Annotated in this window: 101 protein-coding genes and 6 pseudogenes (1 of these 107 cut by a window edge); 61 read left to right on the top strand and 46 right to left on the bottom strand. The window is 70.3% G+C overall.

Features of this window, described 5'->3' with window-relative positions; translation table 11 throughout:
• The coding region (locus ACFYWX_RS20305; RefSeq protein ID WP_389425431.1) for a Tn3 family transposase at positions 1-2,436 on the top strand (2,436 nt) is incomplete at its 5' end.
• Positions 2,437-2,500: 64 nt separating this feature from the next.
• On the opposite strand, the gene ACFYWX_RS20300 is transcribed toward ACFYWX_RS20305, so the two are convergent.
• Genes ACFYWX_RS20300 through ACFYWX_RS20290 form a run of 3 tightly spaced genes read right to left on the bottom strand, consistent with a single transcriptional unit; the run spans position 2,501 to position 5,840 of the window.
• Entirely contained in the window at positions 2,501-3,337 is an 837-nt protein-coding gene (locus ACFYWX_RS20300; RefSeq protein ID WP_389425430.1) for an ABC transporter permease subunit, read from the bottom strand.
• Entirely contained in the window at positions 3,334-4,896 is a 1,563-nt protein-coding gene (locus tag ACFYWX_RS20295) for an ABC transporter permease subunit (protein ID WP_389425429.1), read from the bottom strand. Before ACFYWX_RS20295 ends, ACFYWX_RS20300 begins: the two co-directional genes overlap by 4 nt.
• Positions 4,893-5,840 carry an ABC transporter ATP-binding protein gene (locus ACFYWX_RS20290; RefSeq protein ID WP_389425428.1) on the bottom strand — a complete coding sequence of 316 codons (948 nt, stop codon included), beginning with the start codon at positions 5,838-5,840 and terminating at the stop codon, positions 4,893-4,895. Before ACFYWX_RS20290 ends, ACFYWX_RS20295 begins: the two co-directional genes overlap by 4 nt.
• 125 nt (positions 5,841-5,965) lie before the next feature.
• Between ACFYWX_RS20290 and ACFYWX_RS20285 the strand changes: the two genes are divergently transcribed.
• From ACFYWX_RS20285 to ACFYWX_RS20265, 5 genes are all read left to right on the top strand, one after another.
• Entirely contained in the window at positions 5,966-7,219 is a 1,254-nt protein-coding gene (locus ACFYWX_RS20285) for a sensor histidine kinase (RefSeq protein WP_389425427.1), read from the top strand.
• Positions 7,216-7,893: a response regulator transcription factor gene (locus ACFYWX_RS20280; RefSeq protein ID WP_389425426.1), complete on the top strand. Its 678-nt coding sequence runs from the start codon at positions 7,216-7,218 to the stop codon at positions 7,891-7,893. The genes ACFYWX_RS20285 and ACFYWX_RS20280 overlap by 4 nt, the downstream gene beginning before the upstream one ends.
• A gap of 247 nt (positions 7,894-8,140) precedes the next feature.
• Positions 8,141-9,148 carry a recombinase family protein gene (locus tag ACFYWX_RS20275; protein ID WP_389425425.1) on the top strand — a complete coding sequence of 336 codons (1,008 nt, stop codon included), beginning with the start codon at positions 8,141-8,143 and terminating at the stop codon, positions 9,146-9,148.
• A 41-nt stretch (positions 9,149-9,189) separates the two neighbouring features.
• The gene (locus tag ACFYWX_RS20270; RefSeq protein WP_389425424.1) at positions 9,190-9,495 is read left to right on the top strand and encodes a hypothetical protein; all 306 of its coding nucleotides are present in this window, start codon (positions 9,190-9,192) and stop codon (positions 9,493-9,495) included.
• A gap of 380 nt (positions 9,496-9,875) precedes the next feature.
• Entirely contained in the window at positions 9,876-10,667 is a 792-nt protein-coding gene (locus ACFYWX_RS20265; protein ID WP_389425423.1) for a hypothetical protein, read from the top strand.
• 95 nt (positions 10,668-10,762) lie between these two features.
• On the opposite strand, the pseudogene ACFYWX_RS20260 reads toward ACFYWX_RS20265, so the two are convergent.
• Positions 10,763-11,615, bottom strand: a pseudogene (locus ACFYWX_RS20260) (amidase family protein); the annotation flags it as partial.
• Between the two features lie 167 nt (positions 11,616-11,782).
• Entirely contained in the window at positions 11,783-12,661 is an 879-nt protein-coding gene (locus ACFYWX_RS20255) for a helix-turn-helix transcriptional regulator (protein WP_389425422.1), read from the bottom strand.
• Positions 12,662-12,880: 219 nt separating this feature from the next.
• Between ACFYWX_RS20255 and ACFYWX_RS20250 the strand changes: the two genes are divergently transcribed.
• From ACFYWX_RS20250 to ACFYWX_RS20230, 5 genes and pseudogenes are all read left to right on the top strand, one after another.
• Positions 12,881-13,858: an aldo/keto reductase gene (locus ACFYWX_RS20250; protein ID WP_389425421.1), complete on the top strand. Its 978-nt coding sequence runs from the start codon at positions 12,881-12,883 to the stop codon at positions 13,856-13,858.
• Between the two features lie 45 nt (positions 13,859-13,903).
• Positions 13,904-14,932: a zinc-binding dehydrogenase gene (locus tag ACFYWX_RS20245; protein WP_389425420.1), complete on the top strand. Its 1,029-nt coding sequence runs from the start codon at positions 13,904-13,906 to the stop codon at positions 14,930-14,932.
• A 28-nt stretch (positions 14,933-14,960) separates the two neighbouring features.
• Entirely contained in the window at positions 14,961-15,812 is an 852-nt protein-coding gene (locus ACFYWX_RS20240) for an aldo/keto reductase (RefSeq protein WP_389425419.1), read from the top strand.
• Entirely contained in the window at positions 15,809-16,285 is a 477-nt protein-coding gene (locus tag ACFYWX_RS20235) for a flavodoxin (RefSeq protein ID WP_389425418.1), read from the top strand. The genes ACFYWX_RS20240 and ACFYWX_RS20235 overlap by 4 nt, the downstream gene beginning before the upstream one ends.
• Positions 16,255-16,598: pseudogene (locus ACFYWX_RS20230) on the top strand (transposase); the annotation flags it as partial. The gene ACFYWX_RS20235 and the pseudogene ACFYWX_RS20230, both read left to right, overlap by 31 nt.
• Before the next feature lie 145 nt (positions 16,599-16,743).
• Here ACFYWX_RS20230 and ACFYWX_RS20225 read toward each other — a convergent pair.
• Complete coding sequence (locus ACFYWX_RS20225) at positions 16,744-17,730, bottom strand: aldo/keto reductase (RefSeq protein WP_389425417.1); 987 nt, start codon at positions 17,728-17,730, stop codon at positions 16,744-16,746.
• Between the two features lie 177 nt (positions 17,731-17,907).
• Entirely contained in the window at positions 17,908-18,909 is a 1,002-nt protein-coding gene (locus tag ACFYWX_RS20220) for an NADP-dependent oxidoreductase (RefSeq protein ID WP_389425416.1), read from the bottom strand.
• 345 nt (positions 18,910-19,254) lie between these two features.
• Between ACFYWX_RS20220 and ACFYWX_RS20215 the strand changes: the two genes are divergently transcribed.
• From ACFYWX_RS20215 to ACFYWX_RS20200, 4 genes are all read left to right on the top strand, one after another.
• On the top strand, positions 19,255-20,298 hold the full coding sequence (locus ACFYWX_RS20215; protein ID WP_389425415.1) for an NAD(P)-dependent alcohol dehydrogenase: 1,044 nt from the start codon (positions 19,255-19,257) through the stop codon (positions 20,296-20,298).
• 248 nt (positions 20,299-20,546) lie between these two features.
• Positions 20,547-21,536 carry an aldo/keto reductase gene (locus ACFYWX_RS20210; RefSeq protein ID WP_389425442.1) on the top strand — a complete coding sequence of 330 codons (990 nt, stop codon included), beginning with the start codon at positions 20,547-20,549 and terminating at the stop codon, positions 21,534-21,536.
• A gap of 133 nt (positions 21,537-21,669) precedes the next feature.
• Positions 21,670-22,671, top strand: a complete 1,002-nt coding sequence (locus ACFYWX_RS20205) for an aldo/keto reductase (RefSeq protein WP_389425414.1) — start codon at positions 21,670-21,672, stop codon at positions 22,669-22,671.
• A 548-nt stretch (positions 22,672-23,219) separates the two neighbouring features.
• A complete protein-coding gene (locus tag ACFYWX_RS20200; protein WP_389425413.1) occupies positions 23,220-24,089 on the top strand; it encodes a helix-turn-helix domain-containing protein in 870 nt (289 codons plus the stop codon).
• A 109-nt stretch (positions 24,090-24,198) separates the two neighbouring features.
• On the opposite strand, the gene ACFYWX_RS20195 is transcribed toward ACFYWX_RS20200, so the two are convergent.
• The 7 genes from ACFYWX_RS20195 to ACFYWX_RS20165 form a co-directional block, all read right to left on the bottom strand.
• Positions 24,199-25,155, bottom strand: coding sequence for an amidohydrolase family protein (locus tag ACFYWX_RS20195; protein ID WP_389425412.1), 957 nt, complete (start codon positions 25,153-25,155; stop codon positions 24,199-24,201).
• A 46-nt stretch (positions 25,156-25,201) separates the two neighbouring features.
• Positions 25,202-26,788, bottom strand: coding sequence for a Na+/H+ antiporter (locus ACFYWX_RS20190; RefSeq protein ID WP_389425411.1), 1,587 nt, complete (start codon positions 26,786-26,788; stop codon positions 25,202-25,204).
• 85 nt (positions 26,789-26,873) lie between these two features.
• On the bottom strand, positions 26,874-27,245 hold the full coding sequence (locus tag ACFYWX_RS20185; protein WP_389425410.1) for a DUF2255 family protein: 372 nt from the start codon (positions 27,243-27,245) through the stop codon (positions 26,874-26,876).
• A 257-nt stretch (positions 27,246-27,502) separates the two neighbouring features.
• The gene (locus ACFYWX_RS20180) at positions 27,503-27,928 is read right to left on the bottom strand and encodes a nuclear transport factor 2 family protein (protein WP_389425409.1); all 426 of its coding nucleotides are present in this window, start codon (positions 27,926-27,928) and stop codon (positions 27,503-27,505) included.
• Positions 27,929-28,037: 109 nt separating this feature from the next.
• Positions 28,038-29,054 carry a zinc-dependent alcohol dehydrogenase family protein gene (locus ACFYWX_RS20175; protein ID WP_389425408.1) on the bottom strand — a complete coding sequence of 339 codons (1,017 nt, stop codon included), beginning with the start codon at positions 29,052-29,054 and terminating at the stop codon, positions 28,038-28,040.
• 36 nt (positions 29,055-29,090) lie between these two features.
• A complete protein-coding gene (locus ACFYWX_RS20170) occupies positions 29,091-29,498 on the bottom strand; it encodes a cupin domain-containing protein (protein WP_389425407.1) in 408 nt (135 codons plus the stop codon).
• Positions 29,499-29,529: 31 nt separating this feature from the next.
• Positions 29,530-29,862 (bottom strand): carboxymuconolactone decarboxylase family protein, encoded by a 333-nt coding sequence (locus ACFYWX_RS20165; RefSeq protein ID WP_389425406.1) that lies wholly within the window; start codon positions 29,860-29,862, stop codon positions 29,530-29,532.
• Between the two features lie 488 nt (positions 29,863-30,350).
• On the opposite strand from ACFYWX_RS20165, the gene ACFYWX_RS20160 reads away from it, so the two are divergent.
• Both ACFYWX_RS20160 and ACFYWX_RS20155 read left to right on the top strand, forming a co-directional pair.
• Positions 30,351-31,196, top strand: coding sequence for a helix-turn-helix domain-containing protein (locus ACFYWX_RS20160; RefSeq protein ID WP_389425405.1), 846 nt, complete (start codon positions 30,351-30,353; stop codon positions 31,194-31,196).
• Between the two features lie 78 nt (positions 31,197-31,274).
• Positions 31,275-32,144 (top strand): helix-turn-helix transcriptional regulator, encoded by an 870-nt coding sequence (locus ACFYWX_RS20155; RefSeq protein ID WP_389425404.1) that lies wholly within the window; start codon positions 31,275-31,277, stop codon positions 32,142-32,144.
• Between the two features lie 446 nt (positions 32,145-32,590).
• Here ACFYWX_RS20155 and ACFYWX_RS20150 read toward each other — a convergent pair whose 3' ends face one another.
• The 5 genes from ACFYWX_RS20150 to ACFYWX_RS20130 all read right to left on the bottom strand — a co-directional run bounded on the left by ACFYWX_RS20150 (position 32,591) and on the right by ACFYWX_RS20130 (position 36,444).
• A complete protein-coding gene (locus tag ACFYWX_RS20150; protein WP_389425403.1) occupies positions 32,591-33,460 on the bottom strand; it encodes a helix-turn-helix domain-containing protein in 870 nt (289 codons plus the stop codon).
• A 182-nt stretch (positions 33,461-33,642) separates the two neighbouring features.
• Positions 33,643-34,341: a type 1 glutamine amidotransferase domain-containing protein gene (locus tag ACFYWX_RS20145; RefSeq protein WP_389425402.1), complete on the bottom strand. Its 699-nt coding sequence runs from the start codon at positions 34,339-34,341 to the stop codon at positions 33,643-33,645.
• Between the two features lie 20 nt (positions 34,342-34,361).
• On the bottom strand, positions 34,362-34,754 hold the full coding sequence (locus ACFYWX_RS20140) for a nuclear transport factor 2 family protein (protein ID WP_389425401.1): 393 nt from the start codon (positions 34,752-34,754) through the stop codon (positions 34,362-34,364).
• A 249-nt stretch (positions 34,755-35,003) separates the two neighbouring features.
• Positions 35,004-35,669 carry a TetR/AcrR family transcriptional regulator gene (locus ACFYWX_RS20135; RefSeq protein WP_389425400.1) on the bottom strand — a complete coding sequence of 222 codons (666 nt, stop codon included), beginning with the start codon at positions 35,667-35,669 and terminating at the stop codon, positions 35,004-35,006.
• Positions 35,670-35,685: 16 nt separating this feature from the next.
• Positions 35,686-36,444: an SDR family oxidoreductase gene (locus ACFYWX_RS20130; protein WP_389425399.1), complete on the bottom strand. Its 759-nt coding sequence runs from the start codon at positions 36,442-36,444 to the stop codon at positions 35,686-35,688.
• A 113-nt stretch (positions 36,445-36,557) separates the two neighbouring features.
• On the opposite strand from ACFYWX_RS20130, the gene ACFYWX_RS20125 reads away from it, so the two are divergent.
• Together ACFYWX_RS20125 and ACFYWX_RS20120 are read left to right on the top strand one after the other, a co-directional pair.
• Positions 36,558-37,505: a zinc-binding alcohol dehydrogenase family protein gene (locus ACFYWX_RS20125; RefSeq protein ID WP_389425398.1), complete on the top strand. Its 948-nt coding sequence runs from the start codon at positions 36,558-36,560 to the stop codon at positions 37,503-37,505.
• A gap of 114 nt (positions 37,506-37,619) precedes the next feature.
• Positions 37,620-37,997 (top strand): hypothetical protein, encoded by a 378-nt coding sequence (locus ACFYWX_RS20120; protein WP_389425397.1) that lies wholly within the window; start codon positions 37,620-37,622, stop codon positions 37,995-37,997.
• 127 nt (positions 37,998-38,124) lie between these two features.
• On the opposite strand, the gene ACFYWX_RS20115 is transcribed toward ACFYWX_RS20120, so the two are convergent.
• Entirely contained in the window at positions 38,125-38,580 is a 456-nt protein-coding gene (locus ACFYWX_RS20115) for a MarR family winged helix-turn-helix transcriptional regulator (RefSeq protein ID WP_389425396.1), read from the bottom strand.
• A gap of 72 nt (positions 38,581-38,652) precedes the next feature.
• Here ACFYWX_RS20115 and ACFYWX_RS20110 point away from each other — a divergent pair, with 72 nt between their 5' ends.
• Together ACFYWX_RS20110 and ACFYWX_RS20105 are read left to right on the top strand one after the other, a co-directional pair.
• Complete coding sequence (locus tag ACFYWX_RS20110; RefSeq protein ID WP_389425395.1) at positions 38,653-39,444, top strand: SDR family NAD(P)-dependent oxidoreductase; 792 nt, start codon at positions 38,653-38,655, stop codon at positions 39,442-39,444.
• Positions 39,445-39,730: 286 nt separating this feature from the next.
• A complete protein-coding gene (locus ACFYWX_RS20105; protein WP_389425394.1) occupies positions 39,731-41,266 on the top strand; it encodes an aldehyde dehydrogenase family protein in 1,536 nt (511 codons plus the stop codon).
• A gap of 511 nt (positions 41,267-41,777) precedes the next feature.
• On the opposite strand, the gene ACFYWX_RS20100 is transcribed toward ACFYWX_RS20105, so the two are convergent.
• Entirely contained in the window at positions 41,778-41,987 is a 210-nt protein-coding gene (locus ACFYWX_RS20100; RefSeq protein ID WP_389425393.1) for a hypothetical protein, read from the bottom strand.
• Positions 41,988-42,438: 451 nt separating this feature from the next.
• Between ACFYWX_RS20100 and ACFYWX_RS20095 the strand changes: the two genes are divergently transcribed.
• From ACFYWX_RS20095 to ACFYWX_RS20085, 3 genes and pseudogenes are all read left to right on the top strand, one after another.
• Complete coding sequence (locus tag ACFYWX_RS20095) at positions 42,439-42,651, top strand: hypothetical protein (protein WP_389425392.1); 213 nt, start codon at positions 42,439-42,441, stop codon at positions 42,649-42,651.
• Positions 42,652-42,753: 102 nt separating this feature from the next.
• Positions 42,754-42,966, top strand: a pseudogene (locus ACFYWX_RS20090) (AMP-binding protein); the annotation flags it as partial.
• A gap of 53 nt (positions 42,967-43,019) precedes the next feature.
• Positions 43,020-43,616 (top strand): hypothetical protein, encoded by a 597-nt coding sequence (locus ACFYWX_RS20085; protein WP_389425391.1) that lies wholly within the window; start codon positions 43,020-43,022, stop codon positions 43,614-43,616.
• 67 nt (positions 43,617-43,683) lie between these two features.
• Here ACFYWX_RS20085 and ACFYWX_RS20080 read toward each other — a convergent pair whose 3' ends face one another.
• Both ACFYWX_RS20080 and ACFYWX_RS20075 read right to left on the bottom strand, forming a co-directional pair.
• On the bottom strand, positions 43,684-44,055 hold the full coding sequence (locus ACFYWX_RS20080; RefSeq protein ID WP_389425390.1) for an antibiotic biosynthesis monooxygenase family protein: 372 nt from the start codon (positions 44,053-44,055) through the stop codon (positions 43,684-43,686).
• A gap of 88 nt (positions 44,056-44,143) precedes the next feature.
• A complete protein-coding gene (locus tag ACFYWX_RS20075) occupies positions 44,144-44,938 on the bottom strand; it encodes an alpha/beta fold hydrolase (RefSeq protein ID WP_389425389.1) in 795 nt (264 codons plus the stop codon).
• A 143-nt stretch (positions 44,939-45,081) separates the two neighbouring features.
• Between ACFYWX_RS20075 and ACFYWX_RS20070 the strand changes: the two genes are divergently transcribed.
• From ACFYWX_RS20070 to ACFYWX_RS20025, 10 genes and pseudogenes are all read left to right on the top strand, one after another.
• Positions 45,082-45,681, top strand: a complete 600-nt coding sequence (locus ACFYWX_RS20070; protein WP_389425388.1) for a TetR/AcrR family transcriptional regulator — start codon at positions 45,082-45,084, stop codon at positions 45,679-45,681.
• 179 nt (positions 45,682-45,860) lie between these two features.
• Positions 45,861-46,106, top strand: coding sequence for a hypothetical protein (locus ACFYWX_RS20065; RefSeq protein ID WP_389425387.1), 246 nt, complete (start codon positions 45,861-45,863; stop codon positions 46,104-46,106).
• Positions 46,107-46,664: 558 nt separating this feature from the next.
• Complete coding sequence (locus tag ACFYWX_RS20060; protein ID WP_389425386.1) at positions 46,665-47,753, top strand: amidohydrolase family protein; 1,089 nt, start codon at positions 46,665-46,667, stop codon at positions 47,751-47,753.
• 674 nt (positions 47,754-48,427) lie between these two features.
• Positions 48,428-48,886, top strand: coding sequence for a glycosyltransferase (locus tag ACFYWX_RS20055; protein ID WP_389425385.1), 459 nt, complete (start codon positions 48,428-48,430; stop codon positions 48,884-48,886).
• Positions 48,883-49,587: a response regulator gene (locus ACFYWX_RS20050; RefSeq protein ID WP_389425384.1), complete on the top strand. Its 705-nt coding sequence runs from the start codon at positions 48,883-48,885 to the stop codon at positions 49,585-49,587. The genes ACFYWX_RS20055 and ACFYWX_RS20050 overlap by 4 nt, the downstream gene beginning before the upstream one ends.
• A 22-nt stretch (positions 49,588-49,609) precedes the next feature.
• Positions 49,610-50,740: a sensor histidine kinase gene (locus ACFYWX_RS20045; protein WP_389425383.1), complete on the top strand. Its 1,131-nt coding sequence runs from the start codon at positions 49,610-49,612 to the stop codon at positions 50,738-50,740.
• A gap of 863 nt (positions 50,741-51,603) precedes the next feature.
• Positions 51,604-52,668 (top strand): zinc-binding alcohol dehydrogenase family protein, encoded by a 1,065-nt coding sequence (locus tag ACFYWX_RS20040; protein ID WP_389425382.1) that lies wholly within the window; start codon positions 51,604-51,606, stop codon positions 52,666-52,668.
• A gap of 190 nt (positions 52,669-52,858) precedes the next feature.
• Positions 52,859-53,113, top strand: a pseudogene (locus ACFYWX_RS20035) (amidohydrolase family protein); the annotation flags it as partial.
• A 13-nt stretch (positions 53,114-53,126) separates the two neighbouring features.
• Positions 53,127-53,441 (top strand): annotated as a pseudogene (locus ACFYWX_RS20030) (transposase); the annotation flags it as partial.
• A gap of 217 nt (positions 53,442-53,658) precedes the next feature.
• On the top strand, positions 53,659-54,147 hold the full coding sequence (locus ACFYWX_RS20025) for a GNAT family N-acetyltransferase (protein ID WP_389425381.1): 489 nt from the start codon (positions 53,659-53,661) through the stop codon (positions 54,145-54,147).
• A gap of 770 nt (positions 54,148-54,917) precedes the next feature.
• Here the strand turns inward: ACFYWX_RS20025 and ACFYWX_RS20020 are convergent.
• Positions 54,918-56,138 carry a metallophosphoesterase gene (locus ACFYWX_RS20020; RefSeq protein WP_389425380.1) on the bottom strand — a complete coding sequence of 407 codons (1,221 nt, stop codon included), beginning with the start codon at positions 56,136-56,138 and terminating at the stop codon, positions 54,918-54,920.
• A gap of 372 nt (positions 56,139-56,510) precedes the next feature.
• On the opposite strand from ACFYWX_RS20020, the pseudogene ACFYWX_RS20015 reads away from it, so the two are divergent.
• Positions 56,511-57,107: pseudogene (locus ACFYWX_RS20015) on the top strand (phosphotransferase family protein); the annotation flags it as partial.
• A 201-nt stretch (positions 57,108-57,308) separates the two neighbouring features.
• A complete protein-coding gene (locus ACFYWX_RS20010) occupies positions 57,309-58,118 on the top strand; it encodes an IS701 family transposase (protein ID WP_389425379.1) in 810 nt (269 codons plus the stop codon).
• 86 nt (positions 58,119-58,204) lie between these two features.
• Here the strand turns inward: ACFYWX_RS20010 and ACFYWX_RS20005 are convergent, their stop codons facing one another.
• Positions 58,205-58,609, bottom strand: coding sequence for a type II toxin-antitoxin system PemK/MazF family toxin (locus ACFYWX_RS20005; protein WP_389425378.1), 405 nt, complete (start codon positions 58,607-58,609; stop codon positions 58,205-58,207).
• Positions 58,610-58,775: 166 nt separating this feature from the next.
• Between ACFYWX_RS20005 and ACFYWX_RS20000 the strand changes: the two genes are divergently transcribed.
• Positions 58,776-60,011, top strand: coding sequence for an IS701 family transposase (locus tag ACFYWX_RS20000; RefSeq protein WP_389425441.1), 1,236 nt, complete (start codon positions 58,776-58,778; stop codon positions 60,009-60,011).
• 305 nt (positions 60,012-60,316) lie between these two features.
• Positions 60,317-60,859, top strand: a complete 543-nt coding sequence (locus ACFYWX_RS19995) for a hypothetical protein (RefSeq protein WP_389425377.1) — start codon at positions 60,317-60,319, stop codon at positions 60,857-60,859.
• Between the two features lie 162 nt (positions 60,860-61,021).
• Here ACFYWX_RS19995 and ACFYWX_RS19990 read toward each other — a convergent pair whose 3' ends face one another.
• The 5 genes from ACFYWX_RS19990 to xylB all read right to left on the bottom strand — a co-directional run bounded on the left by ACFYWX_RS19990 (position 61,022) and on the right by xylB (position 67,546).
• Entirely contained in the window at positions 61,022-62,545 is a 1,524-nt protein-coding gene (locus tag ACFYWX_RS19990; RefSeq protein ID WP_389425376.1) for an aldehyde dehydrogenase family protein, read from the bottom strand.
• Between the two features lie 94 nt (positions 62,546-62,639).
• Positions 62,640-63,890 (bottom strand): GAF domain-containing protein, encoded by a 1,251-nt coding sequence (locus ACFYWX_RS19985; RefSeq protein WP_389425375.1) that lies wholly within the window; start codon positions 63,888-63,890, stop codon positions 62,640-62,642.
• A gap of 95 nt (positions 63,891-63,985) precedes the next feature.
• On the bottom strand, positions 63,986-64,582 hold the full coding sequence (locus ACFYWX_RS19980) for an N-acetylmuramoyl-L-alanine amidase (protein WP_389425374.1): 597 nt from the start codon (positions 64,580-64,582) through the stop codon (positions 63,986-63,988).
• A 296-nt stretch (positions 64,583-64,878) separates the two neighbouring features.
• Entirely contained in the window at positions 64,879-66,087 is a 1,209-nt protein-coding gene (locus tag ACFYWX_RS19975; protein ID WP_389425373.1) for an ROK family protein, read from the bottom strand.
• A gap of 13 nt (positions 66,088-66,100) precedes the next feature.
• Entirely contained in the window at positions 66,101-67,546 is a 1,446-nt protein-coding gene (xylB, locus tag ACFYWX_RS19970; protein ID WP_389425372.1) for a xylulokinase, read from the bottom strand.
• A 177-nt stretch (positions 67,547-67,723) separates the two neighbouring features.
• Here xylB and xylA point away from each other — a divergent pair, with 177 nt between their 5' ends.
• Complete coding sequence (gene xylA / locus ACFYWX_RS19965; protein WP_389425371.1) at positions 67,724-68,890, top strand: xylose isomerase; 1,167 nt, start codon at positions 67,724-67,726, stop codon at positions 68,888-68,890.
• A 173-nt stretch (positions 68,891-69,063) separates the two neighbouring features.
• Positions 69,064-69,471 (top strand): hypothetical protein, encoded by a 408-nt coding sequence (locus tag ACFYWX_RS19960; protein ID WP_389425370.1) that lies wholly within the window; start codon positions 69,064-69,066, stop codon positions 69,469-69,471.
• 57 nt (positions 69,472-69,528) lie between these two features.
• Here the strand turns inward: ACFYWX_RS19960 and ACFYWX_RS19955 are convergent, their stop codons facing one another.
• Complete coding sequence (locus ACFYWX_RS19955) at positions 69,529-70,800, bottom strand: SWF or SNF family helicase (RefSeq protein WP_389425369.1); 1,272 nt, start codon at positions 70,798-70,800, stop codon at positions 69,529-69,531.
• The gene (locus ACFYWX_RS19950; protein ID WP_389425368.1) at positions 70,797-73,682 is read right to left on the bottom strand and encodes a DEAD/DEAH box helicase; all 2,886 of its coding nucleotides are present in this window, start codon (positions 73,680-73,682) and stop codon (positions 70,797-70,799) included. The genes ACFYWX_RS19955 and ACFYWX_RS19950 overlap by 4 nt, the downstream gene beginning before the upstream one ends.
• 248 nt (positions 73,683-73,930) lie before the next feature.
• Between ACFYWX_RS19950 and ACFYWX_RS19945 the strand changes: the two genes are divergently transcribed.
• Together ACFYWX_RS19945 and ACFYWX_RS19940 are read left to right on the top strand one after the other, a co-directional pair.
• The gene (locus tag ACFYWX_RS19945; RefSeq protein ID WP_389425367.1) at positions 73,931-74,113 is read left to right on the top strand and encodes a hypothetical protein; all 183 of its coding nucleotides are present in this window, start codon (positions 73,931-73,933) and stop codon (positions 74,111-74,113) included.
• 165 nt (positions 74,114-74,278) lie between these two features.
• Positions 74,279-77,692: a hypothetical protein gene (locus ACFYWX_RS19940; protein ID WP_389425366.1), complete on the top strand. Its 3,414-nt coding sequence runs from the start codon at positions 74,279-74,281 to the stop codon at positions 77,690-77,692.
• 177 nt (positions 77,693-77,869) lie between these two features.
• Here ACFYWX_RS19940 and ACFYWX_RS19935 read toward each other — a convergent pair whose 3' ends face one another.
• Both ACFYWX_RS19935 and ACFYWX_RS19930 read right to left on the bottom strand, forming a co-directional pair.
• A complete protein-coding gene (locus ACFYWX_RS19935) occupies positions 77,870-78,718 on the bottom strand; it encodes a hypothetical protein (protein ID WP_389425365.1) in 849 nt (282 codons plus the stop codon).
• 135 nt (positions 78,719-78,853) lie between these two features.
• Positions 78,854-79,183 (bottom strand): hypothetical protein, encoded by a 330-nt coding sequence (locus ACFYWX_RS19930; RefSeq protein WP_389425364.1) that lies wholly within the window; start codon positions 79,181-79,183, stop codon positions 78,854-78,856.
• Between the two features lie 108 nt (positions 79,184-79,291).
• On the opposite strand from ACFYWX_RS19930, the gene ACFYWX_RS19925 reads away from it, so the two are divergent.
• On the top strand, positions 79,292-80,188 hold the full coding sequence (locus ACFYWX_RS19925; RefSeq protein ID WP_389425363.1) for an oxygenase MpaB family protein: 897 nt from the start codon (positions 79,292-79,294) through the stop codon (positions 80,186-80,188).
• Here ACFYWX_RS19925 and ACFYWX_RS19920 read toward each other — a convergent pair.
• The gene (locus ACFYWX_RS19920) at positions 80,174-80,698 is read right to left on the bottom strand and encodes a PadR family transcriptional regulator (RefSeq protein WP_389425362.1); all 525 of its coding nucleotides are present in this window, start codon (positions 80,696-80,698) and stop codon (positions 80,174-80,176) included. The genes ACFYWX_RS19925 and ACFYWX_RS19920 overlap by 15 nt on opposite strands.
• A gap of 124 nt (positions 80,699-80,822) precedes the next feature.
• Between ACFYWX_RS19920 and ACFYWX_RS19915 the strand changes: the two genes are divergently transcribed.
• Entirely contained in the window at positions 80,823-81,578 is a 756-nt protein-coding gene (locus ACFYWX_RS19915) for an alpha/beta fold hydrolase (RefSeq protein WP_389425361.1), read from the top strand.
• Between the two features lie 7 nt (positions 81,579-81,585).
• On the opposite strand, the gene ACFYWX_RS19910 is transcribed toward ACFYWX_RS19915, so the two are convergent.
• A complete protein-coding gene (locus ACFYWX_RS19910; protein WP_389425360.1) occupies positions 81,586-82,185 on the bottom strand; it encodes a class I SAM-dependent methyltransferase in 600 nt (199 codons plus the stop codon).
• Between the two features lie 150 nt (positions 82,186-82,335).
• Here ACFYWX_RS19910 and ACFYWX_RS19905 point away from each other — a divergent pair, with 150 nt between their 5' ends.
• The 7 genes from ACFYWX_RS19905 (at position 82,336) to ACFYWX_RS19875 (ending at position 88,879) form a co-directional block, all read left to right on the top strand.
• The gene (locus tag ACFYWX_RS19905; protein WP_389425359.1) at positions 82,336-83,109 is read left to right on the top strand and encodes an MHYT domain-containing protein; all 774 of its coding nucleotides are present in this window, start codon (positions 82,336-82,338) and stop codon (positions 83,107-83,109) included.
• 107 nt (positions 83,110-83,216) lie between these two features.
• Positions 83,217-85,724, top strand: a complete 2,508-nt coding sequence (locus ACFYWX_RS19900) for a nitrate- and nitrite sensing domain-containing protein (RefSeq protein WP_389425358.1) — start codon at positions 83,217-83,219, stop codon at positions 85,722-85,724.
• Positions 85,721-86,158: a roadblock/LC7 domain-containing protein gene (locus tag ACFYWX_RS19895; RefSeq protein ID WP_389425357.1), complete on the top strand. Its 438-nt coding sequence runs from the start codon at positions 85,721-85,723 to the stop codon at positions 86,156-86,158. Before ACFYWX_RS19900 ends, ACFYWX_RS19895 begins: the two co-directional genes overlap by 4 nt.
• 22 nt (positions 86,159-86,180) lie before the next feature.
• On the top strand, positions 86,181-86,594 hold the full coding sequence (locus tag ACFYWX_RS19890; RefSeq protein ID WP_389425356.1) for a DUF742 domain-containing protein: 414 nt from the start codon (positions 86,181-86,183) through the stop codon (positions 86,592-86,594).
• Positions 86,595-86,663: 69 nt separating this feature from the next.
• Positions 86,664-87,269, top strand: a complete 606-nt coding sequence (locus ACFYWX_RS19885; protein WP_389425355.1) for an ATP/GTP-binding protein — start codon at positions 86,664-86,666, stop codon at positions 87,267-87,269.
• A gap of 164 nt (positions 87,270-87,433) precedes the next feature.
• Positions 87,434-87,847 (top strand): roadblock/LC7 domain-containing protein, encoded by a 414-nt coding sequence (locus ACFYWX_RS19880; protein WP_133932453.1) that lies wholly within the window; start codon positions 87,434-87,436, stop codon positions 87,845-87,847.
• Positions 87,848-87,973: 126 nt separating this feature from the next.
• Entirely contained in the window at positions 87,974-88,879 is a 906-nt protein-coding gene (locus tag ACFYWX_RS19875) for a DUF6397 family protein (protein ID WP_389425354.1), read from the top strand.
• A gap of 13 nt (positions 88,880-88,892) precedes the next feature.
• Here ACFYWX_RS19875 and ACFYWX_RS19870 read toward each other — a convergent pair whose 3' ends face one another.
• Complete coding sequence (locus tag ACFYWX_RS19870) at positions 88,893-89,759, bottom strand: acyl-CoA thioesterase (RefSeq protein ID WP_389425353.1); 867 nt, start codon at positions 89,757-89,759, stop codon at positions 88,893-88,895.
• Between the two features lie 19 nt (positions 89,760-89,778).
• Positions 89,779-92,292, bottom strand: a complete 2,514-nt coding sequence (locus tag ACFYWX_RS19865) for a DEAD/DEAH box helicase (RefSeq protein WP_389425352.1) — start codon at positions 92,290-92,292, stop codon at positions 89,779-89,781.
• A 145-nt stretch (positions 92,293-92,437) separates the two neighbouring features.
• On the opposite strand from ACFYWX_RS19865, the gene ACFYWX_RS19860 reads away from it, so the two are divergent.
• The gene (locus tag ACFYWX_RS19860; protein ID WP_389425351.1) at positions 92,438-93,232 is read left to right on the top strand and encodes a metal-dependent hydrolase; all 795 of its coding nucleotides are present in this window, start codon (positions 92,438-92,440) and stop codon (positions 93,230-93,232) included.
• 89 nt (positions 93,233-93,321) lie between these two features.
• Here the strand turns inward: ACFYWX_RS19860 and ACFYWX_RS19855 are convergent, their stop codons facing one another.
• The 4 genes from ACFYWX_RS19855 to ACFYWX_RS19840 form a co-directional block, all read right to left on the bottom strand.
• Positions 93,322-93,576 carry a type B 50S ribosomal protein L31 gene (locus ACFYWX_RS19855; protein WP_389425350.1) on the bottom strand — a complete coding sequence of 85 codons (255 nt, stop codon included), beginning with the start codon at positions 93,574-93,576 and terminating at the stop codon, positions 93,322-93,324.
• Between the two features lie 51 nt (positions 93,577-93,627).
• Positions 93,628-94,101 (bottom strand): DUF5709 domain-containing protein, encoded by a 474-nt coding sequence (locus ACFYWX_RS19850; protein ID WP_389425349.1) that lies wholly within the window; start codon positions 94,099-94,101, stop codon positions 93,628-93,630.
• A gap of 486 nt (positions 94,102-94,587) precedes the next feature.
• A complete protein-coding gene (locus tag ACFYWX_RS19845; RefSeq protein ID WP_389425348.1) occupies positions 94,588-96,369 on the bottom strand; it encodes an ABC transporter ATP-binding protein in 1,782 nt (593 codons plus the stop codon).
• Positions 96,366-98,237 carry an ABC transporter ATP-binding protein gene (locus ACFYWX_RS19840; RefSeq protein WP_389425347.1) on the bottom strand — a complete coding sequence of 624 codons (1,872 nt, stop codon included), beginning with the start codon at positions 98,235-98,237 and terminating at the stop codon, positions 96,366-96,368. Before ACFYWX_RS19840 ends, ACFYWX_RS19845 begins: the two co-directional genes overlap by 4 nt.
• 193 nt (positions 98,238-98,430) lie before the next feature.
• On the opposite strand from ACFYWX_RS19840, the gene ACFYWX_RS19835 reads away from it, so the two are divergent.
• From ACFYWX_RS19835 to ACFYWX_RS19825, 3 genes are all read left to right on the top strand, one after another.
• Entirely contained in the window at positions 98,431-99,159 is a 729-nt protein-coding gene (locus ACFYWX_RS19835) for a L,D-transpeptidase family protein (RefSeq protein WP_389425346.1), read from the top strand.
• Between the two features lie 57 nt (positions 99,160-99,216).
• Entirely contained in the window at positions 99,217-100,893 is a 1,677-nt protein-coding gene (locus tag ACFYWX_RS19830) for a peptide-N4-asparagine amidase (protein WP_389425345.1), read from the top strand.
• Between the two features lie 185 nt (positions 100,894-101,078).
• Complete coding sequence (locus tag ACFYWX_RS19825) at positions 101,079-102,539, top strand: cation:dicarboxylate symporter family transporter (RefSeq protein ID WP_389425344.1); 1,461 nt, start codon at positions 101,079-101,081, stop codon at positions 102,537-102,539.
• Between the two features lie 87 nt (positions 102,540-102,626).
• Here ACFYWX_RS19825 and ACFYWX_RS19820 read toward each other — a convergent pair whose 3' ends face one another.
• The gene (locus ACFYWX_RS19820; protein WP_389425343.1) at positions 102,627-103,076 is read right to left on the bottom strand and encodes a MarR family winged helix-turn-helix transcriptional regulator; all 450 of its coding nucleotides are present in this window, start codon (positions 103,074-103,076) and stop codon (positions 102,627-102,629) included.
• Between the two features lie 106 nt (positions 103,077-103,182).
• Between ACFYWX_RS19820 and ACFYWX_RS19815 the strand changes: the two genes are divergently transcribed.
• Together ACFYWX_RS19815 and mltG are read left to right on the top strand one after the other, a co-directional pair.
• The gene (locus ACFYWX_RS19815) at positions 103,183-104,985 is read left to right on the top strand and encodes an ABC transporter ATP-binding protein (protein ID WP_389425342.1); all 1,803 of its coding nucleotides are present in this window, start codon (positions 103,183-103,185) and stop codon (positions 104,983-104,985) included.
• A 43-nt stretch (positions 104,986-105,028) separates the two neighbouring features.
• Entirely contained in the window at positions 105,029-105,871 is an 843-nt protein-coding gene (gene mltG, locus ACFYWX_RS19810; RefSeq protein WP_389425341.1) for an endolytic transglycosylase MltG, read from the top strand.
• Between the two features lie 12 nt (positions 105,872-105,883).
• Here the strand turns inward: mltG and ACFYWX_RS19805 are convergent, their stop codons facing one another.
• Complete coding sequence (locus ACFYWX_RS19805) at positions 105,884-106,960, bottom strand: NAD(P)-binding domain-containing protein (RefSeq protein ID WP_389425340.1); 1,077 nt, start codon at positions 106,958-106,960, stop codon at positions 105,884-105,886.
• Positions 106,961-107,078: 118 nt separating this feature from the next.
• On the opposite strand from ACFYWX_RS19805, the gene ACFYWX_RS19800 reads away from it, so the two are divergent.
• The 3 genes from ACFYWX_RS19800 (at position 107,079) to ACFYWX_RS19790 (ending at position 109,605) form a co-directional block, all read left to right on the top strand.
• On the top strand, positions 107,079-107,501 hold the full coding sequence (locus ACFYWX_RS19800; RefSeq protein WP_389425339.1) for a secondary thiamine-phosphate synthase enzyme YjbQ: 423 nt from the start codon (positions 107,079-107,081) through the stop codon (positions 107,499-107,501).
• Positions 107,502-107,744: 243 nt separating this feature from the next.
• The gene (locus tag ACFYWX_RS19795; RefSeq protein WP_062705208.1) at positions 107,745-107,948 is read left to right on the top strand and encodes a cold-shock protein; all 204 of its coding nucleotides are present in this window, start codon (positions 107,745-107,747) and stop codon (positions 107,946-107,948) included.
• A gap of 172 nt (positions 107,949-108,120) precedes the next feature.
• Positions 108,121-109,605 carry a DEAD/DEAH box helicase gene (locus ACFYWX_RS19790; protein WP_389425338.1) on the top strand — a complete coding sequence of 495 codons (1,485 nt, stop codon included), beginning with the start codon at positions 108,121-108,123 and terminating at the stop codon, positions 109,603-109,605.
• 36 nt (positions 109,606-109,641) lie between these two features.
• Here ACFYWX_RS19790 and ACFYWX_RS19785 read toward each other — a convergent pair whose 3' ends face one another.
• Complete coding sequence (locus tag ACFYWX_RS19785) at positions 109,642-110,382, bottom strand: class I SAM-dependent DNA methyltransferase (protein WP_389425337.1); 741 nt, start codon at positions 110,380-110,382, stop codon at positions 109,642-109,644.
• 79 nt (positions 110,383-110,461) lie between these two features.
• Positions 110,462-110,677, bottom strand: coding sequence for a DUF4177 domain-containing protein (locus tag ACFYWX_RS19780; RefSeq protein WP_352340459.1), 216 nt, complete (start codon positions 110,675-110,677; stop codon positions 110,462-110,464).
• Between the two features lie 205 nt (positions 110,678-110,882).
• Between ACFYWX_RS19780 and ACFYWX_RS19775 the strand changes: the two genes are divergently transcribed.
• On the top strand, positions 110,883-111,519 hold the 5' portion of the coding sequence (locus tag ACFYWX_RS19775; protein WP_389425336.1) for a LacI family DNA-binding transcriptional regulator. Its footprint extends 380 nt past the window's final position; the window shows 637 of its 1,017 coding nt (coding positions 1-637); its start codon is at positions 110,883-110,885; the stop codon falls past the right edge of the window.

Raw genomic sequence — 111,519 nt, 5'->3', positions numbered from 1 at the left:
CACGACCCGCTCGAACAGCTCCCACATCTCATCCGGCACCAGGCGCTCAACGATCCCCACGAAGACACACTATCTACCGGACCAAATGAGACGACCTCTAAGGAGTACCCCTCGGACCTGCGGGCGGCGGCGGGGCCGGTGCGCTACACGCTGCTGGCCACCCTGTGCCACGTACGGGAGACGGAGATCACCGATTCGCTGGTGGAGCTGTTCATCCAACTCGTGCAGAAGATCAACACGCGGGCGGAGAAGAAGGTCGAGGGCGAGTTCAACAAGGAGCTGGAGCGGGTCCGCGGCAAGGAGGGCATCCTGCTGCGGCTGGCGGAGGCGGCCGTGGCCGAGCCGGGCGGCACGGTCCGAAAGGTGATCTATCCGGTGGCCGGTGAGTCGACGCTGAAGGCCCTGGCGGCGGAGGCCGCGGCGAACGAGGCCCGCTACCGGGCGCGAGTCCGTACGGTCCTGCGCTCGTCGTACTCCAACCACTGGCGTCGGATGCTTTCGCCGCTGCTGAACGCGTTGGAGCTGAAGTGCAACAACACCGCCTACCGGCCGGTGATGGACGCCATCGACCTGCTCAAGCGGTACCTGGATCAGCCCATTGCCAAGGAGGGGGCGTTCTTCGACGAGGCGGAGAAGATCCCACTGGGCGGGGTGGTGCGCGAGGAGTGGCGCAAGGCGGTGGTGGATGAGCGCGGCCGGGTCGAGCGCATCCCCTACGAGCTGTGTGTGCTGGTGAGCTTGCGGGACGCGCTGCGGCGGCGGGAAATCTGGGTGCCGGGGGCGAACCGGTGGCGGAACCCGGAGGACGATCTGCCGCCGGACTTCGAGGACAACCGCGATGTGCACTACGACGCTATCCGCCAGCCGCAGGACCCGCACGCGTTCATCGAGGCGCTTCAAGAGCGGCTGCGGGAGGCTCTGACCCGCTTCGATACCGCGCTGGAGCTGGGCACCACTGGCGGGGTGGACATCGTCCGCCGACACGGTGAGCCGTGGATCAAGGTCTCGCCGCTGGGCAGGCAGGAGGAGCCGAGGAACCTGGTGGCGTTGAAGGCGGAGATCGAACGACGCTGGGGCACCATCGATCTGATCAACATCCTCAAGGAGGCCGAGTTCGCCACCGGCTTCACCGGCGAGTTCACCTCGGTCGCCACCAGGGAGGCGGTCCCGAAGGCGGTGCTTCGGCGCCGCCTGCTGCTGGTGCTGTTCGCCCTGGGGACAAACATGGGCATCAAACGGGTCGCAGTCACCGGCAAACACGGCGAGAGCGAGGCCGTCCTGCGCCGAGTACGGCACCTGTTCGTCAACCGGACCAACCTGCGCGCCGCGCTGGTGCGGCTAGTCAACGCCACCTTCGCCGCCCGCGATGCCGCGTGGTGGGGCGAGGGCACCGCCTGCGCGAGCGACTCCAAGAAGTTCGGCTCCTGGAGCTCGAACTTCATGACCGAGTGGCACCAGCGGTACCGCGGTCCCGGCGTGATGATCTACTGGCACGTCGAGAAGAAGTCGCTATGCGTCTACAGCCAGCTCAAATCCTGCTCGGCCTCCGAGGTCGCCGCGATGATCGAGGGCGTCCTGCGGCACTGCACGGATGTGGAGATCGACCGGCAGTACACCGACACGCACGGCGCCTCCATCGTCGGGTTCGCCTTCGCTCACATGCTCGGCTTCAACCTGCTCCCCAGGCTGAAGAACGTCGGCTCGGCGCGGCTGTACCGGCCGGCGGCCGGGGAGGACGAGAAGTGGCCGCACCTGGCGCCGGTGCTGTCGACCAAGACGATCGACTGGGACCTGATCCGCCAGCAGTACGACCAGATCGTGAAGTACACCACCGCCCTGCGCTTGGGCACGGCCGCGGCTGAGCAGGTCCTGCGTCGCTTCACCCGCGGAGGGCCCAAGCACCCCACTTATCGCGCGATTGAGGAACTCGGGCGGGCAGTGCGTACGGCGTTCATCTGCGACTACCTCGCCGACACCGACCTGCGGCGCGAGATCAACGACGGGCTCCAGGTCGTGGAGAACTGGAACTCCGCCAACCACGACCTGTTCTACGGCAAGGACGGCGACCTGACCGGTTCCGACAAGGAGTCCCAGGAGGTGTCCATGCTCGCTCTGCACCTGCTCCAGTCCGCTCTGGTGCACGTCAACACCCTGCTCCTCCAGGACATCCTGAGCGAGGAGAGGTGGCAGAAGCGGCTCACCGACGCGGACCGGCGGGCCCTGTCCCCACTGTTCTGGACCCACGTGAACCCCTACGGCCGGTTCGAGCTGGACATGAACTCGCACCTCGCCCTCGCCGCCACGGCGTCCATAGTGCCCGGCCCCCGCACCCTGCCCGAGGCGGAAGCCGTCCGATTCGGCGGCGGACGGTGGGTCCGGGTCGGCAACCTGAAGGCCCGCCCGCCCGGCGTCGCTCCCGGTCGGCTGGATCGTTGACCGGGTGTGGCGCCGGGCCGGGGAGGGGCCCGAGGCCGCCGCGCTCGTGGTCGGCTCGATTCGGCTACGCGTCGCGCCTGTGCAGCAGCAGGCTGCCGACTAGCAGCGCGGCCGCGGCCCACATGGCGAGCACGCCCAGGCCAGCCCATGGGCCGATGGGCAGCTCGTGCAGATGGACGGTGGCTTGGACCGCGAGTCCGGCGGTCATGGGCGAGATCTGCTGGAGGTGCCGCTGCCACTCCGGGTCGTTGACCACCTGGGTGACGACCGGGAAGAGATAGAGCAGCCCGAGCACGATCCCGATGGCGGTCGCCGCCTCCCGCACCGCCGTCGCCACGCCGAGACCGATCAGGGCGATCAGGACGAGGTAGAGGACCGAACCCACGGCCGCGCGCAGGGTCGAGCCGTCGGCCAGGGACAGCGGGGCATAGCCGTGGGCCTCAATGAATCCGTTGCCGGGCAGGATGTAGCGGCCGGCAAGGAGCGAGGCGAGGACGGCAGCCGTCCCGGAGATCAGGACGACCGTGGCGAGGACCGTCGCCTTGGCGGTGAGGACGGTGAGCCGGTTCGGCACCGCCGTGAGCGTGGTGCGGATCATCCCGGTGCCGTACTCGCCGCTGACGGCCAGCACCGCTAAGACGGCGATGACCGCCTGCCCGACGGTGACGCCGGTCAGGGCGAGCTTGACGGCGTCCTGGCCGCACCCTGCATCCGGGCACTTCACGGCCTTGGCGGTGCCGCAGCCGACGGCCACGGTCAGCGCGACGGCGAGCAGGAGCAACCTGCCCATGTCCCCTGCGGTGCGCAGCTTCGTCCACTCCGCGCGCAGGGCGCGGCCGAAGCCCCCTCGCCACGCGCCGTCAGCCGTGCTCGTGAGTCGTGCACTTCTCAGGAGACTCATACGTCCCTCCCGCGCAGCCGCACCACGGCCAGACCGAAGGCGAGCGCAGCGTATCCGCACAGCACGGCGAGGCCGGCCCATGGCGCCAGCGGGTAGTAGCCGGTCGACGGCTCGTACACGCTGAGCACCTGCGCGTACTGCGGCAGGGTCTGCTGGATGGCGAAGCCCGCAGCCGGCGTCACCCGCAGCAGCCACTCCGAGACGCCCGGGGGCAGTACGCCGGAGGTGGCAAGCAGGAAGGGCAGCACGATCGACGCGATGACCAGGGCGACCGCTGTGCCGCTGCGCCGCAGCAGGGCACCGACGCCGAGAGCGAGCACGGCGGCGGCTGCGCAGAGCAGGCCGGTGCCGACCACGACGCGCACTTCGGTCGCCGACGTGACGGGGAAGACATGGAAGCCCCTGCCGCGCGCGCTGCTTTCCCCGATGGGAATGGTGATCGCGGCGGCCACCAGGCCGATGGCGAACGCGACGCCCCCGGCCACCAGCGCCTTGGCACCAAGCACCCGGCCCCGCAGGGGAGTTGCCGCCATGGTCGTACGCAGCAGACCGCGCCGGTACTCGCCGGTGATGAACACCGTGCCCACGGCGATCACCACGATCAGCCCGGCGAAGGTGCCGACGAGGAAGTTCTCGACGGAGAAGCCGACGCCCATGACGGGCCCGCCGACGACCGGTGCGATGTCACCGGCCCCGGTCACGGTGAACCCGCCGCCGTCGGTCTGGGTGAAGCCGCCCTTGGTGGTGTTCGTGTAGCTGCCGGAGGTGCCCGCGTCGCCGCCCATCTGTGTGCCGCTCCACGCGCTCTGGGACCAGCCACCGGTGAGGACGGGGCGGCCGAAGGTGCCCGTGGCCACGGCGGGGCTGAAGCCCGTGCCCGCCGCGGTGTCCTGCTTCGCCTGCGGTGACGTGGCGAAGAGCCCGGCCTGCACGGTGCGCGCAAGCCTCGGCAGCTTCGCATGGCCGACCTCGCTCCAGTGGGAGCCGTCGGTGGAGGAGAAACCGGTGAGGATATCGCCGGAGCGGACCAGGCGCAGCCACCGCGGGAACTCCTGGGTGACCTTGCCGGAAGGGCCCGCCGTGTCGTGCGTGTAGTCGTACTGCATGCGCACACCGTGGCCGCCGGTGGCCATGACCGCCGCGTACGGGGCTCCCTGGGTGAGGCTTTCCTTCACGATGATCCCGGCCTTCGCCCAGGGCTGGGCGCCCTGGGCCGTCTTGCCGGTCCCGGTGTCGGCCACACCAGTCAGCGACCGCAGGGGAACGGTGAGGGTGCCGTCACCGGTGAGCGTCTTGTGGACGAAGTAGAAGCTGTCGTTGACGGCCTCGCCGCCGGGGCCCTTCGGGTACGAGGCGGCGTCGGCGCCGCGACCGCCGGGGGCGGGGGCGGCCGTGCCGAGCAGGCCGACCACGGTCGTCACCAGGAGCGCCCCCGCCATGGCGAGGACCCAGCCGCGTACCGTACGGAACTTCGTCCACTCGGCGTGCAGCGTCCTGAGGAACCCACTCTGCTCAGCGCGCCTCGTGGCCGAGGGGCGAGGGGTGACGGTGGCGGTCATCGCGTAGCCTCCCCCGCCGGGATGCCCCGGTACTCCACCGCGTCCCGGGTGAGCTCCATGTACGCCTCTTCGAGCGTCGCCCGGTGCGCGGACACCTGGGAGAACGGCACCCCGTTCTGGGCGAGCAGTACCACGATCTCCTCGTCGGGCAGGCCCGTGACGCCGAGGGTGTCGGGGCCGGTGGCGAGAACGGTGGCACCCGCACCGTGCAGGACCTGGGCGGCGCGCGGAGGCGCGGAGGTACGGAGGGTGACCCGGCCGCCGGCCGCCTCGGCGAGCAGCTCGGACACGCTGGTGTCCGCGACGACCCGGCCGCGGCCGATCACCACAAGATGGTCCGCGGTGTCTTCGAGTTCGCTCATCAGGTGACTGGAGACCAGGACGGCGCGGCCCTGCCGGGCCAGCGACGACAGGAAGCCGCGCATCCACACGATGCCGTCAGGGTCCAGGCCGTTGAACGGCTCGTCCAGCATGACCACCGGCGGGTCCCCCAGCAGCGCCGCCGCGATCCCCAGGCGCTGGCGCATGCCCAGCGAGAAGCCTCCGGCCTTGCGCCGGGCCGCCGTGCCCAGGCCGGCCTGTTCTATGACCTCGTCCACCCGCCGGGCCGACAAGCCCTGTGAGTGGGCCAGCCACAGCAGGTGGTTACGGGCGGTGCGGCTCGGCTGCAGCGCGGAGGCGTCGAGCAGCGCCCCTAGATGCCGAAGCGGGCGACGCAGGGTGCGGTACGGCACCCCGTTGACCAGGGCCTTTCCCTCCTCAGCCGCGTCAAGGCCCAGGATCACGCGCATGGTGGTGGACTTGCCCGCGCCGTTCGGGCCGACGAAGCCGGTCACCCGTCCGGGCCGCACGGTGAACGTCATACCGTCCAGAGCCAGCTGCGGCCCGAAGCGTTTACGCAGACCAATGACCTCGATCGTCGCCTTCGTACTCTCATCGCTCATGGCCCCCACCCTGTGACGGAGCGAGTTACAGGGGCCGAACGGCCACTGTCATCTCGCTGTTAGGCGCCTCGGCTTAGCCTGGCCCGGTACGTGTCCTGATGCGGTGGCGAGAGGGGAGCATGCGGATGAAATGGGGTCCGCCCCGACGGCTCGCGGGCCTGACTGCCCGGCTCGGCCTGCGCCGTGGCACTGCCCGCACCCGCTTCACCGCCTTGTACGTGACTCTGTTCCTGCTGTCGGGAACGGCGCTGCTCGCCATCGCGGCCGTGGTGGCATCCGGCGGATCGCGCTCCAGCCAGACCGCCCCCGATGGCGGCACCGATCAGCCCGCCACGGCGGCACAGGCCCAGGGCCGCATCGACGAGCTGGAGCAGCAGCTGACCCAGGCGCACGACACCCAGTCCCGGCAGATCCTGATCGGCTCCGCCATCGCCCTCGGCGTCATGGCGGTGATCTCGGTCGGCCTCGGCTGGTTCGTCGCCGGCCGGGTGCTGCGCCCGCTGCGCGTGATGACAGCGGCCACCCGCCGGATCACCGCCGACAGCCTGCACGAACGCCTGGCCATCGGCGGCCCCGGCGACGAGGTGAAGGACCTCGCCGACACCATCGACGACCTCCTCGGCCGCCTGGAGGGCTCCTTCGACGCCCAGCGCCTCTTCGTCGCCAACGCCTCCCACGAGCTGCGCACCCCGCTCACCACGATGCGGGCCTCCCTTGACGTGGCCCTCGCCAAGCCGGGCCCGGTACCCGAGACCACGGCCACGCTGGCCGCCCGGATGCGCGCCGAACTCGACCAGGTGGACCGGCTGCTGGAGAGTTTCCTCGTCCTGGCTCGCACCCAGCACGGCGAGTTCACCGACTCGGCGCGCCTCGCCCTCGGCCAACTCGCGCTGACCGCCTTGACCGGACGGGCAAAGGACATCGCGGCCAAGGGCCTGACCGTGCGCGAAAACCGGAGCGACGACTCCGCGTGGGTGTGGGGCAGCCAGACGCTGCTGCGCCGCGTGGCCGACAACGTGGTCGACAACGCGATCGCGCACAACGACCCCGGGGGCTGGATCAGTGTCGCGGTACGGGCCGAAAGAGACGACGCAGGCGCAGTGTCCCTCGTCGTCGAGTCCAGCGGACCGGTCCTCGATCAGCGGCGAGTGGCGGACCTCGCGCAACCCTTCCGCCGCCTTGGCGCCGACCGGACCGGCACCGGCCAGGGCAGCGGCCTCGGCCTCTCCATCGTCGCGGCCATCACCCAGGCCCACCACGGCACCCTGGACCTGCGCGCCCGCCCCGACGGCGGCCTGCGCGTCACCATCACCCTCCCCCGTACGGACGGCAGGGCGACGGCGGAAGCCCCCGACACAGAGACGGGCGTGGCGCGTTGAGAGTCCTGGTGGTCGAGGACGCCCGCCCCCTCGCCGAAGTCATCGCCGAGGGACTGCGCGACCAGGGCATGGCCGTAGACGTGGCCCACGACGGGCTCGACGCCGCGGCCAAGCTGGACGTCAACGCGTACGACGTCGTCGTGCTCGACCGCGACCTGCCAGGCATCCACGGCGACACCCTCTGCCAGATGATCATCGAGCGGGACGGCCGCGTGATGGTCCTGATGCTGACCGCCGCCGACTCACCCGGCGACCGCGTCAGCGGCCTCACCCTGGGCGCCGACGACTACCTCGCCAAGCCCTTCCACTTTCCCGAACTCGTCCTGCGCATCCGCGCACTGGCCCGCCGCCGCCCCGCCGCCCGGTCCCGCACCCTGAGCACGGCGGGCATCGAACTCGACCCGATGCGCCGCACCGCCAGCCGCGACGGCCACCAACTCGACCTCTCCGTCAAGGAATTCGCGGTACTCGAAGCCCTCCTGAACGCGAGCCCCGCCTTCCTCAGCACGGAGAACCTCCTCGAACAGGTCTGGGACGAACACGCCGACCCGTTCACCAACACCGTCACGGTGACCATCAGCCGCCTGCGCCGCAAACTCGGCGACCCTCCGGTCATCGCCACCACACCTGGCGTGGGGTATCGGATCATCGACCCAGCCGTCCCACCCGACTGAGCAGCCGCCAGGGGCCGGCGGCCCACGATCGGACGCGGTGCTCAGTGCACCTGACTCCAGTCATCTGCGCAGCCGACTTCGGAGACTGACACACGCGGTTACTCTCACAAACGGTCCTTTGCGCGAGCAAGATCAAGAGCGGGCCGTCAAACCCCCGCCGATCCCGGATTCGTTCGCAGAACCCGGTCTCACTCGAAAGTAGGGCGGACCCCCTTCTGAGACTTGCATTGTGCGAACATCCGGACCCATGACGGACCCTCAGCAACTCCCCCCGGCCGACCGGTCGGACTCGGACGACGTCGAACAGCACGGCTGTCCGAAGTGTGACGCTCAGCCCGGCTCGCCGTGCCGCTCACGCGGCGGCGCCGTCGCCTCCGCCTACCACACCCGCCGCTTCACGAAGGTGCCCCGGCTGAAGAAGGCACTACGGGTGTCCACCCCCGCCGACCGCGGCCCGGGCCGGCCCTGGCGGCCCGGCAGCCCGCCACCGGCGCCAATCGACACGGACCTGCCGAGCGCGGACATCCGCATCGGCTACGCCCGCTGCTCGACCCTCGGCCAGGAACTCGACTCCCAACTCGACGCGCTCAGCAAGCACGGCATTCCAAGAGACAAGATCTTCAGCGAGAAGATCAGCACCCGCGTACGGGTCCGCCCCCGGTTCGAGGAGGCGCTGCGCACGGCGCGGGAGGTCAAGGCGCACGCCCCACACTGCCGGGTCATCTTCACCGTGTACGAGATGAAGCGCCTCGGCCGCGACGCCGCCGAACTCACCGCGCTCGCCGACCACCTCACTGCCCACGGCCTGGTCCTGGAGATGCTCTCCGGACCCCTGCCGGGCATCTACGACCCCACCGGGCCGGGGAAGTTGCTGTTCGCGTTCTTCGCGGCGATGGCGGAGACGGAGCGGGAGAACATCCGTGAGTCGACACTGGAGGGACTCGACACCGCGGCCCGCAAGGACAAGCACGGTGGGCGGCCACCCGTCATCACCGAGGACATGCTTCACACTGTGCTGCGGCGCCGGGCCCTCGGCGAATCCGTCGAGCAGATCCAGCCCGATTTGTTCATCCCCACCGGCAAACGCAAGGGACAGAATCCCTCCATCGCCAGCATCTACCGGGCGCTCGCCGAGTACGCCAAGCGCGAGGCATACCCCGAAGCCGTCGCCCAGGCGCACGACGACTTCGCCGTCCTCACCGGCAACGAGGTTCCTCAACCTCGCACAGAAGCCAAGACCCTAACTACACGCTGAGTTACCTGTCACCTCGCGGCAGCTTCGGGAGAACAGGGCCGATGAGCTCGTTCCAAACGGACGCCAAGGCGAGCGGCACGGTCCTCGACGTCAACCCCTGGCACGAACTCCAGGACAGCAAGGGCGTCGCCCACGTGTCCACCTATCGCTCGCTGGAATCCGGTCTCGGCACCAGCCTGCGCCCGGTGGGCATCGAGGAGCACGGCATCCCTGACGAGATGGGCAACTCCGCTGCTCCCATCGGCTACATCGCCGGGTGCTCACAGCGGAGTACACCGCAGGCCGGACGGGAAGGCGTCCCGGATTCTCTGCCGAGACGAGGGCTGCGCGAAGCGGAGGGTCAGTGATTTCTCCTCCCTTACGCAGTACGAGTGAATGAACCGATGGTTCCGTTCGGGGCCGCTGGCGATTCTTTACGGTTTCTGAGTGGATCTGGGGGCTGCGGGGGAGGCCCTGCGGACGGGGGACCGGTGGAGAGGCGCACCTGATGTCGGGGTTGGGAAAGTCGCCGGACGTGCTCAGGATCCGGGCGGGCCGCCGGCATCGGTCCTGGGCACGGACGTGGGGCGCGGTCGGCGTGGCATGTCTGGTGGGGACAGTGGTGACGTTCGGCGGGTCGTGGGCGGCCGGGAGCGGGGCGGAGCGGATGGTGGGTTTCGGTCCGTCCGCCGGTTGCTGGGGGTTGGCGGCCTCCCTGATGTTCCGCGCGAGGGGAACGAGCGGACGGGTGCGGACGCGTCTGCTGTTGTTGGGGGGTTCCGCGGTGGCCGGAGGTGTGTACCGGGGGGCGGTCACCGTGCTGTCGGCTCAGCCCGCGGCTTCGGGACGGGACGCGCGATCGTTGCTGGGTTCGGTGGTGGTCACCGGAGTGACGCTGACGGTCGGCCTGGCGATGGCCGGTCTGGTGGTCGCGGCCGATGCCGGCACAAGACGGCATGTGTTGCTGCGGCGCGTGCTCGACGGGGTCGTCACAGCAGGGGCCGTGTTCATGACGGGATGGGTACTGCTGCGGGGGGCCGGTGACGGCTGGCGGCTGGGGACGGGGATGGTCGGTGTCCTGTGGGCCGCGGAAGTCGTGTTCCTCAGTTTTCTGTTCGCCCTGCGCCGTCTTGTACGGAGCGACCAGAGAGCCACCTTGTGGGTCGGGATCGCCGGGCTGTCCCTCATGTTGATCGGCGACACCCTGCGACTGTGGACGGTCGGCCCGCACGGCTCCGCGGTGATGTCCTGTCAGCTCGTCGACTCCTGTGCTGCCGCGGGACTGCTGGTGGTCGCTGTCGGCCCTTGGGTGCCTGGTGGGGCGAGCGCCCTGGGCACCGCTCAGCCCGCGCTGCGACGGGGGATGGAGGGTGCGGCGGCGTTCATTCCCCTGACGGTCTGCACGGCCACGGCGCTGGGATACGTGCTGGCTCCGCCTGCCCGAGACCCGGTGCCGCTGTTCGTCGGCGGAACGGCACTGCTGAGCCTCTGGGCTCGCCAGAGGTTCCTGCCGAGCGAGACGACCAGACCCGACGACTGAGTCCTCGTGCGGCTGCCCTCCCCGTCAGAGGTGGAGCACCAGCCGGGGGCCGCAGGAACGCGAGACGCAGATCAGTACGGTGTTGCCCGAGGCACGCTCGTCCGGTTCGCGCCCGCCCGCACAGCGGACCCGGTCGGAATGAGCGGATGCTGTTCGAGGACCAGGACCCGGAAGTCGCAGAGCCGCTCGTGGCGCGCGGGCGGTAGCGTCACGTCGTGCGCCACACCGAGCGTCAGCGGGTCCGGTCCGGCCATGACATCGAGCAGGAGCGTGAGGTCGTGGGCAGTGCGGGCCATCGGACCGACGACGGCGAGGTCAAGGTCGGTCGGCAAGGCCGGCGCGCTCGGCGGCACCATGCCGCGGCTCGCCGCGAGCCCGAGGGTCGGCTTGTGTGCGTAGACACCGCAGAAGTGGGCGGGGGTGCGCAGCGAACCGGCGAGGTCGGAGCCGATGGACAGCGCGCCGAATCCGGACGCCAGGGCCGCCGCTGATCCGCCGGAGGATCCACCCGGCGTGCGACCGTGATCCCACGGATTGTTGGTGGTGCCGTAGATCTCGTTGAAGCTCTGCACATCTTGTAGCCCTACGGGCACGTTGGTCTTGCCGAGTACCACCGCGCCTGCGGCCTTGAGTCGGGACACCTGCACCGCGTCCTCGGCCGGCAGGTAATTCCGGTGTAGCGGCATGCCCCAGGTCGTGGGCAGCCCAGCGATGTTGAAGGATTCCTTGACCGTCACCGGAATGCCGAGGAGGGGCCGGTCCTCACCGCGGGCGCGCGCCTGGTCGGCACCGCGGCGGCCCGTGCACGGTCGAAGTCCGGCACGCAGATCGCGTTGATCGCCTTGTCGTCCCGCTCGATACGGGCGATCGCCTCGTCGGTCAGTTCCGCCGAGGTCACTTCACCGGCACGGCCGCGAGGTCTTCGGCCGTCTGAAAATTCCACTCCATGAGGCGGACGGTACGGGTATCTGGAAGAGCTCATGAAATGCCTCTTCGCACAACGCGTTGGATGTCTCCATACTCATGATGCTTCTCTCCGGCCACAGACGATTCGCCCATTCGATGACGATGGCGACACGCTGCGGCTTCGCCTCCGCCTGGACGGAGACTGACTGTCACCGTGGGCGTGCCGCCGGTCGCGGTGCGGTCATATCGAGCAGGAGCAGAGTGTCGTGGTCAGGGCTGCCGGGTTCGGCGGTGTAGACGCCGATGCGCTGACCGGGAGTGCCTTCCACGTGCAGGGACTGCGAGGTGAGGGTTACCGTGCCGACCTGCGGGTGCTGGAACGTCTTGTGCGCGGGCTTACGTCCGGTCACCTCGTAGCGCTCCCACAGTCCCGCGAAATCCGGGCTCTTGAGGAGGAGTTCTCCGACGAGGCTGGTCAGATCGGGGGCGTCGGGGGCGGTGCCTGCGATGGCGCGCAGGCGGGCGACGCAGGCGGTGATCTGCCGGTCCCAGTCAGAGAAGAGGTCGCGGGCCGCGGGATGCAGGAACAGGTAGCGAGCGAGGTTGCGTTGTGTGGCGGGCCAGTCGTCCAGGCCCGTGTAGAGGGCAAGGCCGCCGGGGTTCCAGGCCAGCATGTCCATGCTGCGGCTGATGACGTACGCCGGGTTCGGGCGCAGTGATTCCAGCAGCAGTTTGAGGTGAGGGCGAACCGTGCGGCTGGGCGCGGGCGGCGACTTGGGGACGTAGCGGGCGGCCCGGGCGGCGAGCTCGCGCAGGTGCTGGTGTTCCTGGTCGTCCATGTGCAGGGCGCGGGCGAGAGAGTCGAGGACGGTGGGGCTGGGGCGGGTCTCTTTGCCGCGTTCCAGGCGCACGTAGTAGTCGATGCTGATGCCGGCGAGGGTGGCCAGCTCCTCGCGGCGCAGGCCTGGGGTGCGCCGGATGCCGGCGCCGACGGTGAGACCGACGTGTTCGGGGCTGGTCTGGGTGCGGCGGGCGCGCATGTAGCGGCCCAGCTCGGCGCCCTCGCTGTTCGCGCTCTCGGATGCCATGACTCCAGTCTCACCCGGGTCACTGCCTGCGGTGCAGGTGGGAGGGGGGCCCTGTCATTACCCCCGAAGAGCCCGCCCTGCCACACCGGCGCAATCCGGCCGAAACTGATGAGCAAGACGCCGACACCCAGGATCCCGCCGGTGGCCACCGCAGGCACAATCTGCCGGCCCGGACGACGCTGAGGGTGTCGGGCGACGCCACGATGCGAAGAGGGCGAGATGCGTTACATCAAGCTGCGTGACCTGGAGGTTTCCCGGATCGGTCTGGGCGCGATGGGGATGTCCCACGGCTACACCGGCTCCGGTACGGATGAGGCGGAGTCGATCAGGACCGTGCACCGGGCACTGGAGCTGGGTATCACGCTCATCGACACCGCCGAGATCTACGGCCCCTACACCAACGAGGAGCTGCTCGGGCGGGCGCTGCAGGGACGCCGGGAGCAGGTGGTGCTGGCCACGAAGTTCGGCTTGGTCTCCCACGCCGGCGACGACGCCTGGAACCTGGACTCCAGCCCGGCCAACATCCGCACCGCCGTCGAGGGCTCCCTGACGCGGCTGGGCACCGACCACATCGACCTGTACTACCAGCACCGGGTCGACCCGAACACTCCGATCGAGGAGACTGCCGGCGCCGTCGGTGAGCTGATTGCCGAGGGCAAGGTCCGCGCCTTCGGCCTCTCGGAGGCCGGCCCGGACACGATCCGCCGCGCGCACGCCGTCCAGCCGGTCACCGCGGTGCAGTCGGAATACTCCCTGTGGACGCGTGGCATCGAGGAGCGGGTCCTGCCCGTCCTGCGGGAGCTGAACATCGGCCTGGTGCCGTTCTCCCCGCTGGGCCGCGGCTTCCTGACGGGCACCGTCCGTTCCACCGACCAGTTCGACGCCTCCGACTTCCGGCGCGACAACCCACGCTTCTCCGGTGAGAACTTCCAGCGCAACCTCGCGATCGCGGACGAGGTGCAGGCCCTGGCCGCCCAGGTCGGCGCCACGCCCGCGCAGGTGGCCCTGGCCTGGCTGCTCGCCCAGGGCGACGACATCGCGCCGATCCCCGGCACCAAGCGGGTCAGCCGGGTCGAGGAGAACACCGCCGCCGACGCCATCACCCTCACCTCGGAGCAGCTCGACAAGCTCGGCAGCCTGCCGCCCGCCGCCGGTGACACCCACACCGAAGCCCAGGCACAGATGCTCGAACGCTGATCATCCGCACCGCTCAGCACGACCCCGTTTGGAGTAGTACCTCTTATGCGTGCAGCAGTGATGTACGGAGCCGGAGACGTCCGCGTCGACGACCGGCCCGACCCCAAGATCGCCAAGTCGACCGACGCCGTGGTGCGCACGCTGGCCGCATGCGTGTGCGGCAGCGACCTGTGGCCCTACCAGTCGATGCCCGCCACCGACACCGGCCGCCCCATGGGGCACGAGTTCCTCGGCATCATCGAGGGTACCGGCGCGGACGTGAGGGGCCTGAAGGCCGGTGACCTGGTCGTCGCCCCGTTCACCTACAGCGACAACACCTGCGACTACTGCGCCAAGGGCCTGCACATCTCGTGCCGCAAAGGCGGCCGGTACGGCTTCGACGACGTCGACGGCGGGCAGGGCGAAGCTGTCCGCGTCCCACATGCGGACGGCACCCTGGTCAAGCTGCCGGTGGCCGCCGACTCCGCGCTGCTGCCGTCTCTGCTGGCACTGTCGGACGTGATGACCACCGGCCATCACGGCGCGGTCACCGCCGGCGTCGGCCGCGGCGATGCCGTACTGGTCGTCGGGGACGGGGCGGTCGGTCTGTGCGCGGTGATCGCCGCCAAGCGGCTGGGCGCCGAGCGGATCGTGCTCGCCGGCCGCCATACAGCCCGCACCGACCTGGGCCGCGAGTTCGGCGCCACCGACGTCGTCGCCGAGCGCGGTGAGGAGGGCATCGCCCGCATCCTCGAACTGACCGGCGGAGTGGACAAGGTCATCGAGGCCGTCGGCACCCGCCAGGCCCTCGACACCGCCCTCGGCGCGGTCCTGAACGGCGGCACCATCAGCCGCCTGGGCGTCCCGCAATACGAGCAGGGCCCGATCGGGCCGGCCGAGTTCATGCGCAACATCACCCTGACCGGCGGCGCCAGCCCCGCCCGCGCCTACATCGAGCAGTTGCTGCCCTACGTCCTGGACGGCACCATCGCCCCCGGCCGCGTCTTCGATGAAACCTTCCCCCTCGACCAGACGCCGGACGCCTACCAGGCCATGGCCGACCGCCAGGTCCTCAAGGCCCTCATCACCCCCTGACCGCTCCGCACAGCAAAGGACCTTTCCCATGCAGTACGTGACCTTGAACAACGGCATCGAGATGCCGCTGCTCGGCTTCGGCGTCTACCAGATCCCCGCCGAAGACACCGAGCGCGCCGTGTCCGACGCGCTGGCCGCCGGCTACCGCCTCCTCGACACCGCCGCCGCCTACGGCAATGAAGAGGCCGTGGGCCGCGCCATCAAGTCCAGCAGCATCCCGCGCGAGGACCTGTTCGTCACCACCAAGCTGTGGGTCCAGGACGCCCCGGCAGAAGGGAACACCAAGCGCGCGTTCGAGACGTCCCTGAACAAGCTGGGCCTGGACCACCTCGACCTGTACCTGATGCACCAGCCCTTCGGCGACGTCTACGGCCAGTGGCGCGCCATGGAAGCCCTCAACCGCGAGGGCCTGGCCAAGGCGATCGGTGTCGCCAACTTCTACCCCGACCGGCTGATCGACCTGATCGTCAACAACGAGATCACCCCGGCGGTCAACCAGATCGAGACCCACCCCTTCTTCCAACGTGCCGACTACCAGGACCTGATGCGCGAGCACGGGGTGCAGATCCAGTCCTGGGGCGGCTTCGCCGAGGGCAAGAACGACCTGTTCACCAACCCGCTACTGGCCGAGATCGGCAAGGAGTACGGCACATCGGTCGCGCAGGTCGTGCTGCGCTGGCTGACCCAGCGCTGCGTCATCGCCATCCCCAAGTCCGTGCGGCCCGAGCGGATGGCGGAGAACATCGACGTCTTCGACTTCGAACTCACCGACGAGCAGATGGCCCAGATCGCCACCCTGGACACCGGCAGCTCACTGTTCTTCGACCACCGCGACCCGGAGATCGTCACCTGGCTCGCCGAGCGCCGCCTCGACGCATGACCGCCGCGCCACGACGACGCGCCCTCCTGCGGGCCACCGTGACGACGGGACTCGGCGCCGTGACCGGAGCCCACCTCACCAGCTGTTCCTCGCCTGCGGGACAGGAGAGCGAAGGGCAGATCTCGTCCCCGGAGTCGTCCGCGACGACCCCGGGCACGGGGCGAGTGTTGCTGGCCTACTTCTCGCGTCCGGGCGAGAACTACTACTACGGCGGACGCACCACCCTGCGGGTCGGCAACACCGAGGTCCTGGCGCACAAGATCAGCAGTCTCATCCGGTGCGGCGTACACCGCATCGAGGCCGCCGATCCCTACCCGCGGGAGTACGACGCGACCGTCCAACGCAACGTTCGCGAACAAGACGATGACGTGCGCCCAGCCGTCAAGGGCCAACTGCCCTCACTCGAGGACTACGACACCGTTCTCCTTGGAAGCCCCATCGTATTGGTCCGGACAGTGCTGCCACCCTGCTGATCACCATGGGGGACAATCCCGAGCGGCTGGGCACTAAGGCGTCGTTCGCTGCGTTGTGCGGGGTCAGCCCGGTCGAGTATTCGTCGGGCCGGCGGAGCGTCGGCTCAACTACGGCGGCGACCGGCAGGCCAACGCCGCCCTGCACCGCATCGTGTTCACCCGGCTGCGCTTCGATCCCCGCACCCAGGCGTACTACGAACGTCGCACCCAGGAGGGCAAGACCCGACGTGAGATCATCCGTTGCCTCAAGCGGTATGCAGCCCGCGAGGTCTTCAACCTGGTCAGAACGGTACCCAGCGCCCCCCCGTTATAGGGGCGTCCGTGCGAGCGCGTGCGACGCCCGTGAGACGACGAAGCCCCGCCGGCATGGTCCGACGGGGCTTCTGCACGCGGTCGCCGGAGAGTCCTGTCGTCCTTGATGAGGTGCGGACCCGCCCACGGATTGCCGCCGTCGTCTGCTACTTGTCGACCAGCGACATGTGGTGCTCGTTGTAGCGGTCTCCCTGAACCCCGATCCGGCCGGCGAGTTCGTTGAGGTCCGCCAGTTCGTCGGCGGACAACGGCAGCTGGGTGGCGCCGGTGTTCTCCTCGATTCGCGCGATGCGTCGTGTGCCCGGAATCGGAACGATCCACGGATGCTGCGCGAGCAGCCAGGCGAGTGCGACCTGCCCGGGTGTGGCGCTCTTGGCCTGCGCGAGGGTGGTGATGTGCTCGACGAGGGCCTGGTTCGCCGCCCGGTTCTCGGCCGTGAACCGTGGAATGTTCGTGCGGACGTCACCGGTCACGAACGAGGTCGACGCGTCCACCGTGCCGGTCAGGAATCCCTTGCCGAGCGGACTGAAAGGCACGAATCCGATTCCGAGCGCCGCGCATGTCGGCAGGACCTCCGGCTCCGGATCCCGCGTCCACAGCGAGTACTCGCTCTGCACTGCCGTCACGGGGTGGACCGAGTGGGCACGCCGGATGGTCTCCGCACTGGCTTCCGAGAGCCCGAAGCAGCGGACCTTGCCCTCTTGCACGAGCTCACCCACCGTGCCGGCGACGTCCTCGATGGGCACGTCCGGATCAACGCGGTGCTGGTAGAACAGGTCGAGCCTCTCGACCCCGAGCCGTTTCAGGGAGGCCGCGGCGACGGCACGGATCTGCTCGGGCCGGCTGTTGAGCCCGGCGGGGGTGCCGTTCTCGATGCGGAATCCGAACTTGGTGGCGATCACGACCTGGTCACGCACCGGAGCGAGGGCCTCGCCGACAAGCTCCTCGTTGACGTAGGGGCCGTACACCTCTGCGGTGTCGAAAAAGGTGACCCCGCGGTCGACGGCGCCACGGAGTACGGCGATCATGTCGCTCCGGTCACCGGGGTTCGGCCCGTAGCTCTGGGACATTCCCATGGCGCCGAGGCCGACGGCGGAGACCCGTAGGTCGCGTCCGAGCGTTCGTGTGTGCATCGTTTCTCCTTGTCGAGGCTGGCGCCGGCCGGCCGATGCCGAGCGCAGGACGGCTGGCCGCAGCGTCCTGCGTCTCTTGGCGGCCCATGGCGCCTGAGCGTGCGGTCGGTTTCTGGCGTCGCGTCGCCGGTTTCGAGACGGTGAATGGGCAAGGCAGAGGGTGGAGGCAGCCGGTGTTCAGGGCTTCCAGGTGAGCGAAGTGGTGCCTGATGAGCCGGGCTGCCACATGGCGTCGTCGAATTCGAGGACGATCCGTTCGCGCAGGCCGCCCTGCTCGAGCCGGGTATGGGCGGCAACCGCGTCATCCGCGTCGAAGGACATGGCGGCGCGCAACGTGACGGTGCCGTCTTCGACCTGGTCGCGCAGACGTACGATCGCGTCCCGGTCCGTCCGCCGTTCTCGCACGTTGAGGTGCTTCACCTTGATTCCGCGCCCTGGATCGCCGTCCCAGAAGCGCAGGATGCCGATCTGGCCGCCGTCACGCACGGCGGGAGCGATCTGTTCGTGCAGCAAGGCGGCATCAGCCACCGCGTCCACCGGAGTACCGAGCTCTTCGAGCACCCGGTGGGCGGTGTCGGGGCCGCGCGGTATGAACACGTGCGCGCCGAGTGAGCGCAGGAGGTCGGCGTCGTCCTCTGCCGCGACGGCCACGACGTGAAGGCCCGCCGCGGCGCCGAGTTCCACGAGGTATCCGCCGACCGATCCCGCAGCGCCTGTCACCAAGAGGGCGGCGCCTTCTGGCAGCCGGAATGCATCGAGCACATTGTGAGCGGTGAGCGCATTGTTGAGGAAACAGGCCGCATCGGCGGTGGAGGCATTCGAGGGAGCGACGGCCACGGACCGCGCGGGAAGGGCGAGATATTCGCTGTAACCGCCGTGCCTCCCGGCGTTGTCGACGAATCCCACGACGCGTGCGCCCGGCACCAGGCCCCAGCGAGGGTCGACATCGCCGCCCACCTCTTCGACGGTACCGGCGACCTCCATCCCGGGGACGAAGGGCGGAGTGAGGCCCTGGTACATCTGCTCCAGCTGCCCGGACCTGACCATTGCGTCTACCGGATTCACTCCGGCGGCGTGAACACGGAGCCGCACCTCCTCGGCTCCAGGGCGCGGGTCGGGGAGTTCGAACGACTGCAGCACTTCCGGTCCGCCGAACTCGCTCAGTCCAATGACTTTCATCCGGCCGTTTCCTCACTTCTCGCGGTGTGACATGGCGAGGCCTAATGAATTTCTCGCGCAGAGCCATCAGTCATCGTACCCAGGCACTCGATCCTGAAGGGGGGAAGGATCTTTCCCAGGATGAATCCTTCCCCTGTACACGGGTGGTCGAGCGTGCAAGCTTTATATGTATGGCAGCATCGGCTGCGGCATGAATTCTCGCGTCCGGACGAATGCCGCATGCATCGATCCGGCGATTGCTAGGTCCCCAAAAACGATCCGTGGCGGCAAATCTTGCCTACAGTCATGCTGCGACAACCGTGATTGCTACGGCCACGACCCAGTTCCGTCCCCGTTTGGAGAATCGTGTTCACCGTCAACGCGTACGTCGCTACGTCCGCGACCGAACAGCTCTCTCAGGCCACCGTCGAGCGCCGTGACGTGGGCCCGCACGATGTCCTCATCGAGATCGAGTACGCCGGCATCTGCCACTCGGACATCCACCACGTGCGTGGCGACTGGGGCCCGGTGCACTACCCCGTGGCTCCCGGGCATGAGATCGCCGGAGTCGTCACCCAAGTCGGTTCCGAGGTCACGAAGCACGCCGTCGGCGACCGCGTCGGCGTCGGCTGCATGGTCAACTCGTGCCGCACCTGCGACTCCTGCCTCAAGGGCGAGGAGCAGTACTGCCTCAACGGCACGACGCTCACCTACGGCTCCGTGGACCGGGACGGCACCCCCACCCAAGGGGGATACACCACCCACGTCGTCGTTGACGAGGACTTCGTCGTTCGTATCCCCGCCGGCGTCGCCCTGGACGAGGCCGCCCCGCTGCTGTGCGCGGGAATCACCACGTACTCGCCGTTGCACCGCTGGGGCGCCGGCCCTGGCAAGAAGGTGGCCGTCGTCGGGCTCGGCGGACTCGGGCACATGGGCGTGAAGTTCGCGCACGCGATGGGTGCGGAAGTCACCGTCCTGTCCCAGTCGTTGAAGAAGATGGACGACGGCCTTCGCTTGGGCGCGGACCACTACTACGCCACGAGCGACCCTGCCACGTTCGATGAGCTGGCGGGCACCTTCGACCTCATCGTCAACACGGTGAGTGCCAAGCTCGACGTCGATGCCTACCTCTCCCTGCTGACCGTCGGCGGCACCATGGTCAGCGTCGGTGCTCCGGCAGAACCGTTGTCGCTGAACGTGTTCTCCCTCCTCGCGCGTGGCCGGTCGTACGCCGGCTCGTCGATCGGCGGGATCCGGGAGACGCAGGAGATGCTGGACTTCTGCGGCGAGCACGGCATCGGCGCGGAGATCGAGACCATCTCGGTTGATCAGATCAACGAGGCGTACGAGCGAGTCCTGTCCTCCGAGGTGCGTTACCGGTTCGTGATCGACATTGCGACGCTGGCCTGACCGGGACCGCGAGGGGTGAGATCGCTGCGGTGCCCCCTTGCTCCGTATGGGCGTCCGCGTACAGGAGGTGTCACGACCGCCAGCATCGAGGCCAGCGGGCGACGACGCAGCTGTAGGCCACTCAGGCGGTACGCCGACCACGAAGCCGGCTCCTCGGCTGCGGAACCAGAGGGCAGCCGTCGTGACTTCCTCCGCGCGGTCTGTACACGACGTACTGCCGCTACCAGATGGAAGAACCACCGATGACGATGACGTACAACCACCTCGGCCGGACGGGTCTGAAGGTGAGCAAGCTCGGCCTGGGAACCATGAACTTCGGCTGGGTCACCGACGAGTCCACCGGTTTCGCCATACTCGACCGGGCAGTTGAGGAAGGCATCAACTTCGTCGATACCGCCGACGTGTACGGCGGCCCGCAGTCGCCCGACATGGAAGTGGGCTACGGCCTCTCCGAAGAGATCATCGGCCGGTGGCTGGCCCAGGGCGGTGGCCGGCGCGACCAGATCGTGCTGGCGACCAAGCTCTACCAGCCCATGGGCACCGGTCCGAACGACAAGTACCTCTCCGCTCACAAGATCCGCAAGGCTGCCGAAGACAGCCTCCGACGGCTGCGGACCGACCACATCGACCTGTACCAGATGCACCACATCGACCGTTCGACACCGTGGGACGAGATCTGGCAGGCCATGGAGCAACTCGTCCGTGAGGGCAAGGTCACCTACATCGGCAGCAGCAACTTCGCCGGCTGGCACATCGCCACGGCCCAGCAGGAAGCCGGCAAGCGGCACTTCCTCGGCCTGGTCTGCGAACAGAGCCTCTACAACCTCAACGCCCGCACGGTCGAACTCGAACTGATCCCAGCGCTGCGCCACTACGGCCTAGGCCTGATCCCGTGGAGCCCGCTGGGCGGTGGCCTGCTCGGCGGCGCTCTGCAGAAGGCCGACAGCGGTCGACGCTCGTCTCCCGACTTCCTGGCCACTGTCGAGCAGTACCGGTCACAGCTCGAACGGTACGAAGCCTTGTGCGCGGACCTCGGCGAGCGACCGGCGGACGTCGCTCTCGCCTGGCTGCTGCACAACCCTGCGGTCGCGGCCACCATCGTCGGGCCGCGGACCCCCGACCAGCTGCACCAGGCACTCCGGGCCCCGCACCTGACCCTGTCGCCGGAGACTCTTCGGCAGCTCGACGAGATCTGGCCGGGGCCCGGAGGCGAGGCTCCCGAAGCGTACGCCTGGTAGCTCGGTGAGCATGGCGTCAAGGGCGGCTGCTTGACCGAGTACCGCGAGGCCAAGGACGAGGCCCGTTGCTCTGGTGGCCGCCTGGGTCGGCTGCTGTCCGCAGAATTGGCCATTTTCTTCAACTGGAGTATCTATGGAATACACGCGACTTGGAACCTCGGGGCTCGTTGTCAGTCGTCTCGCGCTCGGCTGTATGACTTTCGGGGACACCTCGAGTGGTTTCAGTAAATGGGCGCTTGGTGACGAGGAATCGGAGCCGGTCTTCCGGCAGGCTGTCGAACTGGGCATCACGTTCTGGGACACCGCCAACGCCTACAGCTTCGGCACCTCGGAAGAAATTGTCGGGCGCGCGATGAAGAAGTACTCGCGCCGCGAGGACATCGTGCTCGCCACCAAGGTCTTCTACCCGATGCACGCCGGCCCAGGTGGCTCCGGAACGTCACGCAAGGCGATCATGGAGCAGATCGACGCGTCGCTGACCCGGCTCGGCACCGACTACGTGGATCTCTACCAGATCCATCGCCTCGACTACGAGACGCCCGCCGAGGAGACGATGGAGGCACTTCACGACGTCGTGAAGGCGGGCAAGGTGCGCTACATCGGCGCATCGTCGATGCTGGCCTGGGAGTTCTCCAAGCTGCAGTACACCGCTGACCTGCACAGGTGGACACGGTTCGTGTCCATGCAGGACCAGTACAACCTCCTCATGCGCGAGGAGGAACGGGAGATGTTCGGCCTGCTCGCCGATCAAGGTGTCGGGAGCATTCCCTGGAGCCCGCTGGCACGCGGTCGGCTCACCCGGCCATGGGGCGAGGAGACCCATCGATCCGAAAGCGATCCCGCGTACGGGCGCCTGTTCATCGAAGACGAGTCGAATCGGAAAATCGTCAACGAAGTGCAGTCCGTAGCCCAGGCACGCGGGGTGTCCATGGCCACGATTGCGCTCGCGTGGGTCCTGGCGAATCCAGTTGTCAGCGCCCCGATCGTCGGGGCCTCCAAACCGCGACAACTGGTGGATGCCGCCGCGGCCCTCGACATCACCTTGACGGAGGAAGAAATCGCCGCGCTTGAGAAGCACTACACGCCTCGGCTTCCCACCGGTATGAGCGCCGCTGACCGTCCGCCGACGCGGTAAGAGCTCCAATATGCCCTGTTCGGGCCGCTGCCCGCCTGGGACCGAGAAGGACGCCCGACCGCAACCGGTGGACTGCGGCTGTTGCCGCAGGGCGCCTGTACGTGCTGCACCACGACGAAGTTGTCCACGCCGGCAGGGCCGAATCCGCAGGGCGATCACCACTACAGCGGTGATCGTCCTGCACTGATGAGCGTCTGTGCCCTGGAGCGGGCGGCGAGCAGGGTGCCGAAGACGTCTGCGGCCTGGGCGCCGCTGACCTGCCTGCCGGTTTCGAACACGCCGCTGGCGGTGCCGGCGCGCCGAGGCGGGCCGCTTTCCAGCACCACAGCCGTGGTCGGGGCATGACCAGCGAGTTGGCCGCTGGGGCAACCGTTGGCCGCCCCCTGCAAGGGAGATCTTGCTCAGGGGGGTGCTTGCGGAGGCCCTCGGCGATGGCGGGGGGTCACCCCGTGCCCTTCGCCCGGCGTCTCGACCTCCAGGTGAGGACGGGGCTGGTGGTGAAGGGGCGTTTGGGGCGCGGGATCGCGGCAAGGTGCGATGCTGTGGGTGTGCGACGCGATCCGGGCCTGGAGGAACTGGGTGCTTTCCTCAAGGCGCGCCGTGCCCAGCTGAGTCCCGGCAGGGCAGGGCTGCCCGACAACGGTGAGCCCCGGCGTGTTCCCGGCCTGCGGCGTGAGGAAGTCGCTCGGATGGCCGCGATCAGTACCGACTACTACACCCGGCTCGAGCAGGGACGCGTCCAGGCGTCGGCGGCCGTCCTCGACGTGCTCGCGCAGGCGCTCCGCCTTGACGGCGATCAGCGCGAGTACCTCCTGACCCTCGCAGGGAAGACGGCCTCGCCCACTGTCAGCCGGAGCGTTCGCCAACGAGTCCAGCCGCAGATGCAGCACCTGCTCGACGACCTCTCCCTGACCGCGGGCTTCGTCATCGGGCGCAACACGGACCTGCTGGCGTGGAACGCCATGGCCGCCGCCCTGGTGATGGACTTCGGACGTGTTCCGGAGGAACAGCGGAACTACGTGCGCCTGGTGTTCACCGAGCCCGCCATCCGCGTGCTGTACCGGGACTGGGAGGACATGGCTCGCCTGGCCCTGTGCCACCTGCGTATGGACAGCAGCCGAAACCCTGACGACCCTCGACTGACAGCCCTCGTCGAAGAACTTTCCGCGCTGGATGCGCATTTCCGCCTGTGGTGGACCTCGCACGATGTCGCCGTGCGGGCCGGCGGCACGAGGCTGCTCCGGCATCCCGTGGCCGGCGACCTGGCCCTCGAGCGGTCCACCTTCATGTGCGCCGAGGATCCCGACCAGCAGCTCGTCGTGTGGACCTCGGAGCCAGGAAGCCCCACGCACGAGGCTCTGCGCTCTCTGGCGTCCACGATCGAGAGGGCGCCTGAGGGACTGGACGGCGCCGCGTGACGCCTTCGCCGGGCAGACACCTCGGACCTGGGCCCTGGAGACGTGGTTCGCCGCCGGACCGGCGGCGCAGGCTTCATGATCGCGTCGGCACGCGGCTTGCCGTGGTTCATCACGAGGTGCTCTGGAAGGCCCGCTTGGCGTTCGCCGTCGTGAGCGACCGCCACGTGGCGTCTTCCGCCGGCGGCTCGGCGGCGTCGATCGCCGCGATGTGCGCGTCGGCCAGCGGGGACGGCGTCCAGCAGTAGTCACTGCCGAAGAGCACGCGGTCCGGGTCGACGAGCTTCAACAGCGCCGGCACGTGGCGTGGGAAAGCGGTGCCCGCCATGTCGTAGTACAGGCCGCGCAGTTGCTGCACCGCGTCCAACGTGGGCGGCTGCTGCGACTGCAGGAACAGGCTCATGAACTCGTTGATGCGATCAGCGAGGACGGGCACCGCACCGCCGCAGTGCGGGACGATCACCTTGATGTTCGGGTGACGTGTCAGGACGCCCGCCGTCACCATGTCGGTGACGGTACGGGCCGTGTCGAAGATGTACTCGACCATCGGCCGCGGTCTGCCGAGTGCGGACTGTTCCCAGCACACCGGTGAGGTGGGGTGCAGGAAGACGACGGCCCGGCGGCGGTCCAGTTCGGCGAACACCGGCTCCAGGCGCTGGTCGCCCAAATACACCCCGTGCGTGTGGGTCAGCAGGGCCACGCCGTCGGCGTCGAGTCTGTCGAAGGCGAAGGCGATCTCCTCCAAGGATCCTTCCACGTCGGGAAGGGGCAGCGAGGCGAAGGTGCCGAAGCGACCCGGGTGGCCCCGGGCCAGTTCGGCGGTGTACTCGTTGACGCGGCGGGCGAGGAGGCGTGCCGCCTTGTCGTCGCCGAAGTGCACGCCGGGCGAGGACATGGACAGCATCGCGGTCTCGATGCCGTTGCGGTCCATCAGGTCCAGGTGGGCTTGCACGGACCATGACGGCCAGCCGCCCATGCCGTCGGGGTGGCCGTGGCCGGCTGCCGTCGCCTGCTGGACGTAGAAGTCGGGGAGGAGATGGGCGTGGACGTCGATGAGGCTGGTGGACATGACGGGAGGTCCCTTCTGGTGTGTGGTGTCGTCGAGGCGGCTCGGCTCACTCCACCTGCTCGCGTCCGGCCAGCCGCACCTCTTCGTAGTCCAGGGCGGTCTGGAGGCGGCGCAGCACGGTGTCGTCGATCCTCTGTTCGTCGCGCAGGCGGACGACGGTTGCACGCTTGTGGGCGATGAGGGCGAGGCGGAGGTCGGTGTAGTGGCGGTTGTGGAGCAGAGCGGGATCCTCGTCGGTGCCGGCGCCTTCGGCCCGTACGGTCGCCAGGTGGGCCTCGTACTCCTGGCGCAGCCACTCCGTGACCTTGGGAGTGGTGCCCAGTTCGGCGGCGAGTTCCGGGAGCGCCTTGACGGCTTCCTCGGTCGCCGTGGTCTCGGCGAGGATCTGCTCCTCGTCGACGGAGGTGTCCCGGGGCAGCCGGGCCCAGCGCACCACGCCCGGCAGCAGCAGTCCCTGCACGACGAGGGTCACCACGATGACGCCGGAGGTGACGAAGACGATGAAGGCGCGGTCGGGGAAGGGGGCGCCCGAGTCGACGGTCTCCGGTACGGAGAGCGCCACGGCCAGCGACACCGCGCCCCGGAAGCCGGCGAAGCCGCTGACGGTGCGTGCCCGGTGACTGATCCTCCGCAGCCGCTGCTGTGGACGTCGGTCGATCAGGCGGATCAGGTAGGCGGAGGAGAACAGGAACGCGAACCGGACGAGGACCAGCACCGTGCTGACCACACCCACGGCGATCAGTGCATCCTGCAGATCCGCGCGGCTCAAGTGGCGGAGGGTGTATTGGAGTTCCACTCCCACCAGGACGAACAGGGCGCCGTTGATGATGAAGGTCGCCAGCGGCCAGAACGCCAACGCCTGGCGTCGGTGGTCGGCCCGGATCAGGCTCGGAGCCACCTGGGCCATGATCAACCCGCTCACGACGACCGCGAGGACACCCGAGGCGTGGATCAGTTCGGCGAGCAGATAGGCCGTGAACGGTGCCAGGATCATGACGAGATTGCCCAGCAGGGGATCGTCCAGGCGGCGCCGCAGGTTCATGTTGACCCAGGCGACCGCCACGCCGACCGCGGCCCCGCCGCCGTAAGCCAGCAGGAACAGCGCTCCGACGTGCGGAAGGGTGAGGTGCTCCTCGCCGACGGTGATGCCGACCGCCAGCCCGTAGATGACCAGCGCCGTGCCGTCGTTGACGAGGCTCTCCGCCCGGAGCACGGTGACCTCACGGCGCGGCAGGGAACCGGCCAGCGCGCCGACCGCGGTCGCGTCGGTGGGCGCCACGGCCGCGCCCAGAACCCACGCCGGCCCCCACGGCAGTCCGAGCGCGTGCCCGGCGGCCGCGACGGCCCACGCGGTGAGGATCACCAGGACCGTGCTGAGCAGGACGATGCCGCGCAGGTTCGAACGGATCTCCCGCATGGACGTGGTCAGGCTCTCCCAGTACAGCAGCACGGGGAGGAAGAGCAACAGCACAACTTCGGGCGGGAGTTGGGTTTGGCGGACGGCCGGCACGAGCCCGATGAGGGCGCCCACGATCAGTAGGACGACGGGCGGCGCGACACCGAAGCGCTGCCCCAGGGCATTGCCCAGCAGCACGGCCGCGCCCAGGACGACGACGAGTTCAAGACCGAGCATGGCGCTTACTCCTGTGCTGGACCAGCTGTTGGTGGGGGTTCAGCGGCTTCCGCGGGGATCGTCTTGCTCATCGGGATCGTCCTGCTCATCGGGGGATCAGCCGCAGCGTCGTGGAGCGTGCGGCGACCATGGGGTCGACGTAGGCGCCGCCGAAACGGCCGTACTTGATGCGGTACGCCGTGTCGATACGGTCGTTGATCTCGTCGTCCTGCACCTCCACGAAGGTGACGTCCTTGTCGACTCTGCCGGAGCGGATGTGCCCCTCGTGGCTCGCACGCGCCGTACGCCACCAGCCGCCATCCGCGCCTCGGAAGGAGCGGACGTAAAGGTCGTCACCGTCGCGCACGACCCAGATCGGCACCGGCCTCCGTAGGGTGCCGTTGCGCCTGAGCGGTGCCATCTCCAACTCGTCAGCGGTGGCGATGCGGTTGAGGTCATCGCTCGTCCATGCCGTCATGAGTGTGTCTCCGATCTCCTTGATCCGGTGAGTACGCGAGGGGGCTCGTCAGGGTCGTCGGGCCGGCCTCGGGAAGAGATTCGCCGCAACACCGACGAAGGCCATGACCGCGGTGATGGTCAGGCTTTCGCGCAGGCCGTGCGGGATGTCGCCATGGGCTGCAGGCAAGGCGCCGAACGGACATGCGGGGGCTCCTGAGACCGAGGAAGGCGTAGGTACCGATGCGTTGCTGTCGAGGGGTTTCGGAAGACCTGCGGTCAGGCGGGACCTGGGGTGGGAGGCGCACCGAGGTAGCTACGGGTGATGCCGAGCGAGTCCTCGAAGACGCGGTAGTCGGTGATCAGGCCGTCGGCGATGGTGAAGCGCAGGATCATCTCGCTTTCGAGCACCTGCCCCGAGGGATGGAACCGGGAGGCGTACCGGCCCGGTACCAGGACCTGTCCGTCGGTCTCCACCAAGGAGCGCAGCTCAAATGCGAGCGGCTCGACGGCCGCGAAGAACGCGGCGAGAGACTGCCGGATCTCCTCCGGCCCGCTGCGGCGCCCAGCCCATGGCGTCAGGGCCGGATCACCGGGGATCGTCCAGGTCGCATCGGGAGCGAAGTGGGGGAGGATCCGTTCCATGTCGCGCGTACCGAGCGCCTTGAAGTACGCCTCGACGGTGGCGATCGCCTCGCTGGTCATGGCGGTCGGTCCGTTTCTGCTGGGCTGCGGTGGGCGGGCGCTCACCGCTCGGTGGCGGCGGCGGTGGTGGGCACGGCTCATCCCGCACCCGCCACCGCCGGGCTTCATGTCACGGACGCAGCAGCGCCTTGATGGCACGGCGCTCGTCCATGGCCTTGTAGCCTTCGGCGACCTCGTCCAGGGGCAGGGTGAGGTCGAAGACCTTGCCCGGGTTGATACGGCCGCTGACGACGCGGTCGATCAGGTCGGGAAGGTAGGCGCGCACGGGCGCAGGGCCGCCGCGTAGACCGACGTGGGAGAAGAAGAGTTCCTGGCCGTCGATCTGCACGCCGTGAGGCATGCCGACGAAGCCGACGTTTCCACCCGGGCGTGCGGACTGCAGGGCCTGGTGCATCGACTCCTGGGTGCCGACGCACTCCAGGACCGAGTCGGCGCCTATGCCGTTCGTCAGCTCCTTGACGCGGGCGACGCCCTGCTCGCCGCGCTCGGTGACGATGTCGGTGGCACCGAACTCCAGGGCCAGCTTCTGCCGGGATGCGTGCCGGCTCATGGCGATGATGCGTTCGGCACCCAGTTCCTTCGCCGCGATGACACCGCACAGGCCCACGGCACCGTCACCCACGACCACGGCCGTCGAACCCGGCTCGACCTCGGCCGCCTTGGCGGCGTACCAGCCGGTGCCCATGACGTCGGAGAGGGTCAGCAGATTCGGGACCAGCTCTGAGGCCGGCTGCTCCGGGGTGGCGACGAGGGTGCCGTCGGCGAGGGGGATGCGGACGTACTCGGCCTGGCAGCCGTTGGGGAAGTCACGGTGCTGGCAGGAGGTGTGGTAGCCGGCCCGGCAGACCGGGCAGGTGTTGTCGGAGGCGATGAAGGAGCCGATGACGAACTGGCCGGGCCTGACGTTGGATACGTCGCTGCCGACCTCCTCGACGATGCCGACGTACTCGTGGCCGATCGGCTGCGGCTCGATGACTGGGTTGATGCCCCGGTAGCTCCACAGGTCGGAGCCGCACACGCAGGTGGCGACGGTACGGATGACGGCGTCCGTCGGTGCGACGATCTTCGGTTCGGGAACGTTCTCCACCCGGATGTCACCAGGCGCGTGGATGATGGTGGCTCGCATGATGCTCTCTCAGGTCGCGTCGGATCTGGCGTGGTGTCAGGGGCGGGTACGGGCGCTGGCGCGCGGTCCGTTGGACGCGTCGTCCGAGACGTGCTCGAGCCAGGTGGCGTCGTCCGTCTCCCACAGGGCGAGGTGGGTCATGAACTGGTCGGGCGCGGCACCGTGCCAGTGCTGCTCACCCGGGGGCGTGTGGATGACGTCTCCGGGGTGGGCCTCGATGACGTTGCCGCCACGGGACTGCACCAGCGCGATGCCCTCGACGATGTAGAGGGTCTGGCCCAGGCCGTGGGTGTGCCAGGCGGTGCGGGCGCCAGGAGTGAACCGGACCATGTTGGCCCGCATCCGAGAGGGCTCCTCGCCACGGTGGATCACGTCGGCGTAGGCGTCGCCGGTGAACCATTCGGCAGGCAGCTTCATGGTCGGGGGCTGCTTCAGCAGTTCCATGGTGTGTCTTTCCCTTGGTGGGGGCGATGCCTCAGCCCGACTGCTCCGACTTCTCCACGATCGCCTTGAGCTGGGTCACCGCGGTCATCGCGTTGGGCCATCCGGCGTAGAAGGCCAGATGGGTCAGGGCCTCCACCAGCTCGTCCTTGGTCACGCCGTTCTCCAGCGCCTTGCCGAGGTGGAAGTCGAGCTGGTCGTTGCGGTACAAGGCGGCCAGAGCGGTGACGGTGACCAGGCTGCGGTCGCGCGGGGACAGGCCCGGTCGTTCCCAGATGTCGCCGAACAGGACCGTGTCGGTCACCTCGGCGAGCTTCGGGGCGAATTCCTGGATCGCCGGCGGTGCGAACTTCTTCCGTTCGGTCATGGGGTGGTGCTCCTTGCGTGTTCGAAAGGGATTCGGGTCGCCCGGCCTGCGGCCGGGAGCTGGTTCACGTGCAGGCTCACCGAAGAGCGTCAGCGAGCCGCACACCGATGCGGTCGGGGCCGACGTCCTCACGCCCCGGTGAGCAGTGTGGAAGGAAAGGACGGCGAAGCCGCTCTGGGCCAGACCACCGGGCGTGGAGACCGGGGGACGTGACATCGGTCCTCGCTGTCTTCGCTCGCCTCCTCCGCAAGCCCCTTGGAAACACGGAATGTGAGTGATATTCGGCAAGCAATTCCGAACTCAGGGTTTGACAGCCCGCCTGTTCGGTTGAAGTCTTTCCGCAGGCCGACCGTGCTCGCCGACCACGTCTTCGACCCTGCCACCATCGCGTGAGCCCGCAAGGGGGAGAATTCCACCCCAGGCAAGGCTTATCCAGGGAAGAATCCTTCCCCCCCTCGTCAGGACGGGGCGGTGCGAGACTGGCCGGCATGACCAGCGACGCGCAGGTGAACGAGCTGGGAGAATTTCTCAAGGAGCGTCGGGCCGGGTTGAGCCCGCGCACCGTCGGTCTGCCCGAGACTGGTGGCCCGCGACGTGTGCCCGGCCTGCGCAGGGAGGAGGTCGCCCTGCTCGCCGCCATCAGCACCGACCACTACACACGGCTGGAGCAGGGTCGTATCCAGCCGTCCGCGCCGGTGCTGGCGGCTCTCGTCAGGGTCCTGCACCTGAACAACGACCAGCGGGACCACCTCTTCGAGCTGGCCGGTCGCCAGGCGGCTCGCCCGAGCCGTCAGGCCGCACAGAAGGCGCAACCGCAGCTGCGCCGCCTGCTCGACGATCTCACCGCGACCCCCAGCGTGGTGATCGGTCGCCGCATGGACGTCCTGGCGTGGAATCCCCTCGCAGCCGCCCTGCTCACCGATTTCGCGAAGGTGCCGGAGACGGAGCGGAACTATGTCCGCATCCTGTTCAGCGACCCTGCCATGCGGACGCTGTACGCGGACTGGCGGACCGTCGCCCGTGAGTGGGTGTCACATCTGCGCATGCTGGCTACCACGTACCCGGACGATCCGCGGCTGACCGGGCTGGTGGGTGAGCTCTCCGTGCAGGACACGGACTTCGGGCGCTGGTGGGGGAGTCGTCACGTGGCGTCGCGCAGCATGGGCAGGGAGAAGTTCCACCATCCCGTCGCCGGGGAACTCGTCCTGGACCGGGACGCCCTCGCCTGCGGCACGGATCCCGACCAGGAAATCGTCGTCTGGACGGCTGAGCCCGACACTCCCTCGCATGAGGGGCTGCGCGTTCTCACGTCGTGGACGTCGCTCAGTCGTTGAAATCAAGCCTGATTGCTTCAACCCTGGGAGAAATCCTTCCCCCTCACCTTTCGATCGAATGCTGCCACACTGGCTGCTATGTACAGCAAAGCGCCTTTGGTTGAACTGGGGGAATTCCTCAAGGCGTGCCGGGCCCGACTCAGCCCGCGCACCGTGGGCCTGCCCGAGTCCGGGGCACCTCGGCGGGTGACGGGGCTGCGCCGTGAGGAGGTCGCTCAGCTGGCGGGGCTCGGCACCGACTGCTACGCGCGTCTGGAACAGGGGCGTGCCCCCGTGTCGAGGCCGGCGCTCGCGACGCTCGTCAGGGTCCTGCATCTTGACGATGCCGAGCGGGACCACGTGTTCGAGCTGGCCGCACGGGGAGACTGCGTGCCGTGCCGCCGACCGGCGCAGAAGGTCGAGCCGCAACTGAAGCGTCTTCTGGACGAGCTGTCGGCGACTCCCGCGCTGGTCCTGGGCCGGCACATGGACATCCTGGCCTGGAACTCCCTGGCGGCCGCTCTCTTCACCGACTTCCATCGGGTCCCGGAGAAAAGGCGCAACTACGCCCGGCTGCTCTTCACCGAGCCCGCCTTCCGCGACCTCTGCCTTGACTGGAGTACGGTCGCCCGGAGCTGCGTCGCGCAACTGCGCCTGCTGGCCGCCCGGTACCCCGGGGAACCCGGATTGACGGCGCTCGTCGGCGAGTTGTCGGTGGCGGACGCCGACTTCCGGCGGTGGTGGGCGGGCCGCCACCTGGCCGGCCTGCGGGTGGGCACCAAGAGGCTGCGCCACCCGGTCGTCGGCGACCTCACGCTCGACTGGGACAGCCTGACCTGCTCGGCCGACCCCACGCAGCAGTTGGTGATCCTGACCGCGGAGCATGGGACGCCGTCCCATGACGGACTACGCCTCCTTGCGTCGTGGACGGCCGATCCGTACGAGCCGGAACGGGATGTGACGGCTTGAGGTGCACTCAGAAGGTCAGGACGAGCCGGCCCCTCACGCCGCCGGCCGCCAGCAGCCGAGGGGCCTCGGCGGCCCGTTCCGCCGGCCGGAAACGTCCTCGCGAGGTGGAGGGAGATCCGGCCCTCCTCCACCTGCTGCCGGAGCCGGTCGAGCCTGGCGCGCTGACGGGCGTAGCGGAACACGGCGATCGGCTCGACGCCTTGGGTAACGAAACGGCGCGCACGGGCCAGGACGCCGGGAAACGACGTCTCGCTCGCCGGGACCCTCGAAGCCGGCAGCGTCACCACGCGGCCGCCGCCCCGGACGGCCCGAGCGGTGAGAGCGCCGAGCAGCGCCCCGTCGAGGAGCCCCTCGACGCGTCGGGAACTTCCGCGCGTACCCGGCCCGGTCCCTCACCAGGGGAAGGGTCTTCCCCCGATCCGACCGCGCTCATCTCGGGAAAGGGCTCACCCGAAGGAGCCGGACGCCGTCCGCTTCTGGTCGGCTGCCCAGGACGCCAGCAGACGCAACCCGTCGTACGAAGGGGAACCGGGCGCTGCGGTCCACACGATGATGTGCTGCTCGGGATCCGTGGCACAGGTGAGCGTGTCCCAGTCGAGCGTCAGCTCCCCGACCACCGGGTGACGAAGCTTCTTGGTGCCCTTGCCCCGCGTGGCGACGTCGTGCTCGGTCCACCACTGCCGGAACTGCGCGTCGAGGGCGGAGAGCTCCTCGACCAGATCGGTGAGGCGCTGGTCGCCGGGGTAGCGCGCACTCTCCATGCGCAGCTGGGCGATGGCCAGACGGGTGACCTCTTCCCAGTCCGCGTACAGCTCGCGCATCCAGGGTTCGGCGAACAGCAGCCGGACGAACACGCGCTCCTGCTCCGGGTAGCGCCCGAAATCGGTCCACAGGGCGGCGGCGAGCTGGTTCCAGGCCAGGATGTCGGTCCGCCGGCCGATCACGAACGCCGGAGTGGCGGTGAGATCGTCCAGCATGCGCCGTAGTTGGGTGTCCACCTGCTGGCGCTCGCCTGCCCTGGGCGTGCGCACCGTCTCCTTCGCCGCGAGCTCGAACATGTAGGTGCGCTGGTCCTCGTTGAGGCGGAGCACTTGGGCGATCTCGTTCAGCAGGGGACTCGACGCCTGGAGACGGCCCTGCTCGATCCGCGCGTAGTACTCGGTGCTGATCGCGGCCAGAAGGGCCACTTCCTCGCGGCGCAGACCGTGCACACGCCGCCGTTGGCCAGCGCGCAGCCCGACCTCCTCGGGGCTGAGCTCGGCACGGCGGGCCTTGAGGAACTCTCCCAGCTCGTTCAGGTGCGGGTTGCGGTTCATCATCTCCAGCGTCGCACAGAGGTCAGGCGTTGTGAGGGGGAAGGATTCTTCCTACGTTGCGTTCGACCAGCGTGAGAAGTTCACACGGTTTCGACCCTTCTAATCGCATACGATGAGACTCGGCGGCCAGGTCGCGCATGCTGAGCGCGACCTGGCCGCCGAGTGAGCGCACCGCTGCGGCGTCAGCTCAGTGCCTTGAGCAGCTCCTGGGCCAGCGGAACCGCCGAGCCCGGGTTCTGGCCGGTGAGCAGGGTGCGGTCGACCTCGACATGCGGGGTGAACGGCTCGGCCTCGCGGTAGTCCGCCTTGAGCTCGCCCACGAGGCGGTCCTGCAGCAGCCACTTTGCGCGGTCCGCGAGACCGTTCTGCTTCTCCTCGGCGTTGGAGAGGCCGGTCAGGCGGTAGCCGGTGAACGGGGACGTCCCGTCCGGACCGATGGTGGCCAGGATCGCCGCGGGGCCGTGGCACACCAGGGACACCGGCTTTCCCGAGGCGAGCCACTCGGTGAGTAGTTTTCCGGACTCGGTGTTGTGGGGCAGGTCCTCCATCGGGCCCCAGCCGCCCGGGTAGAAGACGGCCTCGTAGTCGTCGACGTTCACGTCCTCGATGCACAGCGGCTGGGCCAGCTCGGTCGCCTCGCGCAGTGCGGTCCGCATGCGCTGCGCGCCTTCCTCACCGCCGTTGAACTCCGGGCTGAGGCTGAGCGCGTCCGCCGTGGGCGGCACACCTGCGGGTGTGGCGGCGGCGATCTCGTACCCGGCCTCCTTGAAGACCTGGTACGGGCCGAGCGCTTCTTCGGCCCAGAAGCCGGCGGGCTGCCGGGTTCCATCGGCCAGCGTCCAGTGGTCGGACGCGGTGATCACGAAGAGGATCTTCGCCATGAGGGACTCCCGGTGCTCGGTCAGCCCTTGAGGGCTTCCTGAAGGATGTGGCTGTCGGCGGCCTGCTGCATCCGTACGGCCTTGCCGTCACGGATGGTCCATAGATGGATGAAGCGGACGTCTGCCTTGTTCCCGGTCTTCGTCTCGGCGTGGTAATGCCCGTACACGAAGACGTGTCCTTGGTCGTCCGCGTAGAACTCCTCGGGCACCGCGCCGAAGGACTCGTAGTTCGGCATCATCTCGCCGAAGAAGTCCTTCGCCGCGCTGTCCCAGCCGTGGTACACGCCGCTGTTCGGAAACCCCGGGGTGATGTCCCAGACGAGGTCAGGCGCCATGATCTCGGCGGTTGCTTCCGGGGCCATTCCGGATTCGTAGAGCCGACGGAGGAGGGCGATGTTCGGGGAGTCGGACATAGTTCTCTCCTTGCGGAGGTGCATCGGATGGAGGCCCTGAAACGGCACATGGTCACGCGGCTTCTCGAATGTCATGCTCGCCGCGTGATCAAGCATTGCATCGGAGGGGCGCGTTGTGAGGGGGAAGAAATTTTCCCCGGCATGCCATTTACCGGGGATCCGGTTGGTCCCTCGGCGAGAGAAGGGAAAAGCGCAGGGCGGCGGAGCAGAAAGCGCGTGGGCACTGCATTCATTATGGGGGCGCGGGGCTCAGCCCTCAGAGGCGTTCCACAGCTCGCTGAGTTCCGCCCAATCCGGAGCCGGGCTCTGCAACGCGGTGGGCTCATCGGTGGTCGACGTGCGCAACCCGGCGAGGATCAGGTCCAGGTATCGCAAGTGGAGCGCGGTGGCGCGCTCGTCGGTGACGGGGATCCGCGCGGTGAGGTGTTCGAGCAGCAAGGGGACGTCGGCGGAGGTGAAGTCGGCGCGCAGCACGCCTGCGCGGTGGGCGCCGTCCACCAGGTCGTCGAGGGCGGCCCGGAGCTGGGCGGCGGCGGCCACGATCTCGTCCGTGGCCGGCAGCCGGCCGCCCACCAGCGGGAGCAGCGGACCGCCCGCACCCTGGGCCGAGAGCACGTCTCGCAGGAAGCGGGCGAAGGCCGCCCAGGGGTCGGGCTCCTCGGCGAGGGCTGTGCGTACCTGGCTGGCGAGCTGTTCCATCCCCACGATGCGCATCCGCTGAGCCAGCAGTTCCTTGCTGGGGTAACGGCGGTAGAGGCTGCCCATGCCGATGCCGGCCCGGCGGGCGATCTCCGAGACGGGGGCGTCCCAGCCGAGCTCGGCGAAGACTTCGCGCGCGGCCTGCATGAGGCGGGCGTCGTTGCGGTCCGCCTCCCGTCGGCGGCCGCGCGGCCTGTCGGTCTGCGTGTCACCCATGGGCACGTATTTTCCTCTACCGTCGTGCCACGCTGTGCCCACCGTCGACGGTGAGCACCTCGCCGGTGACGAAACCGGCCTCCTCGCCGACGAGCATCGCGATCACCCGAGCCACGTCCTCCGGCTCCGCGACACGTCCCAGGGGCGTGTTCTCCGCCAGCCGCCGCTGGAACTCCTGCGGCATGCGCGCGCTGCTCTCGGTGCGGACGTAACCTGGCGCCACGACGTTGACGTTGATGCCGAGCGAACCGGCCTCGTAGGCAACGAAGCGCGCGAAGGTGTTCAGGGCGGCCTTGGCGGTGCCATGGGCGGCCATGCCCGGGGCGGGCGGCCCGTCGGCCACGGCGCTGGAGACGTACACGATGCGGCCCTGTCCCCGGGCGCCCATGAGCGTCAGCGCGTGCTGGGTGAGGGTGTAGACGGAAGCCAGTTCGTCCGTCACCTTCGTCCTGAAGTCGTCCCAGGCGAGGGTCTGCACGGAGGTGGGGGTGAACCGGGCGCCGGCGTTGCAGACCAGGACGTCCAGACGCCCGTCAGTTGTCGAACCCTCCAGCAGTTCGGCCGCTTGGGCGGGGTCGTGCACGTTGGCCTGGACGGCGAAGGCTTCGCCGCCGTCGGCCTCGATGAGCTTGACCACCTGGTCGGCTGCCTCACGGTTCGAGAAGTAGTTGACGGCCACGCGGTAGCCGCGAGCCGCCAGTTCCCGCGACGTGGCAGCGCCGATTCCCCGACTGCCGCCGGTCACCAGGGCCGTCGGCTTGGTCGTGGCGTTCATGTGTCCTCCCGAGTCGGCGTGATCCGTCGCCAGCTTATCGGAGCGGAGCGCTCCGCTCAAAAAATCACCCGCGAGGAGGAATCGACCCTTCCGGGACAGCGTTGTCCACTGCCATGAGCGAAGCAGTAGTAGCGCGTGCCTACGGTGGTCCCGAGGTGCTGTCGGTGACCGATGTCGCCGTGGCGGAGCCCGGGCCGGGTCAGGTGCGCATCGAGGTCCGCGCCGCCGGCGTCAACCCCTTCGACCACAAGATGTACAGCGGCGCCTTCGGAACCGATCCGGCGAACCTGCCGATGCGGCTCGGTGCCGAAGCGGCCGGTGTGGTGACCGCTGTCGGTGCCGACGCGACCGGCCCCGCCGGCCCGATCCAGATCGGCGACGAGGTGATCGCGTACCGAGCGCCCGGCGGGTACGCCGCCGAACTCATCGTCCCGGCGTCCTCAGTGGTGCCCAAACCCGCCGCTCTCTCCTGGGAGCAGGCCGGAGGACTGATGGTCACGGGCGTCACCGCTGTGCACGTCCTCGAAGCGATCGGCCTGCGCGAGAACGACTCGGTGCTGATCCACGGCGCCGCGGGTGGCGTCGGCCTGATGGCGGTGCAGCTGGCCGTCGAGCGCGGCGCCACGGTGCTGGGAACGGCGAGCCCGGCCAAGCACGACGTACTGCGCGACCTGGGGGCGATTCCGATCGCGTACGGGCCGGGTCTGGCGGACCGGGTGCGTGCGGCAGCGCCGCAGGGAGTCCACGCGGCTGCTGATCTGGTGGGCACCGACGAGGCGGTGGACGTCTCGGTGGAGCTGGTGGCGGACCGGTCTCGCATTGCGACCGTCGCGGCGTTCGAACGCGGGGCCCGAGCCGGTATCAAGCTCCTGGGCGGCGGGCCCGGCGCGGATCCCGGCACGGACATCCGCGCCGCCGCGCGTCTGCGGCTCACCGAAGCCGCGGCGGCCGGGCGATTGCGCGTCCTGATCGCCGCTACCCACCCGCTCCGCGAAGCCGCTGAGGCCCATCGGCAGATCATGACAGGGCACACGACGGGGAAGATCGTTCTCGTCCCGTGACCCGGCCCCCGACCGCACCGGCAACTTCGTTCGGATGACCGTGGCCGGCCGACGCACGAGTCCCGACGGTGCTGAACCCGTGCCATCACGGACGCAGTGAGAGGAGACGAGGGAGTGTCCGAACCGGAAGCGGTAGACAGCGAAGCTCTGCCTTTGATCGCGGTGGTGGGGGCCGCTTGGATCTGCGGCACGCACCTGCTTCTGGCGGCGCGGCGGGTGCCGTTCAGCGTCCGTGCCGTGGTGCACGGACCGACCGGGCGTGGACGAGATCGTCGTGCCGATGTCGACCTTGAGGCAAGGGCGGTGGGCTGGACGGAAGCACCGCTTCCGCCCGGCGCGGCCGACTCTCCCTCCCGGGCATCGGACACGCGCGCCATGTGGCAGGACTACGACCGCCACGGCCTGCGCGGCAACAGCAACGTTCTGCGGACGCTGCTCGGCCGTGACCCCGCCTCCTTCGAGCCAGTGGCCGCTGCTTTCGCCGCGGGCTGAGCGGCCGCAGTCGGGCGGAACCTCGCCGGCGGCCGGCGCACGATGCGCCGAGACCGCCGGGGAGGAGTCAGCGTGCGCCGCGCCCAGGCCCCCGACGCGCAAGCGTGTCCTTGACCGGCCGACGGGCTCAGGCGTTGCGCACTGTCTTGCTCACATGGTCGAGCAGCGTCCGCAGCTGCGCGCTCTCGTCCGGTCCGAGGCCCTCGATGATGTGGCGCTCGATGTCGGCGATCACCTGGTCGGCTGCGCGCAGCGCCTCCCGTCCGGCGCCGGTCAGGTGCAGTTCCTGCACATGCCGGTGGCGCGGATGCTCGCGCCTCTCCAGCTGCCCGCGGCCCTCCAGGCGTGCCACCAGTGAGGCGACGGCCTGGGGGGTCACGTTGAGGCGGCGGGCCAACTCGGCGCCGGCCAGCCCTGGTTCGCTGTGCACCGACATCAGCAGTGTGTAGTGCGCGGCGGCCATGCCCAGCGGGCGCAGCCGCTGTTCCTTGAGTGTCTGCACCGCCAGTTCCGCGCGGCGCAATGCCCAGGTCACCCGGTCAAGCGCGCCGAGCCCGACAGGCTCCTCGTCATCACGTATCACCCGCCAAGGATACGACACTTCATAAGCATCAAACGTTTGACACAGCCCTAGCGTTTGAGGCACGCTCGTGGCATGACTCGCACTATCGCTCTCATCACCGGCGCTTCCTCCGGCATCGGCGCCGAATACGCCCGTCTCCTGGCGGACGACCACGACCTCGTTCTGGTAGCGCGGCGCGCGGACCGGCTCGGCGACTTCGCCGGGGAGCTCCGCGCCCGGGGTGCGGCCGTCGAGGTGCTGCCCGCCGATCTCGGCACCCACGAGGGCATCGCCGCTGTCGCCGGCCGCCTCGCCGCGGGGGACGTCCGCCTGCTGGTCAGCAACGCCGGCGCCGGCGGCTACGCCTCGCTCGTCGACGTCGACCCAGCAGACATCGACCGCCTGCTCACCCTCAACGCCGTGGCCCCCGTTCAGCTGGTCCGCGCCGCGCTTCCCGGAATGCTCGCCGCCGGAGAGGGCGCGATCATCACGGTGGCCTCGCTGCTGGCTTTCAGCGGGGGCCTCACCGATCCACGCGCACCCCGACGCACTCTCTACGCGGCGGCGAAGGCAGCCACCGTCGCCTTCACCCGGACCCTCGCAGGTGAGCTCGCCGACACGCCCATCCGTACGCAGGTGCTGCTGCCCGGCGTCGTGGCCACGGAGTGGAACGAAGGCGTCGGCCGCGACATCCCCTGGGCGATGACCCCGCAGGACGTCGCCTCGGCCAGCCTTGCCGGCCTGCGCCTGGGGGAGACCGTGTGCACACCTGGTCTGGAGGACCAGGCCGCAGCCCTTGACGCCCTGCTGGCCGCGGAGTCCGCTCTGCTCACCGGCGGCAACCAGCCCACCCCCGCGGCTCGCTACCGCGGCCCGCAGGCGTAGCAGCGGGCGCCTCCTCGGCGCTGCCCCCGACCCGGCCGTTGGTCGCCTTCCGACGGCTGAGCCACGTCCGCCCGCCGAGGGCGCTTCCAGATATGCGGCTACCCGTGCCCATCTGCCAAACGTTCGGCATGGCACACGTTCTCAAATGATCTCGTCCGCGCAGTCCTTCACGTCGGCCCGCGCCGACCGCAGTCCAGCCCACTCGTGCCGAAGACCACGTCCGCCGCCTGACCTCACCCACGGGTGCGGCTCACGCGGGCGGCCGTGACAAAGCAGGGGAAGACCTATGACCGACAACATTCCGACGATCACACGTGACGGCGTCATCGGATACGACGCGACCGAGATCGTCACCATCGACCAGGCCACCGGAGCCGAGTTCGCGCGATACCCCGTGGCCGGCAAGGAAGAGGCGGTCGCGGCCGTCGCCGCCGCACGCTCGGTCACCGGCGCATGGTGGGACCTCGGCTTCGAGGGCCGTGCGGAGGGGCTGCGCGCGTGGCGGCGGCAGATAGCTTTGAGCGGTGAGGAGGGCGCCGCACTCATTCACGCCGAGAACGGCAAGCCCCTCGACGACGCCCGCGTGGAGGTGCTCGGGACTCTCGAGCACCTCCAGTACGCCGCTGACAACGCCGCGCGCGTCCTGGGGCGCCGGGAGGTCCCGGCCAGCCCCACCACGCCCAACCAGCGCGCGTGGGTCGAGTACCAGCCCTACGGCGTGGTCGGCGTCATCGGCCCGTGGAACTTCCCTCTGCTGACTCCCGCGGCCATCCTCGCCGACGCGCTCGCGGCCGGGAACGCCGTCGTCCTCAAGCCCAGCCAGATCACGCCCGGCGTCGCTGACTGGCTCATCCGAACTTGGCAGCGTGCCGTACCGGAGTTGCCGGCCGTCCTGCAGAACCTGAACGGATACGGGGCCACGGGTCAGGCGCTCATCGAGGCCGGCCTCGACAAGCTCGCGTTCACGGGCAGCGTCGCCACGGGCAGGACGGTGGCCGCCCAATGCGCTCAGACCTTGACCCCCGTTCTGCTGGAACTCGGCGGCAAGGACGGCGTCATCGTCGCCGAGGACGCCGACCTGGACGAAGCCGCCGCTCACATCGTGTGGGGCGCCATGCAGAACACCGGTCACGGTTGCATCAGTCTCGAAGTGGCCTACGTCGTCGAGTCGGTGTACGACGAGTTCGTTGAGAGGATCAGCGAGCTTGCCGGGCAGGTACGCGTCGGCAGCGACGAGGATGCGGAGATCGGGCCGGTTCCGCTGCCGAGCCAGACCTCGATCATCCGGGAACACATCCAGGACGCTCTGGAGCGCGGCGCGACAGCCACCGTCGGTGGCCTCGACGCGGTGGGTGACCGCTATGTCGCGCCCACCATCCTGGTCGGAGTGGCCCCAGGCGCCCTCGCGGCGACGGAGGAGACGTTCGGGCCGACGCTGGCGGTCATCAAGGTCGCCGACGCCGATGAGGCCGTCGCTCACATCAATTCCGGCCGGTACGGACTGGGCAGCGCAGTCTTCAGCCGCGATCGCGGCGAAGCCATCGCCCGTCGCCTCCGCGTGGGAATGACCAGCATCAACGATGCACTGGTGTTCTCCATGAACCCCGCGGTGCCTTTCGGCGGTCGCGGCGACAGCGGTTACGGGCGTAAGCAGGGCGAGGAGGGACTGCGGGAGTTCGCCTACGCTCACTCCTTCACCGCCAAGACCGGCCCCGCCCAGTTCTCTGCCTCGACTTTCGGCAGGCCCGCGGGTGCCATCGCGGGAGCCCTCGCCGGCGTCCGTAACAGGATCCTGGCCGAGAGCGGCGAGAAGTCGGACTGATTCAACTCACGGGCGCCGACGGAAGTTTCCGGGCCGAGCCCGGCCCGCCATACGTCCCCTCACGAGGCAGACCATCGACCCGCCAGGCACCCGGGTTCGAGACGCTGCACCGCCTTGGACCCGGGTCCCGGACACCGCGCCGATGTCGGGGTGCATGGGCGAGCTGCTGCTCGTCTCCTGCGTCGGGCGGTCGCTGCGTACCGAGCTGAGGATTCGCTTCAGGGTGCGCCGGAGCGGACATCACTTCTTCGGGCGGTTCCCGAACGGCTTGGAGTTCGCCGCCTGCCCCGTTCAAGCGTTTCGCCGGGTGCGGGTGCGGGTGCGGGTGCGGGTGCGGGCGGTGAGCGATGGAAAGCCGCCGGGCGTGCGGCCGCCTGGCGATGGTACGGGGCGCCGAACGGGACACCGGAGGATGCCGGGCCCAAGGCGGCGCCGGCTCCTCTCAGGCGGGACCCCGCTACTTCCCCTGAACCTCGACGCCTGACCCCCTTCGGTCCGGGCGTGGGTCTGCTCACCCGCGGGTCAGGCCCAACTCGCCCGCGCGCACCCCGGCCTGGACGCGTGAGTCCGCGCCCAGGGCGACGAGGAGTTCGGCGACTCTGCGGCGGTAGGTGCGCAGCGACATGCCCAGTTCGCGTGAGGCTGTCACGTCGGTCATTCCGGAGCCCAGTGCGTACAGCACCTCGCGGGCTTGCGCCTCGATCCGGGGACGGGTCGGCATCGGAGAAGGCCGCCAGGTCGGTGGCCGTCTCGCAAGCGGCTTCGAACAGTGCGTACGCCCGCGCCCGCCGACCGCGCCGATCGGATTTACCCGCGAACACCTGATGCACTCCCGCCTGCTCATCCTGGCTGACAAGCGCTGCATCACCACCGAACTCGACCACATCCAGCAGGAACCGCTCGTGGGTCTCCCGCACGGCAGACGAGTCTGCGAGGACCTCCACGTCGATCGGCACACCGACGGCCTCGTAGCCGCTGTAGCGGTATCCGAGCTGGACGCCCGTGCAGCGGAACTCCCGCCTTTCCTCGGCAAAGGATCTTGAGGGACTCCTCGCCGTACCTCGTCGACCAGTCCCACGATCCAGTTCAGAAAGGTGTTGTGGGCCTCGCGGACTGCCTCCGAATGGGGAAGCCGGTCGTGCATGGCCTGGTGCGGCGGCCAGGAATAGCGCATGGCGAACGTGCCCAACGACCGGAACAAACCGGCCCACGAGATGATCCGGTTCCTGATGGAGTCCGTCGATCACGCCCCTGACATCGATGCCGCGCTCGTCCGCGATGTCGCGGTCGCCGGGGCGCTTGTTGCAGGCGGGCCGCTGAGACACCCCTGTCTCCGCCTGAGAACCCCGCATTCGGAACTACTCGTCCAGCGCTGCCGGGCCTGAAGAGCCGAACTCGCGGCCGAGACCGGTCGGTGTGCGGGAACCTCGGGGCGGCCGGCGAGATGCCGGGAAGTCGGTGCACCACTGCCCCTCGCGCTGCCGCTGATGGCCGCCGAGGGCGTGACGGCCACCGCCGCCGTACCGCCCGTCGTCCAGCGCTGGATCGACGCGGTGGCCTCCGGCCGCCACCCCGCCCCGCCCGCACTACGGCTGTTGCAAGTGGGTGGCGTCCGCCTCGCGCCGGAGGTTGCCCGCCGCGCCTTCGTGCTCGGCGGCACGCTCCAGCAGGTGTTCGGCATGGCAGAGGGACTGTTGAAACGCACGCGCCCTGACGCCCCCGACGAGATCAAGATCGGACGCAGGGGCGCCCCATGTGCCCGGACGACGAGATCCTCGTCGTCGACGCCTCCGACGAACCGGTCCCGCCCGGCGCGATGGGGGCCCTGCTCACCCGCGGCCCGTACACCCCACGCGGCTACTACCGGGCCGCCGAGCACAACGCACGCGCGTTCACCCCCGACGGCTGGTACCGCACCGGTGACGTCGTACGGCTGCACCCGTCGGGCAACCTCGTCGTCGAAGGACGAGACAAGGACCTCATCAACCGGGGCGGCGAGAAGATCTCCGCCGAGGAGGTCGAGAACCTCATCTACCGCCTGCCCGGTGTCGCCCGCGTCGCAGCCGTCGTGAAGGCCGACCCCGACCTGGGGGAGCGGGTGTGCGCGGTCGTGGTCGTCGAGCCGGGGACCCACTTGGGAAAACAGCGCCACGTACCGCCATCGCCGTCGACCCGTCCCGACCGTCGGACCAGCAGCGGGACGTGCCCCGTCCTGGTGCCCGGCGACATGCGTCCTCGCGTACGTCCTGCCGCTGAGTCCTTCTCTGTGCGGGCCACGCCGAGTACTTCGAGCACCGGCCGGTCGGTCAGAGGAAACAGATCGGCGTCATCGGCGCGAGCCCGTGGCTGACCAGGGACTACACGTCGCCACACGTCGTGCGCGTGGCGAACGGCAGCCCGGAATCGGGTAGCGGTCGTCATTCCCCTTCGCAAATGCCCTCGACAGCGAACTTCTGGTACAGGTGCGGGTAGGCGACGGTGCCGGCAGGGTAGCCCTCCAGATGCGAGGCGAACTCCGGCGTGCCGAGTGCTGCACGGAGGTGCTCGGTGGATTTCCAGACTGCCACGTTGGTGAAAAGCCGGCTGCCGCCGATGCCCCGGTACAGCTGCACCGACAGGAGGCTCCCCGACTTCTTCATGTACTCCGCGTCGTCCGTCCAGGCGGCCACCACCTCATCCTCCTTGCCCTCCGGGGCGACAAAGGTGTTGATGATGGTGACCGGGCCGGCCTCCTCCTTCTGCTGGTCGTGGAAATGGGTGGACTCGTCGAGGTGGCCGAACTTGAGCATGATTCCTCCATGAACTCGCGTGTGGTTGTGATCAAGGGGCGGTCCGGGTGAGGGGCCAGGCCCCTGTGGCACCGCCCGTGGTGTGCGTTCAGGCGTTGTGCTTGTCGAGGAAGTCGGTGATGAGCTGCAGCCACTCGTCGGTCCGCTCCAGCATCGGGAGGTGGCCGGTGGCGATTTCGGCGAGTTGGGCGCCGGGGATGGTCTCGGCGAGCTGGCGGTGCAGGGCGGTGGAGGTGAGCCGGTCGTCGGTGGTCGAGACGACCAGGGTGGGGACCGTGATGCCGGCGAGGTCGTCCCGGACGTCGACCTGGCCGACGAGGTCGGTCTGCTCGGAGCTGCCGTCGGCGACGGAGGCGGCGGTGTAGCCGAGGGTCTGCTGCAGTTGCTCGGCCGGCATCGACTCCAGTGCCTGGGTGCCGAGGGCCATCATGAGCAGGAATTCGGCGAGCAGTTCGCGGTCGCCGGACGCGGCGATCTTGCTCTGGATCGACGAGGCAAGGGCGAGCCGGTTGTCGCGGTGCGGGAAGGCGGCGGTCAGGACGAGTGCGGTGACGCGCTCGGGGTGGCGGGCGGCGGCTCGGATGGCGACCGGGCCACCGAGGGAGTAGCCGGACACGGCGAAGCGGTCGAGGCCCTCTGCATCGGCGGCGGCGACGAGCTGGTCGGCGAGGTCGTCGACGGACAGCGGGGTGGTGGAGCGGGGGGTGTCGCCGCTACCGGGGTAGTCGATGCCGACGACGGTGTGGCGGGCGGCGAGGGCTTCCAGGATGGGGCCGTAGGTGCCGGCCAGGCTGCTGCCGGCGCCGTGGGCGAGGAGCAGGCCGGGGCCGGAGCCGAGGCGAGTGCGAGCGAACGTGGGTGCGATCAGGTTGCGAGGTGACATGGCCGTCTGCCTTTCGAATGCGCCGACACGCGAGAATCATCCAGTGCGTGTGATTACTTCTCCAGGTCTATCACACGGAGCGTATGATTAGTGCCTGTGACGTCAATCACACGCTCCGTATGATGTGCCGGTAGGGTGGCGGCATGAAGCAGCCCCTCCACCGCCGTCAGCCGACCCCGGGCAACCCGCGCGTGCAGCGCACTCGCAATCGCGTGCTGGCCGTCGCGCGGGAACTGCTGCCTCAGGTCGGACCGGCCGGGCTGACCTACGCCTTGCTGGCCGAGCGGTCAGACGTCACCCGCCAGACCCTCTACCGGCACTGGCCCACTCGAGCCGCGCTGCTCTTCGACCTCGTTCTCGAAGGCCCCGACCTCGGCACCTACCCCGAACCTGGCAGTGACGTGGGCGCCGTGGCCACCGCCTGGCTGAAGAGCCTGCGCGCCGGCGTCAGCGTGCCCGCCGTGCGAACCGCGGCCCTCGCCGTCGCCGCCCAGGCTGACCACGATGCCGACAGTGCCCGGGCACTCGTCCGCATCAGCGAAGACCGCTACGCCGGCTTCAACAGGCTGCTGGAGCCTTCGGGCGTCCAGATCAGCGACGACGAGTTCACCCTGCTGTACGGGCCCGTCCTCGCCCGGCTCTTCCTCGACCGCGGCCAGGTCACTGACGCCTTCATCGACGCCGTCGTGGCCCAGTGGCTCACCATGCTGCAGCCCGCCGACGCACCGCAGGACTCCCAGTAGCAGTCACCGAAAGCTCCTGACAGGGGGGAACAACCGCGTTCGGGCAGCGGAACCGGACTCATTTCAGCCTGTCATCGCCGCCCCTGCCGAGTGGGCCTCGCCGCCCGCTGCTGGGCACTGGTGCACACCCAGCATGGCCGCCGGGCAGCTGCCCGTGTCCGCATGTGGAGGGCCGTCAGGTGATCCCGGACGTGTTCGTCGCCCCTTGGTTGGCCGAGCCGGTGTGGTCGACCACCGACCTGAGCGAGGCCCTGCACCGGTACGAAGTTCTCGAGGGCATGGGCGTCAGTCCGGCGATCGGCTTCATGGAGGCTTCATGTGCTGAGTGCTACGTGCTTTATGAGGCGGCTGTTGTCTATCGGTCATGCACGTACTCCTCGTCCCGCCGCTGGGCAACGTTGACCACCCTGCTGTGCGGCACCTGACATCGGCGGGTCGGCACCGCGCTGTCCGGTTCCGTTGCAACCGGCGCGTTCCTTGGTCTGGGGTCGGCCAGGCGTGTGGGGCCCGCTGGAAGAGCTCGGCGATGACGCGCTGCATGAAGGAACCGCCGGCCTGTTCACCTGGGTGGGGGCAGCGGCGGCGTTGCTCGCGGGTCCGTTCCACTAGCCGACCGTCGGCCCACGCGGCTACGTCGGCGCCATGGGTTTCCCACGCCTGAGTGCCGGACCGACCTGTAGGCGGCAACCGGCCCGGCCGAGGAGCGATTTGGCCGCTTGCGCTCCCCGATCGGCCTGGACCGCGCGCACGCCCGCCCGAGGAGAGAGCGGTCTCCACCACGGTGGGGACCATCGCCCTTCTGCGCACGCCCTGTCGGCCTGGCGACGGAGCCGTGTCGCACGCACACACGACCTGACTCGCACACAGAATGAAGAGGGGAACCGGAAATGAACCTGCGACGGAACATCTCGCGTCGAAGGATGATCGAAGGGGCATCGGCCGCGGCGCTTGTCACGTCGGCTGCGGCCACGGTGCCTGCTGCCATGGCCAGTCCGGAGGCGGCAGCGTCCGGGCCGGGGCTCCCGAAGGGCAACTGGCGTATTGACACCCACGCGCACTACTCCCCCGACGTGTACAACGACTACCTGAAGCGTTATGGCCTCCTCGGCGCCATTACCGGGGCGTATGGTCCCTGGTCGGTAGATCGGCACCTGGCCTTCATGGACCAGTACCGGATCCAGGCCAGCGTCCTGTCGTTCGGCGACCTCCAGGTCACCGTCGGCCCGCTCGACGACCGGCGCGCCACGGCCCGCGCGGTCAACGACTGGGCCCGTGACCTCGTGCAGACCCGTGGTGACCGGTTCGGGATCTTCGCGGTCACTCCGATGCCCGACATCGAGGGCTCGGTGGCCGAGGTGGACCGCGCGCTCGGCGAACTGGATCTCGACGGCATCTGCCTGCTCACCAACTACAAAGGCACCTACCTGGGGGATCCCTCCTTCGCGCCTCTGTACGAGATCCTCAATGACCGTGGTGCCTACGTCTACGTCCACCCGACGGGTCCGGAGGTGAACCCGGCTCCGAAGCTCTGCTTCGGCCCCGACATCCCGGCCGGGAACAACGTCTTCGAGTACACCTTCGACGCGACCCGTGCGATGACGAGCCTGATCTACAACGGTGTCCTGCGGGACTACCCGAACATCCGCTGGCACTTCACGCACTGCGGAGGGGCACTGCCGTTCCTGGCCTACCGGCTCGCGACCCGGCACTCGGCCTTCCCGCCGTTCAACGAGGTGCTGCCGGAAGGCCCCCTCAAGTACATCAAGCGGCTGTACTTCGACGACGCGCAGGCGTTCACCGCCGCGCAGTTGCAGCCGCTGTCGTCGCTTGTGCCCGACAGCCACATCATGTTCGGCAGCGACTGGCCGGCGACCCGCCACCTCTACGCGGCCGACAACGTCGAGACGATGCCCTTCCTCAAGGGCAGCCTGCCAAATCTCAAGGCAGGCGACCCCGAACCGACCGTCGACGAGGTCTACAACCGGCGCCGGCGGATCGCTCTCGAGCGGACCAACGCCCTCGAGCAGTTCCCGAAGCTGCGGGCGCGTATACGCCGCGCCGGCTCGCGCTGAGCCGCGACCGCACGCCAAGCCCGCCGCCCGCTGCCCCGCCGAGGGACGCGGACGGTGCTCAGTGCAAAGGCCGGCGCTGGCTGATGGGGAGGCCATCGAGGGAGATCGACGTCGTCTGGCCGGGCGAGCGCGACACGCAGGATGGGGAAGCCGGTGCCTGATCTGCCCGGCGGGGAGGCCGGTGCCGGCACCGGCGTGGAGAAGGGGATCACGGTGCACCGCCTGGCACCGCGTTCCATCCCGGCTTCCGCGTCTGCCGGAGGAGATCGGCTCCGACGTCGCGTGCATCCCGTCCCAGTCCGCCGTCTGCCGGAGCCTGGCGGCCGCCCCGCGCCGACGAGGGACACCGGTGGTGGCCACGAACCACTTCATGCCGGAGAACCTCCTGGGCTGCGACTCGACTCGCGAGCGTGGCCTCCCGGTTGGCCTGGCGGGACCTGGGGCGCGTGGCTCGCCGTGCCCGCGGGGTCACCGCGCTCTCCAAGGGTGGTCCAACTGCTGAACGCAACGGTCTGGCTTCCCCCGCCCGCGCCGCCTTCCTGTGGGCTTGCCCTGGAACGCTTCCCGGAGACGGCCAGGAACCATGACAAGACGCGCGCCTGCGTCCTGTTGGTGGGCCGACTCGGCGAGGAGAAGGACGCCCACGAACTGCTGCACACAGTGGCGGTCCTGCCTTGGAGCATCTGGCGAACGAGTTCGGGAGCCGGGACCGCGTCAACTTCCACGGCGTCGCCAGCGACCAAGAGGTCCTGGACTTCTGTGCCCGCCGCGACATCTTCTGCATGCTCGGCGCCGCGGAGCCGCAGAGCCTGGTCACCTTGGAGGCCATGGCCGCGGGCAAGCCCGTCGTCGAGGCCGACGCGACGGCGCCGCTGCGCCTCGTCCACCCGACCGCCACGGCTACCTCTTCCTGCCCGGTGTCGTGGGCGCCCTTGCTGACCCTCAGCTGCTCGGCGACCCGGCGGCGCGGCGCTCGTTGGGCGCGGCCGGTCTACAGAGCGTCGCCGGCAACGACAGACACCGTACGCTGGCGGCACTCGAGGCCCTCTGCCTCCATGCCGCCGGTGCCCCGCGGCCATGACGGCCTTCCTCCACCCCCTTCTTATCTCGGCGATGGAAAGCGAGCACGATGAGTACGCAGCGCGTTCTGGTCGTCGATGACGAGCCCAAGATCCGCATGACCGTGCGCGGCTACCTGGAGGCGGACGGGTTCGACGTCGTCGAAGCCGCGGACGGACGGTCCGCTCTGCAGGCGGTCACCCGCGACCGGCCGGACCTTGTGGTGCTCGACGTGATGCTTCCGGGCCTGGACGGATTCCAGGTCCTGCGCCGCATCCGGGAGGCGAGCCAGATTCCGGTGATCATGCTCACCGCCCGGGACGAGGAGGTCGACCGGTTGATCGGCTTCACCACCGGCAGTGACGACTACGTCACCAAGCCGTTCAGCCCCCGCGAACTGGCACTACGGGTGCGCGCCATCCTACGGCGCACCGACAGCCGGTCCGGGGCGGACCACGAGGACGGCGTGCTGCGCTTCGACGGACTGGCTGTCGATCGCGTGACGCGGACCGTGCTGGTCGATGCCGACCGAACGGTGGAGCTGTCCGCTCTCGACTTCGATCTGTTGTTCGCGATGGCCCGTGTCCCCGGCCGGGTCTTCACCCGGCGCGGCCTGCTGGCCCAAGTGTGGGGCGATGACTTCTTCGGCGACGAGCGCGTCGTGGACGTGCACATCCGTACTCTGCGGCGCGCGCTGGGCGACGACGCGGGCGCACCCCGGTTCGTGGGAACCGTCCGCACCATCGGCTACCGGTTCATCGGGCGCCCCGCCTAGCGGCCAGGAAGGACACCCACCCATGCCTGCCCCCCGCTTTCCGGCCTACCACCGGTCTCGTGGGCGGCTGCGCCGAATCAAGGAACGTCTGTCGCTCCGCAACCGGCTGGTGTTCTCGCACGTCATGGTGCTCCTCCTGGCACTGACGGCCATGGCGGCGATCAGCGCGCTGATCGAGGTGTGGCTCGGTTTCAACGACGTCGAAGGCGACGTTGTCCTGCAGGTCGGCCTTTTGTTCGGAGGGGCCGCGGCATTCCCGGCGTCCGTCGCCCTGTCCCGGTTTCTGCTGCGTCCGCTCGACAGGGTGCGCGCCGCCACGCGCCGGCTCGCCGAAGGACACTACGACGACGTCCTCGAACTTCCCAGCGAGCCGGGCCTGGCAGCGCTGGTCCAGGACGTCAACACACTGGCGGCTGCCCTCGCCGACACCGAGCGCCGCCGCGCCCGGCTGATCTCCGAGGTCGCCCACGAGATGCGCACCCCCATCACCATCCTTCGCGGCCAGATAGAGGGCATCGCCGACGGCATCTTCACCCCCGATGAGGCGATGTTCGCCTCCCTCGCCGACGACCTCGACCGGCTGCAGCGCCTGGCCGGTGACCTCTCCAGCCTGTCCCGGTCGGAGGAGGGCGCCTTCGATCTTCGCCGCAAGCCCACCGACGTAGCCATGCTGGCTCGGAGCACAGCCGAGCGACTGCGCCCCCAGTACGACGACCAGATGGTGACCCTGGTCGTTGACGCAGGCACACCCGTCGCCGCTCTCTGCGACCCGGACCGGATCACCCAGGTCCTGGTGAACCTGCTAGGCAACGCACTGGCCGCATGCGACCGGCACGGACATGTGGCGTTGTCCGTGCACGCTGAACCGTCTCCCGCGCACCACGTGATCGTCCGCGTCATGGACGACGGCATCGGCATCGCCGAACACGACCGGGAGCGCATCTTCCACCGCTTCGAACGCCTTGAGCATCCCGGGCGACCCGCTGCCGCCGGCGGCAGCGGCATCGGCCTGACCATCGCTCGGGGCATCGCCCGAGCCCACGGCGGAGACATCACCGCGGAATCCGCCGGCCTGGGCAAGGGAGCGACGATCACCTTGCACCTACCGCAGGATCACGTTCCCCGGGGCGGCCTGCCTCCGGTCTCCCCCTGACCCGTCGACCCCGCAGCGGTTGTGACGAGCACGTCGCGGTCGCGAAGGACGCCGCGCAGTGCGCTCAGTGCGCCCCTCGCCGACTCCGGAGTCGGCGAGGGGCGCGTGCGGCGGCGGGCCGCCTTTGCCGCGGCGCGTGACACGGCCGGCGTGTCGCAGGACCCGGCCGGCGACGCTCGGATCGCATCGGCGATCGGGCCATGACCACCAGCGGCGCCGGCCCGTCCCGTACTCCCGCTGTGCTTTCAGCCGCCAGATCCCACGACGGACAGGGGAGTGTCACCGCACGTGCCGAGGATGGAGGCGTCGTCCGAAATCCCCCACGGTGGCGTTACGCACAGGACGGAAGGTGTCAGGCATGAAGACCATCCTGTACGAAAAATTCGGCGGCTCCGAGGTCCTGCGGCTCGCGGAGATCGAGGAGCCGCACGCCGACCCCGCCCAGTTCCAGCCGTAGGCATGGCTGTCCGCGTCAACAGTTCGGACTGCGGAGTCGACAGCTGCTGACTGCAGCCCTTGCTCCCCGCTGGCGTCACCGGGCTCGGAATCGGTCGGCCCCGACGACCTAGGCGCCACCGGCTTCTCGGTCGGGAGAAGGGCGCGCCAGTGGGGAGAGCCCGGCTTCATGGAAGCTACATACGCCGAGTGGTACGGGTTTTACGAGGCGGCTGTTGCCTGGTGGTCATGCAGCTAAACCGCCGACCTGCGCACGGTCGCACGGTCTGCGCGGGGACGGCGGCGGATTCGCGGCGTGCTCGCAGATCTGCCCCACAGCCGACTGCCGACTGCCGACGTGGTCGCGTCGGGTGTGCCGAGCGCTGGTGCGTCGGCGGACTCGGCCCCCTGATCTGAAGGAACGTGAAGTGGAACAGACCATGATGGCGGTCCGCCTGTTCGAACACGGCGGGCCCGAGGTGCTCCAGTACATCGAGGCGCCGATTCCTGAGGTCGGCCCGGACGACGTCTTGATGCGGGTGCACGCCACGGCCGCCAACAGCTGGGATCTGCGCTACCGCTCGGGCAACCTGCCGCAGCCTCTGCCGGGACGGCCGCCGTGGCCCCTGCCGTTCCAGCTCGGCCGGGACGCGGCTGGTGAAATCGTCGCCACCGGCGAGAACGTCACCCGCTGGCGCCCCGGCGACAGGGCGGTCCAGCTCCCGCACCCCCCGTGCCGCAACTGCGCCCTGTGCCTACGCGGACTCGAAAACCTGTGCATCGACACCGCCTACCCTGGACACCAGGTCTTCGGCGGCTACGCCCAGTACGTCGCGCGCCGCCAGGACGCCATCCTGCCCATCCCCGACGGCGTCGACTACGAGACGGCCGCAGCCACTATGTGGACCTACACCACCCCTCTCAACTGCGCACGCCAAGCAGCCGTCGGCCCCGGCGACACGGTGGTCATCACCGGCGCCAGCGGCGGAATGGCCATCGCCTGCGCACAACTGGCCAAGCTGAGCGGAGCCATCGTCATCGGCACTACCACCAAGCCGGACCGCGACGAAGCGCTCGGCAAGCTCGGCTACGACCACATCGTGCACTCCACCGATCCCCTACTGCCCGCACAGGTACGGGAGCTGACCCACGGCCTGGGCGCCGACGCCGTCTGGGACTGCGTCGGCGGCAACGACTTCTTCCAGCTCACCCTCGCCTGCACACGGCTCGGCGGCACCGTCACTGTCCTGGGCACACCGACCGACCAGGGATCCCGCCTCGAACTGGACGCACTCGCCCTCATCGGTCAGCAGGTGACCATCGCCAGCGTGCGCGGCGCCACCCTGCGCGACCAGCAACTATGCCTTCAACTGCTGGCAGACAAAAAGATCAACCCGATCATCGACCGCGCCTACCCCCTCGAACAAGCCGCCGAAGCCCACACCTACCTCGAAAGCCACCGACAGACCGGCAAAGTACTCCTCCTGCCCTAACACCCCAGCCAACCGCCGAACATGTGAAGGCGGCAGAACCCCGCCAGAGATCGGTGGTACCGCTGTTGTCGTCCGACCTGCAGCTGGCCCGCTCGGTGACCGAGAGCTTCTCGGCCCACCCCGGATCGCGGGCCGGGGAGCCGGCTGACAGCGGTGATGCCTCCTTGAACAGCGACGCCCAAGCGGCCATGTGCACGGCGCACTGTCAAGGACACCAGCGCCGTGCCGGACGCCCCGCGTGCTTCCTCTGCCGCACGTCGACGCGGCCTTGGCCGAACTCGACCGTGTCTTCGACGCGCCGGGGGTGGTGGGCGTGGGCCTGACCACCTCGGTCGCGGGCCGGGCGCTGACCGACCCGGCCTTCGCGCCGGTGTGGCAGGAACTAGACCGCCGCGGCACCGTGATGTACCTCCACCCCGACGGCGACGGCGTCGCCTCTCCGCAGATCACCGACCACCACCATGGGAGCCAACCCGGACCGCTTGACCACCGAGGCGTCCTTCGCCGCTCTGTGCGGAGGCAGCCCCATCGAGTACTCCTCGGGCCGGCGCAGCTCGCGCCGGCTCAACCACGGCGGCGACCGGCAGGCCAACGCCGCTCTGCACCGCATCGTGTTCACCCGGCTGCGCTTCGATCCCCGCACCCAGGCGTACTACGAACGCCGCACCCAGGAGGGCAAGACCCGACGTGAGATCATCCGATGCCTCAAGCGGTATGCAGCCCGCGAGGTCTTCAACCTGGTCAGACCGGTTTCCCGCACCCCCGCGTTATAGGGGCGTCCGTGATAGCGGGTGATACGGCGAGGCCCGCCAGAAACCGTTCCGACGGGGACCTCCGCGCGGAGCCGTGAGACGCCGAAGCGCTCCGGCGCGGCTTCGGCGTGAGATCGGTTGCGCTCGCACGAGTGGTTCCCGGGAGCGGTGCAGGAACGCCTGCCCGAGCAGCCGACCCGCCGCACGAAGGCACTCCCCGGTGCGAAATACTCTCCCGATGAGTTCACGCACTTCCCCGATCAGCCAGCCGATCACGATACGGAGGGCCGTCGCGCGGGATGCCAAACGGCTCACGCGCCTCGTGCGTGGCTCAGGCGCCTACGAGGGTAAGTACGCAGCCGCAGTCGAGGGCTACCGGGTCGGTCCCGATTACATCGAGGCCCACCGCGCCTTTGTGGCCGTTGGCGCTGACGAGGATGGAGGCCGGGTCCTCGGGTTCTACTCGCTCGTCCTCGCGCCACCGGAGCTCGACCTGCTGTTCGTGGCCGACGAAGTGCAAGGGCGGGGTATTGGACGGCTGCTCGTGGCGCACATGCAGTCCGAGGCCCGTGCCGCCGGGCTCGACCGTCTCAAGGTCGTGTCGCATCTTCCCGCCGAGGACTTCTACCACCGCGTTGGTGCGGTGCGGACCGGGACTGCGTTTGCGAACCCGCCCGCCGTGCCGTGGGACCGTCCCGAATTCGAGTTTCGCATTCCTTCGCAATGACGCGGTGTGCCGGTTGGCGGGGCACCGGCTTCGCCTGCATGGTGGCCGGCATGCAGGAGCCGCTGGACGCTGTGCGCTCCGTGTGTGCCGTTGTTTCTGCCCTGGCGGGGTGATCGCCTGCGCCAGCGGCCTCTCCCGGCGACTTCCTCGCCTCCGGCACTCCCAGGGCCATCGAAATCGTGTGCACCTCGGCTCGCTCCACACACGATCGAGGTCGGACGCGTAAATTCGTAGTGCACACAACCCTGGTCTGCGAGACGAAGTGGCCACAGTCCACCGTCAGCGCTGTAGGGGGTGATGCCTTGCCAGTGCAGCCATCAGCGCAAGTGGAAGTAGTCACAGCCCTTGCCCCGTGGAGCTTGGCCGAGCGGCGTCGGTGCGGCCCGCGGTGGAGCGGATCGGAGGGAGGCTCCGGACAGGGGCATCAGAGCCTGACTGTCGTGGGTGTTGGCCAGGTCCGACTCGGCGTTCGGGGCGTCGTAGGCGTCGTAGGCGTCGTAGGCGTCGACGGTGGCGATGGTCCTGCCGGAGCCGCTGGCGGAGGCGGCGGAGGTCAGGCCGTAGGCCGACTGCAGGTCGCTGGGGCCGTAGCCGGTGGGGGAGTCCGCGGCGGCGTTCGGCCGGACGGTCTGGGGTGCGATGCCCTTCCTCGCCGCCTGCTCTTCCTGGAAGGCGGTGGTGACGCGCAGGGCGTTGCAGGATGCGTAGCCCTTCTTCGGGGTGCCGGCGCACTGCAGCAGCTCCAGGCGGAACCGCCGGCCCGCCCAGCGCTACGGTGTGGGGGGCCGCTGCGGGGAGCGGAGTACGAGCAGGGTGATCTCGCTGGGGGCGAAGACGCGGAAGGGCGGGCCCCAGAAGCCGGTGCCGCGGCTGGTGTAGAGGAGGGTGCGGGTGCCGTGGTGGCTGAGGCCGGCGAGGGCGGGCTGGTCGATGCGGACCAGGTGGTGGAAGGGCCAGATCTGGCCGCCGTGAGTGTGGCCGGAGAGCTGGAGGTCGATGTCGGCGGCTGCCGCCCGGTCGACGAACTTGGGCTGGTGGGCCAGGAGCAGGACGGGGTAGTCGGGGTCGGCGCCGTGCAGGGCTCCGGCGAGGTGGGCGCCGTGGCCTGCCAGGCCGGAGGACTCGGCGGTGACGTCGTCCACGCCGGCGACCACGAGGGTGTCGCCTCCGCGTTCGAGCAGCAGATGGCGGTTGCGCAGCGGCTCCCAGCCCAGCTCGTCCATCAGGTCGACCCAGCCCTGGGCCTCGCTGTAGTACTCGTGGTTGCCGGTGACGTAGACCCGGGCCCGGGTGGCCTGCACGGTTCCGAGTGGGGCGGCCTGGGCGCGGCGGCGTTCGGCCGTGCCGTCCGCGATGTCGCCGGTGTGGCAGACCAGGTCGGCCTTCAGCGTGTTGACCGTCTCGCAGACCCGTGCCGACCAGCGGGCGCGGTCGAGTGGGCCGTAGTGGGTGTCGGTGATGAGGACGACGCGCGTGCCGTCCAACCCGGCCCCCAGGCGCGGAAGTTGCACGTCCAGGCGGCGTACCCGTGGTACCCGGCGGGCCTCGGCGTACCCCCAGGTGAGCAGCACGGTGGCTGCGCCGAGGACGGCCCAAGTGATGATTCGGGCCCGGTCCTGGCTCTCGCCGGTGCCGGCCACGGTCAGGGCGAGCCGCAAGAAGACGCCGAGCAGAACTGACCAGGTGAACAGAACCCAGCTCGTGCCCAGCAGGGTGTCACCGACGATCGCCGCTCGGTCCTGCTGACGCCGGCCGTGGCCGCGCACCATCGCGAGCGGCATACCGACGAGGCCGAGGACGAACAGGGCGGTGCCGACCAGCGTGACGGGCAGCGGCCAGTGCTGGCCGGTGTACAGGAGCACCCAGCAGGGCACGGTCCACAGCAGGACGGGGGCGATCAGGGGGATGTAGCGCATCAGGCGGTGCAGTCGGCTCTGCCGCGGCGCTTGCGTTGCACCGTCGGCGGGCCGGGTGTTGCTGGTGTCGGTCACGCTTCCCCTCCCTGACCAGGCTGCCGTCTCGCGCACTGTATCCGGTCGCCCTCGGGCCGGCCGGACCGGCGTTCATGGGCGCGGCCCTTTGGGGCGAAGGGTTCTCTGCGGGATGGCAAGACTTCGCCGCAGACACCTCCCTTGGCGTGAGCCGCGATCAGGGTGCTACTGCCCCGACTTGGTACTGCCGCCAGTGGACCGCGCGCCAGCGGGACGGTGGCCTAACGACTCCTAACAAAAGCGGTGGGCTTGACCTGGTCAGAGGTAGATGTCGTGCACGAGGTCGCCGGGGTAGCGGGATGCGGTCAGCCGCGTAATCGCACGCGATAAACCCGGCGACGTCGGCGATCATCCCCGGGATACTGGTCGCCCATGGATGAGGTCAAAGTCGTCGTCGCCCATTCCGAGCGCGCGACTCTGCGCGTCGGCGACGTGTTCCTGAAGGTGGACGCCGATCAGGCGCGCATCGACGTCGAGGTCGAGGCGATGTCCCTCGCGCCGGTCCCGACCCCGGAGGTCCTATGGCGCAAGCCGCCCGTGCTCGCGACCGCCGCACTCCCGGGGACGACGCTTGGGCTCCTCGGCGGGCCGTCGACCGGGTCGCCGGCGGCGTGGGCCGCGGCGGGCGCCGCCATCCGGAAGCTGCACGACGCGCCGCTGCCGCCCCGGCCCGGCCGGAGCATCGTCGCACTGACGGCGGAACTCGACGACGAGTGCGAGTTGCTCGTGACGCACGGCGTCCTGCCCGCCGACCTGGTCACCCGCAACCGCCAGGTCGCCGAGGCCGCGCTCCGGCCGTGGACTCCGGCGTTCACGCACGGCGACCTGCAGATCGCGCACGTCTTCGTCGACGGCGACGAGGTCACCGGCATCATCGACTGGTCCGAGGCGGGCCAGGCTGATGCCCTGTACGACCTCGCCACCTTCACGCTCGGACACGAGGAGCACCTCGACGACGTCGTCGCCGGCGCGCATGACTCTCGCCCGCAAACACCCAGCATTCTGAAAGCACCCTAATACTCCAGCAGTACTTCGTGGCTTGACCTGGGGAAACGTCGAGCGGTGGGAGTGTAGCGGGCGGGAAGTCGTCACGGACGGCTTTCTGCCCGCACGCCCCTCGAAGGAGTCCCCCGATGGCAAGGTCGCCCCGGGCCTGGGAAGCCTCGGGTCGTGATCACCGAACAGGCAGCCGAGACCTGGGACCGCGACCTGGACCACCTCTTCACCACCATCGGGCGCCATTTCGGCCGTGTCGAACCACGCCGCCGCATGCGGGACTACGTGCGCGCACTGCTCGCCCCGGTGGCCCGAAAAAACAGCTGGCAACTTGCCGAACACGCCGGCCACGCCACCCCAGACGGACTGCAGCACCTGCTCTCCCGAGCCCGCTGGAACCCCGACGACATCCGCGACGACCTGCAGACCTACGTCGCCGAACACCTCGGCCGCCCCGACGGTGTACTGATCATCGACGACACCGGGTTCCTGAAGAAGGGCACTACATCCGCCGGAGTCCAAAGGCAGTACTCCGGCACCGCCGGCCGCACCGAGAACTGCCAGATCGGCGTCTTCGCCGCCTACACCAGCACAGCCGGCCGTGCCCTGGTGGACCGGGAGCTCTACCTGCCCAAGTCCTGGACGGACGACCGTGACCGCTGCCGCGCCGCCAAGGTCCCCGACGAGCGGGAGTTCGCCACCAAGAACACCCTCGCGGCGACGATCGTCCGCAGGGCGCTGGCCTCGCCGCTGCCGGTCGCCTGGGTCACGGCGGACGCCGCCTACGGACAGGACAACCGCTTCCGCCGGATGCTGGAAACATCCGGCGTCGGCTACGTCCTCGCCGTCCCCAAGTCCCAGTTCTCCCTGGCCGGCCCACGCATCGACAAGGCCTTCGAGCAGGCCCCCGACCAGGCATGGGAACGCCGTTCCTGCGGCGCGGGCGCGAAGGGACAGCGCGAATACTCCAGCCGTAGATCGTGATCTCGATGGTGAGGGGCGCCGAGGCGACAGTCGGACAGCGTCGACCATCTGGCCGAGACCGCCCACGCCGTCGGCTCCTTCTCCCTCTACCCGAGTTCACCGAGACGGAGGGCGTCCCTTATCTCGCTGAGCTTCGCGGTCGTCGCCGGGGTCTGCTCCTGCGCATGTTCAGCGAGTCGGAGGGCATCGTCAATCTCGCTGAGCTTCGCCGAGGACAGGACGGCCGCCCGCTCTATCAGGTCGTCCCGTGACACAGTGGTCAGCCACGTGCAAGGGGTGAAGCCTGGACGCGGGAACGCGAGCCGCAGCACGCCTTCGAACGGCACTCCTTCACCGGCGCCCACCATCACTTCGATGCCCAGACCGCTAATGTCGACGCCCGCCGGAGCGACGACCTGCATCACCCGGATCCCGGACGCGTCGTCTCCCGACAGCAGTACGACCAACCTCCGCTCGTCGAACTGGACCCACCAGACTTCGCCACGTTGCACAAGTCCTCCAGACACAGGACGGCAGACAGACGCTGCGCGAGCCTGACGCGCTGTGGAGACGGGTGCGGCCACCGTTGATCATCGGTGTGTGAAGACTGAAGATCACGCGGTGGCCGCAGGGCACAGCGTAAACCCTGCCCACTGGCAGGAGGCGTTCGAGGGCCTGATGAGCCGGATAGCGGGACGGTTCACGCGGGTCGAATCCCGGCGCCGAGCCCGGAAGTTGGTACTCGGCCTGCTGTCGGACCTGCCGCGCAAGAACTGCTGGACCATCGCCGAGTGGGCCGGGGACAGGACCTCGGACGGCATGCAGCACCTGCTCGGGCGGGCCAAGTGGGACGCCGACCAGGTCCGCGACGACGTGGGTGACTACGTGGTGGAGCATCTGCACGACGACGAGGCGGTGCTGGTGGTCGACGAGAGCGGCGACGTGAAGAAAGGCACCGACACTGTCGGTGTCCAGCGCCAGTACACCGGCACCGCCGGACGCGTCGAGAACAGCCAGGTAGCCGTTTACCTCGCCTACTCGACCCCGCGAGGGCACCCTGCGATCGACCGGGAACTCTATGTTCCGCGTTCCTGGACCTCCGACCCCGACCGCTGCCGGGCCGCCGGACTCGGTGACAAGACGGAGTTCGCGACCAAGCCAGAGCTGGCCGCCCGCATGGTCACCCGATTCCTGGACGCCGGCCACCGGGCCGCATGGGTCGCGGGAGACGAGGTCTACGGCGGCAACCCGAGGCTGCGCGCCGCGCTGGAGGAACGCGGCACCGGCTACGTCCTAGCGGTGGCCTGCTCGCACGAAGTCACCACAGGCGCCGGGAAGTTCCGCGCGGACACACTGGCCAGGAAGGTGCCCAAGAGGGCCTGGCAGAAGCTGTCCGCAGGGGTCGGAGCCAAGGGCCACCGCTTCTACGACTGGGCCGTCATCGACCTCACCGACCCTCGGCCCGGGAGCCGGCAGTTGCTGATCCGCCGCAACCGCAGCACCGGCGAACTCGCGTACTACCGCTGCTACTCGCCGGCCGCAGTGCCGCTGACCACCCTGGTGCGCGTCGCTGGATCAAGGTGGCGGGTCGAGGAGTTTTTCCAGTCCGGCAAGGGCTTGGCGGCCTTGGACGAGCACCAGGTCCGGCGCTACTCGTCCTGGTCCCGCTGGGTCACCCTGGCCATGCTTGCGCACGCCTTCCTCGCCGTCGTCCGCGCGAACGAACACGACCGTCATCCCTCACCCGACGAGCTGATACCGCTCACCTGCAACGAGATCCAACGACTGTTCATCACGCTCGTCATCCAACGCGTCTTTGACCCGGTCCACCGGCTTGGCTGGTCCGTCTGGCGACGCCGCCACCAGGCCCGATCCCAGACCAGCCACTACCGACGACAAGCCGCTCAAGCATGAAGATCACGATCTACGGCTGGAGCTAAGACAGCCCGACGCAAAAGGGCTGCGTTCAACGAAGCTCTCAACGCGGCGGTGGAGAGGGGGTACTTCGCGGAGAACCCCCTCAAGGGACTCCGGTGGAAAGCGCCAGCAGCAAATGAGGAGGTGGATCCGGCCGCCGTCCCCAATCCGGCCCAGGTGCTTCGGCTGCTCGAGGCCGTTGCTCGCCAGCGGGGGCGGGGTCCTCATCTTGAAGCGTTCTTCGGCTGCATGTACTTCGCGGCTATGCGGCCAGCTGAGGTCATCCATCTTCGGATCGATCAATGCCACTTGCCGAAGACTGGTTGGGGATGCTCAATCTCTCGGGCGGGGTTGTCACGTCTGGCAAGGGGTGGACTGACGACGGTGAGGTGCACGAGGTGCACTCGCTCAAGCCTCCCGCGGCAAGCGCGACGCGGCCTGTTCCCATCCCGCCGCAATTCGTACGCACGCTGCGTGCTCATGTGAAAGGGTTCGACGTGGCACCCGACGGTCGACTCTTCCGGAACCAGGCTGGCAACTACGTGGACGCTGCCGCCTACGGCATCACATGGGCGCGGGCCCGGAAGCACGTCCTGACTCGTACCGAGCGCACTTCTCGCCTGGCCAAGCGACCTTACGATCTCCGGCACGCCGGCATCTCGTTCTGGCTCTACTCCGGAGTGGACCCGGCCGAATGCGCCCGCCGCGCCGGCCAGAGCATCGAAGTTCCCTTTCGCCACTACGCCAAGTTCCTTGACGGCCTTCGAGAGCAGGCGAACCGCCTCATCGAGCAGTCCATGAACGAGTGGCAGCGCGTCAGTCAAGGTGACGTACCCGAGGCCTGAACCGTGGGTTTGGTCCGTGACTGGTCCGGAAGCACTGGTCAGGAGGGGTGCAGTCGTGGGAGGAATTGGGAGTTAGCGCGCAATCCGGGCTCGGTCGAGAGCGGGCTGAGCGAAGGGCGCCTGACGGGTGAAAACCCAGGTCAGGCGTCTTTTTTAGTGCGTCTAGAAGAAGCCGAGCTTCTTCGGCGAGTACGACACCAGCAGATTCTTCGTCTGCTGGTAGTGCTCCAGCATCATCTTGTGGGTCTCCCGGCCGATTCCCGACTGCTTGTAGCCGCCGAAGGCGGCATGTGCCGGGTAGGCGTGGTAGCAGTTGGTCCAGACGCGGCCCGCCTGGATGGAGCGGCCCGCTCGGTAGGCGGTGTTGATGTCGCGTGTCCACACGCCCGCGCCGAGGCCGTACGACGTGTCGTTGGCGATCTTGATGGCGTCGTCGAAGTCGTCGAAGGATGTTACCGAGACCACTGGGCCGAAGATCTCCTCCTGGAAGACCCGCATGCGGTTGTCGCCTTCGAAGATGGTCGGCTGGACGTAGTAGCCGCCCTTCAACTCGCCGTCGTAGTCGAGGCGTTCACCGCCGGTGAGGACCTTGGCACCCTCCTTGCGGCCGACGTCCAGGTAGGAAAGGATCTTCGCGAGCTGCTCGCCGGAGGCCTGTGCGCCGATCATCGTGTCGGTGTCGAGGGGGTGGCCGGGCTTGATCAGCTCGGTGCGGGCGACGGCCGCCTGGAGGAAGTCGCCGTAGTTGCCGCGCTGGATCAGCCCGCGGGACGGGCAGGTGCACACCTCGCCCTGGTTGAGCGCGAACATGGTGAAGCCCTCGAGCGCCTTGTCGCGCAGGTCGTCGTCCTTCTCCCACACGTCGTCGAAGAAGATGTTCGGCGACTTGCCGCCGAGCTCCAGTGTGACCGGCTTGAGGTTCTCCGCGGCGTACTGCATGATCAGCCGCCCCGTCGACGTCTCGCCGGTGAACGCGACCTTCGCCACCCGTGGACTGGACGCGAGCGGCTTGCCGGCCTCCGGGCCGAAACCGTTGACGATGTTCACCACGCCCGGCGGAAGCAGGTCCGCGACCAGGCTCATCCAGTAGTGGATGGACACCGGAGTCTGCTCGGCGGGCTTGAGGACGACCGCGTTGCCCGCCGCGATCGCCGGAGCGAGTTTCCACGTGGCCATCAGGATGGGGAAGTTCCACGGGATGATCTGCGCGACGACGCCGAGCGGCTCGTGGAAGTGGTACGCCACCGTGTCGTCGTCGACCTCGCCCAGCGACCCCTCCTGCGCTCGGATCGCGCCCGCGAAGTAGCGGAAGTGGTCGATGGCGAGCGGGATGTCGGCCGCCAGCGTCTCCCGGACCGGCTTGCCGTTCTCCCAGCTCTCGGCGACCGCAAGCGCCTCCAGGTTCGCCTCCATGCGGTCGGCGATCCTGAGGAGGACGTCCGAGCGTTCGGAGGCGGACTTGCGCCCCCAGCCGGGCGCCGCCGCGTGCGCCGCGTCGAGCGCCCGCTCCACGTCCTCCGCGCTGCCGCGCGCGACCTCGGTGAAGGGCTGTCCGTTCACCGGACTCGGGTTCTCGAAGTACTGCCCGCGGGCCGGGGGCACGTACTCGCCGCCGATGAAGTGGTCGTAGCGCGCCTGGTAGGAGACGATCGCGCCCTCTGTGCCGGGCGCCGCGTAACGGGTCATGCCGGTCTGCCTCCTTCAGCAGCGCTGCCCGCCGTTGGGCAGCTCTCGGCGGCGAGGCTAGGGAAGCGGACGTTGCAACCAGGTTGCGTCGCCGTCAGGGTGCCGCCAGCTCGGCCTCCAGAGCGGCCAGCCGGGACCGTACCGTCGCCGTCGGCCGTACTGCCGCCAGCGCCCGCCACACGTCGAGGTCGTCCTCACCCCACGGCGTGTGCGCCCAGTCCGCCAGCAGGTCGGGGTCGCGGCGGGCGATCAGCGCGGCCCGCAGCCCGTCGGTGAGGCGGCCGCGGATCCGCGCCACGGCCGGCGCCCGGGAGGCGGGCAGCAGGGGGCCCGCGTACGCCGCCGCGGCTGCCGTGACCGCCCCGGCCGCCAGACGCCGCTCCACGACGGCGAGGTCCGACTCGACCGGCACGGTGAGCCGGTACGGGCGCGAGGCCAGCAGCCCCGGTCCGAGGACCCCTCGCAGTCGGGCCAGTTCGGCGCGCAGGGTCACCGGCGTCACCGACTCGTCCTCGTACAACGCGCACAGCAGCTCGTCGCCGGTCAGCCCCTCCGGATGGCGGGACAGCAGCACCACGATCTCGCTGTGCCTGCGGCTCAGCCTGAGTTTGTGGCCACCGGTGAGGAGCAGCGCCTCGTCGCGGCCCAGAGCCGTCAGTTCGGGCGCGTCGACCGCGGGCAACTCCGGGGCGAGCAGCGCCAGGTGGGCCTCCGCGGCGCGCGCCACAGCCTGGACGAAGCCCAGGCTGTGCGGGTGCGCCAGACCGTCTCCGCCGGTGACGTCGACCGCGCCGAGCACCCGCCCGGTCCGCGGGTCGTGCACCGGCGCCGCCGCGCACGTCCACGGCTGCACCCGGCGGATGAAGTGCTCGGCGGCGAACACCTGCACCGGGCGGCCGACGGCGACCGCCGTGCCGGGAGCATTCGTCCCGACAGCGGACTCCGCCCACCGCGCGCCCGGCACGAAGTTCATCCGTCCCGCCTGCCGCCGTGTCGCCGGGTGCCCCTCCACCCACAGGAGCCGGCCGTGCGCGTCGCACACCGCGAGCAGATGCGCGCCGTCGGCGGCGAACGTGCCCATGAGTTCTCGGAACAGCGGCATCACCCGCGCCAGCGGATGTTCGGCGCGCAGGGCGTCGAGGTCGCCGTCCGCGATCTCCACGCTCGCGGTGCCGTCCGGCCCGACGCCGGCCCGCGCGGAACGCCGCCACGAGGCGGCCACCACCGAACGCACCGGCCGTGGCACGGTGCCGGCCTCGGTGAACGTCTCGTGCGCGCGACGCAGGGCCCGCGTACGTTCGACAGGGTCGGCCCCGGGCTCCAGGGCCACCCAGGGATCGGTCAACTCGGCCTCCCTCAGAGCGATGCGGCTGGGGACATCGTCACGCCGGGTGTCCGTGCCGACAACCGTTTCGACCGGTGTCCCCGCCCCTGGGTACGTCAGGCGAAGTTGACCATCCTCACATAGCGCACCCAGTCCCAGTTCGGCCCGGGATCTGTGTGGTCGGTGCCCGGCACCTCGTGGTGCCCGATGATGTGCTCCCGGTCCTTGGGGATGCCGTATCTGTCGCAGACCGACGCCGTGAGTCTCGCCGACTGCTCGTACATGACGTCGGTGAAGTACGCGGGCTGGTCCACCCACCCCTCGTGCTCGATGCCGATGCTGCGCGTGTTGTGGTCCCAGTTCCCCGCGTGCCAGGCGACGTCGGCCTCTCGCACGCACTGCGCCACGTGCCCGTCGACGGACCGGACCACGTAGTGCGCGGACACCTTCTTCTCCGAGTCCTGGAAGATCGACAGCGCGTCGTCGTAGGTCGTCTGCGTGACGTGGATGACGACGAGGTCGACGGAGTAGTCCGTGGGGCGGTTCGACGCCGTGTAGTTGGAGGAGGTCGCGGGCTGCCACTCGGCGGGCGGGTAGTCGACCGCCGTCTGCGCGCCGGCCCGGGTGCCACTGAACAACGCGTACGGCACGGCGGCGAGGGCCGCGCCCTTCAGGAGCCGCCGCCTGCTGGGGAGCGACCTGGCTCGGTCCATGGAGGGTGCCTTTCGGTGCTGGGTGAGGGGAGTCGTGGAGGACGCTCAGCGCCGAAGAGGGGCGCTCAGCGTCACCGTTGGTGTCGCGCACTTTGTCAACGGCGATGCGACGGTCCGGGTTGCGAACGGGCACGCGTCCGGCTCACTGCATGTGTGGCCGCGCACGCAGCACGTTACGGCGCTTGCCGATCATGCCGAAGGGAGTGGTGTGTTTCGGTGGACAGCCACGGGCTTGTGGACAACTCACCCACTCGAACGGGTGATTCCCGTTCTCCCCAGCGCTGTGTGACGGGCCGTCAGGCCTGCTCCGCCACCGCCGCCGGATCGTCCAGCACGGCCCGCACCACCGAGTGCGCGGCCCCCAGCAGGGGCCCCTCGGGGCCCAGTCGCGACACCGACACCGGGCAGGCCGGCCCTGCCGTGCGCCGGGCCAGTTCGTCGCGCAGTGCCGGCAGGAGCCACGGCGCGAGTCCAGCGAGCGCACCGCCGAGCACGACGCTCTCGGGGTCCAGCAGGTTCACCGCCCCCGTCAGGGCGACGCCGAGCGCCGTCCCGGCCTCGTGCAGGGCACGCCGTACGTCCTCGTCACCGTCGGTGGCGCGTCCCGCCAGCAGTCCGACGCGGTCCTCGCCCAGCTCCAGACCGGCGGCGCGCAGCACCGCCTCCTCGCCCGCGTACTGCTCCAGGCAGCCACGCCCTCCGCACGCGCACTTCGGCCCGTCCGGTCGCACCGGCACATGCCCGAACTCGCCCGCGAACCCCCGGGTTCCGCGCAGCAGCCGCCCGTCCACGACCACGGCCGCGCCGATACCGATCTCGGCCGACACGTGCAGGAAGTCCCGTGGGGTGTCCTCACCGAGCCAGAGTTCGGCGAGCCCGCCGAAGTTGGCCTCGTTGTCCACGGTCAGCGGGAACTCCGCGGGCAGCAGGGCACCGAGGTCGGTGTCGTGCCAGTCGAGGTTCGGGGCGCGTACGACCGTCCGCGCGTCGCGCGCCACCAGGCCGGGCACGGCCACGGCCAGCCCGGCCGGCCACAACCCCTCCCGCTCCGCCTCGGCGACGACCCGGCGGACCAAGTCGGTGAGTTCCCCGATCACCGGTTCCGGGGTGCGGCCGCGGTTCGTGCCGTGCCGCACGGCCCGCGCCCGCACGTTCCCGCGCAGGTCGACCGCGCAGACCGCGAGGTGGTCGACGCCGACCTCGGCGCCGATCCCGGCGGGACCGTGCCCGCTGACCGTCAGGGCCGATCCGGGCCGGCCCACCCTGCCGGGCCGCTCGGGACCCAGCTCCTCGAGCAGGCCGGAGCGTATGAGCTCGTCGACGAGGGTGGACACCGCCGCACGGGTCAGCCCGATGCGGGAGGCGACCCCGGCACGGGAGAGCGGCCCCTCGGCGCTGACGGCGTGCATCACCCGGGCCAGGTTGCGGCGGCGCATGCCCTGCTGGGTGTCGGGCAGCGCACGTCCTGGACCGGCCGAGTGGTTCTCGTGCAGCGGTGCGGTCATGCCTGTCGAGTCCTCAGTGGGCGTCCGTGGCCCGCTCCAGCAGCGGGGCCGCGTCGGAGAGTACCCCGGCGATCCTGGCCAGCGTCTCCTCGTCCCGCTCCACGGCGTCAAGGACCGGCCCCTGGGCGGTGTTCCAGCGCCGGGCGACGGCGGCCGGGTCCTCGCCGGTCAGTAGTCCGGCGGCCTGGGCCGCGGCGCCGAGCGCGACGAGTTCCTTGGCCTCCGGGACCTGGACGGGGCGTCCCGACAGCCGCCGTACGGTCTGCTGCCAGGCGGTGCCGCGGGCGCCGCCGCCGATCAGCAGCAGCGGGGCGGAGCGGTCAGCGTCCTCGTCGAGGACCAGGTCAAGCGCGCCGAGCAGCGAGTGGACGGCGCCGTCGTAGGCGGCCTGCAGGAGCTGGCCCGCCGTGGTGTCGTGGCGCAGGCCGTGCAGGAGCCCCGAGGCACCGGGCAGGTTCGGGGTGCGTTCGCCGTCGAGGTACGGCAGCAGGGTGACACCGGTGGTCGGCTCCACGGCCTCGCGGTCCAGGCCCAGCAGGGTGGCGACACGGTCCACTGCGAGCGTGCAGTTCAGGGTGCAGGCCAGCGGCAGCCAGTCGCCGTGGGCGTCGGCGAAGCCCGCCACCGTGCCGCTCGGGTCGGTAGGGCGCCGCTTCGACACGGCGTACACCGTGCCCGAGGTGCCCAGGCTCAGCACCGGCGTACCGGGACGCAGCCCCAGGCCCAGCGCGGCCGCGGCGTTGTCGCCGGTACCGGGAGCCACCAGGGTGCCCTTGGCGAACGGCAGGTCGTGGCTGTCGCGGACGGTGCCCGCGATCTCGCCGGGCCGGACCACGCGGGGCAGCAGCGCGGGATCGAGGCCCACATGGGCGAGGGTCTCCTCGTCGTACGACTCCGTTCCGGAGGCCCACCAGCCCGTTCCGGAGGCGTCGCCGCGGTCGGTCGTGCCCTGCCCGGTGAGGTGCCCGGTCAGGTAGTCGTGGGGGAGGCGCACGGCCTTCGTCGCGCGGACCGCCTCCGGCTCGTGCTCGGCCAGCCAGGCCCACTTGGTGACCGTGAAGGACGCACCGGGCACGCTTCCCGTGCGCTCGGCCCAGGCCTTCGGGCCGCCCAGCTCCTCGATCAACCGGCGTGCCTGCGGCGCCGAGCGCACGTCGTTCCACAGCAGCGCCGGACGCACCGGCTCGCCCCGCTCGTCGAGGGTGACGAGACCGTGCTGCTGCCCGCCGATCGACACCGCGGCGGCCTCGTGCGCCGCGTCACCGCACTGGCGCAGCGCCTCGCACAGGGCGTCCCACCACTGGCGCGGATCGCTCTCCCGGCCGGCCCCGGAGGACACGGTGTGCGGGGCCTGACCGCTCGCTACGACCCGCCCGGTGGCCGCGTCGACGACGAGCACCTTGGTGGACTGGGTGGACGAGTCCACGCCGACGACGAGCGGACCCTCGGCTGCTGACATCGGGCTCTCCCTTTTTCCGCGGCTCCGCAGGCTCTGACCTGCATGTTCTTCACCCGTCCCAGGCCGCGACGACCCGGAACCCACCCCTCGGGGACATCTTGTCCCTTCCCAGAGCTGCGTCGGCATACTAATTTGTAAACGGCCATGACGAAATAGTCAGCAGCAAGGAGCCGCGGCATGAGCTACCAGCCCACCCCCGAGCACAGGTTCACCTTCGGCCTGTGGACCGTCGGCTGGCAGGGACGGGACCCGTTCGGCGACGCCACCCGCCGCGCCCTCGACCCCGTCGAGACGGTGCAGCGCCTGGCCGAGCTCGGCGCGTACGGTGTGACCTTCCACGACGACGACCTGATCCCCTTCGGCTCCTCGGACTCCGAGCGCGAGTCGCACATCAAGCGCTTCCGCCAGGCGCTCGACGCGACCGGCATGACCGTCCCGATGGCCACCACCAACCTGTTCACGCACCCCGTCTTCAAGGACGGCGCGTTCACCGCCAACGACCGCGACGTGCGGCGCTACGCGCTGCGCAAGACGATCCGCAACGTCGACCTGGCGGTCGAACTGGGAGCGAAGACGTACGTCGCCTGGGGCGGCCGCGAGGGCGCGGAGTCCGGCGGCGCCAAGGACGTGCGCGTCGCGCTCGACCGCATGAAGGAGGCCTTCGACCTCCTCGGCGAATACGTCACCTCCCAGGGCTATGACCTGCGCTTCGCCATCGAGCCCAAGCCCAACGAGCCGCGCGGCGACATCCTGCTGCCCACCGTCGGCCACGCGCTCGCGTTCATCGAGCGCCTGGAGCGCCCCGAGCTGTACGGCGTCAACCCCGAGGTGGGCCACGAGCAGATGGCTGGGCTCAACTTCCCGCACGGCATCGCGCAGGCCCTGTGGGCGGGCAAGCTCTTCCACATCGACCTCAACGGCCAGTCCGGCATCAAGTACGACCAGGACCTGCGCTTCGGTGCCGGCGACCTGCGCTCGGCGTTCTGGCTGGTCGACCTCCTGGAGAGCGCCGGTTACGACGGTCCGCGCCACTTCGACTTCAAGCCGCCGCGGACCGAGGACCTCGACGGCGTGTGGGCGTCGGCCGCGGGCTGCATGCGCAACTACCTCATCCTGAAGGAGCGTGCGGCGGCCTTCCGCGCCGACCCGGAGGTCCAGGAGGCCCTGCGTGCCTCCCGTCTGGACCAGCTGGCGCAGGCCACCGCGGCGGACGGCCTGCAGGCGCTGCTCGCCGACCGCACGGCCTTCGAGGAGTTCGACGTGGAGGCGGCCGCCGCGCGCGGGATGGCCTTCGAGCAGCTCGACCAGCTGGCCATGGACCACCTCCTGGGTGCGCGCGGCTGAACGCACACGCGACGCACACGCGCGTGCCCTTGAGCACGCATGTGAGCACGCATGCACGGCGGTGATCGGCCCCCGCGTGGAATGCTTCGGAATCGTGCGATCCATGGCATGAGTCCGTATCAACTTCCGCGCGGGGGTCGTCCCGTGACCGATTCGAGGCGACTCTGAGCGGTATGGCCATGCCGCCCGTACCGCCTCAGCCGCCCGGACCGCCGGGTGACATGCCGCCCCCGGGCGGCTTCGGACCGCCCACGCAGAGCTTCCATCCCGGTGGCGGTCCGAGAAGGCGCCCGAACCCTCTCTCCATCCTGCTCGCGGTCCTTGTGGCCGTCGCGGCTGTCGCCGCCGTGGTGCTGATGGCGTCCGGCGGCGGCGACTCTCCTGGCGGCAAACCGTCCGGGGAAAGCAGCGCGAGCCCCAGCGGATCGGCCGATCCTTCGTTCAGCCTTCCCACCGAGTTGCCCAGCAGGCTGCCGAGCCGGATCCCCTCCCTGCCGTCGCAGTTCCCGACCGACCTGCCGAGCGGGGTGCCGAGCGATCTGGAGTCGCTGTTGCCGTCGTTGGGCGACCTCCTGCAGTAGCGGGTCCGCCGTGCGGCACGCGCGTGTGCCGCACGGCGGACCCTGCGGGGGCCGCTCTCAGGGCCCTTCGTCCCCCTGGCCGGGTTCCAGAGAGGCCAGAGCCGCCGCCGGATCCTGGGCCGGTCCGCCCGCGGGGAGCCAGCGACCGCCCTCCCTGCGGTACGGCCACCAGCGGCCGTCCCGGCTGTGTCGCAGCTGGTGGGGCGCACCGACGACCGTCCACCGGTTGCCCTTGGCCCGCAGCGGCGGCCGTTCGTCCTGCTCCCAGGCCCCGTCCAGGGCGGTACGCGCGCGCGCCAGTGCCTCGCCCTGAAGGGACCACTCCTCCTCCAGGGTCGACAGTGCGACCGCGCCCCCGTGACGCCAGGCCCGCACCGCCGCCCCCAACTCCGCCCGGCTGCGCCCCGATCCCTCGGCCAGCCGGTCCGTCACGGCCCCTTCCGGTGCGCCCGCGGCGAGGCGGACGGCGTCCTCGGAGGCCGTCAGTTCGGGCTCGAGCGGCGGCTGTTGGGCGCGGAGTGCCTCGGCGAGCAGGCGGTGTGCCTCCGTGGCCGTCCGGGCCGTCAGGAACTCCAGGGCGGCGGGATCGACACCGGGCGCGGGCCGCGCCTCCGTGTCCAGCGACGGCGGCATGCCGGGTTCGTCGGGCAGTTCGGGCAAGCCGGGCAGCGGCGGCAGGATCTCACCGGTCGCGTACGCCTCCGCCGCGTCCACCCCTTCCGCTTCCGTCCGGGCAGGCGCCTCGGGCGGCGCCGGGGTGCCACGGGCCTGGAGGTCGTCCAGGACCGCCCGTTCACCGCGGCCCCGCATCAGCAGCAGCACGAACGGGTCCTGGTCGAGCAGGCGCGCCACCTGGTAGCAGAGCGCCGCCGTGTGCCCGCAGTGGTCCCAGGCGTCGCAGTCGCACTCCGGCTCCAGATCACCCATGCCGGGCAGCAGGTCGATGCCCGCGGTCGCCGCGTCCTCGACCAGGTGCGGCGGCATCTCGCGGTCCAGGAGCGCCGCCACGTGGCCGGCGCGCTGCACGGCCATCTCCAGGAAGCGGTCCCACTGTTCGTCGGACAACTCGTCCAACAGGACGTCCGCGCGGTGCGTGGAGCGGTCCGGGTCCTGTACGACGGCCGTGATCCGCCCCGGCCGCACCGACACCGCGCCCACGGCTCCCGCGCGCGCGAGCCTGCGGCCGGTCTTCACCTGCTGCCCGTCCAGCGCCCCGTCCTCCAGCGCCTTCAGCCAGGCCAGGCCCCACCACGTCTGGGCGAAGCCCTGCCCGCGCGCGGGCGGCAACGCGGCGAACGTCCGCTCCGTCCCACTGTCGTTCCGGTTCATCGGGTCCCCCCTCGCAACTCGACCAGATCGGCGAGTTCCGCGTCCGTCAGTTCGGTGAGCGCGGCCTCGCCCGAGCCCAGCACCGCGTCGGCCAACCGTTGTTTGCGGCTCAGCATGTCCGCGATGCGGTCCTCGATGGTGCCCTCGGCGATCAGCCGGTGCACCTGCACGGGCCGGGTCTGGCCGATGCGGTACGCGCGGTCGGTGGCCTGCGCCTCGACGGCCGGGTTCCACCAGCGGTCGTAGTGCACGACATGCTCGGCCCGGGTGAGGTTCAGCCCTGTTCCGGCCGCCTTCAACGACAGCAGGAACACCGGCACCTCCCCGTCCTGGAAGCGCCGCACCAGTGCCTCACGCGTGGCGACCGGCGTCCCGCCGTGCAGGAACTGCGAGGGCACACCGCGGGCGGCGAGATGCCTTTCGATGAGGCGTGCCATGCGCACGTACTGCGTGAAGACCAGAACACCCGCACCCTCGGAGAGGATCGTGTCGAGCAACTCGTCCAGCAGTTCCAGCTTTCCCGAGCGCCCGGGAACCCTCGGCCGCTCTTCCTTCAGGAACTGCGCCGGGTGGTTGCAGATCTGCTTCAGGCCCGTCAGCAGCTTCACGATCAGTCCGCGGCGCGCCATGTCGTCGGCGGCGGAGATCTCCGCGAGCGTCTCACGCACCAGGGCCTCATACAGCGCCGTCTGTTCCCTGGTGAGCGACACCGGGTGATCGGTCTCGGTCTTGGGCGGCAGTTCCGGGGCGATCCCCGGATCCGACTTGCGGCGGCGGAGCAGGAACGGCCCCACGAGCCGGGCGAGCCGCTCTGCGGCGGCCGGGTCGTGGCCGCCCTCGATGGCCTGCGCGTACCGCGTGCGGAAGGTGCCGAGTCGGCCCAGCAGTCCCGGTGTCGTCCAGTCGAGGATCGCCCACAGCTCCGAGAGGTTGTTCTCCACCGGCGTGCCGGTCAGCGCGACACGCGCGCGCGTGCCGATGGAACGCAGTTCCCGCGCGGTCGCCGAGTAGGGGTTCTTCACATGCTGGGCCTCGTCCGTCACGACCAGTCCCCACGGCACCTCGGCGAGCCGCCGCGCGTCCAGGCGCATAGTGCCGTACGTGGTGAGCACGAACTCTCCGTCGGCCACCGCCGCCAGGTCCCGTCGCTGGCCGTGGAAGCGGCGCACGGGCGTCCCGGGCGCGAACCTCTCGATCTCGCGCTGCCAGTTGCCCATCAGCGACGTCGGACAGACCACGAGGGTGGGGCCGGCCGTCGACGGCTCGGTCTGGCGGTGCAGATGCAGGGCGATCAGCGTGATCGTCTTCCCGAGCCCCATGTCGTCGGCCAGGCAGCAGCCCAGACCCAGGGATGTCATCCGGGCCAGCCAGCTCAGACCCCGCCGCTGGTAGTCCCGGAGCGTGGCGGCGAGCGCGGCGGGCGGGCCGACCGGCTCCTGCCCCTCAGGGTCCGCGATCCGTTCGCGCAGGGCCGCCAGCCAGCCTGTCGCCTGTACGTCGACCCGGCGTCCGTCCACCTCCGCGGAGCCCGTGAGAGCGGCACTGAGCGCGTCGACGGGCGTGACCTTGCGATCCTGCTGAGCACGGGCGCGGCGCACTTCCTGAGGATCGATCAGGACCCACTGGTCACGCAGCCGTACGACCGGGCGGTTGGCCTCGGCGAGACGGTCCAGCTCCTCGCGCGTGAGCCGCTGGTCGCCCAGCGCGAACCGCCAGTCGAAGGCGAGCAGGGCGTCCGCGGACAGCAACGACGGCATGTCTGAGGCGGCCTTCTCCGGCGCCGCCCCGTCGTCCGGCGGACCGATCACCGCGCGGGCGGTCAGTTCGCGGGTGAGGCCCTTGGGCCAGTGCACGTCCACTCCGGCACCGGCAAGTGCTCGGGTGCCCTCTCCCAGGAGCTCGGTGACCTCTTCGTCGGCGAGGTCGACGGCGTCCGGCACGGTCGCCGAGAGCAGGGGGGTGAGTGCCGGCCACGCCCGGGCCGCGCGGCGCAGGGCGAGCAGGGCGTCCATCCGCGCGCGCGGGCCGAACGCTCCGCTCGTGGTGCCGGAGTCGGTCCACACGTCGGAGGCGTCCGCGACGAGCGCGGGGTCGCTCAGGCTGTGCACCTGGAGCACGGCCCGGAACGTGACAGTGGTGTCGTCGGGCTCGGCGGCGTCCAGATCGGTCGCCTCGACCCGAAGCGAGATCCGCACGCCCGCGTCGTGGCCCGCGGCGACATCGGCGGCCCATGCGCGCTGCTCGGGCATGTGCTGCGGCTCCCGTGCCGCGTAGGCCGGTCCGCCCGTCACGAGGGACGCGGCGGGGGAGCGCGGCAGCGCGTCGGCCACCGCGTCGAGGAAGGCGCGGACCACGAGCTCCGGGTCGGGCAGCCGCAGCGGCACGGTGTCGTCCACCGGCACGGCGTGCGCCTCGGGAGGCATCGCGGCGGCGAGCTCGCGGACGCGCTCGACGTCGTCCGTGCCGAGCGGCCCCACGCGCCAGGCGTCGTGGTCGCTCGCTGACAGCCCCGGCAGCAGCAGCCCGCGCGCCACGAAATGGAGGGCCAGTACGGCGGCGGTGCCCCAGAACGCGGTGGCCCGGTGTCCGTGCGCGTCGGCACGCGCGCGCGTGAGGACGGGCAGGGCTGTGCGCACCGGCAGCAGCAGGGCGGGCACACTCACCGCCTCGACGCCGTCGCCGCCGGGCAGCACGACGACCAGTTCCTCGACGGATCCTGTCGCGACGGCTGGAGGAGCGCCGCCGTCGGGATACCAGAAGGCGACGCCGCCGGTACGGGCCGGCTCCCCGGGCACGAACACGGCACAGCAACGGGCCAGTTCGGAGATCTCGGACGGTGTTGCCTCGGGAACCCACTCCGCGGTGATGAGTCCACTCCTCAAGTTTGACTACTTTGTTGGAGTCGCCGAGGGTACAGCGCTCCGGAGGATCACCTCGATTGATCTTCTTGTGATCTGGGTCACTCTCATCGGTAGGCTTGAGCTCACTCAGGGACATGTACTGGAGCTCACTCAGGGACATGTAAGGGGTGTGTCTCAGGGGAGTCTCAGGGTCGCGGTTCGGAACCGCGGGAAGCGCGGGCCCGTTTTCAGAACAGAGAGCGGCAGTGGCCGCGAAGGAGGCGACGCACATGTCGAAGAACGCGAAGATCGCCGCAGGAGGTGTGGCGGTCGGGCTCCTACTGTTGATCTGGTTGCCCTGGTGGGCCTCGCTCCTGATCATCCTGGGAGTCCCGGCGGCCGCCTACCTCACGCTGGACCCCTCGCAGCGGCGCAGGCTTCGGCGGGCGACACGCAAGGAACTCGGCCGCTGAGGCACCACCGCCCGCGGGCCTGCCGACCGTACGGCCCGCGGGCGGCGGGGCGCCGCGCTCCACCGTGCCGAGCCCGAAATTGTTTTGCGTCCTGACGTGACCCCCCACCACCATGGCCTGCATGACGTATGGAAAGGAGGCCCAGCGACTCCACGGTGAGCGCTGATGGCCGCACACGAGGCGTCCCGGACGCCGTCCCGACAGCCCCAGACCCCGCCGGCGCCCCTGACGCCCGCCTGGCTGAGGGCCCACTTCGATCCCCTGCCGTTCCCGGCACGCATGAGCGCCCTGGCGCGCTACGCCCGCACCCTCACCCCGCACGCGTACACAACCCTGCACCACGCCCTCGACACGGGTGACTCCGACGACCGGCACACCGCCCTGTTCCTCGCGGTCGTGCGGCGCGACCTGCAACGGGTGACAGTGGCCCTGGACGACCCACTGCTCGGCCGCCGCGCACGGTCGGCGGCCATCCGGCTGCCCGTCCCCGAACACGCCCTGGAACGCCTGGCGCTGAGCGACATCAGAGCCACGCGTCACGACACCTACCGACTCCTCAGGCTGAGTCGCCGCCACGCGCTCGCCGCCAGACTCCTGCCCCTCGTCCACGAACGCCACGGCCCCCGGGAAGCGGCCGCACTCCTGCCCGCATGCCCCGCCGACACCGTGACCGCCTGGCTGCCGCGCGTCGAGCCGACGTCCGGCACCCTCAACTCCCTGGCCCGCTCGGCACCGCACGCGCTGGCCGCACACCTCGCGGCCGAACACGAACAGTGCCCGCGACCCGATGCGTACGGCTTCGTCCGCAGACACCGTGCCGTGGCGTCCGTCGCCGCACGCCGCGATCCGGACGCGGCACTCGTCCTGCTGGAACGAGCCCCCGACCTGCTCACCCCGTACGCAGTCCTCGCGGCGCTCCACCGGCCCGCCGAAGCACTGGCCGTCCTGCGCACCCCGCACCCCGACCCCGACGGCCCCCGCCGAGAACGCCGGGTCCCCGCCGGACCGCTGCCGCCGTCCCTGCGGCGGACCCTGCGCGCCCTGCCCGAGCCCGACCTCGTGGACCTCGCGCGGCACTGCGCCGCCGCAGGGGGCCGGGTACCCGGCCCCGGCCGCCACGAAGTGACCCCCGACGGGCTGCTGAGCCTCCTCCCACCCGCCGACCGGCGACGCATCGTCGAGAAGAACACGACCGGCCGCGGGCGGCTGCGCGGCGCACCGGTGTCCACACTGGCCGCACTCGAGCCGTCCGACCGGGCGGCCCTGATCGCGCCCTGGCTGGAGGCGAACCGACGCAGTCCGTGGTCCACGGCCCGGCTGGCGTCGGCTCTTCCCCTCGCCGACGGCGAACCGTTGCTGAGGCGGCTCGCCGACGACCACCGCGCACACCTCCGAGCCCTGGCCTGGCCCGCTCTCCTGGCCTGCGCCGAACTCGAAGGCGACCCGGACCGGTTCGCCCGGATCGCCGCCGACTGCGAGCGGGCCTGGCACGACCGGGACGAAGTGCGCGGCGTGACGCTCGGACAACTCGCCGGCGCGGCATCCCACCTGCTGGCCGCACTGCCCGACAGCGTGCTGCGCGACGCCGTCCTCACCGCGCTCCAGTCACGCGACTCGACGACCGGCACGCTCGGCGCCACCGAGCTGCTCCTGCGCCGCGTCATCGAGCGAGCCGCCGCGACCGGCGACCGGGAACGCGCGGCGTACGCCCTCGGACTGCTCGGCGAGCTCGTCGCCGCCCCGCGGCACACGCCCGTGCCGACCGCCCTGGACGTCGACGAGGCCACGGCTCACGCCATCTGGGAGGTGACGTCCGCGGCGGCACAGCACCGGCCCGAGGTGACCACGGCACTCGCCGAGCTCCTCGGCCCCCATCTGGCCGTGCTGCCGGACCTCGACGCCGCGGCGCGACGCGTCGCCGTCGAGCACGACGACCCGCACCTCGCGGCCCGGGCCGCGGCGGCCTGGGTACGGCCCCCGCTGCTGCGCGAACAGCGCTGCGCCGAACTGATCGCCCTGGACGCCACCTTTGCCACGGTGCCCGTCGTCCTGCGGACCGTCACCACCCGGCGGACCGACCTGCTCGACCCCCTCCTCGACGCCGCGCGCGACGCCTTCACAGGGCGCCTGCGCCCCCGCGCCACCGCGTGGACGCCGAAGGTGCGCCCAGGGGTGACCGGCCGGTGGCTCCCGCGTCAGCGGGCCTCATGGGGTGAACACCACGCGCGCGTGGCCGTGGACGAGGACGCCTCGCTGCACACCCGTACCGACGCGACGCAGCTTGTGAGCGACCCCGTACGACTGGAGGCGCTGGCGCAGGAGGCACCGCAGCCCGTGGCGGCGGCGGCGCTCGCGGCTCTTGGGGAGGCCGCGCCACGAGAGGGTGGGGGATCGGGGGCCGCAGCGCACCGGGCGGCCGTACGCGACCTGCTGCTGAGGCACGCGGGGACCGGTGGCGTCCGGGGCCGTGCCGCCATGGCGGCGATCCGCCGACTGCTGGAACAACTGCCCGACGGCGAGGCCGTGGCCCTCCTGGCACCGGTGGCATCCGCCGCCGACGCTCCGGTGGGTACGCGCAAGGAAGCCGCCCGCGCCCTGGCCGCCCTCCCGGGCGATGACGCCTTCGAGGCTCTCCTCGCCGCATGGGACGCACCACGTCAACATGCCGATGTGCGGGCCGTGCTGGCGCGTGCGCTCTTTCACGCGATCGACCGGCCCGGGGTGGCGGGGCGTCTCCTGCGCTTCGCGCACGAACCCGCCGTGCGTGAGGCGGTCGTGCAGGCGCGGGTGTGTCCCGTGTCCGACTCCCGGCGTAAGCCCCGCACGGAGTTCCTCGTGCGGCTCGTCGAGGAGGGCGACGCGGACACCGTCGTCGCCGCCTGCCAGGCCCTCCCGGCCTGGCTGGTGCCCGACGCGAGCGACGCGATCGGCGCACTCGTCGGCGTCGTGGTGGCCCCGGCGAGCCCCCGCAGGGTGTGGGAGGCGGCGGCGTGTCAGCTGGGCCAGCTCCCGGCGGGGCCGGTCGTCGAGGCCATCGTCCGGGGCGCCTTCGCGGTCTTGGGCGAGCGTGCGCGCGCGGGGGACCCACAGGTGCGGATCGACGCGCTGCGGCGGCTGCACGGGTGCGCGGAGGTCGTGCACCCCAGTGTCGGAGGCGGGGCGGGGCTGCCCGTCCTTGACATACTGGCCGACACCCTCGACGCCGTCGGACTGCACGCCGATGCCGCGTCCCTCAGCTGGGGCCTGGCCGTGGACTCCGTACGCCGTGGACAGTACGCGGAACAGCGGTGGGAACGACTCGTGCGGCTGAGCGAGGCGGGGCCGGGACGGCTGCCGGGGCCCCTCCACATGTCCCTGGACCTCGACCGAGCACGCGTGCGTGCCGCCGCACTCGCCACGGCACGCACCCTGCGGGCCCGTGGAACCGCTGTGTCCGGTCTGCTCGCGCTCACTCTCGTGCGCGCCGGAGGACAGGCGGCGGCCTGGGACGAGCCGTGGCGGGCCGAGCTGATGTCCCTGCGCGCCCACACCGACCCGGACACCGCCATGGGGGCGCTCCTCGTCGACGCGGACACGTGACGGTCGCCGGGGCGTTCCTGCGCCGGGCGTGGACTCGGCAACCGAGGCGCGCCCGGCGGCCCGCGTGCCTTCGGGGGCCCGGACGCGCGCAGGGTGCGCGACGCGCTCGGAAACCGGGTGCGTGCCCGCGCCGGGCGCGCACCCGGCGCCGAGGCGGGCCCGAGACGGGCGAGCGCCTCAGCTGGGCCGCACGGCCATCTTGTCGAGCGCCTCCAACAGGCCCGGCAGCTCCGGCCCCCGGCCCACCGGCAGTACTTCGCCCGGCTCCTCGTCGAGCAGCACGAACGCGATGTCGTCGGTGCGGGCCACGAGCGACCAGCCGGGGCCGTCCGCACGCAGGGTGCGCGCGTCCCCCGACGCGAAGGCCGACCGGACGCGCCCCAGGGGAGGCGGAGTGTCCACGTAGGCGCGCGCCTCCGCGAGAACGCGACGGACACCGCTGTGGCCCTTCGGCGCGCCTTCCTCGCCTTCCTCGCCCTCCGGCGGGCCGTCCGAGGTCGCCGACGGATCCTTCGTGGGCGCGAAGGCGTCGTCGTCGATCTGCTCCCGCCACGCCGCCCACTGGAGAGCAATCTCGTCCGCGCCCAGGCGTCGCTGCGCCGGACCCCAGATGGTGGTGTCGGGCGGAGCCAGCGCAGGGCCCTCGTCGGCCTCGGTGTCGGGGTCGTGCGGCGCCGGGACGCCGGGGGCCGCGACGGCGACTGCCAGCGGCCAGCCCGGCAGGCCGGCGACGACCGACCGCTCGTCGGGTGAGAGGTCGTACTCCATGCCGCAGTCCCAGGACGCGATGGCTACGGCCACCAGCGACACGTCGTCGACGACGACGGTCCACCGCGCGCCGTCCCCGTCCTGGCCCAACACCAGGCCGTAACCGTCGGCAAGCGGTGGGAGCCCGAGCGCTGCGCAGGCCTCCGGGTAGTCGTCGCCCAGCACACTCGGGAACTTCGCCGGCGTCAACAGCACCGCCGTGAGCACATAGAGCGCATCGTCCTCGGCGGCGACGGCATCCTCGTCCGTCCCGGCCATCCCAGCCTCCCCATGGGTTTGTCCAACGGCGCGCACCCTAGTGGGACCAGAAGGCGCTTGTCACGACTGCCCAGCACACCGGAGCTGCAGTTTTCCACCTGGACGGGGCGAATCGACCACCGCACGCCCGGATGATCAGGCGGCAGGCAGTCCGAGAAGGGCACGGGCCACGGCCTGCGGCGACTCGTCGCGTTCCCGTGCGAGCGCGATCACCGCGCGGCACGCCAGTTCGTTGACCCCGAAGGACAGCGCCTCCGGCGACACCCAGCCCGCCGCCTCGTCGATCCTTTCCTGGTCGTCCTCCACGCAGGCCGAGACGTACGCGGCGGCGGCCTCGAAGAGGTTGGGCGTGCGCCCCTTCTCGGTGCGCCGCTCACCGCCGGAGTCCGCTCCCGTCCGTGCGGTGTCCTCCGCGCGCGTACCGCCCCGGAACCGGGCACAGGCCTTGCGAACCCTGTCGAACACGCCGACCACCTTCCCCCTGTGTGATTGCCATACTGATCGTTACTGATCGCTCAAATACTGCCACCCAACGTAGAGTTGGGGCTCCGGCGGCAGAAGGGGGAGGGTGCGGTGCAGCGCTTCGATCGGCTCGCGCAGATCCGGCGGATGGACCCGTACGAGGACGCCTCCGAGATCTACCGGCTCACGTCGGCGTACGAGTTCCCCTGGGACTTCACCCGTGCCCTGGAGCTGGCCCTGTACCGCACGTACGCCGTGCCCGGCATCGGCCGGCTGCTCGCCGAGACGGCGGAGCTCACGGACCGCACCCAGAAGCGCTACGACGACACTTCGCTGCTCCTCGACGCCGTCGTCGAGCACGGCTTCGACAGCCCGCAGGGGCACACGGCCGTCCGCCGCATCAACCAGATGCACCGCAGCTACGACATCGGCAACGACGACATGCGGTACGTCCTGTCGACGTTCGTGGTGATGCCCAAGCGGTGGATCGACGCCTACGGCTGGCGCAGGATGTCGCGCCACGAGATCGTCGCCTCCACCGTCCACTACCGCACGCTGGGGCGGCACATGGGCATCAAGGACATCCCCCGGTCCTACGAGGAGTTCGAGGCCCTGCTCGACGCCTACGAGGAGGCACACTTCGGGTGGGACGAGGGTGCGCGCCGCGTCTCGGACGCCACGCTGGACCTGATGGCTTCTTGGTACCCGCGCCCGCTCGCACCCGTCTTGCGCGCCTCGACGCTCGCCCTGCTCGACGAACCGCTCCTGAGGGCCTTCCGGTACCAGCAGCCCGGTACCGCCACCCGTGCGTTCGTGCGCCGCGCGGTGCGCCTGCGCGGACGTGCCGTCCGGCTGCTGCCGCCGCGCCGCGCACCCCACTACGCGCGACAGAACTGGGAGATCAAGGGCTACCCGGACGGCTACCGGCTGGAGGAGCTCGGCACCCGTCCGGTGCCGGGCGTCCGGGGCTGCCCCGTGCGGCACGTGGGCGGGTCAGCCGCCCAGTGAGGCGAGCGTGTCCCGCAGCCAGGTGAGTTCGGCGCGGGACGTGGCACGCGCGATGGTGAGGACGCCGCGCCTGAAGGGGTCGTCCAGCTCCTCGGCGCGCAGCGGCCGGTCGCCTTCGTAGAAGAAGCTCGCCGGTTCCTCCAGGAAGGCCAGCCTGCGCCGCAGCACGACCGACTGGGCGGCGGGGTCCTCCAGATGCCGGAGGAAGGCGAGCACCGTGAACCAGCGGTTCTCGTCGGAGATGTCGCGCTGCACGGGGTCGGCGAGCCGGCGGCGCAGCTCCTCCCTGCCGTCGTCGGTGAGCGTCAGCGTGTGACGGGGGGCCGCCACGGCGCCGGGTTCGGTCGCGCGTGCCAGGAGGCCCGCCTTCTCCAGCCGCTTGATCGCGGGATACAGCGTGCTCTCGGCGACGGGACGCACGTGCCCCGTCAGCGCCGTGATGCGTTTGCGCAACTCGTAGCCGTGCAGAGGGGCGTCGTACAGGAATCCGAGGATGGCGAGCTCCAGCATGCCCGCATTCTCTCCCACGCGCGCTGTACATCGTCTACGCGATACTACGGTTTCTCTATACATCGTTCTCGATGTATCTTCCTGGAGTGCCGTGCACGACGGCGACGCCATGAGGGAGGACGCGATGAAGCAGGCCGAGTTCGACGACAGGGGAAGCTGCATCCGCTGGACGGAGGCACCGGGAGTGGAACCCGCGCGCGTGTACGTGCACGGACTGGGGGCGGCGTCCGGCGTGTACCACGCGCACATAGCGGCGCGCCCCGAACTCGCGGGCCGGCGCAGCCTGTTCGTCGACCTCCCCGGGCACGGCATCAGTGACCGGCCCGCCCACTACGGGTACACGCTGGAGGACCACGCCGACGCCCTGGCGGCCGCCCTGGACACGGCGGGCGTGACGGGTGCCGAGCTGATCGCGCACAGCATGGGCGGCTCCGTGGCCGTCGTGCTCGCCCACCGCCGGCCCGAACTGGTCTCCCGGCTGGTCCTCACCGAGGCCAACCTCGACGCCTTCCCGCCGCCGACCGCGGGAAGCAGTGGCATCGCCTCGTACGAGGAGGACGCCTTCGTCGCGGGTGAGCACGCGCGCGTGCTGGAGAAGGTCGGTCCGGTGTGGGCGGCCACCATGCGTCTCGCCGACCCGCGCGCCCTGCACCGCAGCGCCGTCGGGCTGAGGTGCGGATCGGACCCGACCATGCGTGACATCCTCGAAGGGCTGCCCATCGAGCGCGTCTACCTGCAGGGCGCGTTCAGCGGGGAACTCGCCGGCCGGGAGGCCCTGGAGGCGGCGGGCGTGCGCGTGGTGACCGTGCCGGGCGCGGGGCACAACGTCATGTTCGACAACCCCGACGCCTTCGTGGCGGCGGTCGCCGGACAGGTGTGAGGGGTGGTCAGGCCTCCCGTACGGCCAGGGCCAGGAACCGCGTGTCCTGGTCGACGTACGACGTCATCCGCCACCCGGAACCGGCCAGCAGCGGACGGAGACGGGGTTCCGCGCGCAGGTCGTCGGGGGTGATCTGTCGGCCCTGGCGTGCCGCGAGTGCCGCCCTGCCGATCGGGTGGAACAGCGCCAGCTTGCCGCCGGGCCGTACCACGCGTGCCAACTCCCGCAGGTTCTCCGCCGGACTGGGCAGGTGCGCGATGAGACCTGCCGCGAACACCGCGTCGAGCGACTGTGAGCGCAGCGGCAGCGCGGCCACGTCGGCGAGCACCAGGTGCCCGTCCCGGCCCCGTCCGGCCCGTACGGCCGCCTCCAGCATGGCCGGGGTCAGATCGGCCCCGACGACCACTCCCGAGGGCCCCACGGCCGCACGCAGCGGCGGCAGCGCGCGCCCGGTGCCGCAGCCCGCGTCGAGCACGCGGTCGCCCTCACGCAGGGCCAGCTCGGCGACCGCGGCCTCGTAGGCGGGGCCGTCGTCGGGGAAACGGCTGTCCCAGTGGGCGGCGCGGGCGGTGAAGAACTCCTGGACGTGTGTGTGGTCGTCGCTCATGTTCCGCATGATCCCTCACCGGCACGGAGGATGTCCCTGCGCGCATGTTCGAGCGGGACGCGATCGTTCCGGCGCATTTCTGCGTCACATTCCAGCACCTTTCGAAACGCGCCCCCTCTGCGCTCCCGTGCCCCCTAGCGTCCCTGGGCCATGGGACACCTGGACCACGCCGCCTTCGGCTGGCTGACCCCCGTGCTGTCGTACGTGATGGCCTGCATCGGCGCCGCGCTCGGACTGCGCTGCACCGTCCGCGCGCTCGGTGCCACCGGCAGGTCACGCCGCAACTGGCTGGTCACCGCCGCCTCGGCCATCGGCACCGGCATCTGGACCATGCACTTCATGGCGATGCTCGGCTTCGGTGTCAGCGGCACCGACATCCGCTACGACGTACCGCTGACCGTGCTCAGCCTCCTCGTCGCCATGATCGTCGTCTGCGCCGGCGTCTTCGCCGTCGGCTACAGCCGTGACCGCACCCGCGCGCTCCTGCTCGGTGGGCTCACCACCGGACTCGGGGTCGCGAGCATGCACTACCTCGGCATGGCCGCGGTGCGGCTGCACGGCGACGTGACCTACGACCCGGTGCTCGTCGGACTCTCCGTCCTGATCGCCGTCGTCGCGGCGACCGCGGCCCTGTGGGCGGCGCTCAACATCAAGTCGCCCCTCGCGGTCACCCTCGCCTCCCTCGTCATGGGGGCGGCGGTGAGCAGCATGCACTACACCGCGATGTTCGCGGTGAGCGTGCGCGTCACGCCCTCCGGCGAGGTCCTGCCCGGGGCCACGGCGATGCAGTTCATCTTCCCCCTCGCCGTCGGCCTCGGGTCCTACCTCTTCCTGACCTCCGCCTTCGTCGCGCTGTCACCCACCTCCGGGGAACGAGAGGCATCCGCCTCGGCCCAGCGGCCCGTCGAGCGCGTCGCCGGCTAGCGGCGGGCGCGGACCACGACGGGCCGCACGACAGGCACCCACATCGACAGGCACCGCACCACGACGGGCCGCACGGCACGCCCGAACCACATCCGAGCGAGGAGGCCATGCGCACACCCCGAAGGACCCCCACAGCAGGCGCCGAGACGCCGCCCCCCGTACGCGGCCGCCGCGCGCACGCCGGACCGCCCGCCGACGAGAGGCCGGACGAGCAGGTGGACACCGCGGCGAACGACGCGCCCCCGCGCGCGGGGCGATGGCGGATACGCCCACGCACCGTCCGGGCCAAGATCGTCTGCCTGCTGATGGTGCCCGTCGTCTCCCTCCTCGCCCTGTGGGCGTACGCCACCGTCAGCACCGCCCAGGACGTCTCCCGGCTGCGCCAGTTGCAACGTGTGGACTCCCAGGTCCGGGCCCCCGTCGCCGCAGCGGTCGCCGCGCTCCAGGCCGAGCGGGCCGCCGCCGTCGACCACGCGACCGCTCCCACGACCGGCCGGCGCGACGCATACAAGGAGCTTTCCGAGCGCACCGACCTGGCGGTCGCGAAGCTGCGCCTCGGCGACGACAGCACCGTCGCCGACGGCCAGGAGCTGCCCGCCGGGGTGGCCCAGCGCCTCGAGACGTTCGTCGCCGGCGCCGAAAAACTGCGCTCCCTGCGGAGGGCGGTGCTCGACGGCCGCACCGGCTGGGACGAGACGTACGGGCGCTACACGACGAGCATCTCGGCGGCCTTCGCGGTGGGCGGCGCGCTCTCCGGCATCCAGGACGCCGAACTGGGCTCCGACGCGCGCGTACTGCTCGAGTTCTCCCGCGCGGGAGAGGCGCTGGCCCAGGAGGACGTCGTGCTCTCCGGCGCGCGGATCGCCGGCCGCCTCGACGGCGAACGGCTTCGCCTGTTCACCGGCGCGGTCGACACGCGCCGCGTCCTCACAAAGTCCGCCGTCGCGGACCTGCGAGGTCCCGAACGCGCCGCCTGGCAGAACCTCGCCGACACCGGCGCCTACGCCGCACTGGCCGCAGCCGAGGACAAGGTGCTCGCAGGCAGGCCGGGTGCACACGCGATCGCCGCGGTACCCGAGGCGGGCTGGGACAAGGCACACACGCGCGTGCAGGACGGAATGCGGACCATCGAGGGCGACGCCGGACACGGTGTCGCGCGCCGGGCCGACCCCTTCACCCGAGGTCTGCTCACCCCGGCCGGCGCCGCGGTCCTGTTCGGTCTCGCCGCCGTCGCCGCGTCGCTCGTCATCTCCGTGCGCGTCGGACGCGGCCTCGTCGTCGAACTGGTCAGCCTGCGCAACAGCGCCCTGGAGATCGCCCGGCGCAAACTCCCCGAGGCCATGCGGAAACTGCGTGCCGGCGAGGAGATCGACGTCAGGGCCGAGGCCCCGCCCGGACCGCCCGCAGAGGACGAGACCGGACAGGTCGCCGAGGCCCTCGGCACCGTGCACCGCGCCGCGCTGCGCGCCGCCGTGGAACGCGCCGAACTGGCCGGCGGCATCTCCGGCGTCTTCGTCAACCTCGCCCGGCGCAGCCAGGTCCTCGTCCACCGCCAACTGAGCCTCCTCGACAGCATGGAACGCCGCTCCGAGGACCCCGACGAACTCAGCGACCTCTTCCGCCTCGACCACCTCACCACTCGCATGCGGCGCCACGCCGAGAGCCTGATCATCCTGTCCGGAGCTGCGCCCGGCCGGGCCTGGCGCATGCCGGTCTCCCTCACCGACGTGGTCCGCGCGGCGGTGTCCGAGGTCGAGGACTACGCGCGTGTGGAGGTACGGCAACTCCCCGAAGCCGCCGTCATCGGCACGGCCGTCGCCGACCTCACCCATCTCCTCGCCGAGATCGTCGAGAACGCCGCCCAGTTCTCGCCCCCGCACACGCGTGTGCGCGTCACCGGCGAGCCCGTCGGCAACGGCTACGCCGTCGAGGTGGAGGACCGGGGCCTCGGAATGGGCCAGGAGACGCTCGCCGAGGCCAACCGCCGCATCGAACAGTCCGAGGCCCTCGACCTGTTCGACAGCGACCGGCTCGGCCTCTTCGTGGTCAGCAGGCTCGCGGCCCGCCACGGCATCAAGGTCCACCTGCGGACCTCGCCCTACGGCGGTACCACCGCGGTCGTCCTGTTGCCCACGGTGCTGCTGCACAGCGGCGCGACGCAGCGCGCGCCCCGCCAGGCGACCGACCCTCAGACGGTCCACGCGGAACGCGAGTACGCGCGCGTGCCCGGCGCCGCACCGCGCCAGGAGGCCATGTCCGCGACCGCCGACCGGCCCGCCCTGGTCGCCCCCGTCCGGGCCGTCGCGGAGACCACGAGCGAAACCCCACCCCCCGGAGTCACCACCTTGCGCCTGCACCGCCCCCCGGACGACTCCGAGGGATCCGACGACCTCCCGCGCCGGGTGCGCCAGGCCAGCCTCGCCCCCCAACTGCGCGAGCCGCGCCCCGCGGAACCGGCCCCCGTACCGGGCCCGGCGCACGACGACCAACGCACCCCAGAACTCGTACGGGACCGCATGGCGGCCTACCGCGACGGCTGGGCGCGCGGCGGAGGCAGGCAACCGGGCCGCGCTGCCATACCGGGCAGCGACAGCAGCGAAGGAGACCCCGCATGATCCAGGACCCGAGCATGAGGGCAGCCCAGCGGTCCGGCGAACTCGACTGGCTGCTGGACGACCTGGTGATGCGTGTCAGCGAGGTACGGCACGCGGTGGTGCTGTCCAACGACGGCCTCGCCGTGGGCGCCTCGACCGGCCTCAGGCGCGAGGACGCCGAACACCTGGCCGCGGTCGCCTCCGGCTTCCACAGCCTCGCCAAGGGCGCGGGACGGCACTTCGGCGCCGGCGGCGTGCGCCAGACCATGGTCGAGATGGACGACGGCTTCCTGTTCGTGGCCGCCGCGGGCGACGGCTCCTGCCTCGCCGTCCTCACCGCCGTGATCGCCGACATAGGCCTGGTGGCGTACGAGATGGCACGGCTGGTCAAGCGCGTCGGAGAGCACCTCTACACGCCGACGCGCGTCGGCGCGCGGCCACCCGCCGCAGGATGACGGGAGAGGGCGGTCCGCACCGATGACCGAGGACATGACGGGCGCCCCGCGCGAGCCGGGCAGCCAGTGGTACGACAACGAGGCCGGCCCCCTGGTCCGCCCGTACGCCATGACGGGCGGCCGCACCAAGCCCGGTCCCACCGGGGTGCGCTTCGACCTGATCGCCCTCGTCACCCTGGACCCGGCGGCACCCGACGTCGACGACGACCTCGCGCTCGGGCCGGAACACCGGGCCCTGATCGGCCTGTGCCGCACCGAGACGCAGTCCGTCGCCGAACTCGCCGCGGGCGCCGACCTCCCCGTGGGCGTCGTCCGGGTGCTCCTCGGTGACCTCCTGGAACTCGGCCGCGTCACCGTCAGCCGCCCAGTGCCCCCCGCCCAACTGCCCGACGAACGGATCCTGCGCGAGGTGATCGAGGGACTGCGGGCCCTCTGACCGAGGGACTGTGAGCCCTCCGGACGAACCTCGCGCACCTGTTGCCGGCACTCCCGAGAGAAGTGATCGATGATCTCCGAGCACTCCGACGCCACGGCTGACGAGACGGCCCCCCTGGCGTTGAAGATCCTGGTCGCCGGCGGGTTCGGCGTGGGCAAGACCACCCTGGTGGGCGCGGTCAGCGAGATCCGACCGCTGCGCACCGAGGAACTGCTGAGTCAGGCCGGCCAGTTGGTCGACGACACCGACGGCGTGGACCAGAAGGTCACCACGACCGTCGCCATGGACTTCGGGCGCATCACCATCCGCTCCGGCCTCTCCCTCTACCTGTTCGGCACGCCCGGCCAGGACCGCTTCTGGTTCCTGTGGGACGAACTGTCCCAGGGAGCCCTCGGCGCCGTGGTCCTCGCGGACACCCGGCGCCTGGAGGACTGCTTCCCGGCCGTGGACTACTTCGAGCACCGGCGCATCCCGTTCGTGGTCGCCGTCAACTGTTTCTCGGGTGCCCGGACGTACGGCTCCCAAGAGGTCTGCCGAGCCCTCGACCTCGACCGGGGAACACCGGTCGTGCTCTGCGACGCCCGCGACCGCGACTCGGGGAAGGAGGTTCTGATCCGGCTCGTCGAGTACGCCGGCCGCATGCACACCGCCCGGCTGCTCGACTCGGTCGGCTGACCGTCCGGCGAACCTGTGCCGGCCGACGCGGACGACCGCCGTTCCTCATCGGTCATCTTCTCTGCCATGTACCCGTCCTCCTTGCCCGGCGGCCGGTCGTGGGGAAGGCTGGCGAAGAGATCCTCCGGCCAGGGGGAGACATCACACGGGGAGATTTTCGGATCATGGCGCAGAACCAGGGACTGGGCTGGTTGCTGGACGACCTGACCGAGCGGGTCGAACACGTACGGCACGCACTGGTCCTGTCCAACGACGGGCTGGTGACGGGGGCAAGCACGGGGCTGAGGCGCGAGGACGCGGAACATCTCGCCGCCGTCTCGTCCGGACTGCACAGCCTCGCCAAGGGCTCGGGACGGCACTTCGGAGCCGGCAGGGTCCGCCAGACGATGGTCGAGTTCGACGACGCGGTGCTCTTCGTCACCGCGGCGGGCACCGGCAGTTGTCTGTGCGTGCTCAGCGGCGCGGAGGCCGACATCGGTCAGATCGGTTACGAGATGACGCTGCTCGTCAACAGGGTCGGCGAGCACCTCGCCGTGGACGCCAGGCAGCCCGAACGGACTCCGACAGTGGACATGTGACCTGGGGTTTTTCTCACCCCCGTGGAGTTATCCACAGGCTCGCCACGAAAAGCGCCGGATTGGCTACGGTTTTTTCACGGCGAACGCACTCGGCGCGAGCCACCCACTCCACGGGGGAGACCGACCATGTCCGGCGACACGCTCACCACACCGCAGGACCTGTCCCGCACACCCAGCCGCGCGGCACGGGAACTGGGCCTCAAGCGCAGCGAGTTCGACCTCGCCGTGCACCTCGGACGCATCCGGACCGTACCCGACGAAGGAGGCGGCGGACGCCGTCACGTCCCGCATGCCGAGATCGAGCGGCTGCGCTCGGCGAAGGGCTTTCCCGAAGCGCTCCGCGAAAGCGTCAGGGCCGTGGGCACCACGGAGGGCGCGGCCGTCATGGAGGTGACGCCCGCCAGGTTCACCCGCCTGGCGCGGCTCGGTCTCGTGATCCCGGTCAAGTTCTACCTGAACCGCTACCGCACCGTCGTCTGGCTCTATCTCGCCGAGGAACTGGAGCAGTTCACCCGCGGCGGGGGGAACGACCAACTGCTGAGCGGCCGCACCCCCGAGAGGATGCGGGACCAGCTGGCGGCGGGTGTGGACCTGCGGCCCCGGACCTGGCGGGGGCGATACCTGGGCTTCCTGCTGCGGCAGACCAGCGACCCCTGGGAGCGTGTCGGCGCCGTGGCCGCCCTGCTCGACCCCCTGCAGATCGCGGAGATCGTCCAGGACCCCTACGAGCGCGCCTACCTGAACCGGTTCCGGCCGGGGCCGCCCGCTCACGGCGCTCCCGGTTCGCCCGCCGCGCACCTCGTCGAGAGGATCATGACGGCGGACGACCCGGACGAGATCAGCTGGCTGAGGGCCGACCTGGAGCAGGCCCTGGACCAGGCACGCGCCCACCGGCCCGCCCCACGCCCCGGCCCCAGGACGACCCCACCGACCAGGTCGGCCCCGCCACTCCCGGCGAAGGAACCGAAGCCGTCCGAGGAGCCCCAGCGCCGACGCGGCCTGCTGGGCCGGCTGCGCCGCAGAAGCTCGTGAGCCACCTCATGCGCTACAACGCCCGGAACAACCCCTCCTGGACGACGGACACCAACAGGCGTCCCTGAAGGTCGTAGATCCGCCCACGGGCCAGGCCCCGGCCACCGGTGGCGATCGGCGACTCCTGGTCGTACAGGAACCACTCGTCCGCGCGGAACGGGCGGTGGAACCACATCGCGTGGTCCAGCGACGCCATGTCGAAGTTCCGCGGCCCCCACAGCGGCTCGACCGGGAGGCGGACGGCGTCCAGGAGGGTCATGTCGCTGGCGTAGGTCAACGCGCAGGTGTGCACGAGCGGGTCGTCGCCGAGCGGCCCGACCGCACGCATCCACACGGCACTGCGCGGCTCGGCGTCCTTGACGTCCTCGGCACTCCAGCGCAGCCGGTCCGCGTACCGGATGTCGAAGGGCTGACGGCGCGCCATCCGCTCCAACTGTTCGGGCAGCGCGCCCAGATGCTGCCGGACCTCTTCCGTGACCGTCGGCAGGGACTCCGGGTCCGGCACCTCGCGGGCCGGCGGCAGCTGGTGCTCGAAGGACCCTTCCTCAGGCTTGTGAAAGGAGGCGGTGAGATTGAAGATCGTGCGGCCCTGCTGCACGGCGGTGACCCGGCGGGTCGTGAACGACCGGCCGTCGCGGACCCGCTCGACCTGGTACACGATCGGCACGCCCGGCCGCCCCGGGCGCAGGAAGTACGCGTGCAGCGAGTGCACCGGACGCTCACCGTCCGTGGTACGGCCCGCGGCGACCAGAGCCTGGCCGGCGACCTGGCCGCCGAAGACCCGCTGCAGGGACTCCTGCGGGCTGCGGCCACGGAAGATGTTGACCTCGATCTGCTCCAGGTCGAGCAGGTCGACCAGCCTCTCCGCCGGATTCGTCATGACTGGTTTTCTCCTTGGCTCACAGCTGGCCGACATCGGTGACACGGACGACGGCGCGGCCCTCCGCGTCGGAGGCGGCGAGGTCGACCTCGGCGCTGATGCCCCAGTCGTGATCGTCGTTCGGGTCGTCGAAGATCTGCCGGACGCGCCACAGGCGGTTCTGCGGCTCCTCCTCGATCACCAGCAGCTTGGGGCCGCGCGCGTCGGGGCCGGTGCCCAGGTCGTCGTACTCGTCCCAGTACTTGTCCATCGCCTCGCCCCAGGCATCGGCGTCCCAGCCGGACTCGGCGTCCAGTTCGCCCAGTTCCCCGACCTGGTCGAGAGCGGCGAGCTCGACGCGGCGGAACATGGCGTTGCGGACGAGGACCCGGAACGCGCGCGCGTTGCTGGTGACCGGCTTGACCTGGTCGGCCTTGTCCTGCGCCTCCTCGGCGGTCATCTCCTCCGGGTTGGCGAGCTGCTCCCACTCGTCCAACAGGCTCGAGTCGACCTGGCGCACCATCTCGCCCAGCCACTCGATCAGGTCCTGGAGATCCTCGGACTTGAGGTCGTCCGGGACGGTGTGGTCGAGGGCCTTGTAGGCGCTCGCGAGGTAGCGCAGCACGATGCCCTCGGTGCGCGCCAGCTCGTAGTGGGACACCAACTCCGTGAAGGACATCGCCCGTTCGTACATGTCGCGGATGACGGACTTCGGCGACAGGGGGTGGTCGCCGACCCAGGGGTGGCTCTTGCGGTACGTGTTGTACGCGTGGAAGAGCAACTCCTCCAGCGGCTTGGGGTAGGTGACGTCCTGGAGGCGCTCCATGCGGTCCTCGTACTCGACGCCGTCCGCCTTCATCGCGGCCACGGCCTCGCCGCGCGCCTTGTTCTGCTGCGCGGCGAGGATCTGCCGGGGGTCGTCCAGGGTGGACTCCACGACCGACACCATGTCCAGCGCGTACGACGGCGACTCCGGGTCCAGCAGTTCGAACGCGGCCAGCGCGAACGTGGACAGCGGCTGGTTCAGCGCGAAGTCCTGCTGGAGGTCCACCGTCAGGCGGACGACACGGCCCGTGGTGTCCGGCTCGTCGAGCTTCTCGACGATGCCGCCGTCCAGCAGCGAGCGGTAGATCGCGATCGCGCGACGGATGTGCCGAAGCTGCTGCTTGCGGGGTTCGTGGTTGTCCTCCAGGAGGCGCCGCATCGCCTCGAAGGCATTGCCGGGCCGGGCGATCACCGACAGCAGCATCGTGTGTGTCACCCGGAAACGCGACGTCAGCGGCTCAGGATCGGAGGTGATGAGCTTGTCGAAGGTGCCGTCCGACCAGCCGACGAAGCCCTCCGGCGCTTTCTTGCGGACGACCTTGCGGCGCTTCTTCGGGTCGTCGCCCGCCTTCGAGAGAGCCTTCTCGTTCTCGATGACGTGCTCCGGCGCCTGCGCGACGACGAAGCCCGCCGTGTCGAAGCCCGCACGCCCGGCACGGCCGGCGATCTGGTGGAACTCACGGGCCCGCAGCGTGCGCACACGGTTGCCGTCGTACTTGGTCAGGGCCGTGAACAGCACCGTGCGGATGGGGACGTTGACACCGACGCCGAGCGTGTCCGTGCCGCAGATGACCTTCAGCAGACCGGCCTGCGCGAGCTTCTCCACCAGACGCCGGTACTTCGGCAGCATGCCGGCGTGATGGACACCGATGCCGTGCCGTACGTAACGGGAGAGGTTGCGCCCGAACTTGGTGGTGAAGCGGAAGTTGCCGATCAGCTCGGCGATCTGCTCCTTCTCCTCGCGCGAGCACATGTTGATGCTCATCAGCGCCTGCGCCCGCTCCACGGCCTGCGCCTGCGTGAAGTGCACGATGTAGACGGGTGCCTGCTTCGTCTGCAGCAGGTCCGTCAGCGTCTCCGTGAGCGGGGTGCGCTGGTACTCGTACGACAGCGGGACGGGGCGGGTCGCCGAGCGGACCACCGCGGTCGGGCGGCCGGTGCGCCGGGTGAGGTCCTTCTCGAACATCGACATGTCGCCGAGCGTGGCCGACATGAGGATGAACTGAGCCTGGGGCAGTTCCAGGATCGGGATCTGCCAGGCCCAGCCGCGGTCCGCCTCCGCGTAGAAGTGGAACTCGTCCATGACGACCTGGCCGACGTCCGCGTCCTTGCCGTCGCGCAGCGCGATGGAGGCCAGCACCTCGGCGGTGCAGCAGATGACGGGCGCGTCGGAGTTCACGGACGCGTCGCCGGTGAGCATGCCGACGTTCTCGGTGCCGAAGATCTTGCACAGTTCGAAGAACTTCTCCGACACCAGCGCCTTGATCGGAGCCGTGTAGAAGGTGACCTCGTCACGGGCGAGCGCTGCGAAGTGGGCGCCCGCCGCGATCATGCTCTTGCCGGAGCCGGTGGGAGTCGACACGATCACGTTCGCACCGGACACCACCTCGATCAGCGCCTCCTCCTGGTGGGGGTAGAGCGTGAGACCCCGCTCCTGCGCCCACGACTCGAAGGCTTCGTAGAGGGCGTCGGGGTCGGCGGTCGGCGGCAGCTGATCGATGAGGGTCACGAACCCATCTTGCCTGCCCGCCCCCTCGATGGGGGAATCGGCTGCCGGCTCGAAGATCACGGCAGCTACGCTGTGTCGCCGACGGAGCGTCATCGCACCCGGTCAACTGGACAGCGGCGCACGAGGAATGGGACGGGCAACGGTCATGATGGGACCAGCACACTCACTGTCGGGCGCCGCGGCCTGGCTGGGCGTCGGGGCGGCGGCGGCCGCGGCCGGACACACGATGCCCTGGCCGGTCCTGCTGTCCGGTGCGCTGATCTGCGCCGGCGCGGCGCTCGCCCCGGATCTCGACCACAAGGCCGCCACCATCTCCCGCTCCTTCGGTCCCCTCTCGCGGTGGCTGTGCGAGATCGTCGACAAGCTCTCGTACGCCGTCTACAAGGCGACCAGGAAGCAGGGCGACCCGCGCCGCTCCGGCGGGCACCGCACCCTCACCCACACCTGGGTGTGGGCGGTCCTGATCGGCGGGGGCGCCTCGGTGGCGGCGATCACCGGCGGCCGGTGGGCGGTGCTGGCGATCCTCTTCGTGCACATGGTGCTGGCCATCGAGGGTCTGCTGTGGCGGGCGACGCGCGGCTCCAGCGCCGACGTCCTGGTCTGGCTGCTGGCCGCGACCAGTTCCTGGATCGTCGCCGGTGTGCTGGACAAGCCGGGCAACGGCTCGGACTGGTTGTTCGCGGCGCCGGGCCAGGAGTACCTGTGGCTGGGGCTGCCGATCGTGCTGGGCGCCCTGGTGCACGACATCGGGGACGCGCTGACCGTGTCCGGCTGCCCGATCCTGTGGCCGATCCCCGTGGGCCGCAAGCGCTGGTACCCGATCGGTCCGCCGAAGCCGATGCGGTTCCGGGCCGGCAGCTGGGTCGAGCTGAAGGTGCTGATGCCGGTGTTCATGCTGCTCGGGGGAGTGGGCGGCGCGGCCGCGCTCAACTTCATCTGAGGGGCACCGCCGGCCGTGTTCATCCGACGAGCGCAGTCAGCCGTGGTGGCTCCGCAGGCCGTGGCGACTCCGCAGGCCGTGGTGACGGCTCAGCCGGCTCCGCCCTCGCCGTAGCGCCGCTCGAAGCGGGCGATGCGGCCCTCCGTGTCCACCGTGCGGGCCTTGCCGGTGTAGAACGGGTGGCTCTCCGAGGAGATCTCCACGTCCACGACCGGGTAGGTCTCGCCGTCGTCCCACTCGATGGTCTGGTCGCTGCTCGCGGTGGACCGGGTCAGGAAGGCGTAGCCGGCCGCGCGGTCGCGGAAGACGACGGGCTGGTAGCCGGGGTGCTTGTCCTGCTGCATGAGCGCTCCTCGTGCGGTGGGGGCAGGGGCGGCGGGCCCGGGACGGCGGGATCAGCCGGACAGGGCCTCCTCGTCGTCGACGATGTGCACGGCGGCCTCCTCGGCGGAGGCGGCGCCGCCGTCGATGCCCACGTCGGTCGCGACCAGCGCGGCCTCATCGTCCTCGTGCGCGCCCTCGTCGGGGGCCACGAGCCGGCCGGAGCGGGCGGCGCCGACCTCGTTGTCCAGCGGTTCGCCGTCGGTGCCGTCGATGTCGCCGATGCCGTCGCCGTCGGGCGCGGCGAGGTCCGGCAGCTCCTCGGCGAGCCGTTGGTCGAGGGTCTCGCCCTGGCGGCGCTCCGCCGCCGTCACACCGGTGTGCTCCACGGCCCAGGGCCTCTCCGGAGGGGACCAGCCACGGTCGAGCGGGTCGTCCACGCCGTCGTTCTCCAGCGTGTCCTCCGCGTCCAGCAGCCCCGCGTCGTCCTGAACCTCGGACGCGTCGGGCTGGTACACGTCGTCTCCCCATCCGTCGGCGCTGTTCACGGGTACCTCCAGGGAGTGGGGACGGGCCCGTGCCGGCCGCGGTCTGCGCCGGACCGCCGCGGCACGGGACACCGGGTGCGCGCGACGCGAACCGATAAACTCCGGGACGCTTCCCGAGCGGGTGCCGCTTTCCAGCGTTCCACTCCGGATCGGCACCGCGCAACGGCAGACGGTGAGGAACGAGAGGGGACCGCTGCCACCTGGGGGTCGGGGCGGAGGCAGCCGGGCCCGGCGGCGGATGGGCGCCGTCCGTCGCGGTGCCGGGCAGGCAGCGCACGGGTGCCGTCCGCCGTGGTGTGTGGCAGCGCACGGCGGCTGTCCGTCGCCGGACCCGGCAGCGCACGGCCGCCCTCCGTCGTCGTGTGCGGAAGCCCAGGGCCGCCGCCCACCGCCGCATCCGGCAACACGTGGGGGCCGTCCCTCAAGGGACGGCCCCCGGTCGGAAAGCCCCAGGCGGAGCCGTCGGTGTTCTCACCGGCGCCCCGCTCACCCGTGCCAGGACCTCCACAGCGCCGCGTACGCGCCGTCCGCCGCGACGAGGTCGTCGTGGCTGCCCAGCTCGCTGATACGGCCGTTCTCCACGACGGCGATGACGTCGGCGTCGTGGGCCGTGTGCAGCCGGTGGGCGATGGCCACCACCGTGCGCCCGTCGAGGACACGAGCGAGGGATCGCTCCAGGTGACGGGCGGCGCGCGGGTCGAGCAGCGAGGTCGCCTCGTCCAGGACCAGCGTGTGCGGGTCGGCCAGCACCAACCGGGCCAGCGCGATCTGCTGGGCCTGGGCCGGGGTGAGCCCGAGCCCGCCCGAGCCGACGTCGGTGTCCAGGCCGTCGTCCAGAGCGCGCGCCCAGTCGTCCGCGTCGACCGCGCCGAGCGCCGCCCACAGCTCGGCGTCCTCCGCGTCACTGCGGGCGAGCCGGAGGTTGTCGCGCAGGGAGCCCACGAAGACGTGGTGCTCCTGGTTGACCAGGGCGACGTGCGCACGGACCCGCTCCGCCGACATCCGGGACAGTTCCGCACCGCCGAGGGCGACGCGGCCGTCCCGGGGCGCGTAGATCCCGGCGAGCAGCCGGCCCAGCGTCGACTTGCCCGCGCCCGAGGGGCCGACCAGCGCCAGCCGGGTGCCGGGTGCGACCTCCAGGGACACCTTGCGCAGCACGTCCACGCCCTCGCGGTAGCCGAAGTGGACCCGCTCCGCGAGCACCTCACGCCCGTCGGGCGCCAGCGTGGCGTCCCCGGCGTCGGGCTCGATGTCGCGGACCCCGACCAGCCGGGCCAGCGACACCTGGGCCACCTGAAGCTCGTCGTACCAGCGCAGGATCAGGTTCACCGGGTCGACGAGCATCTGCGCGAGCAGCGCGCCCGTCGTCAGCTGACCGACCCCGATCCATCCCTGGAGCACGAACACGCCGCCGAGCATGAGGACGGAGCCGAGCACCGTCACATGGACGACGCTGATGACCGGGAAGAGCACCGACCGCAGCCACAGGGTGTAGCGCTCCCAGGCCGTCCACTGCCGGATGCGCAGCTCCGACAGCTCGACGCGACGGTCGCCGAGGCGGTGCGCCTCGACGGTGCGCCCGGCGTCCACCGTCTCGGCGAGGGCGGCGGCCACGGCTGCGTATCCGGCGGCCTCCGAGCGGTAGCCGGCCGGGGCCCGCTTGAAGTACCAGCGGCAGCCCACCACCAGCAGTGGCACGGCCACCAGCACGGCGGGGGCGAGCGGCGGCGCCATGACGACGAGCCCGCCGAGCAGCAGCCCCGCCCACATCACGCCGATGGTCAGCTGCGGCACGGCCTCGCGCATCGCGTTGGCGAGCCGGTCGATGTCGGTGGTGATGCGGGACAGCAGGTCGCCCGTACCGGCCCGCTCCAGGACGCCCGGCGGCAGCCGGACCGACCGTACGAGGAAGTCCTCGCGCAGGTCGGCCAGCATCTGCTCGCCGAGCATCGCCCCGCGCAGCCGCACCTGCCGTACGAACGCGGCCTGCACGATCAGCGCGAGCACGAACAGTGTGACGGTGAACCCCATGTGGAGCTCCCGCGTACGGTCCGACACCCGCTCGACGAGGTCGCCCAGCAGCCAGGGGCCCACCATCGAGGCGACCGTGGCGGCCGTGTTGACCGCGACGAGGACCAGGAAGGCACGGCGGTGCCGACGCAGCAACTCGCCCACGTAGGCGCGTACGGTCGCGGGGGCGCCCACGGGCAGGGTGTTCGCCGTGGTCGGGGCGGCCGGGTCGTATTCCGGTGGCGCCACGCCGATCATGCGGTCTCCTCGATCTCTTCCAGTTCCTTCAACACACCGTTGAAGGCGACGTCCTCGCCCCTCGCCGCGGCCTCCCCGTCCCGCAGCGCGGTCTTCTCATCGCGCACCACGGCCTGCTCGCCTTGCAGCGCGGCCTCCTCGTCCGTCTCGCGCGTCACCACGGCCCGGTACCGGTGGTTCTCGTGCAGCAGTTCGCGGTGCGGGCCCACTGCCGCGACCTCGCCCTCGTGCACGAGGACGACGCGGTCCGCACGGTCCAGGAGCAGTGGGGAGGAGGTGAACACCACGGTCGTGCGCCCCGCCCGAAGCTCCCGCACGCCGGACGCGATCCGCGCCTCGGTGTGCGAGTCGACGGCGGACGTCGGTTCGTCCAGGACGAGTACCTGCGGGTCGGTGATCAGCGACCGGGCCAGGGCGAGTCGCTGGCGCTGGCCGCCGGAAAGGGACCGCCCGCGTTCGGTGATGCGGGCGTCCATCGGGTCCTCCGCGTCGACCGACCCCTGGATGAGCGCCTCCAGGACGTCTCCGCACTGCGCGGCCGCCAGCGCGTCCTCGGCGGCGACGTCGCCCGAGGCGGGTACGTCGAGCAGTTCGCGCAGGGTGCCGGAGAGCAGCACGGGGTCCTTGTCCTGGACGAGGACGGCCGACCGCGCGGAGTCCAGTGGCAGTTCGTCCAGCGGGACACCGTCCAGGAGCACCGACGGGCCGTCCTCCGTGGGGTGGCCGCCCAGCCGTTCGGCGAGTCGCCCCGCCGCGTCCGGGTCGCCGCACACCACGGCGGTGAGCCGCCCGGCGGGCGCGAGCAGACCGGTGGCCGGGTCGTACAGGTCCCCGGTGGGCGTCTGCGCAGGGCGCGATCCGTCGGCGTCCGTCGCCCGCTCCAGGGACAGCACCCGGGCGGCCCGCTTGGCCGACGGGCGGGAGAAGGAGTACGCCATGGCGATCTCCTCGAAGTGCCGCAGCGGATAGGTCAGGACCATGATCGAGCTGTAGACGGTGACCAGTTCGCCGACGGTGATGCGGCCCTCGCGGGCCAGGTGGACGCCGTACCAGACGACCGAGATGAGCAGCAGCCCGGGCAGCAGTACCTGGATGGCCGTGATCAGCGACCACATGCGGGCGCTGCGCACGGCGGCGCGGCGGACCTCCTGCGAGGCGCGGCGGTAGCGGTCGAGGAACAGTTCCTCTCCGCCGATGCCACGCAGCACGCGCAGGCCGGCGACGGTGTCGGAGGCCAGTTCGGTGGCGTAACCGGCCTTCTCGCGCTGGAAGTCGGCGCGGCGGGTCGCGCGGGGCAGCAGGGGCAGCACGGCGAGCGCCAGCACGGGCAGGCCCACGGCGACGATCAGCCCGAGCGCCGGCTGGTAGACGGCCAGGCCGACGCAGACCAGCACGACGGTCAGCGCGGCGGCGGTGAACCGCGAGACGGCCTCCACGAACCAGCCGACCTTCTCGACGTCGCCCGTCGAGACGGCCACGACCTCGCCGGCCGCGACGCGTCGGGTCAGCGCCGAGCCGAGTTGCGCGGTCTTGCGGGCCAGGAGTTGCTGGACGCGGGCAGCCGCGGTGATCCAGTTGGTGACGGCGGCACGATGCAGGAAAGTGTCGCCGATGGCGATACCGGCGCCGAGCAGGGCCATCAGCCCGCCCGCGAGGGCGAGCCGGGTGCCGGAGCGGTCGACGACGGCCTGGATGGCGAACCCGACGCAGAACGGCTGTGCGGAGACGGACAAGAAGTGCAGCAGTCCCCAGGCCAGTGACTTCAACTGACCGCCCAGCTGGTTCCGGCCGAGCCACCAGAGGAATCGAGGCCCCGAGCGCGCGTCCGGCACACCCGGGTCGGGATACGGAAGGTCTTGGATCTGCATGTCGTCCCATTGGCTCGTGTCAGGGTGGGGGGAGGTGAGGGTGCGGGGAGGCAGCGGACAAGCGCCGAGCACGCGGCGATCGGCGGCAGCAAACCGTGAAAGGTTCGCGTCGCAGGGTGGTCAAAATCAACCCGTTTTCCGCGGCGCCGTCAGGATCCGGCTACCGTCCGTCAGGAGATGCCACCATGGACCGATGCGGAGTCGTGGTGTACGGCATGCTCTGGTCGCGATGACGGCCCTCGGGACCCTCTCGACGGCGCTGGCCGCGTGCGGCGGAACGAAAGCAGCGACCGGCAGCGGCGCCGAGGCCGCCCGCCCCGCCCGCACGACCACCAGCGATCCGACCCGCATCCCCGACGTCGGGGACCGGTTGCAGCACCGGATCCCGGCCGACTCCCGCCAGGTCGTGGCGGTCTATGGAGACGGCAGGGACTCCGCGGACTCGACGGTCGTGCTGTACACGAAGGACGGCACCGCCTGGGAGCGGGCCCGCAGTTGGCCGGCGCACAACGGCAAGAAGGGCTGGACGACCGACCACCACGAGGGTGACAACCGCAGCCCCGTCGGGGTGTTCACGCTCAGCGACGCGGGCGGTGTGCTCGAGAATCCCGGCGCGAAACTGCCGTACACACGGTCCGCCGCGTTCGCGGCCCCCCGTTGGTGGGCCTCGTCGCACTGGCACGACTTCGACTACGTCATCGCCATCGACTACAACCGCGTGAAGGGCACCCCGCCGAACGACGGGGCCCGCCCCGAGGGAGAGGAGAGGGGAGGCGGCATCTGGCTGCACATGGACCACGGCAGCGGTACGTCGGCCTGCGTCAGCCTGTCCAAGTCGGCGATGGGGTACCTGCTGCGAACGATCGATCCCGGCCGTCATCCTGTGGTGGTCATGGGGGACAGGGCCGACCTGAAGGCCTAGCACCGACGGGGGAGGCCTCATTGCGCACGGTGTCCAACTCCCCGTAGAACACCGGCCATGAGAAGCCGGATCATCATGTCCATGCTCGCCGGAGCGACCCTCCTGGCCGGCACCCTCCTGGGAACGGGCCCCGCACAGGCGGCCCCGGCTCAACCCGCCGGCGCCCGAGCCCAGTCCACGGACGTCCCCGCCGCCCAGTCCACGGACGTCCCCGCCGCCCAGTCCACGGACGTCCCCGCCGAGTTCGGTACCGACTGGCACGACCCCATCACCGCCGCCCCGCCCGTCACCAGGCCCGCCGGAAAGTCCTGCCAGGTCACCGTCGCCGAGGCGCAGTTCCGGGACTTCACGCCGTACACGGGCACGTACACCCCGCCGAAGGGCTGCGGGGACCGCTGGAGCAAGGTCGTGCTGCGGCTCGACGGCAAGGTCGCGGGACGGCAGTTCGACCGGCTCGGGTATCTGCACGTCGGTGGGGTGGAAATATTCCGCACGTCGACGCCGGAACCCTCGCCGGACGGCATCGAGTGGTCCGTCGAGAAGGACGTGACGCGCTACAGCGGCACGTTCCGCGCCGGCCACGACGTGGAGATGCTCATCGGCAACGTCGTCGACGACACGTACACCGGTGTGATCGACGTCAAGGTCACGCTCACCTTCTACGAAGGGAGACAGGCCGCGGCCCCCGACCGCATCCTCACCCTCGCCGACGACTCGACCCTCACCACCCCGCGCAACAGTGAACGCATCGTCGCCGAGGTGTACGCCACCGGCTCCGGCGGCGGCTGTGAGGAGTACTGGTATCTGGCGGTGCCCAAGGAGGCGCCGTACTCCTGCCAGGCCGACGACGGCCCCTACCGCGAGGTGCAGATCAAGGTGGACGGCCGGCTCGCCGGGATCGCGGCGCCGTTCCCGCACGTGTGGACGGGCGGCTGGTCGAATCCCTTCCTCTGGTACGTCGTTCCCGGCCCGCGTGCCTTCGACATCAAGCCGATCGAGTACGACCTGACGCCGTTCGCCGGGATCCTCAACGACGGCCGCCCGCACCGCGTCGAAGTCTTTGTCGTCGGTGTGCCCGAGGGGCAGAGCGGCTGGAGCGCGCCGGTCAACGTCCTCGTCTGGCAGGACGCGAAGAAGGCGCGGGTCACCGGTGGGCTCACCGTGCGGCGGGCGGGCGACCTCGCGAACTCCTCGACGTACACGCCCGGCACCGAGCACCGCCTCGACACCGAGGGCGCCCACCGGCTGACCGTCGCCGGATACGTCGACACTTCACACGGACGGGTGACGACCACCGTCGGGCGATCGCTCGCGAATTCCTCCACGCACCGCTGGACCGACGGCGAGAACGTCGACGGCCTCGACGCCACCTGGACGGACGACGAGTCGGTCACCGTCGACGGACGCGGACCGGCCCGCACGACGCGCACGCACCGGACATACACCATGAACGGCACGACCACGGTCGGTGCGGACGACCGGTTGCGCACCGTGCTGACCCTCGGGGACCGCGCCGCGGTCGTCGGGACACGAGGGGAACGGCGCACCGCGTGGTCGCGGCTCGACGACACCTACACGGGCGACGCCACCTTCACCGTGAACGTGCCGCGCGACCAGCGGCACGCGGTCGGCACGACGAGCGAGCGCTACCGGCTCCACGGCTCGGCGGGCTGCTACGACCGCTCGCTGACCACCGTGCAGGGGGTGCTCACCGAGGATCGCAGGGGCTGCTGAGACCGGTTGGGACGGACTGTTGGGGCGGCCGTGAGTGGTGCGCCACTCGTGACGGATTTACACGGATGCAACGCAAGGGTCTTCCACTGGATCAAGAAAGCCCCCAGAGTGTCTCTTGCGGAAGCCACTTTCCGTATCGCAGAAGTCTCCCCGGCTTCTGCGCTCCCGTCCCTCTAGGAGTGCTCGTGCCGCAGTCCGTCCCCTCCCTGCCGCGACGCCTCGCACGCTTGCTGCGTACCTCTCTCTTCACGCAGGTCGCCTGCGCGCTCGTGCTCGGTATCGTCTTCGGAAAGCTGTGGCCCGACGTGGCCACGGACCTCCAGCCGCTCGGCGACGGTTTCACCCGGCTCATCAAGACGATCATCTCGCCGCTCGTGTTCTGCGTGGTCGTCGTGGGCATCGCCAAGGCCGGTGATCTGAAGGCGTTCGGCCGGATCGGGCTCAAGGCCCTCATCTGGTTCGAGGTCGCGAGCACGTTCGCCCTGATCATCGGGCTCCTCGCCGCCAACATCGTCCAGCCGGGCTCGGGGATGAACGTCGACCCGTCCACGCTCGACGCCTCGGCGGTCGACGCGAAGACGGGCGGCGGCTCGCTGCCGTCGACGACCGAGTTCGCCCTGAACGCGCTGCCCACGAGCTTCATCGGGGCCTTCGCGGAGAACTCCCTGCTCCAGGTGCTCATCCTGGCCTGCCTGGTGGGCGCCGCCCTGCTGCACCTCGGCCACACCAAGGTGCCTCAGGTGCTGCCCGCCATCGAGCAGGCCCAGGAGATCATCTTCGCGATCGTCGGCTTCGTGATGCGGCTGGCGCCGATCGCCGTGTTCGGCGCGATGGCCGTCCTGATCGGCCAGTACGGGCTCGGCGTGATCGAGACGTACGCCAAGCTGATCATCCTGTGTTACGCGGCCGCCGCGCTGTTCATCGCGCTGCTCGCCGTCGCCCTGCGGATGGTCACCGGGCTGAGCCTGTGGAAGTTCCTGCGCTACATCCGTGAGGAGATGCTCCTCGCGCTCGGCACCGCCTCCACCGAGGCCGTCATGCCGCGCGTGATGCAGAAGCTGCGCAAGGCCGGCGCCCGCGACGACGCCGTGGGCCTGGTGCTGCCGACGGGGTACTCCTTCAACCTCGACGGCGCCTCGCTCTACCTGTCCATCGGCACCCTGTTCATCGCCCAGGCCGTGGACGTGAACCTCAGCCTGGGCCAGCAGATCACCGTGGTCGTGGTGCTGATGCTCACCAGCAAGGGCATGGCGGGCATCCCCGGCTCGGCCTTCCTCGCCCTCTCCGCGACCGCCTCCTCGCTCGGGGCCATCCCGGCCGGCGCTGTCGCCCTGCTCCTCGGTGTGGACCGCATCATGGACTCGATGCGCGTCGTCACCAACCTCCTCGGCAACTGCGTCGCCGTCCTCGCCGTCTCCCGCTGGGAGGGCGCGCTGGACACCGCACGGGCGAAGAAGGTGCTGGACAGGGAGATCGAGTTCGTGCCGGACGGGGACGAGGAGGACACCGCCGTAGAGTCCCCGAAGTCCGAGGCGACCGCGTCCGGGCCCGAGCCCGCGGACGGGATCCCGGCTCAGCCCGACAAGGAGCTCACCGACGAGCTCACCAAGAAGCCTGCCAAGGAGCCCGCTCCTGAAGTGAGCTGATCGAGGCCTCGTCTCGACGGAACGTGTGCCCCCGCTCCGGCAGTCCGGAGCGGGGGCACACGGCTGTTCGCCGTAAGGGGCGGAACCTCAACAGCCCCGCAGGGGCACCCCGTCGATCAGTGTGTCCAGCAGCTTGCCGAACACCTCCCGCTGGTCGTCCGTCAGTGGCGCCAGGATCTCGCGCGCGGCGGACCGACGGGCGCCGCGGAGTTCCCCCAGGGTCTTGAGGCCGTCATCCGTGAGCTCGATCCGGATCACCCGGCGGTTGGTCGGGTCGGGCACCCGGCGCACCCTGTCGCCCGCCTCCAGTGCGTCGACCAGCGAGGTCACCGCCCTGGGTACCACCTCAAGACGCTCGGCGAGGTCGGCCATGCGGGGTGGGGAGCTGTAGTGCGCGAGCGTGCGCAACAGTCGGGACTGGGCCGGGGTGACGCCCAGGCCGCGCTGCTCGATGTGCCGCTTCTGGATGCGGTGCACACGGCGCGTGAAGCGCAGCAGTTGCTCGGCGAGCATGCCGTCGGGATCGGCGGTGGTCATGCGGGAACAATATCAGGACGTCGTTCATTGTGAGTATAGGTAACAATGAGCTAAGCTCCGTCAGTCTCCGCCGCAGTCCATGCCATCTCACTCCCCGTAGGAGCCCATGCACCCCGACAACCCATCCTCCTGGAGCCCACCCGCCGACGCCGAGGAACAGCCACGGCAGGTGCGGCGCATCCTGAAGCTCTTCCGTCCCTACCGTGGCCGGCTCGCGGTCGTCGGCCTGCTCGTCGGCGCCTCGTCGCTGGTCTCGGTGGCCACGCCCTTCCTGCTGAAGGAGACCCTCGACGTCGCGATCCCCGAAGGGCGCACCGGCCTGTTGAGCCTGCTCGCCCTCGGCATGATCCTCAGCGCCGTCCTCGCCGGCGTGTTCGGCGTCCTGCAGACCCTGATCTCCACGACGGTCGGCCAGCGCGTGATGCACGACCTGCGCACCGCCGTCTACGACCGCCTGCAGCGCATGTCGCTGGCGTTCTTCACGCGCACGCGCACCGGCGAGGTGCAGTCCCGCATCGCCAACGACATCGGCGGCATGCAGGCCACCGTCACCTCCACGGCCACCTCGCTGGTCTCCAACTTCACCAGCGTGGTCGCCACGATCATCGCGATGGTCGCCCTCGACTGGCGCCTGACGGTCGTCTCGCTGCTCCTGCTGCCGGTCTTCGTGTGGATCAGCCGCCGCGTCGGCAACGAACGCAAGAGGATCACCACCCAGCGCCAGAAGCAGATGGCCGCCATGGCCGCCACGGTCACCGAGTCGCTCTCGGTCAGCGGCATCCTCCTCGGCCGCACCATGGGCCGCTCCGACTCCCTCACGCGGTCCTTCGCCGAGGAGTCCGAGCAGTTGGTCGACCTCGAGGTGAGGTCGAACATGGCGGGCCGCTGGCGCATGGCAGTGATCGGGATCGTCATGTCCGCCATGCCGGCCGTCATCTACTGGGCCGCGGGCATGGCCCTCCGACTCGGCGGCCCGGACGTCTCCCTCGGCACGATCGTCGCCTTCGTCTCCCTCCAGCAGGGCCTGTTCCGCCCGGCGGTGAGCCTGCTGTCGACCGGCGTCCAGATCCAGACCTCGCTCGCTCTCTTCCAGCGCATCTTCGAGTACCTCGACCTGCCGATCGACATCACCGAGCGGCCCGACCCGGTCCACCTCGACCAGGTCAAGGGCGAGGTCCGCTTCGAGAACGTCGAGTTCCGCTACGACGGCAAGGGCGGCCCCGTCCTCGACGGCATCGACATCACCGTCCCGGCGGGCGGCAGCCTCGCGGTCGTCGGCCCCACGGGCGCGGGCAAGTCCACGCTCGGCCACCTCGTGCCCCGGCTGTACGACGTGACGGGCGGCCGGGTCACCCTCGACGGCGTCGACGTGCGCGACCTCGACTTCGACACCCTCGCGCGCGCGGTCGGCGTGGTGTCGCAGGAGACGTACCTCTTCCACGCCTCGGTCGCCGACAACCTGCGCTTCGCCAAGCCGGACGCCACCGACGAGGAGCTGTACACGGCGGCGCGCGCGGCGCAGATCCACGACCACATCGCCTCCCTGTCCGACGGCTACGAAACGGTCGTCGGCGAGCGCGGCCACCGCTTCTCCGGCGGTGAGAAGCAGCGCCTGGCGATCGCGCGCACGATCCTGCGCGACCCGCCGGTGCTGATCCTCGACGAGGCGACCAGTGCCCTGGACACCCGCACCGAAGCGGCCGTCCAGGAGGCCATCGACGCGCTGTCGGCCAACCGGACCACGCTCACCATCGCCCACCGCCTGTCCACCGTTCGGGGCGCCGACCAGATCGTGGTCCTCGACTCCGGGCGCGCCGTCGAACGCGGCACGCACGAGGAGCTGTTGGAGCGGGACGGGCGGTACGCGGGCCTCGTACGCCGGGACGCTCAACTGGAGTCGACAAGCTGAAGATATGCCGGGTTTGTGATGGTGTGCGGGTTACCGTGCCCGCATGCAGATGAACACTCCGCCACGGAGCACGATTCGACTGACGCGCCGGGGCCGTTTCGCCCTCGTCATGACCGGCGCAGTCGTGGCCGGCACCGCCGTGGCGGTGCCGCTGCTGCTGACCCTGGACACCGACGAGGAGGCCAGGCCCACCAGCCTGGTGATCCCGGAGGGACGGCGGGCCGGCCAGATCTACGAAGCCGTCGACAAGGCACTCGAACTGCCCTCGGGCACCGCAAGGAAGTCGCTGGTGAGGGCCAACCTGAGGCTCCCGAACGACGCCGAGGGCAACCCGGAGGGCTACCTCTTCCCGGCGACGTATCCGCTGGACACGAAGGCGACTCCGGAGTCCCTGCTGAAGGCCATGGTCGACACCGCGAACACCAAGTTCCACAAGGCCCCGATCGCCGCCGGCGCCCAGCGCAACGCGATGAACGTCTACCAGGCGGTCACCATCGCGAGCATCGTCCAGGCCGAGGCCGCCACCAAGGCCGACATGGGGAAGGTGGCCCGGGTCGTCTTCAACCGGCTTGAGCGCGGCATGCCGCTTCAGATGGACTCCACCATCAACTACGCGCTCAACCGCACCACACTGCGGACCACCGAGGCCGACACCCGGATCGACAGCCCCTACAACTCCTACCAGCGCATGGGACTGCCGCCCACGCCGATCGACAGCCCCGGCGAGGACGCCCTGCGCGCCGCGATCAGCCCGCCCCCGGGCGACTGGCTGTACTTCGTCACCGTCAAACCGGGCGACACCCGCTTCACGGCCGACTACGCGGAGCACGAGCGCAACGTCGCCGAGTTCAACCGCAATCAGCAGAGCGCGTCGACGGCCAAGTGACGCTAGGGGACGTCAGGCAGCGACGGCCGCACCGGCGAGCGATCGTCTGATGTCCCGCACGGCCGCGCGCCCGGCGCGGTTGGCGCCGATGGTGCTCGCCGACGGGCCGTAGCCCACCAGATGGACCCGCGGATCGGCGACCGCGCGCGTCCCGTCGAGCCGGATCCCGCCGCCCGGCTCGCGCAGCCGCAGCGGCGCCAGATGGTCGATGGCGGCCCGGAACCCGGTCGCCCACAGGATGACGTCGGCATCCACGCGCCGCCCGTCCTCCCACTCCACACCGTCCGGTGTGATCCGGTCGAACATGGGCCGCCGGTCGAGGACCCCGTCCTGAAGGCCCTGCCTGATCGCGTCGTTCAACGGCAGTCCGGTCACCGAGACGACACTATGCGGCGCCAGTCCCTGCCGGACCCGCTCCTCCACCAGCGCGACCGCGGCCCGGCCCGCGTTCTCGTCGAACGGGCCCTCGCGGAAGACCGGCGGCCGACGCGTCACCCACGTGGTGGCGGCCGCGTGCGGGGCGATCTCCAGCAGATGCTGCGTGCCGGAGGCGCCGCCGCCCACCACGATCACCCGCTGCCCGGCGAACGCCTCGGGACCCGGGTATTGCGCGGTGTGCAACTGCCGTCCCCGGAACGTCTCCTGACCCGGGTAGCGCGGCCAGAACGGCCGGTCCCAGGTGCCGGTCGCGTTGATCAGCGCCCCCGTCGACCACACGCCGTCGGACGTCTGGACGAGCAGCCGCCCGGCCGGACCCTCCCGCACGGACCGCACATCGACCGGCCGCCGCACCCGCAGATCGAAGGTGCGCTCGTAGGTGTCGAAGTACGCGGCGATGACCTCGGACGACGGCCGCCCGTTGTCCGCACCCGCGAGCTCCATGCCGGGCAGGGAGTGCATCCCGTGCACCTTGCCGTACGTCAGCGAAGGCCACCGGAACTGCCAGGCGCCGCCCGGGCCGGGGGAGTGGTCGAGCACCACGAAGTCGCGCTCCGGCTCGAAACCGCTGTGCCGCAGGTGATAGGCGGCGGCCAGACCCGCCTGCCCGGCGCCTATGACGACGACCTCGACCTCGCGTGTGTTGTTCACGATTCCACCAACAGCCGGGACGTCCTGGATCTTCCCCGTCTCGCAGCATGGACCCCCTGCTCCAAGGGGCGAACATCCGGGCAGGTGTGAAACCGGGCGGACGGGTCAGGATGGGGGCATGTCAGATGCCTTCACCACCCGAGTCCTGAACGTCGCCACCGGCTCCTCGGAGAGGATCGTCGACCTCACCCGTGAGTGCGAGGCCTTCCTGCGGGAGGCGGCGGCGGGTCGTGACGGTCTGCTGAACGTCTTCACGCCGCACGCGACCGCCGGCGTGGCCATCATCGAGACGGGCGCCGGCAGCGACGACGACCTCCTCGCCGTCCTGCACACCCTTCTGCCCGCCGACGACCGCTGGCAGCACCGCCACGGCAGCCCCGGCCACGGCCGCGACCACGTCCTCCCGGCCCTCGTCCCACCTCACGCGACCCTGCCGGTCATCGACGGACGCCTGGAGCTGGGCACGTGGCAGTCGGTGTGCCTGGTGGATACGAACAACGACAATCCGAACCGGAAGGTCCGCCTGTCGTTCCTGGGCTGAGGCGGCGCGGTGTGGCGACCGTAGCCCGGATGTAAGCAAGGGCTGAAATAGTGCGGATGCGTGTACCGTGCTAAACTTGTTAGTAGTTGCAGTTGTGGTTCCCGAAACTTCAAGTGCCTTGGCGACTGTATGTCGTCGGGCATTTTTGTATCTCCGGTGCTCATCCGGACAGGGCTCATTGCGGCAATGCAGGGGTTCGCACGGCGCGTACCCCCCGGGGCACTGCCCCCAAGGAGATGTGACATGGCTACCGGCACCGTCAAGTGGTTCAACGCGGAAAAGGGCTTCGGCTTCATCGAGCAGGACGGCGGCGGCCCGGACGTCTTCGCCCACTACTCGAACATCGCCGCCCAGGGCTTCCGTGAGCTCCAGGAAGGCCAGAAGGTGAACTTCGACGTCACGCAGGGCCAGAAGGGCCCGCAGGCGGAGAACATCACTCCCGCCTGACGCCGAAGTGTATGAGTGAGCTGGGGCCCCGCCTTGCGGCGGGGCCCCAGCTTCTGCTTTCCAGTATTCCGCTAGAAATCTTTTGGATTCACATTCGGCTCGTTCTTGCAATTCATCCGGCGCATTCCTGTCGGGAATTCCTCGATGCGTGCCCTGTCGAGGAAGGTTCTCCATGAGCCGTTCAGCTCGCACGAACGACCGTTTCCGCCCACGGGGTCAGGGTCGCCCCGGCGTCGGTCAAGGCGACACCGGGCGCCGTCCCTCCGCACCACCGAGCGACTTCGCGCTGCCGGCCACCGTCACCCCGGCCCTCCCCACGGTTGCGACCTTCGGTGAACTGGACATGCCCATCGAGTTGCTGAAGATGCTCACCAGCCTCGGCCTGAACGAGCCGTTCCCGATCCAGGCCGCCACGTTGCCGAACTCCCTCGCAGGGCGCGACGTCCTGGGCCGCGGGCGCACCGGATCGGGCAAGACACTCGCCTTCGGCCTGGCGCTCCTCGTACGTACTGCCGGGCAGCGTGCCGAGTCGCGGAAGCCGCTGGCCCTGATCCTCGTCCCCACGCGTGAGCTGGCTCAGCAGGTCACCGATGCGCTCGCCCCGTACGCCCGGCTGCTGAAGCTGCGGCTGGCCACCGTGGTCGGCGGCATGTCGATCGGCAGGCAGGCCGGCGCACTGCGTGCCGGGGCCGAGGTGGTCGTCGCGACTCCTGGCCGCCTCGCGGATCTCATCGAGCGCAAGGACTGCCGCCTGGACCGAGTGAACATCACGGTCCTGGACGAGGCCGACCAGATGGCGGACATGGGCTTCATGCCGCAGGTCACCGAACTGCTGGACCGGGTACGTCCCGACGGCCAGCGCATGCTGTTCTCGGCCACGCTGGACCACAACATCGACCTTCTGGTCCGTCGTTACCTCCACGACCCGGTGGTCCATTCGGTCGACCCGTCGGCGGGCGCGGTCACCACGATGGAGCATCACGTGCTGCAGGTGCACGGCGCCGACAAGTACGCCACCGCCACCGAAATCGCTGCGCGCGACGGGCGCGTGATCATGTTCCTGGACACCAAGCACGCTGTCGACCAGTTCACCAAGCACCTGCTGAGCAGCGGCGTGAAAGCCGCGGCTCTGCACGGCGGCAAGTCGCAGCCCCAGCGCACCCGCACCCTGGCACAGTTCAGGACCGGTGACGTCACGGCGCTGGTGGCCACCAACGTTGCGGCTCGGGGCATCCACGTCGACGACCTCGATCTCGTCGTCAACGTCGACCCGCCCGGCGACCACAAGGACTACCTGCACCGCGGTGGCCGTACGGCCCGCGCCGGCGAGTCCGGCAGTGTCGTCACGCTGGTCCTCCCCAGCCAGCGCCGGGACATGGCCCGTCTCATGTCCGACGCGGGCATCAGGCCGCAGATCACGCAGGTCCGCTCCGGCGAGGCCGAGCTGAGCCGCATCACCGGCGCCCAGGCTCCCTCCGGTGCCCCCATCGGTGGCAGCGGGCCGGTCGCGGAGCGCCCGAAGCGCGGCGGTGCCCCCTTCCGCGGTCTGGGCACCCGCCCGGGGCGGGCCGGCGGCGGTGGCGAGTCTCGCCGGTCGGCTGAGGCCCGCCAGATTGCCGAGGCCCGCAAGGCCGCCCGGGTCCGTCGTGGCGCATAGCTCGGCAACGGTGCCCTCGTACGCTGGGTGCGTGACTCAGGCCGGCTTGCGCCACACGGAGATGTGCTTCGTGGAGTCCTGGTTGAACGGCGCCCCGTCCCAGTCCGCGACGCGTCGTTCCAGCTCGAGGCCCGCGATCCGTGCCATCAGGTCGAGCTCCGCCGGCCATGCGTACCGGTGCCGGGAGTTGGCGCGGCGGTAGCCGCCGTCGTCGCCGTCGCGGGTGAAGTGGTGCGAGACGAGGATCTGCTCGACCAGGTCGAAGGTGTCGAAGCCGAGATGCCGCTCGGAGACGTCGAACGGCACCGCGGTCTGTCCGGGCGGCAGGAACCGCAACGGCGGTACGCCCAGTTCGATGACGAATCGGCCGCCGGGCGTCAGGTGACGTGCGGCGTTTCGGAAGCACTCGACCTGCTCGTCCTGCGTGAGCAGGTTCGTGATGGTGTTGTAGACGAGATAGACCAGGGTGAACTCGCCGGGGACGGCAGACGTGGCCATGTCCCCGATGGTGACCGGAAGCGTGCCCTCGTCGATCTTGCGCCGCAGGACCGCCGCCATGTGCTCGGACAGTTCGATGCCCACCACCGGCACACCGCGTTCCCGGAGCGGGACGCCCACACGTCCGGTTCCGATGGCGAACTCCAGTGCCCGGCCGTCTCCGGCGAGTTCGGCAAGGAAGGCCAGAGTCGGTTCGAGAACGGCGGCCGAGGACATCTCGTTCTCCTCGGCGTCGTAGCGGTCGGCGGTCGCACGGGTCCATAGCTCACTGCTCGTCACGGGCGGCCACTCTGCCGGGAACGGCGGGGTGCTGTCGACGTATTTACCTTCGCCGCGCGTGCACGCCGGGCCGCGGCCGTCAGCGGCGCTGACGCTCCAGAGTGAGAAGCAGGCCCTCGACAGCACCGGGCCCTATACGGCCTTTGACGTCGGCGGACGTGATCGCCTTGAGAGCCCAGCCGTCCTCGGCGTGCTTGTTCAGAACCTTCTCCAGCTTGTCGCTGTCCAGTGCGTCTCCGATCAGTGACTCGCGGAAGGTGACGACCTTGTATTCGAGTGCGTAGGGGTTGCTCATGGCTGGGGCCTTCCCGTGGATGGACTGGCTGACGGAACCGGGGACAGCCAATCACCGTTCGACGTTGCTGCACACGGCGGGGGCATGTTCCTGGGCCGGCCGTGAAGCCGTTCTGCCTGCGGGTGCCCATCGGGTGGAGGCCGAAGGCAAAGGTACTGTCGTCGCGAAGCACCGCCCGCGCCGCCGCCCTTGAGGGGATCCGACCATGCCTGTGTCCCGCCGCCCCACGCTGAGTGATGTGGCACAGGACGTCGGCGTCAGCGCCAAGACGGTGTCGCGGGTGCTCAACGACGACGGTCCGGTCGCGCCCGCGACCCGTGAGCGCGTGATGGAGGCCGTCGAACGACTCGGGTTCCGACCCAACCTCATGGCACGCCACATGCGGCTCGGCAGGAGCGACACCGCCATCGGACTGGTCGTGCCGGACATGAGCAACCCGTTCTTCGCCACGGTGGTGAGCGGCATCGAGTCGGTGACCCACGACCGGGGCCTCACCCTGCTCGTCGGTTCGTCAGCCCAGGACGCCGAGCGTGAACGCTCCCTGGTCGGCACGTTCCTGGCCCGCCGGGTCAGCGCCCTGCTCATGGCGCCGACCCCCAGCGCCGACCACGGCTACCTCAAGCCCGAGCGGGCGGCCGGGCTGCCCGTGGTCTTCCTCGACCGTCCGGGGTCCGGCCTGACCACGGACAGCGTGCTCAGCTCCAACCGAGGGGGAGCCCACGAAGGCACCGCGCACCTGATCCGGCACGGCCACCGCAGGATCGGCTTCGTCGGGGACACGCCCACCGCGCTGTACACCCGCCGCAGGCGTCTGCAGGGCTACCGGGACGCCCTGGCGGAGG

The sequence above is a fragment of the Streptomyces sp. NPDC002888 genome, assembly GCF_042888465.1.
Classification (GTDB): domain Bacteria; phylum Actinomycetota; class Actinomycetes; order Streptomycetales; family Streptomycetaceae; genus Streptomyces.
Note: the sequence above shows the minus strand (reverse complement) of the source record. Positions and strands in the feature narration are given on the sequence as shown.

Excerpts from the sequence above, each read along its gene's own strand:
- ACFYWX_RS20150 (WP_389425403.1), bottom strand. The coding sequence starts at position 33,460 with ATGAACCGCAACCCGCACCTGAACGAGCTGGGAGAGTTCCTCAAGGCC.
- ACFYWX_RS19940 (WP_389425366.1), top strand. The coding sequence starts at position 74,279 with ATGGCCGCACACGAGGCGTCCCGGACGCCGTCCCGACAGCCCCAGACC.
- ACFYWX_RS19780 (WP_352340459.1), bottom strand. The coding sequence starts at position 110,677 with ATGAGCAACCCCTACGCACTCGAATACAAGGTCGTCACCTTCCGCGAG.
- ACFYWX_RS19975 (WP_389425373.1), bottom strand. The coding sequence starts at position 66,087 with ATGACCGCACCGCTGCACGAGAACCACTCGGCCGGTCCAGGACGTGCG.
- ACFYWX_RS20105 (WP_389425394.1), top strand. The coding sequence starts at position 39,731 with ATGACCGACAACATTCCGACGATCACACGTGACGGCGTCATCGGATAC.
- ACFYWX_RS20240 (WP_389425419.1), top strand. The coding sequence starts at position 14,961 with ATGCAGTACGTGACCTTGAACAACGGCATCGAGATGCCGCTGCTCGGC.
- ACFYWX_RS20295 (WP_389425429.1), bottom strand. The coding sequence starts at position 4,896 with ATGACCGCCACCGTCACCCCTCGCCCCTCGGCCACGAGGCGCGCTGAG.
- ACFYWX_RS19870 (WP_389425353.1), bottom strand. The coding sequence starts at position 89,759 with ATGACGAATCCGGCGGAGAGGCTGGTCGACCTGCTCGACCTGGAGCAG.
- ACFYWX_RS19955 (WP_389425369.1), bottom strand. The coding sequence starts at position 70,800 with ATGAACCGGAACGACAGTGGGACGGAGCGGACGTTCGCCGCGTTGCCG.
- ACFYWX_RS20095 (WP_389425392.1), top strand. The coding sequence starts at position 42,439 with ATGGCGAACGTGCCCAACGACCGGAACAAACCGGCCCACGAGATGATC.
- ACFYWX_RS20220 (WP_389425416.1), bottom strand. The coding sequence starts at position 18,909 with ATGAAAGTCATTGGACTGAGCGAGTTCGGCGGACCGGAAGTGCTGCAG.
- ACFYWX_RS19960 (WP_389425370.1), top strand. The coding sequence starts at position 69,064 with ATGGCCATGCCGCCCGTACCGCCTCAGCCGCCCGGACCGCCGGGTGAC.
- ACFYWX_RS19905 (WP_389425359.1), top strand. The coding sequence starts at position 82,336 with ATGGGACACCTGGACCACGCCGCCTTCGGCTGGCTGACCCCCGTGCTG.
- ACFYWX_RS20125 (WP_389425398.1), top strand. The coding sequence starts at position 36,558 with ATGAGCGAAGCAGTAGTAGCGCGTGCCTACGGTGGTCCCGAGGTGCTG.
- ACFYWX_RS20270 (WP_389425424.1), top strand. The coding sequence starts at position 9,190 with ATGAGCTCGTTCCAAACGGACGCCAAGGCGAGCGGCACGGTCCTCGAC.
- mltG (WP_389425341.1), top strand. The coding sequence starts at position 105,029 with ATGCAGATGAACACTCCGCCACGGAGCACGATTCGACTGACGCGCCGG.
- ACFYWX_RS19855 (WP_389425350.1), bottom strand. The coding sequence starts at position 93,576 with ATGCAGCAGGACAAGCACCCCGGCTACCAGCCCGTCGTCTTCCGCGAC.
- ACFYWX_RS20245 (WP_389425420.1), top strand. The coding sequence starts at position 13,904 with ATGCGTGCAGCAGTGATGTACGGAGCCGGAGACGTCCGCGTCGACGAC.
- ACFYWX_RS20060 (WP_389425386.1), top strand. The coding sequence starts at position 46,665 with ATGGCCAGTCCGGAGGCGGCAGCGTCCGGGCCGGGGCTCCCGAAGGGC.
- ACFYWX_RS19835 (WP_389425346.1), top strand. The coding sequence starts at position 98,431 with ATGCGGAGTCGTGGTGTACGGCATGCTCTGGTCGCGATGACGGCCCTC.
- ACFYWX_RS20155 (WP_389425404.1), top strand. The coding sequence starts at position 31,275 with ATGTACAGCAAAGCGCCTTTGGTTGAACTGGGGGAATTCCTCAAGGCG.
- ACFYWX_RS19990 (WP_389425376.1), bottom strand. The coding sequence starts at position 62,545 with ATGACCCGTTACGCGGCGCCCGGCACAGAGGGCGCGATCGTCTCCTAC.
- ACFYWX_RS20075 (WP_389425389.1), bottom strand. The coding sequence starts at position 44,938 with ATGTCACCTCGCAACCTGATCGCACCCACGTTCGCTCGCACTCGCCTC.
- ACFYWX_RS19880 (WP_133932453.1), top strand. The coding sequence starts at position 87,434 with ATGGCGCAGAACCAGGGACTGGGCTGGTTGCTGGACGACCTGACCGAG.
- ACFYWX_RS19935 (WP_389425365.1), bottom strand. The coding sequence starts at position 78,718 with ATGGCCGGGACGGACGAGGATGCCGTCGCCGCCGAGGACGATGCGCTC.
- ACFYWX_RS20285 (WP_389425427.1), top strand. The coding sequence starts at position 5,966 with ATGAAATGGGGTCCGCCCCGACGGCTCGCGGGCCTGACTGCCCGGCTC.
- ACFYWX_RS20110 (WP_389425395.1), top strand. The coding sequence starts at position 38,653 with ATGACTCGCACTATCGCTCTCATCACCGGCGCTTCCTCCGGCATCGGC.
- ACFYWX_RS20170 (WP_389425407.1), bottom strand. The coding sequence starts at position 29,498 with ATGGAACTGCTGAAGCAGCCCCCGACCATGAAGCTGCCTGCCGAATGG.
- ACFYWX_RS19795 (WP_062705208.1), top strand. The coding sequence starts at position 107,745 with ATGGCTACCGGCACCGTCAAGTGGTTCAACGCGGAAAAGGGCTTCGGC.
- ACFYWX_RS19895 (WP_389425357.1), top strand. The coding sequence starts at position 85,721 with ATGATCCAGGACCCGAGCATGAGGGCAGCCCAGCGGTCCGGCGAACTC.
- ACFYWX_RS20210 (WP_389425442.1), top strand. The coding sequence starts at position 20,547 with ATGACGTACAACCACCTCGGCCGGACGGGTCTGAAGGTGAGCAAGCTC.
- ACFYWX_RS20235 (WP_389425418.1), top strand. The coding sequence starts at position 15,809 with ATGACCGCCGCGCCACGACGACGCGCCCTCCTGCGGGCCACCGTGACG.
- ACFYWX_RS19915 (WP_389425361.1), top strand. The coding sequence starts at position 80,823 with ATGAAGCAGGCCGAGTTCGACGACAGGGGAAGCTGCATCCGCTGGACG.
- ACFYWX_RS20205 (WP_389425414.1), top strand. The coding sequence starts at position 21,670 with ATGGAATACACGCGACTTGGAACCTCGGGGCTCGTTGTCAGTCGTCTC.
- ACFYWX_RS19890 (WP_389425356.1), top strand. The coding sequence starts at position 86,181 with ATGACCGAGGACATGACGGGCGCCCCGCGCGAGCCGGGCAGCCAGTGG.
- ACFYWX_RS20050 (WP_389425384.1), top strand. The coding sequence starts at position 48,883 with ATGAGTACGCAGCGCGTTCTGGTCGTCGATGACGAGCCCAAGATCCGC.
- ACFYWX_RS19885 (WP_389425355.1), top strand. The coding sequence starts at position 86,664 with ATGATCTCCGAGCACTCCGACGCCACGGCTGACGAGACGGCCCCCCTG.
- ACFYWX_RS19945 (WP_389425367.1), top strand. The coding sequence starts at position 73,931 with ATGTCGAAGAACGCGAAGATCGCCGCAGGAGGTGTGGCGGTCGGGCTC.
- ACFYWX_RS19815 (WP_389425342.1), top strand. The coding sequence starts at position 103,183 with ATGCACCCCGACAACCCATCCTCCTGGAGCCCACCCGCCGACGCCGAG.
- ACFYWX_RS20195 (WP_389425412.1), bottom strand. The coding sequence starts at position 25,155 with ATGTCCACCAGCCTCATCGACGTCCACGCCCATCTCCTCCCCGACTTC.
- ACFYWX_RS20135 (WP_389425400.1), bottom strand. The coding sequence starts at position 35,669 with ATGGGTGACACGCAGACCGACAGGCCGCGCGGCCGCCGACGGGAGGCG.
- ACFYWX_RS20070 (WP_389425388.1), top strand. The coding sequence starts at position 45,082 with ATGAAGCAGCCCCTCCACCGCCGTCAGCCGACCCCGGGCAACCCGCGC.
- ACFYWX_RS20140 (WP_389425401.1), bottom strand. The coding sequence starts at position 34,754 with ATGTCCGACTCCCCGAACATCGCCCTCCTCCGTCGGCTCTACGAATCC.
- ACFYWX_RS20250 (WP_389425421.1), top strand. The coding sequence starts at position 12,881 with ATGCGTTACATCAAGCTGCGTGACCTGGAGGTTTCCCGGATCGGTCTG.
- ACFYWX_RS20025 (WP_389425381.1), top strand. The coding sequence starts at position 53,659 with ATGAGTTCACGCACTTCCCCGATCAGCCAGCCGATCACGATACGGAGG.
- ACFYWX_RS20165 (WP_389425406.1), bottom strand. The coding sequence starts at position 29,862 with ATGACCGAACGGAAGAAGTTCGCACCGCCGGCGATCCAGGAATTCGCC.
- ACFYWX_RS19860 (WP_389425351.1), top strand. The coding sequence starts at position 92,438 with ATGATGGGACCAGCACACTCACTGTCGGGCGCCGCGGCCTGGCTGGGC.
- ACFYWX_RS20100 (WP_389425393.1), bottom strand. The coding sequence starts at position 41,987 with ATGCCGACCCGTCCCCGGATCGAGGCGCAAGCCCGCGAGGTGCTGTAC.
- ACFYWX_RS19840 (WP_389425347.1), bottom strand. The coding sequence starts at position 98,237 with ATGCAGATCCAAGACCTTCCGTATCCCGACCCGGGTGTGCCGGACGCG.
- ACFYWX_RS20275 (WP_389425425.1), top strand. The coding sequence starts at position 8,141 with ATGACGGACCCTCAGCAACTCCCCCCGGCCGACCGGTCGGACTCGGAC.
- ACFYWX_RS20080 (WP_389425390.1), bottom strand. The coding sequence starts at position 44,055 with ATGCTCAAGTTCGGCCACCTCGACGAGTCCACCCATTTCCACGACCAG.
- ACFYWX_RS20185 (WP_389425410.1), bottom strand. The coding sequence starts at position 27,245 with ATGACGGCATGGACGAGCGATGACCTCAACCGCATCGCCACCGCTGAC.
- ACFYWX_RS20000 (WP_389425441.1), top strand. The coding sequence starts at position 58,776 with ATGAGCCGGATAGCGGGACGGTTCACGCGGGTCGAATCCCGGCGCCGA.
- ACFYWX_RS19800 (WP_389425339.1), top strand. The coding sequence starts at position 107,079 with ATGTCAGATGCCTTCACCACCCGAGTCCTGAACGTCGCCACCGGCTCC.
- ACFYWX_RS20180 (WP_389425409.1), bottom strand. The coding sequence starts at position 27,928 with ATGACCAGCGAGGCGATCGCCACCGTCGAGGCGTACTTCAAGGCGCTC.
- ACFYWX_RS20130 (WP_389425399.1), bottom strand. The coding sequence starts at position 36,444 with ATGAACGCCACGACCAAGCCGACGGCCCTGGTGACCGGCGGCAGTCGG.
- ACFYWX_RS20190 (WP_389425411.1), bottom strand. The coding sequence starts at position 26,788 with ATGCTCGGTCTTGAACTCGTCGTCGTCCTGGGCGCGGCCGTGCTGCTG.
- ACFYWX_RS19830 (WP_389425345.1), top strand. The coding sequence starts at position 99,217 with ATGAGAAGCCGGATCATCATGTCCATGCTCGCCGGAGCGACCCTCCTG.
- ACFYWX_RS20175 (WP_389425408.1), bottom strand. The coding sequence starts at position 29,054 with ATGCGAGCCACCATCATCCACGCGCCTGGTGACATCCGGGTGGAGAAC.
- xylA (WP_389425371.1), top strand. The coding sequence starts at position 67,724 with ATGAGCTACCAGCCCACCCCCGAGCACAGGTTCACCTTCGGCCTGTGG.
- ACFYWX_RS19900 (WP_389425358.1), top strand. The coding sequence starts at position 83,217 with ATGCGCACACCCCGAAGGACCCCCACAGCAGGCGCCGAGACGCCGCCC.
- ACFYWX_RS20225 (WP_389425417.1), bottom strand. The coding sequence starts at position 17,730 with ATGCACACACGAACGCTCGGACGCGACCTACGGGTCTCCGCCGTCGGC.
- ACFYWX_RS19820 (WP_389425343.1), bottom strand. The coding sequence starts at position 103,076 with ATGACCACCGCCGATCCCGACGGCATGCTCGCCGAGCAACTGCTGCGC.
- ACFYWX_RS19910 (WP_389425360.1), bottom strand. The coding sequence starts at position 82,185 with ATGAGCGACGACCACACACACGTCCAGGAGTTCTTCACCGCCCGCGCC.
- ACFYWX_RS20255 (WP_389425422.1), bottom strand. The coding sequence starts at position 12,661 with ATGGCATCCGAGAGCGCGAACAGCGAGGGCGCCGAGCTGGGCCGCTAC.
- ACFYWX_RS20085 (WP_389425391.1), top strand. The coding sequence starts at position 43,020 with ATGTGCCCGGACGACGAGATCCTCGTCGTCGACGCCTCCGACGAACCG.
- ACFYWX_RS20300 (WP_389425430.1), bottom strand. The coding sequence starts at position 3,337 with ATGAGTCTCCTGAGAAGTGCACGACTCACGAGCACGGCTGACGGCGCG.
- ACFYWX_RS19845 (WP_389425348.1), bottom strand. The coding sequence starts at position 96,369 with ATGATCGGCGTGGCGCCACCGGAATACGACCCGGCCGCCCCGACCACG.
- ACFYWX_RS19790 (WP_389425338.1), top strand. The coding sequence starts at position 108,121 with ATGAGCCGTTCAGCTCGCACGAACGACCGTTTCCGCCCACGGGGTCAG.
- ACFYWX_RS19995 (WP_389425377.1), top strand. The coding sequence starts at position 60,317 with ATGCCACTTGCCGAAGACTGGTTGGGGATGCTCAATCTCTCGGGCGGG.
- ACFYWX_RS20045 (WP_389425383.1), top strand. The coding sequence starts at position 49,610 with ATGCCTGCCCCCCGCTTTCCGGCCTACCACCGGTCTCGTGGGCGGCTG.
- ACFYWX_RS19980 (WP_389425374.1), bottom strand. The coding sequence starts at position 64,582 with ATGGACCGAGCCAGGTCGCTCCCCAGCAGGCGGCGGCTCCTGAAGGGC.
- ACFYWX_RS19920 (WP_389425362.1), bottom strand. The coding sequence starts at position 80,698 with ATGCTGGAGCTCGCCATCCTCGGATTCCTGTACGACGCCCCTCTGCAC.
- xylB (WP_389425372.1), bottom strand. The coding sequence starts at position 67,546 with ATGTCAGCAGCCGAGGGTCCGCTCGTCGTCGGCGTGGACTCGTCCACC.
- ACFYWX_RS20290 (WP_389425428.1), bottom strand. The coding sequence starts at position 5,840 with ATGAGCGATGAGAGTACGAAGGCGACGATCGAGGTCATTGGTCTGCGT.
- ACFYWX_RS20145 (WP_389425402.1), bottom strand. The coding sequence starts at position 34,341 with ATGGCGAAGATCCTCTTCGTGATCACCGCGTCCGACCACTGGACGCTG.
- ACFYWX_RS19875 (WP_389425354.1), top strand. The coding sequence starts at position 87,974 with ATGTCCGGCGACACGCTCACCACACCGCAGGACCTGTCCCGCACACCC.
- ACFYWX_RS20160 (WP_389425405.1), top strand. The coding sequence starts at position 30,351 with ATGACCAGCGACGCGCAGGTGAACGAGCTGGGAGAATTTCTCAAGGAG.